At 37.5% G+C, this 115,343-nt stretch carries 99 protein-coding genes, 1 pseudogene and 1 other annotated feature; of the genes and pseudogenes, 29 read left to right on the top strand and 71 right to left on the bottom strand.

Annotated features, from left to right (window positions below; all coding sequences use genetic code 11):
- Positions 1 to 454 precede the first annotated feature (454 nt).
- The 6 genes from DCE79_RS03500 to DCE79_RS03475 form a co-directional block, all read right to left on the bottom strand.
- Positions 455 to 2,626 (bottom strand): RNA degradosome polyphosphate kinase, encoded by a 2,172-nt coding sequence (locus DCE79_RS03500; protein WP_108711730.1) that lies wholly within the window; start codon positions 2,624 to 2,626, stop codon positions 455 to 457.
- Between the two features lies 1 nt (position 2,627).
- Positions 2,628 to 4,169: a Ppx/GppA family phosphatase gene (locus DCE79_RS03495; RefSeq protein ID WP_108714416.1), complete on the bottom strand. Its 1,542-nt coding sequence runs from the start codon at positions 4,167 to 4,169 to the stop codon at positions 2,628 to 2,630.
- 145 nt (positions 4,170 to 4,314) lie between these two features.
- Positions 4,315 to 5,220, bottom strand: coding sequence for a chemotaxis protein (locus tag DCE79_RS03490; RefSeq protein WP_108711729.1), 906 nt, complete (start codon positions 5,218 to 5,220; stop codon positions 4,315 to 4,317).
- 101 nt (positions 5,221 to 5,321) lie between these two features.
- The gene (locus tag DCE79_RS03485) at positions 5,322 to 6,191 is read right to left on the bottom strand and encodes an NAD(P)-dependent oxidoreductase (protein ID WP_108711728.1); all 870 of its coding nucleotides are present in this window, start codon (positions 6,189 to 6,191) and stop codon (positions 5,322 to 5,324) included.
- 257 nt (positions 6,192 to 6,448) lie between these two features.
- The gene (locus DCE79_RS03480; RefSeq protein WP_108711727.1) at positions 6,449 to 6,628 is read right to left on the bottom strand and encodes an aspartyl-phosphate phosphatase Spo0E family protein; all 180 of its coding nucleotides are present in this window, start codon (positions 6,626 to 6,628) and stop codon (positions 6,449 to 6,451) included.
- A gap of 92 nt (positions 6,629 to 6,720) precedes the next feature.
- A complete protein-coding gene (locus DCE79_RS03475; RefSeq protein WP_108711726.1) occupies positions 6,721 to 6,909 on the bottom strand; it encodes a hypothetical protein in 189 nt (62 codons plus the stop codon).
- 175 nt (positions 6,910 to 7,084) lie between these two features.
- Here DCE79_RS03475 and DCE79_RS03470 point away from each other — a divergent pair, with 175 nt between their 5' ends.
- The 3 genes from DCE79_RS03470 to DCE79_RS03460 all read left to right on the top strand — a co-directional run bounded on the left by DCE79_RS03470 (position 7,085) and on the right by DCE79_RS03460 (position 8,712).
- Positions 7,085 to 7,270 (top strand): YkvS family protein, encoded by a 186-nt coding sequence (locus tag DCE79_RS03470; protein ID WP_108711725.1) that lies wholly within the window; start codon positions 7,085 to 7,087, stop codon positions 7,268 to 7,270.
- An 85-nt stretch (positions 7,271 to 7,355) separates the two neighbouring features.
- Positions 7,356 to 7,961 (top strand): CPBP family intramembrane glutamic endopeptidase, encoded by a 606-nt coding sequence (locus tag DCE79_RS03465; RefSeq protein WP_234417328.1) that lies wholly within the window; start codon positions 7,356 to 7,358, stop codon positions 7,959 to 7,961.
- 64 nt (positions 7,962 to 8,025) lie between these two features.
- Complete coding sequence (locus DCE79_RS03460; protein WP_108711724.1) at positions 8,026 to 8,712, top strand: chemotaxis protein; 687 nt, start codon at positions 8,026 to 8,028, stop codon at positions 8,710 to 8,712.
- Positions 8,713 to 8,834: 122 nt separating this feature from the next.
- Here the strand turns inward: DCE79_RS03460 and DCE79_RS03455 are convergent, their stop codons facing one another.
- Positions 8,835 to 9,281 carry a MarR family winged helix-turn-helix transcriptional regulator gene (locus DCE79_RS03455; protein WP_108711723.1) on the bottom strand — a complete coding sequence of 149 codons (447 nt, stop codon included), beginning with the start codon at positions 9,279 to 9,281 and terminating at the stop codon, positions 8,835 to 8,837.
- A 69-nt stretch (positions 9,282 to 9,350) separates the two neighbouring features.
- A complete protein-coding gene (locus DCE79_RS03450) occupies positions 9,351 to 10,826 on the bottom strand; it encodes an ATP-binding protein (RefSeq protein ID WP_159083048.1) in 1,476 nt (491 codons plus the stop codon).
- 148 nt (positions 10,827 to 10,974) lie between these two features.
- On the opposite strand from DCE79_RS03450, the gene DCE79_RS03445 reads away from it, so the two are divergent.
- Positions 10,975 to 12,708, top strand: a complete 1,734-nt coding sequence (locus tag DCE79_RS03445; RefSeq protein ID WP_108711721.1) for a B12-binding domain-containing radical SAM protein — start codon at positions 10,975 to 10,977, stop codon at positions 12,706 to 12,708.
- A 234-nt stretch (positions 12,709 to 12,942) separates the two neighbouring features.
- On the opposite strand, the gene DCE79_RS03440 is transcribed toward DCE79_RS03445, so the two are convergent.
- From DCE79_RS03440 to DCE79_RS03425, 4 genes are all read right to left on the bottom strand, one after another.
- The gene (locus DCE79_RS03440) at positions 12,943 to 14,292 is read right to left on the bottom strand and encodes a TrkH family potassium uptake protein (protein WP_108711720.1); all 1,350 of its coding nucleotides are present in this window, start codon (positions 14,290 to 14,292) and stop codon (positions 12,943 to 12,945) included.
- A 120-nt stretch (positions 14,293 to 14,412) separates the two neighbouring features.
- Entirely contained in the window at positions 14,413 to 15,180 is a 768-nt protein-coding gene (locus DCE79_RS03435; protein ID WP_108711719.1) for a TerC family protein, read from the bottom strand.
- Positions 15,181 to 15,537: 357 nt separating this feature from the next.
- Positions 15,538 to 16,611 carry an SDR family oxidoreductase gene (locus tag DCE79_RS03430; RefSeq protein WP_108711718.1) on the bottom strand — a complete coding sequence of 358 codons (1,074 nt, stop codon included), beginning with the start codon at positions 16,609 to 16,611 and terminating at the stop codon, positions 15,538 to 15,540.
- 372 nt (positions 16,612 to 16,983) lie between these two features.
- Entirely contained in the window at positions 16,984 to 17,679 is a 696-nt protein-coding gene (locus DCE79_RS03425; RefSeq protein WP_108711717.1) for a VC0807 family protein, read from the bottom strand.
- Positions 17,680 to 18,364: 685 nt separating this feature from the next.
- Between DCE79_RS03425 and DCE79_RS03410 the strand changes: the two genes are divergently transcribed.
- The 3 genes from DCE79_RS03410 (at position 18,365) to DCE79_RS03405 (ending at position 19,299) form a co-directional block, all read left to right on the top strand.
- Positions 18,365 to 18,634, top strand: a complete 270-nt coding sequence (locus DCE79_RS03410) for a creatininase family protein (protein WP_234417327.1) — start codon at positions 18,365 to 18,367, stop codon at positions 18,632 to 18,634.
- The gene (locus DCE79_RS18435; protein ID WP_159083047.1) at positions 18,627 to 18,788 is read left to right on the top strand and encodes a hypothetical protein; all 162 of its coding nucleotides are present in this window, start codon (positions 18,627 to 18,629) and stop codon (positions 18,786 to 18,788) included. Before DCE79_RS03410 ends, DCE79_RS18435 begins: the two co-directional genes overlap by 8 nt.
- Positions 18,789 to 18,864: 76 nt before the next feature.
- Complete coding sequence (locus tag DCE79_RS03405; protein WP_108711715.1) at positions 18,865 to 19,299, top strand: YhfM domain-containing protein; 435 nt, start codon at positions 18,865 to 18,867, stop codon at positions 19,297 to 19,299.
- Between the two features lie 58 nt (positions 19,300 to 19,357).
- On the opposite strand, the gene DCE79_RS03400 is transcribed toward DCE79_RS03405, so the two are convergent.
- The 4 genes from DCE79_RS03400 to DCE79_RS03385 all read right to left on the bottom strand — a co-directional run bounded on the left by DCE79_RS03400 (position 19,358) and on the right by DCE79_RS03385 (position 25,244).
- The gene (locus DCE79_RS03400) at positions 19,358 to 20,488 is read right to left on the bottom strand and encodes an IS4 family transposase (protein WP_108711714.1); all 1,131 of its coding nucleotides are present in this window, start codon (positions 20,486 to 20,488) and stop codon (positions 19,358 to 19,360) included.
- Between the two features lie 937 nt (positions 20,489 to 21,425).
- Positions 21,426 to 22,997: a peptide chain release factor 3 gene (locus tag DCE79_RS03395; protein ID WP_108711713.1), complete on the bottom strand. Its 1,572-nt coding sequence runs from the start codon at positions 22,995 to 22,997 to the stop codon at positions 21,426 to 21,428.
- A gap of 66 nt (positions 22,998 to 23,063) precedes the next feature.
- Positions 23,064 to 23,504 (bottom strand): VanZ family protein, encoded by a 441-nt coding sequence (locus DCE79_RS03390; protein ID WP_108714414.1) that lies wholly within the window; start codon positions 23,502 to 23,504, stop codon positions 23,064 to 23,066.
- A gap of 270 nt (positions 23,505 to 23,774) precedes the next feature.
- Entirely contained in the window at positions 23,775 to 25,244 is a 1,470-nt protein-coding gene (locus DCE79_RS03385; protein ID WP_108711712.1) for a UDP-N-acetylmuramoyl-L-alanyl-D-glutamate--2,6-diaminopimelate ligase, read from the bottom strand.
- Positions 25,245 to 26,031: 787 nt separating this feature from the next.
- Here DCE79_RS03385 and DCE79_RS03380 point away from each other — a divergent pair.
- Entirely contained in the window at positions 26,032 to 27,114 is a 1,083-nt protein-coding gene (locus DCE79_RS03380) for a two-component system sensor histidine kinase NtrB (RefSeq protein WP_234417326.1), read from the top strand.
- 39 nt (positions 27,115 to 27,153) lie between these two features.
- Here the strand turns inward: DCE79_RS03380 and DCE79_RS03375 are convergent, their stop codons facing one another.
- Positions 27,154 to 28,542: an aldehyde dehydrogenase gene (locus DCE79_RS03375; protein ID WP_108711710.1), complete on the bottom strand. Its 1,389-nt coding sequence runs from the start codon at positions 28,540 to 28,542 to the stop codon at positions 27,154 to 27,156.
- A 232-nt stretch (positions 28,543 to 28,774) separates the two neighbouring features.
- On the opposite strand from DCE79_RS03375, the gene DCE79_RS18590 reads away from it, so the two are divergent.
- The 4 genes from DCE79_RS18590 to istB all read left to right on the top strand — a co-directional run bounded on the left by DCE79_RS18590 (position 28,775) and on the right by istB (position 31,843).
- Entirely contained in the window at positions 28,775 to 28,927 is a 153-nt protein-coding gene (locus DCE79_RS18590) for a hypothetical protein (protein WP_168214720.1), read from the top strand.
- A gap of 110 nt (positions 28,928 to 29,037) precedes the next feature.
- Positions 29,038 to 29,544, top strand: coding sequence for a hypothetical protein (locus DCE79_RS03370; protein ID WP_108711709.1), 507 nt, complete (start codon positions 29,038 to 29,040; stop codon positions 29,542 to 29,544).
- 257 nt (positions 29,545 to 29,801) lie between these two features.
- The gene (istA, locus tag DCE79_RS03365) at positions 29,802 to 31,088 is read left to right on the top strand and encodes an IS21 family transposase (protein ID WP_108711590.1); all 1,287 of its coding nucleotides are present in this window, start codon (positions 29,802 to 29,804) and stop codon (positions 31,086 to 31,088) included.
- Positions 31,085 to 31,843: an IS21-like element helper ATPase IstB gene (gene istB / locus DCE79_RS03360; protein ID WP_108711591.1), complete on the top strand. Its 759-nt coding sequence runs from the start codon at positions 31,085 to 31,087 to the stop codon at positions 31,841 to 31,843. The genes istA and istB overlap by 4 nt, the downstream gene beginning before the upstream one ends.
- Positions 31,844 to 33,843: 2,000 nt before the next feature.
- Here istB and DCE79_RS03355 read toward each other — a convergent pair.
- The 9 genes from DCE79_RS03355 to DCE79_RS03315 all read right to left on the bottom strand — a co-directional run bounded on the left by DCE79_RS03355 (position 33,844) and on the right by DCE79_RS03315 (position 42,357).
- Positions 33,844 to 34,677 carry an EfeM/EfeO family lipoprotein gene (locus DCE79_RS03355; RefSeq protein WP_108711708.1) on the bottom strand — a complete coding sequence of 278 codons (834 nt, stop codon included), beginning with the start codon at positions 34,675 to 34,677 and terminating at the stop codon, positions 33,844 to 33,846.
- Positions 34,678 to 34,717: 40 nt separating this feature from the next.
- On the bottom strand, positions 34,718 to 35,407 hold the full coding sequence (srtB, locus tag DCE79_RS03350) for a class B sortase (RefSeq protein WP_108711707.1): 690 nt from the start codon (positions 35,405 to 35,407) through the stop codon (positions 34,718 to 34,720).
- 1 nt (position 35,408) lies between these two features.
- The gene (locus tag DCE79_RS03345) at positions 35,409 to 36,179 is read right to left on the bottom strand and encodes an ABC transporter ATP-binding protein (protein ID WP_108711706.1); all 771 of its coding nucleotides are present in this window, start codon (positions 36,177 to 36,179) and stop codon (positions 35,409 to 35,411) included.
- An 8-nt stretch (positions 36,180 to 36,187) separates the two neighbouring features.
- On the bottom strand, positions 36,188 to 37,141 hold the full coding sequence (locus DCE79_RS03340) for a FecCD family ABC transporter permease (protein WP_108714413.1): 954 nt from the start codon (positions 37,139 to 37,141) through the stop codon (positions 36,188 to 36,190).
- A gap of 72 nt (positions 37,142 to 37,213) precedes the next feature.
- Positions 37,214 to 38,116, bottom strand: a complete 903-nt coding sequence (gene isdE / locus DCE79_RS03335; RefSeq protein WP_108711705.1) for a heme ABC transporter substrate-binding protein IsdE — start codon at positions 38,114 to 38,116, stop codon at positions 37,214 to 37,216.
- Between the two features lie 156 nt (positions 38,117 to 38,272).
- Positions 38,273 to 40,051, bottom strand: coding sequence for an S-layer homology domain-containing protein (locus tag DCE79_RS03330; RefSeq protein ID WP_108711704.1), 1,779 nt, complete (start codon positions 40,049 to 40,051; stop codon positions 38,273 to 38,275).
- A gap of 17 nt (positions 40,052 to 40,068) precedes the next feature.
- Positions 40,069 to 40,875 (bottom strand): NEAT domain-containing protein, encoded by an 807-nt coding sequence (locus DCE79_RS03325; RefSeq protein WP_108711703.1) that lies wholly within the window; start codon positions 40,873 to 40,875, stop codon positions 40,069 to 40,071.
- 244 nt (positions 40,876 to 41,119) lie between these two features.
- Entirely contained in the window at positions 41,120 to 41,761 is a 642-nt protein-coding gene (locus tag DCE79_RS03320; protein ID WP_108711702.1) for a thermonuclease family protein, read from the bottom strand.
- Positions 41,762 to 41,775: 14 nt separating this feature from the next.
- A complete protein-coding gene (locus DCE79_RS03315; protein WP_108711701.1) occupies positions 41,776 to 42,357 on the bottom strand; it encodes a phosphatidylglycerophosphatase A family protein in 582 nt (193 codons plus the stop codon).
- Positions 42,358 to 42,475: 118 nt separating this feature from the next.
- Here DCE79_RS03315 and DCE79_RS03310 point away from each other — a divergent pair, with 118 nt between their 5' ends.
- The 3 genes from DCE79_RS03310 (at position 42,476) to DCE79_RS03300 (ending at position 44,227) form a co-directional block, all read left to right on the top strand.
- Positions 42,476 to 43,195 (top strand): alpha/beta hydrolase, encoded by a 720-nt coding sequence (locus DCE79_RS03310; protein WP_108711700.1) that lies wholly within the window; start codon positions 42,476 to 42,478, stop codon positions 43,193 to 43,195.
- A gap of 84 nt (positions 43,196 to 43,279) precedes the next feature.
- Positions 43,280 to 43,795: a YjcG family protein gene (locus DCE79_RS03305; protein WP_108711699.1), complete on the top strand. Its 516-nt coding sequence runs from the start codon at positions 43,280 to 43,282 to the stop codon at positions 43,793 to 43,795.
- 3 nt (positions 43,796 to 43,798) lie between these two features.
- Complete coding sequence (locus tag DCE79_RS03300; protein WP_108711698.1) at positions 43,799 to 44,227, top strand: GNAT family N-acetyltransferase; 429 nt, start codon at positions 43,799 to 43,801, stop codon at positions 44,225 to 44,227.
- 2,619 nt (positions 44,228 to 46,846) lie between these two features.
- Here DCE79_RS03300 and DCE79_RS03295 read toward each other — a convergent pair.
- The 6 genes from DCE79_RS03295 to DCE79_RS03270 all read right to left on the bottom strand — a co-directional run bounded on the left by DCE79_RS03295 (position 46,847) and on the right by DCE79_RS03270 (position 49,536).
- Positions 46,847 to 47,095 carry a stage VI sporulation protein F gene (locus DCE79_RS03295; RefSeq protein WP_108711697.1) on the bottom strand — a complete coding sequence of 83 codons (249 nt, stop codon included), beginning with the start codon at positions 47,093 to 47,095 and terminating at the stop codon, positions 46,847 to 46,849.
- A gap of 14 nt (positions 47,096 to 47,109) precedes the next feature.
- The gene (locus tag DCE79_RS18935) at positions 47,110 to 47,274 is read right to left on the bottom strand and encodes a YjcZ family sporulation protein (RefSeq protein WP_168214723.1); all 165 of its coding nucleotides are present in this window, start codon (positions 47,272 to 47,274) and stop codon (positions 47,110 to 47,112) included.
- Positions 47,275 to 47,338: 64 nt separating this feature from the next.
- Positions 47,339 to 47,704 carry a stage V sporulation protein AE gene (gene spoVAE, locus DCE79_RS03285; RefSeq protein ID WP_108711696.1) on the bottom strand — a complete coding sequence of 122 codons (366 nt, stop codon included), beginning with the start codon at positions 47,702 to 47,704 and terminating at the stop codon, positions 47,339 to 47,341.
- Positions 47,705 to 47,709: 5 nt separating this feature from the next.
- Complete coding sequence (locus tag DCE79_RS03280; protein ID WP_108711695.1) at positions 47,710 to 48,705, bottom strand: stage V sporulation protein AD; 996 nt, start codon at positions 48,703 to 48,705, stop codon at positions 47,710 to 47,712.
- Positions 48,699 to 49,154 (bottom strand): stage V sporulation protein AC, encoded by a 456-nt coding sequence (gene spoVAC, locus DCE79_RS03275; RefSeq protein WP_108711694.1) that lies wholly within the window; start codon positions 49,152 to 49,154, stop codon positions 48,699 to 48,701. The genes DCE79_RS03280 and spoVAC overlap by 7 nt, the downstream gene beginning before the upstream one ends.
- Before the next feature lies 1 nt (position 49,155).
- Positions 49,156 to 49,536: a YhcN/YlaJ family sporulation lipoprotein gene (locus DCE79_RS03270; RefSeq protein ID WP_234417325.1), complete on the bottom strand. Its 381-nt coding sequence runs from the start codon at positions 49,534 to 49,536 to the stop codon at positions 49,156 to 49,158.
- A 188-nt stretch (positions 49,537 to 49,724) separates the two neighbouring features.
- On the opposite strand from DCE79_RS03270, the gene DCE79_RS03265 reads away from it, so the two are divergent.
- Positions 49,725 to 50,243, top strand: coding sequence for a CotY/CotZ family spore coat protein (locus DCE79_RS03265; RefSeq protein WP_108711692.1), 519 nt, complete (start codon positions 49,725 to 49,727; stop codon positions 50,241 to 50,243).
- A gap of 101 nt (positions 50,244 to 50,344) precedes the next feature.
- Here the strand turns inward: DCE79_RS03265 and DCE79_RS03260 are convergent, their stop codons facing one another.
- From DCE79_RS03260 to DCE79_RS03235, 6 genes are all read right to left on the bottom strand, one after another.
- Positions 50,345 to 50,668: a 4-diphosphocytidyl-2C-methyl-D-erythritol kinase gene (locus DCE79_RS03260; protein ID WP_108711691.1), complete on the bottom strand. Its 324-nt coding sequence runs from the start codon at positions 50,666 to 50,668 to the stop codon at positions 50,345 to 50,347.
- Between the two features lie 49 nt (positions 50,669 to 50,717).
- The gene (mgtE, locus tag DCE79_RS03255; protein ID WP_108711690.1) at positions 50,718 to 52,094 is read right to left on the bottom strand and encodes a magnesium transporter; all 1,377 of its coding nucleotides are present in this window, start codon (positions 52,092 to 52,094) and stop codon (positions 50,718 to 50,720) included.
- Between the two features lie 307 nt (positions 52,095 to 52,401).
- Complete coding sequence (locus tag DCE79_RS03250; protein WP_108711689.1) at positions 52,402 to 53,289, bottom strand: RluA family pseudouridine synthase; 888 nt, start codon at positions 53,287 to 53,289, stop codon at positions 52,402 to 52,404.
- Positions 53,290 to 53,300: 11 nt separating this feature from the next.
- Positions 53,301 to 54,095: an NAD kinase gene (locus DCE79_RS03245; protein ID WP_108711688.1), complete on the bottom strand. Its 795-nt coding sequence runs from the start codon at positions 54,093 to 54,095 to the stop codon at positions 53,301 to 53,303.
- A complete protein-coding gene (locus tag DCE79_RS03240) occupies positions 54,095 to 54,772 on the bottom strand; it encodes a GTP pyrophosphokinase (RefSeq protein ID WP_108711687.1) in 678 nt (225 codons plus the stop codon). Before DCE79_RS03240 ends, DCE79_RS03245 begins: the two co-directional genes overlap by 1 nt.
- Positions 54,773 to 54,919: 147 nt before the next feature.
- Entirely contained in the window at positions 54,920 to 55,315 is a 396-nt protein-coding gene (locus DCE79_RS03235) for a UPF0738 family protein (protein ID WP_108711686.1), read from the bottom strand.
- Between the two features lie 113 nt (positions 55,316 to 55,428).
- Between DCE79_RS03235 and DCE79_RS03230 the strand changes: the two genes are divergently transcribed.
- The 4 genes from DCE79_RS03230 (at position 55,429) to DCE79_RS03215 (ending at position 58,202) form a co-directional block, all read left to right on the top strand.
- Positions 55,429 to 56,016, top strand: coding sequence for a CYTH domain-containing protein (locus DCE79_RS03230; RefSeq protein ID WP_108711685.1), 588 nt, complete (start codon positions 55,429 to 55,431; stop codon positions 56,014 to 56,016).
- 23 nt (positions 56,017 to 56,039) lie between these two features.
- Entirely contained in the window at positions 56,040 to 56,807 is a 768-nt protein-coding gene (locus DCE79_RS18895; protein ID WP_234417324.1) for a lytic transglycosylase domain-containing protein, read from the top strand.
- Between the two features lie 157 nt (positions 56,808 to 56,964).
- On the top strand, positions 56,965 to 57,363 hold the full coding sequence (locus DCE79_RS03220; protein WP_108711683.1) for a globin domain-containing protein: 399 nt from the start codon (positions 56,965 to 56,967) through the stop codon (positions 57,361 to 57,363).
- Positions 57,360 to 58,202, top strand: a complete 843-nt coding sequence (locus DCE79_RS03215) for a DsbA family protein (RefSeq protein ID WP_108711682.1) — start codon at positions 57,360 to 57,362, stop codon at positions 58,200 to 58,202. Before DCE79_RS03220 ends, DCE79_RS03215 begins: the two co-directional genes overlap by 4 nt.
- Before the next feature lie 254 nt (positions 58,203 to 58,456).
- Here DCE79_RS03215 and DCE79_RS03210 read toward each other — a convergent pair whose 3' ends face one another.
- Together DCE79_RS03210 and DCE79_RS18430 are read right to left on the bottom strand one after the other, a co-directional pair.
- Positions 58,457 to 58,753, bottom strand: coding sequence for a hypothetical protein (locus DCE79_RS03210; protein WP_159083046.1), 297 nt, complete (start codon positions 58,751 to 58,753; stop codon positions 58,457 to 58,459).
- Between the two features lie 113 nt (positions 58,754 to 58,866).
- A complete protein-coding gene (locus DCE79_RS18430) occupies positions 58,867 to 59,079 on the bottom strand; it encodes a hypothetical protein (protein WP_135841967.1) in 213 nt (70 codons plus the stop codon).
- Between DCE79_RS18430 and DCE79_RS03205 the strand changes: the two genes are divergently transcribed.
- From DCE79_RS03205 to DCE79_RS03190, 4 genes are all read left to right on the top strand, one after another.
- Positions 59,079 to 59,333 (top strand): hypothetical protein, encoded by a 255-nt coding sequence (locus DCE79_RS03205; protein ID WP_234417323.1) that lies wholly within the window; start codon positions 59,079 to 59,081, stop codon positions 59,331 to 59,333. The genes DCE79_RS18430 and DCE79_RS03205 overlap by 1 nt on opposite strands.
- Positions 59,334 to 59,588: 255 nt before the next feature.
- The gene (locus tag DCE79_RS03200; protein WP_135841968.1) at positions 59,589 to 60,458 is read left to right on the top strand and encodes a hypothetical protein; all 870 of its coding nucleotides are present in this window, start codon (positions 59,589 to 59,591) and stop codon (positions 60,456 to 60,458) included.
- Between the two features lie 304 nt (positions 60,459 to 60,762).
- Positions 60,763 to 61,461, top strand: coding sequence for a hypothetical protein (locus tag DCE79_RS03195; RefSeq protein ID WP_108711678.1), 699 nt, complete (start codon positions 60,763 to 60,765; stop codon positions 61,459 to 61,461).
- A 132-nt stretch (positions 61,462 to 61,593) separates the two neighbouring features.
- Positions 61,594 to 61,806 carry a DUF6366 family protein gene (locus DCE79_RS03190; RefSeq protein WP_108711677.1) on the top strand — a complete coding sequence of 71 codons (213 nt, stop codon included), beginning with the start codon at positions 61,594 to 61,596 and terminating at the stop codon, positions 61,804 to 61,806.
- A 212-nt stretch (positions 61,807 to 62,018) separates the two neighbouring features.
- Here the strand turns inward: DCE79_RS03190 and DCE79_RS03185 are convergent, their stop codons facing one another.
- The 5 genes from DCE79_RS03185 to spxA form a co-directional block, all read right to left on the bottom strand.
- A complete protein-coding gene (locus DCE79_RS03185) occupies positions 62,019 to 62,495 on the bottom strand; it encodes a hypothetical protein (protein ID WP_108711676.1) in 477 nt (158 codons plus the stop codon).
- 892 nt (positions 62,496 to 63,387) lie between these two features.
- Positions 63,388 to 65,196 (bottom strand): oligoendopeptidase F, encoded by a 1,809-nt coding sequence (pepF, locus tag DCE79_RS03180; protein WP_108711675.1) that lies wholly within the window; start codon positions 65,194 to 65,196, stop codon positions 63,388 to 63,390.
- A 59-nt stretch (positions 65,197 to 65,255) separates the two neighbouring features.
- The gene (locus DCE79_RS03175) at positions 65,256 to 66,383 is read right to left on the bottom strand and encodes a competence protein CoiA (protein ID WP_159083045.1); all 1,128 of its coding nucleotides are present in this window, start codon (positions 66,381 to 66,383) and stop codon (positions 65,256 to 65,258) included.
- Positions 66,384 to 66,535: 152 nt separating this feature from the next.
- Complete coding sequence (gene mecA / locus DCE79_RS03170) at positions 66,536 to 67,183, bottom strand: adaptor protein MecA (RefSeq protein ID WP_108711673.1); 648 nt, start codon at positions 67,181 to 67,183, stop codon at positions 66,536 to 66,538.
- Positions 67,184 to 70,383: 3,200 nt separating this feature from the next.
- Positions 70,384 to 70,782: a transcriptional regulator SpxA gene (gene spxA, locus DCE79_RS03165; RefSeq protein WP_108711672.1), complete on the bottom strand. Its 399-nt coding sequence runs from the start codon at positions 70,780 to 70,782 to the stop codon at positions 70,384 to 70,386.
- 520 nt (positions 70,783 to 71,302) lie between these two features.
- Positions 71,303 to 71,516, top strand: a binding site (T-box leader).
- A 92-nt stretch (positions 71,517 to 71,608) separates the two neighbouring features.
- On the opposite strand from spxA, the gene trpS reads away from it, so the two are divergent.
- Positions 71,609 to 72,598: a tryptophan--tRNA ligase gene (gene trpS / locus DCE79_RS03160; RefSeq protein ID WP_108711671.1), complete on the top strand. Its 990-nt coding sequence runs from the start codon at positions 71,609 to 71,611 to the stop codon at positions 72,596 to 72,598.
- Between the two features lie 252 nt (positions 72,599 to 72,850).
- On the opposite strand, the gene fabF is transcribed toward trpS, so the two are convergent.
- A complete protein-coding gene (fabF, locus tag DCE79_RS03150; RefSeq protein ID WP_108711669.1) occupies positions 72,851 to 74,092 on the bottom strand; it encodes a beta-ketoacyl-ACP synthase II in 1,242 nt (413 codons plus the stop codon).
- A 51-nt stretch (positions 74,093 to 74,143) separates the two neighbouring features.
- Complete coding sequence (locus tag DCE79_RS03145) at positions 74,144 to 75,079, bottom strand: beta-ketoacyl-ACP synthase III (protein ID WP_108711668.1); 936 nt, start codon at positions 75,077 to 75,079, stop codon at positions 74,144 to 74,146.
- A gap of 272 nt (positions 75,080 to 75,351) precedes the next feature.
- Between DCE79_RS03145 and DCE79_RS03140 the strand changes: the two genes are divergently transcribed.
- Positions 75,352 to 75,549 (top strand): YjzD family protein, encoded by a 198-nt coding sequence (locus tag DCE79_RS03140; protein WP_108711667.1) that lies wholly within the window; start codon positions 75,352 to 75,354, stop codon positions 75,547 to 75,549.
- Between the two features lie 49 nt (positions 75,550 to 75,598).
- Here DCE79_RS03140 and DCE79_RS03135 read toward each other — a convergent pair whose 3' ends face one another.
- Complete coding sequence (locus tag DCE79_RS03135; protein WP_108711666.1) at positions 75,599 to 77,725, bottom strand: ATP-dependent Clp protease ATP-binding subunit; 2,127 nt, start codon at positions 77,723 to 77,725, stop codon at positions 75,599 to 75,601.
- A gap of 252 nt (positions 77,726 to 77,977) precedes the next feature.
- Here DCE79_RS03135 and DCE79_RS03130 point away from each other — a divergent pair, with 252 nt between their 5' ends.
- Entirely contained in the window at positions 77,978 to 78,682 is a 705-nt protein-coding gene (locus DCE79_RS03130) for a Crp/Fnr family transcriptional regulator (RefSeq protein ID WP_234417322.1), read from the top strand.
- A 48-nt stretch (positions 78,683 to 78,730) separates the two neighbouring features.
- On the opposite strand, the gene DCE79_RS03125 is transcribed toward DCE79_RS03130, so the two are convergent.
- Positions 78,731 to 79,045: a metal-sulfur cluster assembly factor gene (locus tag DCE79_RS03125; RefSeq protein WP_108711665.1), complete on the bottom strand. Its 315-nt coding sequence runs from the start codon at positions 79,043 to 79,045 to the stop codon at positions 78,731 to 78,733.
- Between the two features lie 56 nt (positions 79,046 to 79,101).
- The gene (locus DCE79_RS03120; protein ID WP_108711664.1) at positions 79,102 to 79,860 is read right to left on the bottom strand and encodes a serine aminopeptidase domain-containing protein; all 759 of its coding nucleotides are present in this window, start codon (positions 79,858 to 79,860) and stop codon (positions 79,102 to 79,104) included.
- 113 nt (positions 79,861 to 79,973) lie between these two features.
- Between DCE79_RS03120 and DCE79_RS03115 the strand changes: the two genes are divergently transcribed.
- Positions 79,974 to 80,780, top strand: coding sequence for a Cof-type HAD-IIB family hydrolase (locus tag DCE79_RS03115; RefSeq protein WP_108711663.1), 807 nt, complete (start codon positions 79,974 to 79,976; stop codon positions 80,778 to 80,780).
- A gap of 53 nt (positions 80,781 to 80,833) precedes the next feature.
- On the opposite strand, the gene DCE79_RS03110 is transcribed toward DCE79_RS03115, so the two are convergent.
- The 20 genes and pseudogenes from DCE79_RS03110 to DCE79_RS03015 form a co-directional block, all read right to left on the bottom strand.
- Entirely contained in the window at positions 80,834 to 82,297 is a 1,464-nt protein-coding gene (locus DCE79_RS03110) for an alpha-amylase family glycosyl hydrolase (RefSeq protein ID WP_234417321.1), read from the bottom strand.
- Between the two features lie 174 nt (positions 82,298 to 82,471).
- On the bottom strand, positions 82,472 to 82,840 hold the full coding sequence (locus DCE79_RS03105; protein WP_108711661.1) for a YisL family protein: 369 nt from the start codon (positions 82,838 to 82,840) through the stop codon (positions 82,472 to 82,474).
- Between the two features lie 98 nt (positions 82,841 to 82,938).
- Positions 82,939 to 83,841, bottom strand: a complete 903-nt coding sequence (locus DCE79_RS03100; RefSeq protein ID WP_108711660.1) for a fumarylacetoacetate hydrolase family protein — start codon at positions 83,839 to 83,841, stop codon at positions 82,939 to 82,941.
- Positions 83,842 to 83,983: 142 nt separating this feature from the next.
- Positions 83,984 to 85,147: a DUF418 domain-containing protein gene (locus DCE79_RS03095; protein WP_108711659.1), complete on the bottom strand. Its 1,164-nt coding sequence runs from the start codon at positions 85,145 to 85,147 to the stop codon at positions 83,984 to 83,986.
- A gap of 11 nt (positions 85,148 to 85,158) precedes the next feature.
- Positions 85,159 to 87,501, bottom strand: a pseudogene (gene addA, locus DCE79_RS03090) (helicase-exonuclease AddAB subunit AddA); the annotation flags it as partial.
- Positions 87,502 to 87,625: 124 nt separating this feature from the next.
- A complete protein-coding gene (gene ltrA / locus DCE79_RS03085) occupies positions 87,626 to 89,443 on the bottom strand; it encodes a group II intron reverse transcriptase/maturase (RefSeq protein WP_108711658.1) in 1,818 nt (605 codons plus the stop codon).
- Positions 89,444 to 90,032: 589 nt separating this feature from the next.
- Positions 90,033 to 91,412, bottom strand: a complete 1,380-nt coding sequence (locus tag DCE79_RS03080; RefSeq protein WP_234417320.1) for a UvrD-helicase domain-containing protein — start codon at positions 91,410 to 91,412, stop codon at positions 90,033 to 90,035.
- A complete protein-coding gene (gene addB / locus DCE79_RS03075; RefSeq protein ID WP_108711657.1) occupies positions 91,387 to 95,019 on the bottom strand; it encodes a helicase-exonuclease AddAB subunit AddB in 3,633 nt (1,210 codons plus the stop codon). Before addB ends, DCE79_RS03080 begins: the two co-directional genes overlap by 26 nt.
- A 2,360-nt stretch (positions 95,020 to 97,379) precedes the next feature.
- Positions 97,380 to 98,012 (bottom strand): TVP38/TMEM64 family protein, encoded by a 633-nt coding sequence (locus tag DCE79_RS03070; protein ID WP_108711656.1) that lies wholly within the window; start codon positions 98,010 to 98,012, stop codon positions 97,380 to 97,382.
- A 191-nt stretch (positions 98,013 to 98,203) separates the two neighbouring features.
- On the bottom strand, positions 98,204 to 99,373 hold the full coding sequence (locus tag DCE79_RS03065; RefSeq protein ID WP_108711655.1) for a PDZ domain-containing protein: 1,170 nt from the start codon (positions 99,371 to 99,373) through the stop codon (positions 98,204 to 98,206).
- A 160-nt stretch (positions 99,374 to 99,533) separates the two neighbouring features.
- Positions 99,534 to 100,964: a S41 family peptidase gene (locus DCE79_RS03060; RefSeq protein ID WP_108711654.1), complete on the bottom strand. Its 1,431-nt coding sequence runs from the start codon at positions 100,962 to 100,964 to the stop codon at positions 99,534 to 99,536.
- A gap of 74 nt (positions 100,965 to 101,038) precedes the next feature.
- On the bottom strand, positions 101,039 to 101,611 hold the full coding sequence (locus DCE79_RS03055) for a peroxiredoxin family protein (protein WP_108711653.1): 573 nt from the start codon (positions 101,609 to 101,611) through the stop codon (positions 101,039 to 101,041).
- 116 nt (positions 101,612 to 101,727) lie between these two features.
- The gene (locus DCE79_RS03050) at positions 101,728 to 103,023 is read right to left on the bottom strand and encodes a murein hydrolase activator EnvC family protein (RefSeq protein WP_108714410.1); all 1,296 of its coding nucleotides are present in this window, start codon (positions 103,021 to 103,023) and stop codon (positions 101,728 to 101,730) included.
- Between the two features lie 58 nt (positions 103,024 to 103,081).
- Positions 103,082 to 103,978, bottom strand: a complete 897-nt coding sequence (gene ftsX / locus DCE79_RS03045) for a permease-like cell division protein FtsX (RefSeq protein WP_108711652.1) — start codon at positions 103,976 to 103,978, stop codon at positions 103,082 to 103,084.
- Positions 103,968 to 104,654: a cell division ATP-binding protein FtsE gene (gene ftsE / locus DCE79_RS03040; protein ID WP_108711651.1), complete on the bottom strand. Its 687-nt coding sequence runs from the start codon at positions 104,652 to 104,654 to the stop codon at positions 103,968 to 103,970. The genes ftsX and ftsE overlap by 11 nt, the downstream gene beginning before the upstream one ends.
- A gap of 294 nt (positions 104,655 to 104,948) precedes the next feature.
- Complete coding sequence (locus DCE79_RS03035) at positions 104,949 to 106,298, bottom strand: SH3 domain-containing protein (protein WP_159083044.1); 1,350 nt, start codon at positions 106,296 to 106,298, stop codon at positions 104,949 to 104,951.
- Between the two features lie 345 nt (positions 106,299 to 106,643).
- Entirely contained in the window at positions 106,644 to 107,861 is a 1,218-nt protein-coding gene (locus DCE79_RS03030; RefSeq protein WP_108711649.1) for a DUF4097 family beta strand repeat-containing protein, read from the bottom strand.
- A 93-nt stretch (positions 107,862 to 107,954) separates the two neighbouring features.
- Positions 107,955 to 110,822, bottom strand: coding sequence for an excinuclease ABC subunit UvrA (uvrA, locus tag DCE79_RS03025; RefSeq protein ID WP_108711648.1), 2,868 nt, complete (start codon positions 110,820 to 110,822; stop codon positions 107,955 to 107,957).
- A gap of 8 nt (positions 110,823 to 110,830) precedes the next feature.
- Entirely contained in the window at positions 110,831 to 112,813 is a 1,983-nt protein-coding gene (uvrB, locus tag DCE79_RS03020; RefSeq protein WP_108711647.1) for an excinuclease ABC subunit UvrB, read from the bottom strand.
- A 216-nt stretch (positions 112,814 to 113,029) separates the two neighbouring features.
- A complete protein-coding gene (locus tag DCE79_RS03015; RefSeq protein WP_108711646.1) occupies positions 113,030 to 113,272 on the bottom strand; it encodes an IDEAL domain-containing protein in 243 nt (80 codons plus the stop codon).
- Positions 113,273 to 113,474: 202 nt separating this feature from the next.
- Between DCE79_RS03015 and DCE79_RS03010 the strand changes: the two genes are divergently transcribed.
- Positions 113,475 to 113,972 carry a competence protein ComK gene (locus tag DCE79_RS03010; protein WP_108711645.1) on the top strand — a complete coding sequence of 166 codons (498 nt, stop codon included), beginning with the start codon at positions 113,475 to 113,477 and terminating at the stop codon, positions 113,970 to 113,972.
- A 4-nt stretch (positions 113,973 to 113,976) separates the two neighbouring features.
- Here DCE79_RS03010 and DCE79_RS03005 read toward each other — a convergent pair whose 3' ends face one another.
- Complete coding sequence (locus tag DCE79_RS03005) at positions 113,977 to 114,330, bottom strand: YhjD family protein (RefSeq protein ID WP_108711644.1); 354 nt, start codon at positions 114,328 to 114,330, stop codon at positions 113,977 to 113,979.
- Between the last annotated feature and the right edge of the window lie 1,013 nt (positions 114,331 to 115,343).

The following is a 115,343-nucleotide window of genomic DNA, read 5'->3' as shown; positions in this document are numbered from 1 at the left end:
GCAGGTCTTTCACGAAGCACAAAGGCGAGTCGTACAGACATGTGCAACATGACTGTGCGGCTTGCGTGCGAAGAACCTGCCAAATGACTATGCCTGAATAACCTTTTCATTAGAAGACCGAAAGAGGCTTTGTGAATGTGTGCTGCACCCGTCCAAACGAAACACCCGAATCACCCCTATAACAAAGGATGAATTCACTATGATAAACCCTACTGTATAAAAAGATTCGCCTAATAAAAAGACTGGCGCCTACCACTGTAAGCGCCAGCACGTGAATACAAGCAAAAGGAAAATGGATACACCAAGTATTGGCAGGTCTTTCACGAAGCACAAAGGCGAGTCGTACAGACATGTGCAACATGGCTGTGCGGCTTGCGTGCGAAGAACCTGCCAAAAAGCTACACCTGAATAACCTCTATATTAGAAAACCGACTCCTATCGGACAGCTCCCCTATTATTCTTCTACAATTGTTCCCAATGATTCGTTTAAGAACATTTCTTGACTGTTAATGCGCACATCACTATTATGATCCTCTTTGTAATGGTACTTACCATTCGAATCTTGAACACGTGCTTTTTGATTGTCTTCAAGCTGCGTTTCCATAATACGTTGAATCCGCTTTTTAATTTCTGTTGAGTAAATCGGGAATAAAATTTCAACACGCTTAATCATATTTCGCGTCATCATATCGGCAGAGGATAAGTATAAATTATTTTCACCGTTGTGGTAGAACCAGAAAATACGCGAATGCTCTAAGAAGCGTCCGACAATACTTGTTACCGTAATGTTTTCACTGATACCCGGAATTCCTGGGCGAATACAGCAAATCCCACGAATAATAAGTTCAATTTTCACACCTGCAATCGAGGCTTCATATAATTTCATCATTAAATCTTTATCCGTTAACGAATTCATTTTCGCACGAATGAAGCCATTTCCATATTCTTTATGCAACTCAATTTCACGGTTGATAAGACGAATAAATTCATCGCGAATATCAAATGGAGCCACAACAAGATGATGGAATTTCGGCTTTTCTGTATAACCGCTTAAATAGTTGAAAAAGTTGGTCGCATCAATTCCGAATTCTTTATTCGACGTAATAATCCCCATATCAGTATAAAACTTCGCTGTCGCATCGTTATAATTTCCTGTGCCGAGATGCACGAAACGTTCAATTTTCCCTTGGCGACGACGTATAACAAGTGTAATTTTCGAATGCGTTTTTAGATTATTCATACCGTAGATGACAAGGCAACCCGCTTGCTCTAATTGTTTTGCCCAGTGGACATTGTTTTCTTCATCAAAACGCGCTTTTAATTCTACTAACACTGTTACTTGCTTACCGTTTTCAGCCGCTTGCTTCAGCGCTTGAATAATGGGTGAATTTCCGCTTACACGGTATAACGTCTGTTTAATTGCTAGTACACTTGGATCTTTGGCTGCCTCCGCTATAAAATCAACAATGGGCACAAAGGATTCGAATGGATGGTGGAATAGTAAATCCTGTAGTAACGCTTTTTCAAAAATATTTTCGTCTGATTGTAAATCTTGGGGTGGCTGTGGAATAAAGCTTTCATATTCTAAATGCTCACGACCTGTTGAAATCGCTTTAACAAAGGCAAACATTGTCGTCAAATCTAATGGTCCATCGATTTTGAATACATCGGATTCCTCAATTTCAAATTCATCCAATAAATATTCTAAAACGTCATCATTCATCTCCCCGTCGCGAACTTCTAAGCGAGAACCAACGCCCCATTTACGTTTTTTTAATTCCTTTTCAATTTCTACAAGTAAATCTTGGGCACCTTCTTCATGGATCGTTAAATCGGCATTACGCGTTAAACGGAACGCTTGTGTTGATTTCACTTTGTAGCCAAGGAATAATCGGTCAATACGACTAGAAATGACATCTTCTAACAATACAAATACTGCCTCATCGCTTTTTGACGGCACTTTAATAAAGCGCTCTAATACAGAAGGTACTTGCACGATTGCCACTTTGTCCATGTTTTCATTATCTGATCCACTATTTTCAAGCATAACAAGTAAATTTAATGTACGACCTAATAATGTCGGGAAAGGACGGTATGCATCAACTGCTACTGGCGTTAATACTGGGAAAATTGTTTCTTCAAATAGCTCATTTATATAGTTTTTTTGCTCGGGTGTTAGCATTTTTAAATCGCGCATATAAACATGTTCTTTCGGCAATAAATCATGCACCAAATGACGATACACTTCTGTTTGACGGCGTACTAATGCCTGTGTACGCTCCGCAATTTTCGATAATTGCTCTTTCGGTGTAAAACCAGATTTATTTTCTGGTTTATGGAAACCCGCGCGAATTTGATCTTGTAACCCCGCGACACGAACCATGAAAAACTCATCTAAGTTAGAGCTAAATATTGCTAAAAACTTTAATCGCTCCAATAGTGGGTTATCGATATCTTCGGCCTCTTCTAATACGCGCTCATTGAACGCTAACCAGCTTAATTCACGGTTATTGTAATATTGTGGTTTTGCAATTTCTTCTAACAATTGTGCCTGTGATTTAGAAATTTGATTTTTGTTATCAACGTCCGGTTCAAACACAGCATCTACTTCAAAATTAGTTGTCATATTATTTCCACCCTTCTTCAATAAAAATCAATTCAACATTCTTTTTAAAGACACGTTCAATATGCTTTTTCTGTTTTTCAGCTTGTGCCATTTCTGCCATTGCTCGCTTTGAAGTCACAATTTCTATTAGTATGCCGTCCCCACTTTTTTCAACAACAATTTTTTTCACGACATTGCGCTTCGTCATATTTAGTGCATAGACGAATTTCAAAATCGCCCCAAAATCGCGTAATTTTTTTAATTCTTCTTTTGAAATCCACGTTTCATAAGGTTGAGCAAAACGTTGAAAATAATCGCGATTTTTATAGGAAGCTAATAAAGCAACCTTGACGCGATCCATATGCGACAGACCCTCAATTGATTGATTCGCAATTAAATAAAATGTGTGCTGACTTGATGAATCAAGCTCGATATACTCACCGATTGAATATACGTTTGCTGCTTTTTTTAATAGCTCTAAATCTTGCTTACTATAGTCAAAAAACTGTAAATGGCAACATTCCATATAGAGCTGTTCAGATAATTGGACGAGTGTCTCAACTTCCTCTTCTGTACGTCCGTATGCTTTCGTTAATCTACGTGCACTTTCATCAAAAACATTGTATTTATCATATGCTTTTGCATTTCCGCGCATAACACGACTAATAATTAACCCTTCGCGCAAACCCTTTTTGCTAATTTGAAAAGATTGTGAATCGACAACAGTCATAAGTGAGATAAATACTTCAAGTGCTGGCACGATAGTATCCGCACGATCTGAAGACAGGCCGTCTAATTGCTTTAGTTGATCGAATGTAAATTCTGTTAAATGATCGCATAAATCAACCAAATCGCTACGCTTCATTTCATATTGATGTATCCCGGACAATGGATAGTCCTGCTTTTGCTGATGAATTTGTGCAATATTACGCGCACTCCCTCCGATTGCAATGATCGGCAAGCCCAAGTTTAAGATCCAAGCTAATGAAGAAAATTGTTCTGTAACAAATGCTCGTAATTTTTCACGTTCGGTATCATTAATAATGGAATTACGTACAAATTTTTGTTTTAACGACACCGTACCAAAAGGGAAACTAAACGTTTTTTGTAATTTTTTATTTATAAATAGCGTAATTTCAGTCGAACCACCACCGATATCAATCGTAACTGCAGATGGTGTGTCCATCGAATGAGCGACCGCAATAAACCCATAATAGGCCTCTTCTTCTTCTGAAAGAATGTCGATTTTAATACCCGTTTCTTGTACCATACGAGTGATTATTGCTTCATTATTAACCGCTTGTCGCACAGCAGCAGTTGCAGCTGCCTTGATATCTGTTACTTGATAATCTGCTAAAATTTCTCGAAATGAATTTAATGTATCTGCTAATAATTGAATACCTTCTTCAGACATTTCACCATTCGGCAAAAGATACGTCCGTAAACGAGCTACTGTTTTAATATTCCCAAATTCATGGAGCCCATCATTTTCATTATAGGCATAGAGCACAAGTCGAATTGTATTGGAACCGATGTCAATAATCGCTGTCTTCCAGTTTTTCATAAGCATTTGTCACTTCTTTCTTTTCACTCGATTATCGCCGCATTTAAAGATAGTTTGTAAAAAAAGCCGGAATTACTTTTTCAAGTACCCGGCTTTCCATTTTTTATTTAATTTAATTGTAAGTTCAATTTCTGTAATTGATTCTTTATAAAATTAATTTATCAATACGTAAAATTAATTCTGCAATTTCTGGTTTTGAAATTTGATCTTCAGCACCAACTTGATCGCCTTTATGACGTAAGTCGTCCGTAATTAAGCTTGAGAAAATAATTACAGGGAGCTTCTGAAGTTCAGGATGTGTTTTAATTTTCTTCGTTAGATGGTGACCGTCCATCTGTGGCATTTCAATATCAGTAATCACAATTTGAACATGCTTTTCAATGTCTTTATCTGCCTTCGCTAATGCTTCTAAATATTCATATGCATCACGACCGTTTTCAAAGAACTCCGTATTGACATAGCCAGCTTCATTCATTGTGTCGAATAACAATTTACGTAATAATGGTGAATCTTCTGCGATAACAACGCGTTTCTCTGAACGATCACGTTTACCAAGCTTTTTCACAGATTCTACGCTAATACTAGATTCTGGGTTAATATCAACCATAATTTTTTCGAAATCTAATAATAAAATCATCTCTTCGTTACGCTTAATGACACCGATTACCTGAGAAGTTCCACCTTGATACATATCAGAAGGTTTTTCTATTTGATCCCATGAGATACGGTGTATTTGTGTTACATTATCTACGTGGAATACAACACGCTGTTTGTTAAACTCTGCGACGATATACTTTTGCTGTGGATTGCGATTTTCTGTTGAAATACCTAAAACTTTTAGCATATCAACCACTGGCAATACCTCTCCACGTAATTGAATAATACCTTCAACATGAGGATGAACATGTGGAATAAATGTTACTGGAATCGGTTGAATGATTTCTTTCACCTTAATTACATTAATACCAAATTTATTGTTTGCAACTTCAAATTCAACGATTTCAAGTTCGTTTGTACCACTTTCTAGTAAAATCCCTTTTTGATTTTCCAAAGTGTACCTCTCCTTCCAAATTCCCAAGTTTTCTATACATATATTGTATCATAGGGTGTTCAATTCTCCTATAAACGATTGTGAAAACTAAATGTGGAATACTACTTTTGATAGAATTTAATGAGTGCTTGCGTCCCATTATCCCCATAACCTTCTTCTTGCAACTTATCATACATTGATTTTGCTAAGCTTAAGCCTGGTAATTGTAAATTCATACGGTCCGCCTCATCAAGCGCAATTTTCATGTCTTTAATGATGTGCTTAATGTAAAAGCCTGGGTCTAAATCGTCTTTAAGCATACGTGGCGCTAAGTTTGACAATGACCAAGAACCCGCAGCACCTGCCGTAATCGATTTTAAAACGTCCTCTAAATTTAAGCCCGCATTTAAACCGTATGCAATCGATTCACAAACGCCAATCATTCCTGATGCAATGGCAATTTGATTACACATTTTTGTATGTTGCCCAGAGCCAGCAACGCCCTGATATACAATATTTTGACCGAATACTTCAAAAATCAGTTTCATTTCTTCAAACACATCTTTATCGCCGCCGACCATTAATGATAATGTGCCATTTTGCGCACCAATGTCGCCACCTGAAACGGGTGCATCTAAACTATGTATATTCTTCTCTTTTGCCTGTTCATATAATTTTTTAGCAAGTGTCGGTTCGGATGTTGTCATATCAACAATAATTGTTCCTGGATTAGCTGCTGAGAAAATCCCCTGAGCACCGTTATATACTTCCTCAACATCTTTTGGGTAGCCGACCATTGTAAAAATAATTTGTTGGTCTACACTCGCTTCAGCTGGTGAATTTGCCCATTTTGCTCCTAACGTAATAAGTGCATCTGCTTTACTCTTTGTGCGTGTGTATACTGTTACTTTATGTCCTGCATTTAGTAAGTGTTTTACAATGCTAGCTCCCATAACACCTGTTCCAATGAAGCCAATTTTTTTCGATACCATTAACAAGTCCCCTTTTTCTATTTTATTTCATTTTATCAAATTATTTTTAAACTACAATGCGATGAAAGGTTTACTATAAAATTTTACTTACTGTGATGAACGTGAGAAGAGAAAGTTAAATTTGGTCAAAAAAAGAGAGCAGTAGCATTACGCTTCTACTCTTAAAGGGGGAAATGAGAATGTTGCTGTGTTCAAAAATAATATTCCCCAATTTCTAAATAATAAACATGTTTAGTAAAAACAGTTTAAAATTTTATTTAATCTTCTCCATATAATGTTACTGAATCATAATAATGTCTTTCTTCAAAAGCATTCATTAAACGATCTACTTGTTCACTTAGTTGAAGCGTTTCGTGACTTTGCAATCCATTTTCAATTCCAGATTTAATCATCAACTGGCGCTTTAATTCAAGTTCGTTTAATAGTACGTTATCCAAAATTTTTCCTCCTCAACCGTAAACATTTACCATTATTATACTCAATTAACAGGATACGTCCAAAGAAATCCTATTGCATATTTCGACAAAAATTACGATCTTGGAACATCTAAAAACGTGTAAACAACGTCCCCGCCTTGCTTTGCTTCGCCACGAAAATTTTTAAACTGTTCGTCCTTTAATAAATGTTCACGAAATTGTAAGAATTCCTCCTTCTTAATAAAAATTGATTCTATTTCTTTATTTCTTAATTGGTCTAATAACGCTTTATAATCTGCCATTGTAAAATCCCCTCTCCACAAAACCATTTATTATCGTTCAATATACCAAAATCGTCTACGAAATGAAATGATTCACAAAATGAAGGAATATAATATAAATATTCAAAATAAACTTTATTTATAGTATAATCTCAAGAAACTGTTAAAAATTAGTCGATGAAGGGACGGACTGCGTATGAAAATTGCTGAAGTTGGAAATATTATCGAATTTAAAGAGGGACTTAAAGGTGTCGTTGAAAAAGTAAATGAAAATTCGGTAATTGTAGATATTACAATTATGGATAACTTTCAAGACCTTGAAATGGAAGAGCGAACAGTTGTTAATCATAAACGCTACAAAATTCTAACTAATCATGAGTAAGATTAATGCAAATTACCCTTTTTAGCATCCGCAAGATGATAAAAAGGTTTTTTTTTGATACGATACGATACAGGAGGTAAAACAAATGATGAAAAAACATAAGCAAACAATTATTCTCCTTCTGGCATTGGTTTTTATCTTTAGTATGATGTTTTATACATTTCATGAAAAAACGATTTTCTGGTATTTATACGCATTTACTTTACTAGTTGGAATCGCTGTTTCTTTGGTCGCTGCGAAGTTTGAGGATCGTATTCCTACGTGGCAATATTTATTGTATGGTATTGGCTATGGAACAGTAACATATGGCATTGTGAAATTAGGTTATCTATCCATGGGCTCCACATCGACACATGAAATTGCAAAGTTTTTAAAAATTTACGGACCACAAAATATTTTCCACTACCTCCTATTAATATTTATTGTAGCCATTGGTGAGGAAATGTTTTGGCGAGGTTATGTACAGCAACAATTAAAACGCTTTACTTCTCCATTATGGGCCGTATTTATTACAGCACTATTATTTTCACTTTCACTAGCAATTAGTGGGTTTATTCCTGGAGCGATCGCAGCGATTGTCGTTGGACTTATTTGGGGAGCACTTTATGAATGGAAAAAAAGTTTACCTCTTATCATTGTGTCCCATGTCGTGTTCACTTTATTACTATTTTTAGTATTACCACTCGTTTAATCCACTATAAGCAGAAACTTATCGAAAAAAATCGTCGTCTATACTTCTAAAGGGGGAATTCACCATGAAAAAATCTTTAACAATGATTAGCTCACTCCTATTATTATCAGCTATGCTGGCAGCTTGTAATACGGATACAGTGGAACCAGCAAATACTTCAGCAAGCGATACTACTACACAAACTGAAAATGTAGCATCTGAAGACACAACAGAAACTACAGCATCTAGTGAGCAAGAAGAACAAAAGAATCAACCAGCCTCAACAGATACTACTGCAACAGAAGAGGCAACATTAACGTATACTTCAAACGGTAAAGCTTTCACTGAAAAAGTAACTGAATCTACAAGCGAAGAATTAGATTATACTATTTCACATTTCGAAAACTTTACATTAGAAGCGGAAGAACCTGGTGTTGACCACCTTTTCTATAACGATGATGATACATTGTCAATGCAAATTAAAGTAACTAGCACAGGCGAAGCAAGCTTTAATAATTTAAAAGCATCATCTGAAGAATCCATTTCCGCTATTGCATCAGAAGGCAATTATAACGAAGTCGATTTTTCTAAAGTGGTAACAACTCATTCAGATATTCAAAATATTAGTGGTTTTGAAACTGTAATCGATTCAGAAAAAGTAACAATCGTAACATTGGAACAAGGTACAAAACTTGTTACATTAACAATTTACGACACAGCTGAAGCTGATTTAACAGACGCATTTTTACAAATGGGTTTAACAATTCAATAAAGTGAACTTTCAATCAGTGCTGATTTGATGAGCAAGACCCACTACTGTTAATTTCACCAATCCAAATTTTGCGAGAATCATAGAAAAAGCTTATCAGTCCTTATAAGGGCCGATAAGCTTTTTTAATAAGATAAGTCTTTAATGGATAAACCTAGTTTTTTTAATAGTTCGATTGCCGTTTGCTTTTCCTCAACAGAAAGTACATTTAATAGTTCATGTATTTGCTTTTCATGTTCGGGAAATAAGCTACTCATAAATTCAGAACCTGCGTCTGTAATTTCTGCATACGTAACGCGACGATCATTAGGACATGAAATACGCGCTAAAAAACCGCGCTTTTCTAATTTATCGACAACATACGTAATCGAACCACTTGCTAGTAAAATCTTATTTCCAATCTGTTGGAGCGGCTGACGCCCTTTATGATATAAAAGCTCTAACACAGCAAATTCAGTCGGATTGACACCACTTTTTTGAATAAATTGGTTTGTCGCCTCACTAATTGCTTTATGAGCTCTTGATAATACAATAAATAACTTTAACGATTGTTTCACTTCATCCAAAGCCATAACAAGAACCATCCTCTATTTTTGGTAATAGGTTTATTATGCGATGAAAAGAAAGCTTTGTCAAAATCACTACATGAAGTTCACTTTCGTCTGAACACTCGCTAACTTATTAACATTATTTAAACGGTCATAATTAGTATGATTTAATTTAAAGTCAATAATAAATGTTGTACCTTTCCCTACTTCACTTTCAACTTGAATGGTTCCATTATGTTCGTTTGCGATGGCCTGAACGAGTAAAAGGCCTAAGCCTGTCCCTGTTTCTTTTGTTGAATAAAATGGGTCGAATACCTTTTCAACTTGTGTTTGATCGATGCCACGTCCCTGATCTCCTACCGATAACTGTAAACAATCTTTTGATGTATAACGAAGTTGAATACAAATTGACGTATTCATTTCAATCGATTCAATCGCATTTTTCAATAAATTGATTAACAATTGTTTCAATCGTTTTTCATCTCCATATAAAAGATATACTTCATTTTCCTCGTAATTAAATAATATTTTTGCTTGAGATAATTGGATCTTAGGCTGCATAAATTCAATAACTTCCTCAATCAAATGCTGTAAATTCACATAAACCAAACTACTCTTTTTTGGTTTAGAGAAATTCAACATATCTAATAATAAATCATCCATTCGCTTTAATTCCGTTTCGACAATATGAAAATACGGATGTTCTTTTTCTTCACTATTATTTTTTATCATTTGAATAAACCCTTGTATCGATGTCATAGGATTGCGAATTTCATGAGCAATAACCGACACATTTTGCCCCATTAAAGATAATACTTGTTGATGTTCAACTTTTTGTAATAACTCCATTATTTCTGTATGATCCGTAATCGTTGTAATTAAAATACCTAATGTCTCATCAATTTTACTTGAAAAATTTAAGTAGCGTCGATTTCCTATTTTATCTGTTGTTTGCACAACAACACTCGCTAATTCACTTTTAGCGATTTTTTTATAATAATTGACAATGACTGCTGAATCATACGTACATTCTTCAAATAAGCAGTCATAACTTCTCTTTTCAATTTGCCAATAATCACGATTCATTAATTGAAGTGCTTCGGTATTGGCTGTAATAATCTTTCCATTCAAAGCAGTTAATACGACACCATGTGCCATACCATTGATTAATTGTTGAAATGAAATAGACCTATAAGGAATAGTTTTTGTCAAAGACTGCAGTGGGTTTAATTGAAGTCGGCAATATATGAGTTGCTCCCCTCCAATCAAATAACCGCTAATTTTTAGCGACAGTTCTTGATTTGCATCATTGATTACCGTAACAATACAGCTCGCTGTCATATTTTGATCAATTGTTCGAATAAATTCTTCCCATTCTTTTTCAGAATGTGCTGTTAAGTTTAAATAATTTGATTCAGATTTTGACAGTTGAAGTTCACTTGTGGCTTTTAAATTTATAAACACGATATTTCTTGAACGATTTAAAACAACAATATTTTCATGTGCTTGCTGAAATAATTCTTCTAACATGTTTCCAAAATGGATTTCCACTGCTTCAATTCCCTCCACCGTCTATCATATTATCGAATATTCTGAATCTTCATTCACAAGTAATATTATTCCATATTTTGAATTGTAATAAAATGGGCAATTCCTACCAATTGTGTGCTTCTTCGCACACTGGTACAATAGTATATATGAAGAGGAGAAATAAAATATGAAAATAGTTTTAAGTACATTAAACGCGAAATATATCCATACTAATTTAGCCATTCGCTATTTAAAAGCTGCTGCATTGCCAGAATTCGATTGTGAATTAGCTGAATATACCATTAAAGATCCTGCATTCAATATTGTGTCGGATTTATTCCAAAAGAAACCTGACGTTATTGGTTTCAGTTGCTATATTTGGAATATTAACGAAACCATTGCCGTTATCCGCATGTTAAAAACGGTTTTACCAAACGTTAAAATCGTCCTTGGTGGTCCAGAAGTTTCTTATGATGTGCACGATTGGATTCGTAAGCATGAGGAAATTGATTTCATCATTATGGGAGAGGGCGAAGTATCTTTCAAAGAAATGATGCGCTACTTTAATGGGGAAATTGCTTTAGAAAAAGTACCAGGTATTTGTTACCTAGAAGATGGAAAATTAAAAATTCATGCCCAGCCACCAAAAGTGGACTTGCGTGAAATTGCCACTCCGTTCCGCTTTGAAGAGGATTTACCACATATCGGGAAACGTATTCAATATATTGAAACAAGCCGCGGCTGTCCGTTTAGCTGTCAGTTTTGCTTGTCTAGTATCGAAGTTGGTGTACGTTACTTCAACCGCGAAAAAATAAAAGAAGATATTCGCTACCTTATGGACAATGGTGCACGTACAATTAAGTTCGTTGACCGTACCTTTAATATTAGCCGTAGTTATGCGATGGAAATGTTCCAATTTTTAATTGACGAGCATAAGCCAGGTGTTGTGTTCCAATTCGAAATTACAGCGGACATTATGCGTCCTGAAGTCATTCAATTTTTAAATGACAACGCACCAAAGGGATTATTCCGCTTTGAAATTGGCGTTCAATCTACTAATGATTTAACGAATGATTTAGTCAAACGCCGCCAAAACTTCGAAAAACTTACACGTACTGTAATGATGGTAAAAGAAGGCGGTAAAATCGATCAGCATTTAGATTTAATTGCTGGTTTACCAGAAGAAGATTACGCTTCATTCCGTAGAACGTTTAACGATGTATTCGCGATGCGTCCTGAGGAATTACAGCTTGGCTTCTTAAAGTTATTACGCGGGACAGGCTTACGACTTGAAGCTGAAAAATATGGATACACCTATGTCGATATTTCGCCATATGAAATTTTCTCAAATAACGTTTTAACATTTGATGACATCGTTCGCATTAAACATGCAGAAGACGTGTTAGAAAAGTATTGGAACGGACATCGTATGGATAACACGATTGAATATTTAGTAACAAAAGTATTCGACACACCATTTGATTTCTTCCAAAACTTTGGTACGTATTGGGAAACAAAAGGCTGGTCACGTATAGGTCATCAGCTTGAAGATTTATTCCGTCGTTTAATTGAGTTTTTAGAAACGGTTGAAAATGCTGATTTAGACGTCATCATTAGCTTGATGAAATACGATTATTTAAAAGGTCAACAATTCCAACCACGTAAATTATGGTGGGATGATCGTCTTTCTGAAGACCAAATGAAGCAAGTGTATGGACGTATTAAAGAAAATCCAGCTATTGTTGGTGAGGAATTTTCGAATATGAATATTAATGAGCGCGAGCTATTCAAACACTCACTAATCATCCCATTCCATATCGATTTACAAAGCTATGAAGTCGGTGCTCCTCAAAAACAACCAGGTTACTTATTTACGTACTTCCGTAATGGACAAACACCATACTTTTACACATTTAATTAAGAACAAAAGTGCTAAAGCGTCCGTTTAGCCCCGAACAGCTTTGGAGGACCCGACAAGAAAGTAAACGTTCCATCACGCATCAACAGAGGGGCCGAAAAGCTCGAGGGGTTGGCGCTTTAGCCTAGACGTGAGATATGCTTTATTTAAAAGTTATCCACAATACGATGGATTTATAATTTCCTAAAATTAAAAAGCGCTGCACTATCTATTGTTAAGATAGTGCAGCACTTTTTCTTATCCAATAATAACTCGTTCTTTCGGATAATGATATTTTTTCTTGGTCGGTCTACCTGTAATCGAATAAAGGAAGGAAATTAATCCAACTCGTCCAATAAACATCAATCCCATAATAATAAATTTCCCTATCGTCGATAAGTTTTCCGTTATTCCAAGTGACATCCCACACGTTCCGAACGCTGAGGTGATTTCAAAAATAATTTGAATCATCGTTGCGTGCGGCTCTGTAATTAGTAAGGCCATCGTGGCACCGAGTACCATAAATACTGCAAAAATTAGCACGGCAAACGAACGATATACATCAATGACATGAATTTCCCGATTAAAAATTTGAATGTCAGACTGTCCACGTGAAAAGGCGATTAAAAATAGCGTGACAATGGCAAAGGTCGTCGTACGAATTCCCCCACCTACTGAACTTGGAGAAGCTCCGATAAACATAAGTCCACTCATAAATAAGTCTGTAGCTTCACTAAAAGTAGTCACATCATACGTCGTCAATCCTGCAGATCTTGTCGATGCCGAATGAAACATCGCAGAAAAAACCGCTTCATGCCATCGCATTCCTTTAAATGAGTGAAATGATTCCAAAAGTAAAATGATTAACGTTCCGATAGCGAAAAGTCCTGCATACGTAACAGTCGTGATTTTCGTAAACAAACTAAAACGAAATGTAGAATCCTTTTTCATTAAATACGTTTTTACTTCTATGAGCACTGGAAACCCAATTGCCCCTAAAAAAATTAAAATCATGCACACAAACTGCACAAAATAATCATGATGGAATGGCTGTAAACTTAAGCCCGTAATATCAAATCCACCATTCGTTGTAGCGGAAACAGAGGCAAACACACCCTGAATCGCCGACTCTTCCCACGTATCAAAATAGCGTTTAAAATGCACTGTCAAAATAAGTGCACCAATACTTTCTATCAAAATCAATAACCTTGCAATTTGTTTAATTAACATAACAACGCCTGAAAGATTATATTGGTTGTGGTCAATCATGATTAATTGGCGCTCGCGCATCCCAATTTTCTTTCCGAATAACAGCCACAAAAACGTACCAATCGACATAATTCCAATGGCGCCAAATTGTAAAATCAATAAAATCATTGCAAGTCCAAAGCCACTGTATGTTTCTGAAACAATCACAGTCGTTAAACCAGTCACACTTACCGCACTTACTGCCGTAAATAAGCTGTCTAAATGTGATACTTCTACACCTTCAAGGTGGACACCTGGAATGCGAAGTAATAAGTAAGAAATTAAAATCGCAAAAAAATAAAAGGTTAGTAATATTTGGAAAGGCGTAATATTACGAGTCGCTAACTGTTTAAAAGGCATCTCTTCGCCTCCCTAATTCATAACATTTTTTCCTAGTATAATGAATTTTTAACTAAAAGAAAAGGAACTGCTCAAAGGTTCTCTTTGTAGCAATCCCCAATTTTCACGAATTACGCTTCATTAATTCGCATTTTCTTTTTTCTTTTTAACAACACTTACTACATAACCGCCCACTGCTAAGCCTAGTAAGACAACCCAGAAGATTGCTTTCCACACAGTCGAATGTGGGAAGTGTGGATCAATAATTGCTAAGTTTTCATGACTTAAAGCTAATACAGCTAACTTCACACCAACCCAACCTACGATTAAGAATGCAGCTGTTTCTAATGTTGGGTAATCGTTTAATAATTTTACGAACATTTGTGCAGCAAATCGCATAATGACAAGGCCGATAAATCCACCTAAGAACATAACTGCGAATGGACCTGCATTAATGCCGCCGATATGCATATCACTTAAATGTGGCAATGTCATAGCAATCGCAACTGCTGCAAGCATTGAGTCAATAGCAAATGCGATATCCGCTAACTCAACTTTAAATACCGTCATCCAGAAGCCAGAGCCCTTTTTCACTGTTTCCGCTTCCTCATGTTCATCTTCTTTTTTAAAGTGATTATCATATAAATGTTTTATTGAAATGAATAATAGATAAGCAGCCCCGATAGCTTGAATTTCCCAATATTTCGCTAAATACGTAATTAGGAATAGTGCGATGAAGCGGAATACAAACGCTCCAAATAATCCATAAAACAATGCCTTTTTTTGTAGTTCTTTCGGTAAGTGTTTTACCATTACCGCCATTACGACCGCATTATCTGCAGCTAAAAGTCCTTCAAGGAAAATTAAAACCAGTAAGACCCATGCGTATTCTAATAAAATTGCTTCCATGAAAGTTCTCCTCCTTATGATGTACTATTACCCAAATTTGCGGGTAAATTACCTTATACTTAGTTGAATAAACATCCGAATTTTTCCAAAAAGAAAAGACCTCTGCCTTTTTAAAAGGCAAAGGTCTTGCTAAGCAAATTAATGCTATCACACCCGATGGTTCCTAACCATGTAATGACGAATGTGAAGTAAGTTCATTAGTCTATCGGCAGATGCTTTATTTCGACATTCTACCACTAAATCACCTATAGCTACTCCCCTTTGACAAACTGTCAACGGATATTCATTTCAAATATATTGTTTAGTGTAACGATATTCATTCAAAAAATCAAATATATTTTATAATATTTATTCAATTTACCTATAAAAACTTTGTAAATGCTTATTTTCTTCATAAAAATAGATAATTTCAGGCAATGAATGCATTAAATCTGAAGCTGGTAGTTCAATTGAAGCTAGTAACGCTTCACAATCTTTCGTATCAAACTCAGCGGCATAATCTAAATAATCGATGAATTGTGGAGGTATACGTAATCGTTCATGTACCGTTGGTTGTTCCAACATCGCCTTTGCAATTCCTAACGGCAATCGACCAAATGTGGATTTACCCGTCATCAGTTTGACCATTTCCAAATAAATCGACAAAACATCATATTGCTTCCTATCCATTATATGAACAGTTTCCCCTTCCGCATCAGACAGCTCACTAAGCGCGATGCTCGCCTGCACGACATAATCGATTGACACAACATGAAGCGGCTCCTTACTGCCGATTTTCGGAATCACTCGACGTGAATTGAAAAAGGAAATACCTTTTAACATATAATATATGCCATCGAAGCGTTTTGTGCTTCCTGTAACGGAGTGGCCATAAATCATACTTGGACGAATGATTGTCGTGGGTACATCTAGCTTCAAATCATCTACAAGTAACTCCGATTCAAATTTTGTCTCCTCTAAATAATTATGAAACTCATCTGGTCGAATTAGTTCCATTTCCAAAACTTTCCCAGTTCTCTTACCTGCTATAAACGTAGAACTAAAATACATATAGCGTCTTAAATTAGGTAAATGGCAAACAAAATCGTTCACATTTACTGTCCCGTGAACATTTACTCTCCATGCGTGTTCACGTTTTACCGATAAATCTTGCAATACCGCTAAATGCCAAACAACTTCAACGTTAGATTGAATGATTGCTAACTCTCGATCGGCAATATCTAGATTGGGTAATGTAATATCCCCTTCAAACAACACAATTTGACACCCTTCAAATTGTCGTTCGATCAATTGAACAGCCGCTTTCGCACCAGCTAACTCCTCTAGTAATACGACTGCATAAACTTCTTTTGTTATGCCTTGTTTAAATAATTGTTGAATCATTTCTGTTGCAACAAATCCTGGAAAGCCGGTGAAAAAGTGACTACCCATGATTCCCCCCCTTTTTTTCAAATACTTATTTAAATAAAACGATTTCCCTTACAACTATTCGTGTAGGATTCCCCTTTCCCCTTTCCTAATAAACAAAAAACTATTTTATTATAGGATTGATGGAGATTATGACAAAACAGGTTTACCCGATCCACTCTTATTGGATTTTTATTTTAAAATTAATGAAGGGAAAATCGTAAAGCTCTTCATCAAATAAAAATGTAGCGACTCCAACATCTTCATATAAGAAAAGAATCTCATCAAATTCTTCACGACCAATTCCCGCATTAAAATAAACCTCATATTTTGATCACAATATGAGGTTTACTTGTTTGCATGTTTAATTAGATTAATTACGAGAAGAAATGTGGCTTAGTCAACAATTACGTTTGATTGTTGGATAGGTTCTTTATTGTTGTCTTGTAATTGACTTTGTTGCTTAGCAAAAAAATTTCGTACTGGGATATTTATATAAAAGAACATCCCCATAATTAAGACTGAGAAAATCCAGCCTGCGATTTGCTTATAGATCAACATTCCACCATAACCATCAATTCCATATTTTTTAAGTAGGAATACGGTTAATCCAGCCATAAAAAGACCTCTGATGATAAAAACAACCTGAATCCATTGAAACCATTTAAAAATTCCTTTTTGATAAAATAATGCTCTGCTGTGCTTTCTGTCATGACCTTGTAAATAGGCAAAATCAACAGCAAAATATAAAGAAAAGGGACGCTTAATGATTAGCGTAACAAAATAAAGAAATGTATAAAAAAGACTTAAATACACCCCATTCCAAATCATTTGCTCTGCTGAACCTGATAGCAGATTCACCGTAGTCCCTAGTACTAATGAGCCTAAAATAAATAAGCCTGTTATGTTAAATTGCTTATCCAAAATAAAGCGGTAAATCGTATAAATAAATCCCGGAATGGTTGAAATCAGCATGGCTACATAATCGCCAAAAGGCTCCCTCCCAAATTTCCATATGATATAAGGTAATGCTGCATAAAAAAGTAATTCTAATAAAATAAATTTTTTATTTGAACTCTGTTTTTTTACCATATTTTCCTCCATCTATCCCTATTCAACTTTTATACTTGAAGAAACAACATAATCTCGCCTAATTGTTTGTTATCCTTTTATTGCACTTGTAGATGAGCAAATAATATTTGCCACTTATGTTACTAATGATATTTTCCTATTACCATTCAGATTCCTATTTTCTAACTCTTCTTTTGTGCACAATACCATTTATTAATAATAAAATCATCAATATTATAGACATATTAAATGTCATTTCGGAAAGTTTTGTATTTATTAAAAGGGCTGTAAAGTTATTCAATAAGATAACAGCACATACAATAAATGATAGATTAGCAATAGAATTATTGTTCATGTGTTTAAATGTCCCCCTAATTCTTCCATAAAAATTCCTTTGTGTTTATAAGAATTCAACTCCTGTTTATCTAATAGTATATTTTATTGGTAATATTCTGTAAATATAGTATATAAATTACATTTCATTAGAGTACTTATACAAATCCGAACAATATAGATTTGCCGAAATGACCGGAATTAGTCTGGCTGCAATTTATCGCTATTTAAAACAAGAGCGGTACAACACCTAATCATGTTGCACATGTTCTTGGCAGTTTAGTTGAATAAGAAGATATTAAAAAGGTTTTATAAATGTTAGAATAATCTAAATATATAGAACGATATTTTTAAAATATACGCGGAGGTTACTATGCTAAGTTATAAGAGTTCTACAAGAGAGATTGATGAAAGCGGTACGGAGACAGCAGTATTATCTGTTGGGGCGACGGAACAATTTGGTCCTAACTTACCAATGCATTTAGATACTCTGATAGCAGAAATATATGCAAAATCATTTGGAGAAGCATTAAATGCATACGTATTACAAACTATACCTTTTAACACATCTGAAGAACACGCTAACTGTAAAGGTACTATTACTGTTAGTCCGAATGGATTTAGGGAGTGGATTTATGAGTAAACGAATAAAAGGTTATTTAGAAATACTTATTGTAGCAATTATTATTTTAACAATAATCGTTTATTTCAATTTGCCGAATGAAACTTTAATCATATTCGGAGTAATTGTTATTTTTAATCTCATCGTTTTTGAATTGTCTATTTGGCTGAAATAAAAGATTTACTTTTAAAAACTTTAAAATTTAGTACGGGAAGAATTATAATATTAATTATTAGTAGTGGAGGTATCTATTGAAGAAAACAGTATTATTCTTTTTAATTCTGAGTGTCTTGTTAGTTACATCGGGTTGTTTGGATGAAACGAATGGACAAAAAATAACTGTACAGAAAATAACTGTACAGAAACGAACTAGTGAAGAAAATATTTTTGAAGATTTCAGAGAAGTCACTGAAAACAAACAAGTGGAAAAAGCGATAAATATAATTAAAAACGCTAAATGGGAAAATAAGAAAGTAGAAATGGTACGCTATGCAGACTACCAATTTCAATTTCCATCTAAGAATAGCAACGGTAAAGAAGATAAAATAGCATCTTATTTACTTTGGATTAGCCCTAATGGTCAAAATCTAGAGATAATTACCGAAAGTGATGAATTTGTAAAACTAACAACGCAAGATTCTGCCGAATTATATGGAATATTAACAGGAGAAGAATTAATAAAATAATCTTTTTTTGCAATCCATTATAAAGATACAAAATAACACGCGTGTTGATTAACCAAAATTATACAGTATCTACTTGATTCATCGTTCTGTGAAACTCAAGTATTTCTTTCACGCGAATTCGCCATTCAATTGGCAAGTCATCACAAAGAAACAGGCGCGTAAAACCCGCGAAAGATAAGCGTTTGACGTTAGCTTTCTTCTGTCCTTGTACGTGAAGAAATTTTAATAAAACATAGGCAATTAATGCTGCGAAAAGTTGATTAAATACCGCATTTTTAGTCGTGCCAAATAACACTGGCACATTTAAATTTTGCTTGATCCAGCGGAAAAATGATTCGATGGCCCAACGAGATTTGTACATGCCTGCGATTTCTTCGGCCGTAATGTCCATCAAATTGGTTACGACACGGATTTCTTTTCCTTCGTGGTCGGTAAACTCGACAATACGATGGCGCTTTTCGGTTTGTTTTTGAGGTGTTCCAAGGATACAAGTGAAATCAGCTGTGATATTTGAATCATTGGTACGACGGCCTTTGAGTGATTTTTTTCGATTCAGTTGCACGTTTTCTTTGATACGGAGCACAAAATCTTGGTGCTCTTTTCGGTAACGATCCACTTTATCAATTGAAAAATAAGCACGGTCGCACACGAGAATAAAACGCTTGTCTTCGAGTTGTTCACCAATGGGTCCATCGTGCTTTAAGCCTGTTGTTTCAACGACCTTCAAGGGCATAGCGGTTTCATTTGTGAGGCTTACATGCAGTTTAATCCCTGAGCGTTCACCGTGGTAAAGTGCCCATGGTAAGCGCGATTTTCCTACTGTAATCGTTGTTGAATCAATGGAAAGTAGCTGTTTTTTAGGGAGTTTCATTCTGCGACGTGCAGCACGATTCAACTTGCTCACGATGATTTCAAAAATACGCTTGATAATGCCGTAGTTCAATGTTTTTAAGTGTTTAGAAAGCAAAGAATGATCGACCGAAACAAGTCCATTACTCGAACCAACATCGGCTGCGTGCCGTAAACTTTTCCACTCATTTGTCGCAGCACCAATTAAATACTTGAGGAGTGTGGAAACCGTACATTTACGTGCCGTTTCTACATAATTAAACTCTACTAAAATCGCTTTTAGCTCTGTTTCTGAAAGAAAGTTTTGAATCAGCGTGAAAATCGTGGTATGTTTGTTCAAGAGAGATTCCTCATTTCGTAATTGTTTGTGTCGTAACTAACATTTTACATGAGAATCTCTCTTTTTTATGCAATTTTATTGGAAGAAACTAGATAATCAACAGGCGTGACAAAATAAGTCTAATAAACAAATGCATTACCAACACTTGGCTTTTCTATGGAACATTATCCATGCACGTTATTGAATAAAAATTTTCTTGCCGCAAATCCTCTTTATTTAAACAAACGGCGCCTTTGCTTGCAACAGCGCCTTCCCTCTTTAAATATAATTTAATAGACTATGCCTTATTTGGCGGGCCTTGCATAAAGCGCACAGATGAGTCGTACAGATTTGTGCAACAAAGCTGTGCGATTCATGCGCTTAGCCCGCCAAACCACGTACACATACTTAACTCTATAATTAAAACATGACAGCTATAACAATTCCCTTGTCTACTTATTTAGCAAATCCGCTTTATTTAAAAGAACGGCGCCTTTGCTTGCAACAGCGCCTTACTTCTTTAAATATAATTTAATAGACTACACTTTATTTGGCGGGCTTTGCATAAAGCGCACAGATGAGTCGTACAGATTTGTGCAACAAAGCTGTGCGATTCATGCGCTTAGCCCGCCAAACCCCGTACACTTTCATAACACTTTATTAAAATAAGATTAGCTATGATACTCTCCTTTTCCATTGTATTCAGCAGATAAGCTCTATTCACAAATGGCGCCTTTGCTTGCAACAGCGCCTTACTTCTTTAAATACAATTTAATAGACTACACTTTATTTGGCGGCTTTGCATAAAGCGCACAGATGAGTCGTACAGATTTGTGCAACAAAGCTATGCGATTCATGCGCTTAGCCCGCCAAACCAAATACACTGCCCTAGCTATGACAAACCCCAAAAAACAAAAAAGACCGCTGAGCATTTGCCCAACGGTCGAAGTTTGAAAAATTATAATAAACTATATAATTTAATATGCTCGTTCTTATCAGCGAACCAGCGCATCGCAAATTCATTTTCAAACAAGAATACCTTTTTATCAAAACGGTCTTTTACTAACATCGAACGTTGAGAATGCATTGAATCCTTCACATCTTCTTCATTCTCAACCCAACGAGCTATTTTACTACCAATTGGTTGCATCGTTACTTCAACGTTATATTCGCCGATCATACGGTGTTGGAATACTTCAAACTGTAGTTGACCTACTGCACCAAGAATAATTTCTTCTGTATGCAATGTTTTGAAGTATTGAATTGCACCCTCTTGTACTAATTGCAGTACACCTTTTTGGAATTGTTTCCCTTTCATGACGTTCTTCGCAGATACGCGCATGAAAATTTCTGGTGTGAACTGTGGTAATTTTTCAAAGTTGAAGCCTTTTTTACCGCCAACAACTGTATCACCAATTTGGTACGTACCTGTATCATAAAGACCAATAATATCACCTGCAACGGCTTCATTGACAATTTCACGGTCATCCGCTAAAAATTGTGTTGATTGAGTTACTTTAAATGATTTACCTGTACGTGCTAGTGTCATATTCATACCGCGCTCAAATTTACCTGAAACAATACGAACGAACGCAATACGGTCACGGTGCGCTGGGTTCATATTCGCTTGAATTTTGAATATGAAACCAGAGAACTCATTATACTCTACAGGATCAATGTATTGCTCATCTTCAGTAATACGAGGCTGTGGTGTTGGTGCGAATTTTAAGTACGTATCAAGGAATGTTTGTACCCCGAAGTTTGTTAAAGCAGAACCGAAGAATACGGGTGTTAATTCCCCACGACGGATTTTTTCTTCTGAATACGCATTACCTGCTTCGTTTAATAATTCGATATCATCCATGGCTTGCGTGTAATAAGATGTTACTTTCATCGGATGTTCAACTGCTAAATGGCCTTTTTCATCTACTGGTAAGTAACGCTCATTTTCATCCGTACGGAATTGCTCGATACGATTGTTGTAACGGTCATAAATACCAAGGAACTCTTTCCCCATACCGATTGGCCAGTTCATTGGATAAGCTGAAATGCCAAGTACTTCTTCTAATTCTTCAATTAGCTCAAGCGGCTCTTTCCCTTGACGGTCTAATTTGTTGATGAATGTGAAGATTGGAATACCGCGCATTTTACATACTTTAAATAGCTTTAATGTTTGGGCTTCAATCCCTTTTGCTGCATCGACGATCATGACAGCACTATCTACCGCCATTAATGTACGGTACGTATCTTCGGAGAAATCTTGGTGTCCAGGTGTGTCCAGAATGTTCACACGGCAATCTGAATAATCGAACTGCATAACAGATGAAGTAACTGAGATCCCACGTTGTTTCTCAATTTCCATCCAGTCAGATGTTGCGAATTTCCCTGATTTCTTCCCTTTTACTGTACCTGCGTCACGGATGGCACCACCGAATAATAATAATTTTTCTGTAATCGTCGTTTTACCAGCATCCGGGTGACTGATGATGGCAAAGGTACGACGTGATAATATATCTTGTTCTAAAGTCATTTTAATTTCGTCTCCTTTTCATACTTTCTTATTTTAAAAGACATCGCTACCTTGTTACAACCTTTTTTACTTATCCTTTATCATTTTACGAACACGTTGCAACACTTTGTACAAAACAAAGCCTATTACAATCGCGATGGCATTTAGTAAAACATCATCCACATCAATACTACGCCCGATAAAATATTGCGTACATTCAATAAAGAGTGGAATTAAAAATGCGACAACATGCATGATGACCCATCCTCTAAATTTTGGCCATACTAATGGAATAAAGAAGCCAAATGGAATGAACAGTACAATATTACCAGCTAAATTATAAAAGGCAATATTTGCAAGGGGCCCATTTAATTGATTATAAAAAAGTAAAATCGTATTGAGCGGTGTAAAATTACTACGAGAATAGGCGGTTGAGGTATCCAATACAATTCGCCAATTTATAATAGTAAAGTTTGGAATAATCGTCTGTGAAAAAATGCTAACACAATAGAGGAAAAAAAGTAGCATGACTCCTTCACGAAGCCAATTCTTTTCTTTTTTTCTCATATGTAGAACGCGGAAAAAAATATATATTGGGAGACAGATTATACAATAAATTGCCATACTCCTAAAAAAATAAAGAATCACGTTGTTATATCCACCTCCAATTAGAAAGATACCTGTTGTGCCACATAGCGCAACCTGATGTCCTTAGAAAGTTATACTTTTTTATCGATAAAAAATCCACCGCTCGCGTTTTCACGTCAATACGGTGGACCCAAAATTAATGATTAGATACTATACAAATTTTAATTTCCCTGCTTCGATGGCAATCTTTGCATCACTATGTGGGTATTTTGTATTTTCAATAATTTGATAATCCTCATGACCTTTACCAGCAAAAATAATAATATCTCCTGGTTCTGCCATGCTGACCGCATGTCTCACTGCTTCTGCACGATCTCCGATACATGTATAATTATCATGTAGCATCCCTTTAGCTAAATCACCTGTAATACTATCAAATTCTTCATAGCGTGGATCATCTGTTGTTAAAATAACATAATCCGCTACCGATGCTTTTTCAGCCATTGTTGGACGTTTCGTTTTATCACGATTTCCACCTGTGCCGACTAAGAAAATTAATTTATTTTCAGGTTTTTTATAAGGTAATGCTGCGTTAATTGCTTTTTCAATTGCATCCGGTGTATGTGCATAATCGATAAAGATTTGAATTGGTAAATCGGTCATTACTTTTTCCATACGCCCTTTTACAGGTGAAAGCATTTCAATTTGTTCAATAATGGCCTCAATTGGGAAATTACGTGCATAGAACATGGCTGTTGCAGCAAGGATATTATAAACATTAAATTCCCCTAAAAGATGCATGGCTACTGGGAATGTACCTTCTGGAGTAATCATATCAAAGTAGGTCATACCATCTTCATAACGGCAGTTTTCTGCACGGAATAATGCATCATTTTTTAAACCATATGTCCAAATTGGGAATGGTGTCATCGCTGCATAACGTTCTGACCAAGGATCATCAGCATTTAATACGACATGCTTATTTTTTTCTAAGTCTTGTCCTAATTGAGAGAACAGCAAGCCTTTTGCATTGCCGTAGTTTTCCATCGTACCGTGGAAATCTAAATGGTCATGTGTTAAGTTCGTAAAAATAGCGACGTCATAATCGACACCAGCTAAACGCCCTAATACTAAACCATGGGAAGATACTTCCATCACCATCGCGCGGCAGCCTTCCATTTTTGCACGGAAAATCATTTGCTGTGTGTTTAATGCATCACTTGTCGTATTTGCTGACTCATAAAGTACACCATTTAAATTAAAGCCGATTGTGCCAGATAACGCTGACTTTTCACCAAGACCAATTAAAATGTTATGAATAATGCCTGATACACTTGTTTTACCATTCGTGCCCGTTACACCAATCATTGTCAGGTCTTTTGATGGGTAATCGAAGAATTTTGCGGCTAAAATTCCAAGGGTGCGATTCGTATTGTTAACAATAACTTGTGCAACATCGCCTTCTAGCTCTAATTGACGTTCTGTAACAATTACGGTTGCTCCAGCATCTACCGCTTTTTGTGCATAGTCATGCCCATCAACCGTATAACCTTTTATACAAATAAACAGACTGCTCGGCTGAACACTACGAGAGTCAATTGCAATATCTTTAATTAATTTTGGTAATTGTCCTACGATTTTTTTTTGCATAAGTGTACTAAAAAGTTCTTGTGCATACATAATTTGTTCCCCCAACTGCAATGTACTTGCGAATGCAAATTTTTTCATTTACTACATTACTTCATCTATTACTCTTCATCATACTGCGATGACTTCAAAAATGCCATGTTTTCACGATGACAAATTAAAAAAACGTCGTTTACTCGCAGATAATACTTTTTTCATGTACGAAGAATTCGTGTTAACTCAAAAATTTCATTCATTTATTGTCTGTCTCTATCATATCAAAATTCGTCATATATCGACATTAAGAATTACGGTATGATATAGGTAATATGATGTAATGAGGTGCTCCATGCAATACGAAATTTTACAAAAACGAAATATATTTACTTTAATCACGTATTTATTCTCAAATTTAGTCGTCACTTTAGCGATAATTTCACAGCAGTTTCAAAACAACTATACCTATTTATATTTTTGCGGGATTAGCACGCTCTTACTGCTCGCATTTTATTTTTTTAAAATACCTCCGAAGGCTTTTCAAATTAGTTTAGTTATTAGTTGGCATATTCTTATCTTTCTTTATAATTGCCAAAGTATAAATACGATTACCCTTTACGGTTTTATTTATTTATTTGGTGTTTTAACAATTTACCGTTCGTTACTCTTAAATTTTATTAATATTCTTTTTGTAACCATCGAAATTATCATTTTGGTTAAGTCGTCTATTATGTCACTTACTATTCTGAACACACAAGAAAATCATTTATTCCTAATTTTTTTATTAATCGTATGTATCATTAGTTTAGTTCAAAGTTTATCGATTAAAAGAATCTGGTCAAAGATGGAACAAAAAACGTTGGCTCGTGAATATGATTTGAATTCAAAGCAAGCCTACTTAAACTTATTTTTTGAACATGCTGAAGATGCGATTGCCGTATTTGATATGGAGGATCGTGTGATTGCCGTAAACCCCGCCTTTGAAAAACTATATGGTTGGACAAAAGAAGAAGCAATCGGCAATGCATTACCACTGATTCCTCCAATTCATTTAAAAGGAGCGAAAACTCGTTGTGCTCGCTTACGTGAAGGAAAGAGCTATACTTTTTTTGAAACACAAGATATGCGTAAAGATGGTACAGTTTTCGATGCTCAAATCTCTTTATCACCAATTTTGAATCCACACGGTGAAATTATTGCATCCTCTGTCATTTCACGTGATATATCTTATATAAAAGAAAATGAAAATTTAATCGTTCAATCGGAAAAAATGAAGTTAGTTGGGGAACTTGCCGCGGGAGTTGCACATGAAATTCGCAATCCTATGACTGTAATTTCTGGATTCGTTCAGATGATGAATGAAGATGCCTCTTCTCCTTATTATGAATATACAAAACTGATTCAAACCGAAACGGAACGAATCGATTTAATTTTAGCGGAGTTTTTAGTTTTATCGCGCCCGCAAGTAAAACAATTTACACCGATAAATTTAGCCGAAATATTAGCGGAAGTAACACAGCTATTCCAATTTGAATTCCAGCAAAAATCGATTACGTTAAAAATGATTAATCCATATAAAAACACCATCATTATGGGGAATGAAAATCAAATTAAACAAGTATTTATTAATTTAATTAAGAATGCTATTGAAGCGATTAGTGAAAAAGGAACGATTAAACTAGAAATGTGTAAAAGCAGTGATGAAAAATCGATTTACATTACGATTAAAGATACCGGATGTGGCATTCCACCGCATGTGTTAGAAAGAGTTTTCGAGCCTTTCTACACGACGAAGTCTAAAGGAACTGGGCTGGGTATGATGATTATTAATAAGGTGATTCAAGATCATCAAGGGACAATTAAAATCAAGAGTAAACAAAATATGGGTACCGAAATTTTACTAAGCTTTCCAGTTGAACAACATTAACGAAAAACTCCGTTGCATGAGATTCGCAACGGAGTTTTTTTATTTCATGATTGTACGTACAAGTTTAACTTTCTGTTTATACGGTGGGAACAATAAACCTATTTCTAACTTATTCGAGCGTTGCATAACTGATTTGGCATGCGTGAAGTTTTCAAAGCTTGCCTTTCCGTGATATGCCTTCACCCCTGAAGGTCCAACACCACCAAATGGTAAATATCCATTGGCCACATGAGTAATGACATCATTGATACAGCCTCCGCCAAATGGAAGTTCTTGTAAAAAGTAGTCAATGGCTTTATCATTTTCAGAGAATAAATACGCACTTAACGGCTTAGGTAACTGACGAATTTCATGAATTGCTTGTGGTAATTGTTGATACGTCATCACAGGTAAAATCGGTCCGAAGAGCTCGTCTTCCATTGATGGACTATCCCATGAAACATTTTCTAAGATTGTTGGTTCAATATATAAATCTTCGCGGTCTGTCACACCACCAAATGTTACAGTGGCACGTTCGCGGTCTAAAATACTTTGCAGACGGTCAAATTGGCGTGTATTAATAATACGCCCATAATCTGGACTTGCTTGCGCATCTCCACCGAAAAATTCTCGAAGTGTCTTTTTCATTATTTTATTAAACTTTTTCGCAACCGATTCATGCACGAGCACGTAATCTGGTGCTACACAAGTTTGCCCCGTATTATTAAATTTCCCCCAGGCAATACGCTTTGCCGCGATTTCTAGGTTAGCTGTTTGATCGACGATAACAGGACTTTTCCCTCCCAGTTCAAGCGCTAATGGTGTTAAGCGCTCTGCTGCAGCCTTGGCAACGATTTTTCCGACCGCTACACTACCTGTAAAGAAAATATAATCAAATGGCGCATGAATAAGTGCTGTTACTTCTTCTTTCTCGCCTTCCACGACACGTACATAGTTCGGTGGGAAGGTATCTTCAATTATTTTTTTTACAATAACCGCGGTATGGACTGCTGTTTCTGAAGGTTTCACAATGGCAGTATTACCACCGATAATCGCCCCAATTAATGGCTCCATCACTAATTGGAATGGATAATTAAATGGACCAATAATTAACGCAACCCCATATGGCTCACGTACAATATAGCTTTTGGCTGGTTGGAAGTGGAGTGGCGTTTTAATCGACTCTGGCTTCATCCAGCTATTTATATTTTTTAAAAAGTTGGAAATGCTATCGTAGACAATACCGATTTCATTTGAATACGCTTCAAATTCACTTTTTCTTAAATCTAACGCTAATGCTTCGATAACTTGGTTCTCATATTTTTTTATATTTTCTTTTAATAACACTAATTGTTGCTTACGGAATTCAACATCCTTTGTTGCACCAGTAAAGTAAAACGATCGTTGTAAGGAAATCATTTGCTCTACGTCTTGTGTAGAAAAATTCATTTTTCTCATCCTTTCTTAGAAAAACTATGCATAAATTATAACTGTTCACACATATTAACTATAGTAATAACTACTACATTTTTATAACGAATTCCTGCACGAAAGGAGGAATCAATTTTTAAAGCACTACTTTTAAGGCAAGGTTTAAAAATTTAAACATACGGGAATTTATTTATTAACAAGTAATCAGAGAAAAATTAACACATACTATTCGTACAAGGAGGCTATAATCATGATTATTACTGAAACTTGGTGGGGCGAAATTTTTTCTGGACCATTATCTATCGGAGTAAATGAACAAAAATTAGCACAATTAGAGGATGAATCATTTTTATACTTTGACGAATTAACAGCCACAACTCTTAATGACGAACAAAATACTTAACTCGTAAAAGGACTGTCACAATTGGCGGTCTTTTTTATTTATTTTTGTGGCATAATGACGAATAGTAGTAATTTATTGCGCGTAAAAATTCAAAAGGAGGCGTCCTTATTTTGAATAAATTACTTAAAATTATGCTTGTTGTATTCATACTTCTAATCGCTGTTTGTGCTAGTGTTTACTACGTCAAAACATCTGATTCTGCTGAGCCGAAAAAAATTGAGAAAGTACAGGCACAGCTATCACCTGAAGAGATGAAAGTTCAAACGATTACCGAGATTTCTGAAATTGTTGTCAATCAGCTCATCGAAAATGTCATTTTACATATTGAAATTACACCAGCGCAAGAAAGTCAAAATGTGGTTCTTTCATTGCAAGCGAGTGAATTTCAAACAGAAGATACCCTTTTAAAAGACAGCTACAACATAGTAAAAGAATTGTCCCGCGTTCAAAATCTTGAAAATTTCACATTAAAATGGTTCATGCCTGTTAAAAACAAAAATACCGAAATGCTTGCACTCTCCTTTGATCAGCAATCACTTTCAACGATGAAAAATTATACATCTGTCGACTTAAAACAACTGGCGACTACTTATAAAAAAGATGAACGATTTAAATGATGTTGTGTAAACCAAACAAATCGCATGATTATATAAAAATTAGGAGATTAAAAAATACTTCTATGCTCAAAATGCATAGAAGTATTTTAATTATATCAGTTTCTTGTATGCATTCCCGTCATTGGATATTTGCAAACGTATGCAGTTCAAGTGAATCCGCCTTTTACAAATGCTACGATGTTCATGTACAATCGCACTCACTTAAAGATGTACACTTTTGCCTCACTTTCTAGCATACTAATCATGAGGTGATTAGTATGTACATAACGCTAGATGTTCAAACGAATTTTGAAATTAATAGTCTTTCAGACTTACCAAAATTCAAACAGTTAATGGAGAATTTAAAAATGAAAATTAACAAAAGCCAGTTGGCTAGAGAAATGGGTGTGGATCGACGTACAGTTGATAAGTACCTAAATGGATTTACACCAAAAGAAACAAAAGAAAAGGCATCTATTTTAGATGATTATTATGAGGTAATCGCTGCACTACTGTCGGAGGATTCAAAGCAGGTGTTTTATTACCGCCGTATACTTTGGCAATATTTAAAAGACAATCACGGTTTAGAATGTGGTGCTTCTACATTCCGTCGCTATATCGCAAAGACACCCGAATTCGCAGCTTATTTTACAGATCAAATGCGTATTCCCTCACCGAAAGGTACGACAAGATTTGAAACACCACCAGGTCAACAGGCACAGTTTGATTGGAAGGAAAGCATTCCTTTTGAGACAAGTGATGGTGAAAAAGTAGAGGTAAACGTAGGTGCGCTGGTTCTAGGGTATTCAAGATTCCGTATATTTACTCTGACATTGAGTAAAACACAAGATGTTTTGTTCTCATTTTTAACCGAAGCATTCGAAAAAATTGGGGGTGTTCCAAAAGAGATCGTAACTGATAACCCAAAAACAATTATGGATGTGGCACGAACAGAACAGTGTTCAGGAAAAATAAATAGCAGGTTCGCCGCTTTTGCGAAGGATTTTGACTTTAAGGTACGACCATGTATAGCACGGCGTCCTCGTACAAAAGGTAAAGTAGAAACACAGATGAAATTTATTGATGAAATCCATGCATATCAAGGTCAATTGACCTTAGAAGAGCTCTATCATTTCATTGAAAAGTTAATGAATCGATTGAATCAATCTTTCCATCAAGGGTCAGGCAAAATACCCGTATTTGCTTTAGAAAAAGAAAAGAGCTCCCTACTTCCGCTACCCGCAGAAAAGATAAGGAACTCTTACCGTATCAAGCATCAGCTTGTACAAGTAAACACATCAAGTATGGTCTCCTACAAAGCCAACCAGTATTCAGTCCCCACTAAGTACATTGGCCAAAAAGTTGGGATACAAATACATGATGATCAATTATGGATTTATTATAACATGGAGTGTATTGCACAGCATCTTATATCGAATCGAAAATTAAATATTCGTCCTTCAGATTATAAAGAAACCTTGCAAATTTCTGCACCTCGTTATCCAGACATTGATACTTTAGCGAAAAACAATCTAAAAGCTATTGGAGAGGTGTATGACACATGATACAGCAAACAAATTATCAGCAACTTTTGAAGAACTTAGAGTATTTAAAATTAAAACAAATGGTTACACATTTAGATGAAGTCGTGGACTTCGGCATCCACAATCAAATGTCATTTATCGATACGTTGATTAAATTAACAAATTATGAAATTGATTTACGTGAACACAATATGATTCATGCGATGGTAAAAGTGGGTGCCTTCCCAAATCTAAAAGAGATAAAGGACTATGATTTCGACTTCCAACCGTCAATCAACCCGCAACAGATTCATGATTTTCTTACATTACGTTTTATTGAGAGTAATGAAAACATCGTATTTTTAGGCCCTAGTGGTGTGGGTAAGACCCATTTAGCCTCCGCTATCGGGATTGCGGCTGCAAAAAAACGTACAAGTACGTATTTTATAAAATGTCATGATTTGATTCAGAACTTAAAAAGGGCTCGCCTAGAGAATCGTCTAGAGAGCCGCTTGAAGCATTACACAAAATATAGGTTACTTATTATCGATGAAATTGGTTATTTACCCATTGATCCGGAGGATGCAAAACTCTTCTTCCAGTTAATCGATATGCGTTATGAAAAACGAAGCACAATCTTTACAACAAACGCTAACTTTAAATCTTGGGACGAAGTGTTTCAGGAGCCTAAGTTAGCCAATGCGATTTTAGATCGCATTTTACATCACGCAACGGTTGTAACAATCATCGGTAATTCTTATCGTTTGAAAAACCATTTAGCTCCAGAAAGTGAGTAATTTTATACACAGTTAAGTGAGCGTTTTTGTACATAGATTAATTGACATTTGTAGCCTTTTATTAAAACGGTTATTCAGGCATAGTCATTTGGCAGGTTCTTCGCACGCAAGCCGCACAGCCATGTTGCACATGTCTGTACGACTCGCCTTTGTGCTTCGTGAAAGACCTGCCAATACTTGGTGTATCCATTTTCCCTTTACTTGTATTCACGTGCTGGCGCTTACTGTGGTAGGCGCCAGTCTTCTAAATTTATCGAATCTTCCTTCTAAAGTAGAGAAGGATACAGTTCAAGTGAATCTGCCTTTTATTAAAGTGGTTATTCGGGCATAATCACTTGGCAGGTTATTCGCACGCAAGCCGCACAGTCAAGATAATGTCACAATCCGTTTGTTGTGACATTATCTTTGTGACGAAAGCGAAGCGACAGTCACAATTTAACAGACTATATAAAAGGTGTTGAAAGACCTGCCAATACTTGTTGTATCCAAGTTTCCTTTACTTGTATTCACGTGTTGGCGCTATGCGGGCAAGGCGCCAGTCGGTTTATTAGGCGAATCTTTTTATAAAATCAGGGAAATCACAGTGAATTCATCCTTTATTAAAGCGGTTATTCAGGCATAGTCATTTGGCAGGTTCTTCGCACGCAAGCCGCACAGCCATGTTGCACATGTCTGTACGACTCGCCTTTGTGCTTCGTGAAAGACCTGCCAATATAAGGTGTATCCATTTTCCTTTTACTTATATTCACGTTCTGGCGCTTACAGTGGTAGGCGCCAGTCTTCTAATAGGGTGAACCCTTTTTATAAAGTAGGGGAAATCACAATGTATTTATTTAAAACATCTAAATACTGTGAACTCATTTATCTAGCCATTATAGAATATGAAGGCATTGACAACTATTGAACCCTATTCATATATTCATCCCTTTACAAAAAGAGAATCTGTGACAGTCCCTTTCACACTTAACTCAACGGACTCGCTTTATAGAAAAACGGCGCCTTTGCTCGTCAACAGCGCCGCCCCTGAATACATGCAAAAGCATAATGGATTACACTTTGATTTGGCAGGCCTAGCATACCGCAACAGTATCAGTAGTAGGGACACGTACCACGTGACCCTGCTGCTGATATGCGGTAGCCTGCCAAAACCCAATACACTTTCATAACCTCTCTATTAGAAGATGACTAGCTCTGACAATCCCTTTAACCCACAAAATTCAACGGACTCGCTTTAAAAGTAAACGGCGCCTTTGCTTGTCAACAGCGCCGCACCTGAATATATGCAAAGGCATAATGGATTACACTTTGATTTGGCAGGCCTAGCCCAAGGCGCAAAGAAGAGTCGTACAGATATGTGCAACATATCTTTGCGACTCTGGGCGCCCAGCCTGCCAAAATACGATACACTTTCATAACATCTTCATTAGAAAATAACTAGCTTTGACAATCCCTTTTGATCTACCAAATTCAACGGACTCGCTTTAAAAGTAAACGGCGCCTTTGCTTGTCAACAGCGCCGCCCCTGAATATATGCAAAGGCATAATGGATTACACTTTGATTTGGCAGGCCTAGCCCAAGGCGCAAAGAAGAGTCGTACAGATATGTGCAACATATCTTTGCGACTCTGGGCGCCCAGCCTGCCAATACACGATACACTTTCATAACATCTCTATTAAAAGGTGACTAGCTCTGACAATCCCTTTAACCCACAAAATTCAACGGACTCGCTTTAAAAGTAAACGGCGCCTTTGCTTGTCAACAGCGCCGCACCTGAATATATGCAAAAGTAGAATGGGCTAGCCTTTGATTTGGCAGGCCAAGCCTGCCAATACACGATACACTTTCATAACCTCTCTATTAAAAGATGACTAGCTATGACAATCCCTTCAACTCACAAAATTCAACGGACTCGAATTAGAAGATCGAAAAACCGGTAATTTCATGAACAACAAAAAAGACAATGCACAAAGAAGAAATTCTTCATACATTGTCATTCATTTTATTTCAATGTGTCATTCATTTGTTGTAAAGCATCTTTTACGTTGTTGATAGCTGTTGTCAGCTCTTCTTTTTGCTTGCTTGTGAAGAAGCTGTAATTCACGTAATCTTCTTTTCCAACTTCGTAATACGCAATGGTTTCGTTTAAAACACCCATTTGTTCCGTTGCTTTCGCCGAGCTTTCAGGTGTTGTGCGGCTCATAAAGATTTTCACAACTTCTTCTGCTATCTCTGTTTGCGCTTTTGCTGCGTACACTTCATTGTTCGCATCACTCGCTTTTGTTAAACGCTCATTTGCGAATTGGTCCAACATCTTAACCGATGAAGCTAATACATTATTTTGCGTAACATCAATTGTCGATAATTGTGTTTTCAATTCTTTGATATCCGTTACTAACTGCTCTGCAACTTGTTCATAACCTGCAGTTTTCTTTTCGTTGAACAAGCCGTATGCTAAACGAGTAAAGCCTGTTCCTTCATTTTCTTTCCCTTGTTCAAGGGGTGCGTTGATTTTTTTATCAAGCTCTTCAAAATCAGTCGTAATTGGTTGCATACGCTCATAATACATCGTTACAAGTGGATAAAGTTTTTGTGCCTCTTCTAACTTGCCTTCTTTTACAAGTGATGCAAGTAGTTCTGTATCCTTCACAAAATCATCAATTTGACCGTCAACAAATGCTTTAAATTCATTTGCTTCAGCGGCTACTTCAACCTTTACTTCTTCTTGTTGTTCAACAGGTTCTATTGGCTCTACTGTTTCGTCTTCTTTCGTACCACAAGCAGTTAATACGCTTGCAGCAAGTAAAATGGTCATTAATTTTTTTGTATTTTTCATGATCTCACCTCTTCATTTTCTTGTTCTATAAAGTGATCCTTCACTCAGTGGGCTCTTGTGGGATAACTTTTGCATGAACAACAAAGCGCTCGATATCGTCTGCAGATGTCGTACAAGTTGAAAATGTAACAATTTGATCTTGCTCACTTACTTCTACTGGCATCTCAATGACCGATTGGCTTTGGATTGTTGTTAAAAATTGGCCGAAAGTATCATCGGTAAAATCAGTTTCTAAATAATAAAAATCCGTCGTCGTTTCATAAGCAGCAAATACTTCTAACGTATACGTTTTATCATTCGTTTCATAAATAAAAACTGGATGCTCCGTGGCATATTGTTGGTCTGAAAACTTTGCAAGCTCGCCAAACATCGAGCCGTTGCGTAAAACATGCCCATAAAAAATCGTATGGCGGTCATACAACGCATCGTTTCGATAATCTACAAATATACTACCGCCACGACTACTTTGGTTTAAATAATTATGCTTTAAATAAAATTCATTATTATCCGTTTGTAATACTGGATTATTTAATCGACTGTCTTCTAAAGATAACCAGCCGATAATCTTTTTATTTTGCTGTTGTAATGTTTCAAGCTTACTCGTTTCGACAATTTGCTGCGCTGATTCAAGCTCTTTTTCTACTTTTATATAGCTATAAAAATAATTGATGAGCACACCTGTGCATATGACCATGACAACGACGCTTGCGAATCGGATCCATTTTCGCATGTTAAATTCCTAGTGGCATCATGTAAAGGCCTAGCTCATCATCTTCATGGAATACTGAATTCACGCCGTACACTTCTTTAATCACGTCTTTTGTAATGACTGCTCGTGGTGCACCTTCAGCGATAATTTGGCCAGCTTTCATTAAAAGTATATGGTCGCTATAGCGGATTGCTTGGTTAATATCATGTAATACCATGACAATCGTTAAACCGTGATCTACATTCAACCGCTTCACAAGCTCTAGTAATTCTAATTGATAGTAAATGTCTAAATAGGTCGTTGGTTCGTCTAGGCAAAGTATATCCGTCTTTTGTGCAAGTGCCATCGCAATCCAAACACGCTGACGTTCCCCACCAGATAATGCTGACAAATCATTATGTCGTTTACCGAGTAGATTCGTGCACGTTAATGCCCAAGTCACAGCTTCCTTATCTTCAGGTGAGCTTTTTTTGAACATTGACGTATGTGGCATGCGTCCATACATAACTAATTTTTCTACGGTCAAATCAGTCGGAATATCATTTTGCTGATAGACGATTGCAAACTTCTTCGCAAATTCCTTCGGTTTGTAGTCCACTAAATCGCGATTTTCTAGCGTCGCCTGTCCTTCAAGTGGCTTGTTATTGCGTGACATAACACTTAATAATGTCGATTTCCCACAGCCATTTGGTCCAATGATTGTCGTAACTTTTCCATTTGGAATTTGCGTCGACACTCCATTTAAATGGAGCGTCTTGCCATCATGTGAAACAACTACTTGTTTAATTTCCATTATGCTTGTCACTCTTTTCTAAGTAAAAATATTAAGAATGGTCCACCGATAATTGCCATAATCGTAGACGCAGGAATTTCCATTGGGCTAAACATTGTACGACCTAATGTGTCTGCTAATAAAATAAGCAAGGCCCCTAATAGTGCTGTAAACGGAATTAACACCTTATGATCATAACCAACTAAGCGACGTGCGATATGTGGTACCAAAATACCAACGAATGAAATCACACCCGCTACGACAACAGAAGATGCCGCTAACATGACCGCTACAATGGCAATCAAAATTCGTGCCCACATTACATTAAAGCCGACACTTTTCGCTGTCTTATCTGATAACACTAACACATTACACCATGAATATAAAACGAAAGCGAGTACTAAACCAATCGTTCCGTATGTCGCAATAAGCGAAACATCATCCCATGTTTTTAATGTTAAATTTGACGTAATCGAACCTGACGAAGAAGCACCAAAATTAATCATGGCCTCTGTTAAACCAGAGAACATCGCATTAATCGCAATCCCGACCAAAATTAATTTAAGCGGATTTAAGCCTGATTTCCATGACAGTAAAAATACTAAGAAACAGGCAAAGGCCCCCCCGATAAACGCAGCAATCGGAGAAAAAAAGAACATTGTCGGAACGAACGATATGATAAATAATTTTGTAAATGCGGCCCCTGCTGAAATCCCGATAAATCCAGCATCTGCAAGTGGGTTACGCATAATTGCCTGTAACAATACGCCCGCTACCGATAGCGCAGCCCCTGCAAAAATGGCTACAATGATTCTCGGAAAGCGTAAATCCTTAATCGCTGCCATTTTATCATTATTCGCATCAAACAAACTTGTAATAAACTCAATAAATGACATTTTAATACTACCTGTCGTTGAAGCATATACAATTGTTACAAACAGTAAAATTGCGATTGCTACAAAGCTGATAATCTTTTTTGTCACAGCAAACACCCTTTATCTTTATGTAATGGAAAAAACAAAACCCTCCAGTGATTTTGTTTTTTCGTTTGTTTCTTATTTATAAAAAATTGCTTCTAACTGATTTAGTGCTTGTGGTACATTAAGTGCTGCTGTTGTACCAAATAGTTCTTCTTGTAAATCATAAACTTTGTCGTTTTTTACGGCATTAAAGTGTTTCCATACATCATTCGTCACAAATTCTTCATCGAACATTTTAATGACTTCATCAGGCATCCCATGTGCTAAACGCAGAATAATGTCTGGATTTGATTCATATAAATATTCCGTGTTCGAAGGTAAATATTCAGCGTCTTGACCCGCCATCACATTTTCCCCACCCGCTAAACGAACTAAGTCACCCGCATAAGAATTTTCTGTCGCTACTAAATAACTGCCAGGCACACCTAATAAAATTAAGACACGTGGTTTATCCTTCGTACTCGCTGTTGTTTCTACTGCATCAATCTCTGCTTGAAGTTCCGCATTCAAAGCTTTTGCTTCTTCAACACGGTTATAACGTTCACCAAGTGCTGTTATTTCTGACATCATTGGCTCAATCCCAGATAAATCAACAAAATCTACTGGAATTTTTAACTTTTCAAATTTATCCTTTAAATCATATTCTAATGTCGATACCGATAATACTTCTGTCGGATTTAATGATTTAATAATTTCTGCATCTGGATCCATTGCATTGCCGATGTCTGGTAACCCGTCAAACCGTGCAGGTAAATCCTTCGCTGTATCCGGAACGGCAACAGCATCTAAGTTCAATCGATCTAAAATTTGTGCAATAACAACTGTCCCCGCAATAATCCGGTGATCCTCTTCTACTGAAGTTGCTTGTCCTGTTTGTTCAACATTGACTTTTGCTTCCTTATTTTGATCAGCTTGATCGTCGCCACAGCCTGCTAATACTGCCATCGTAAGCGCAAGGCCAGCTAGCCATTTTTTCATGTTGTTTGTCCCCCTTAATCATTAAACTGAAGTAAAATTTCATACTTTCCCATGGAAGCTTACTTCAATTTAATCAAATCTAGTATGTCTACATTGGCTTGAAAAAAGGCAGCGACTCCCGCTGTTATCCGCGGAAGTCCTGCACTTTCAATTAGCTTATTTTAAGTCTGCTAATGCTGTTAATGCGTTATTAACGATTTTCGCCATTTGAGAGCGAGTTAATACACCATTAGGATCAACTTTACCGTTGTAGCCAGTCATGATACCTAATGCATTTAATTCAGAGATTGCTTTTGCTGTTTCAGCGTCTTTTGGTAAGTCTGTGAAGTTAGCAGTAGCGCCTGTTGCTTTAAAGCCATTTTTCTCTAATACACGGTAGATCATTAATGCTGCGTGTTGACGTTTAATACCATCTCCAGCACCAAATGTTGTTGCAGAAGTACCGTTGATGATACCGTAAGCATTTAATGCTTTAATTGCGCCTTGAGATTCTGCATCTAATTTAGAGATGTCAGTGAATTTTGTTGAAGTTGGTACTTCTAAGTTTAATGCACGATTTAACATTAAAGCGAATTGGTAACGTTTTAATGGGCCTTTTGGATTGAATTTATCATCCGCTTTGAAAATACCTTTTGCATATAAGTTTAAGATATAGTCTTTATGAATATCATTATCAATATCTGAGAATGGATTTTCAGTTACTTTTTTGCCAAATTCTAATTGAACTTCATGAATTTCTTCATATAAGATTTCACCGTTTAGCTTAACTGTTAAGTCAGCTGCAGCAGTGTAAAGTTTTGATAAATCGGCTACAGAAACTGTGTAGATTTTTACTGTGTTTGCACCCACAACCTCTTCAGATTTTAATGCAACTGTTGCGCCTTCTACAGTAAAGTCATTTAAATGTTGACCTTCTGGGAAAGTTACGTCTACATCATAGCCGCCTTCAGTAGCAGTTACTGTTACTGTATCAGCTAAGTATTTGCCTTGCATGATTGAAGTTTCTTTTGTACCGTCTTTATAAACAGATACAGGCATAGTTTTGCTAGTTGGTTCTGGTTTAGTTTCTTCTTTTACTCCAGCTTTTGGTAATTCTAGATCAGCCGTGTTGATTGCAATACCAAATGGATACCATTTATCCATATTTGCAGCTTTTACAACAACATGAACGCTTGCTTTATATAACTCACTAATTGAATCGAGTTCAATTTCAAATACTTGTACTTCACCTGTTGGAGAACCTGAAATGGCAGTTAATTCTTTATCATTAATTTTAAAACCTGCAATCATTGCGTTTGAAGCCGCTGATGGAGAAACTTGTAACTTATATTTACCCTCTTTTACTACTAATTTAGCATTTGTAGATAAATGTGGAGTAATTGCTGCATAACCGCCCACATTTTTTTCAGGATCATATGCATCAATTGTTACATCATACGTACCATCTGCAACAGATTCGAATTTTTTACCAGGTGTAAAAGGTTTACCTTCTACTGCTGGTTTAGCTTCCTCAGTTTTTTCTTCGCCACCTTTAATCGACGATTTGTCTGGAGTTACAGTCGCTGTAATATTACCAAGGGATGTTTCTAATTCAATTTTTACAGGAGCATAGTCTGCTGTTAATGGTACAGAAATTTGCTTTTTGTCGTTAATGATTGATGTACCATTTACTGTAACCGTTTTAACCAATGATAATACTGCATCTGGCAATGTTACTTGGATATATTGCTTACCTTGTAACTCTACCAAAGCCCCAGGACTTGTAATGTATTTTGATAGAATCCCCCCCATAGTATCTTCTAATTTGAAGTCGATCGTTTTTGCTGTTGCAGGTGTAGTCGCGTCTGCAGCAGATACTGCCATTGCTGGTACGATTGCTGATGTCGCTAATAATGAAGCGATTACAGCTTTTGTTGCTTTAGATTGCTTTGCCATTCAAAATTCCTCCCAATTCATTCATAAGTTTTTGTTTTTTTGGTGCGAATGAATACAATCGTTGCTACGATTAATAGTAGTAATGCCATGATTGGTAATTCATCGCTCGTCTCTGGATTTTCTACTGCTTCAGATTCTTCAGCTTGCTCTATATCAGTTGAAGTTGAAGTTGATTGCTCAATTTCTTCTGATTTTGTCGAATCATCATTTGTTGTTACAGGTGTTGATTGTGCATTAGATGATTCCGTTGTTACTTTTTCTGTGGGTGTTGCTGGTTTATTTGAAGAAGTATTACTTCCTGACGATTGTGTCGGTGTCTTTCCGCTTGTCGATGGTGTTGTAGCAGGCTTTGTTTGCGCTGGTGCTGGAGTTGTTTGTTGCTTTGGTTCTTCAGCTTTTGCCTCTGGTAAAGCGTCTGTATTAAATACAAAGTCAACACTATACGCATGATGATAATCGATGTCTTCAATATCAATTTTCATGGCAATCGTTGTTAAGTGTGCATTCGATATAGAAAACTGTACCATACGTTGATCTGCGGCTTCGTTTGCGCTAATCACTTTGGCACCACCTGGAGGATTAAATTGTGTAACCCATCCACTTTTTTTGATTGTAAGCTGCATAGTCATCTTACCATTATTTACAATTAATTTGGCAGGTTTTAAAAAATAATCATTCGCCATCGATGCAGAGTTACTTCCCGGCTTATTCACCTGATACTGAACACTATATGTTCCATCTGCAATAGCAGCCTTTGAATTCATTGGAAAACTAAATCCAACAAATAACAGTGCTGCAAACATTAATATGAGATACTTTCTCATTCCAATTTCCTCCCTTTCGTGCAGATTGTAAATTGTCTAATAGAGAACATTTCTCATTACCAATCTATAGCATGCCACAAAATTCTAAGTTGTACAAATATCAACATGTTTCTTTTTTTAATATAAATGTAATTTTACCTCAAAATCCATATTTTTGTCAGAAATAATACTTGGAAATTACATTTCATAATTAAATGGACATAACTGCACTTAATATCAGCTATGCCCATTTTTTTATATTTTTTTATTTACTTACTTCCTCTGGGTGGAATCCATCACGCTGTAAATAATTTTCATGTTCCCAAATGTTTAATTTCGCATTTTTAGCAACATCTTGAACTTCTAAAAGTTCATTTTCAAGCGTATTATTTGGTGCGTTCACATAGCGAACCGCCGCAAGCCCTTCATTCAATAAAATTTCAGGTAGACTCACTCCATCTACAAAGACGTAGGCAAGTAAACGCCCGTATTTATCTGTTTCTGGACCTTTATCAAATAATACTTGAACAGACTTTGCCGCTTCTAGCTTTTGAATCGTTAATGCTTTAGCTTGTTCTGCATAAGGCATTGGATCCCCTTTGTCGTAATTCATTTCAGGTGTATCAATCATTAGGAAACGGACTTTTTTCTTTTCACCTTTTAGCTCGACATTTATTGTATCCCCATCATTTGCTGATAAGTAGTTAACATCGATTAATTGTTTACCTGTTTTGTCCATCGCAAACTCTGGCGTAATGACATATTCTTTTGTTTCTTCAAGTGATACATTCGTATCTGTTGTTACGGGTGTTGCCTCTTCTTTTGGATCACTAAAAATCAGATAAAGGGCAACTGCTAAAATTATTGTTCCACTCGTAATGAGCGTTTTCACATCACTTAACTTCATTATTTAAATCCTTCCTAAATTTCTGTTTTGGGCTTTGGTAGAGGTCCTAAAACAACTGGTGGAATATCGGCAAATGTTTCGCCTTCTTCTTCTAAATCGCGCATACGGTGAGCTAAACGAGATGCCGCACAAGCAGCGATACTACCAACAAGATCATCTAAAAATGTATTTACGGATTCGCCAGCTTTTGTATCTAATTTTTTAATGATACCGATTTTTTGTTTGTCCAAATGACCGAATGTCGTTACAGCAATACTTCCGTAAGTAAATACGGAACCTAGCGCTAATGTTTCATCAACACCAAACAATCCTTCATCGGATTCGATAATTGCTTGTAATGGCGCTGATAATAATTTCTTTTCAGCTAATTCATCCAGTTCAATACCAACTAAAACTGCATGCTGCACTTCACGTTTATTAAGTACACGCTCTACCGATTGAATACAGTGCTCAATTGTTAATCCTTCATTATAAGGAGATTGCATTGTATAAACGATTTCAGCGATATCTTCAATTTGTACATTACGACGAACTAAAGCGTCGTGTGTTGCCTTTGTCACTTCATCAGAGTGCACTCGAATACTTTTATTATGCATAGATAAATCCTCACTTTAATTTGATTTCAACCTGCTTTTTGTTACCCTTTCTCTATATTACACCTTTAATTTTCTTTATGATACAATTTCGGTACAACGATAGATAGGAGTGACAACTTTGGAAAAGGGCTCAGTAAAAGACGTTACATTTTATAGTAATGCTCTTCAGGAGGAATTGGAGCTGCTTGTATACATTCCAGCAAATTATTCCCCACTATATGAATATAACATTTTAATCGCATCGGATGGTAGAGATTACTTCCAATTAGGGGGGATTCCTCGACTTGCAGACCAGCTGATTGATGACTACATTATTGAAAATGTTATTATTGTTGGTGTTCCTTATAAGGATTACGAGGATCGACGCCGTAAGTATATTCCGACTGGTGATCAATTTGAAGCATACATGCGTTTTTTAGCACATGAGCTTGTTCCTTATTTAGATGAGGAATTTTCAACTTCACAGATGGGTCAAGGTCGTGCCCTAATTGGTGATTCTATGGCTGCAACGATTTCACTTTTAACGACACTACATTATCCAAATATTTTTGGGAAGGCTGCCTTGCAATCTCCGTATATAGATGAGCATGTATTACAGGCCGTTCGTGAAGCCAAAAATACTGACTTACTTTCAACGTATCATATTATCGGTCAACAGGAAAAAGAAGTCGTTTTAAAAGACAATTCCATCAAAGATTTCTTAACACCGAACCGAGAACTGCATGCCTTATTTGTTGAAAAAGGGATTGAAACATTTTACGAGGAAATCGACGGGAATCATACTTGGATTTCCTGGAAGCCTGATTTAAAACGTGCATTAATTGGAATTTTAGGATAATTACTAAGGGCTTGAAATGTTTATTGACAAAATTTTCTGTTATACTTATATAAAATTTGATTAATTCTTTAGGGGGTAATGAATTTGAAATTTGGGATTGTTGCATTTCCATCAAAGAAAGTACAAGATTTAGCGAACACGTATCGTAAGCGTTATGACCCGCATTATGCATTAATTACGCCTCACCTTACATTAAAGGATGCATTTGATGCAGACGCGTCACAGATTGATGAAATTTCTAAAAAGCTATCAGAAATTTCAACGCAAACTGCACCGTTACAAATTCATGCTTCACGAATCAGTTCATTTTATCCAACGACAAACGCCATTTACTTCCGCGTTGAACCCACTGAGCAACTAGAGAATTTATACAACACACTACAACAAACATTAAATATTGGGGCACCGAAATACGTGTTTGTACCGCATATTACGATTGCACAAAAAATGTCAGCCTCTGAACATGATGATATTTTAGGTCAATTACGTATGGTTGGCGTTGATGAGCAAGATACGATTGACCGTATTCATATACTTTACCAACTAGAAGATGGCTCATGGACAACTTATGAAACCTACAAATTGACTGGAGCTGAGTAAGACGTGTTTGATGTTAAATTAGTAACAACCGACGAAGATCGCGAGCGTGCATTTTCGCTTCGTAAAGAGGTTTTCGTCAAAGAACAAGGTGTTCCTTTAAGTTTAGAATTAGATGAACATGACAAAACAGCGATTCATTTCATCGTTAATGATGGTACAGATACAATTGCAACGGCGCGCCTGCGTGAAATCGAGCCAAAGATCGGTAAGGTAGAACGTGTTTGCGTACTTAGTAGCTTCCGTGGCAAGCGTCTTGGTGTGCTCATTATGGAAACTGTTGAGCACTATGCAAAGGAAATTGAGTTTGAAAAATTAAAGCTTAATGCGCAGCTCTATGCCGTGCCGTTTTATGAGAAGTTAAATTATATGGTGACTTCCCCAGAATTCATGGATGCGGGTATTCCACATCGTGCAATGGAGAAGTACATCTAATCTATTTATGTAACCCGTTGAGTCCTTGGCTCAGCGGGTTTTTTGATGGTTATAGGGATTTCTAATAAAGCTACTGTCAGAGTGCTTCTTTTTCTAATAAAGAGAGTATTCAGGTGTATCAGTTGAGCGGGCTAAGCACAAAGCCACCTAGATCCGTTGCACGTATCTATGCGACTTTTCTTCGTGCTTTGTGTAAGGCCCGCCCATACAAGGTGTATCTCTATAAATATTTTTAAATACGTTAAGGCGCTATGCTAACGCAAGGCGCCGGTCTTTTTATATTGAGAATTCCTTATATAAGATTAGTAAAGCTACTGTCAGAGTACTTCTTTTTCTAATAAAGAGTGTATTCAGGTGTATCAGTTGGGCGGGCTAAGCACAAAGTCACCTAGATCCGTTGCACGTATCTATGCGACTTTTCTTCGTGCTTTGTGTAAGGCCCGCCCATACACGGTGTATCTCTATAAATATTTTTAAATACGTTAAGGCGCTATGCTAACGCAAGGCGCCGGTTTTTTTATATGGAGAATTCCTTATATAAGGTTAGTAAAGCTACTGTCAGAGTGCTTCTTTTTCTAATAAAGAGAGTATTCAGGTGTATCAGTTGGGCGGGCAAGCACAAAGTCACCTAGATCCGTTGCACGTATCTATGCGACTTTTCTTCGTGCTTTGTGTAAGGCCCGCCCATACAAGGTGTATCTCTATAAATATTTTTAAATACGTTAAGGCGCTATGCTAACTCAAGGCGCCGGTTTTTTTATATGGAGAATTCGTTTTTTATATAGATTTAATCATTCTATTATATTAAAAGCAAAACCGTGATAATCTCTTTTTCTCATCAAATGTAATGGATCCACTTTATTACAAGAATGGCGCCTTTCCTTGCAACAGCGCCTCACCTTTTTTAAAAGACATTTAATGGACTTTGCTGTGATTGGCGTGCCTAGCATAAAGCGCACAGATGAGTCGTATAGATTTGTGCAACAAAGCTGTGCGATTCATGCGCTTAGCACGCCATAACTGGATACACTTACATAGTCACTTTATTAAAAACGACTCGCTCTGATTATTCCCTTTGCTCCACCTAATCTAATGGATTCACTTTATTAAACAAATGGCGCCTTTGCTTGCAATAGCGCCTTACTTTTTTAAAAGACATTTATTGGACTATGCTGTGATTGGCGTGCCTAGCATAAAGCGCACAGATGAATCGTATAGATTTGTGCAACAAAGCTGTGCGATTCATGCGCTTAGCACGCCATAACTGGATACACTTACATAGCTCTTTATTAAAAGCGACTCGCTCTGATTATCCCCTTTGCTCTATCAAATGTAATGGATCCACTTTATTACAAGAACGGCGCCTTTGCTTGCAATAGCGCCTTACTTTTTTAAAAGACATTTAATGGACTTTGCTGTGATTGGCGTACCTTGCATAAAGCGCACAGATGAGTCGTATAGATTTGTGCAACAAAGCTGTGCGATTCATGCGCTTAGCACGCCATAATCGTTACACTTTCAAAGTCTCTTTATTAAAAATGCTCGCTCTGATTATCTCCTTTGCTCCATCAAATGTAATGGATTCACTTTATTCTAAGAATGGCGCCTTTGCTTGCAATAGCGCCTTACTTTTTTAAAAGACATTTAATGGACTTTGCTGTGATTGGCGTGCCTAGTATAAAGCGCACAGATGAGTCGTATAGATTTGTGCAACAAAGCTGTGCGATTCATGCGCTTAGCACGCCATAATCGTTACACTTTCAAAGTCTCTTTATTAAAAGCGACTCGCTCTGATTATCCCCTTTGCTCCATCAAATGTAATGGATCCACTTTATTACAAGAACGGCGCCTTTGCTTGCAATAGCGCCCTTACTTTTTTAAAAGACATTTATTGGACTATGCTGTGATTGGCGTGCCTTGCATAAAGCGCACAGATGAGTCGTATAGATTTGTGCAACAAAGCTGTGCGATTCATGCGCTTAGCACGCCATAACTGGATACACTTACATAGTCTCTTTATTAAAAACGGCTCGCTCTGATTATCCCCTTTGCTCCATCAAATGTAATGGATCCACTTTATTACAAGAACGGCGCCTTTGCTTGCAACAGCGCCTTACTTTTTTAAAAGACATTTAATGGACCATGCTGTGATTGGCGTGCCTAGCATAAAGCGCACAGATGAGTCGTATAGATTTGTGCAACAAAGCTGTGCGATTCATGCGCTTAGCACGCCATAACTGGATACACTTACATAGTCTCTTTATTAAAAACGGCTCGCTCTGATTATCCCCTTTGCTCCATCAAATGTAATGGATCCACTTTATTACAAGAACGGCGCCTTTGCTTGCAACAGCGCCTCACCTTTTTAAAAGACATTTAATGGACTATGCTGTGATTGGCGTGCCTAGTATAAAGCGCACAGATGAGTCGTATAGATTTGTGCAACAAAGCTGTGCGATTCATGCGCTTAGCACGCCATAACCCGATACACTTTCAACAGCCCCATAGTAGAAAACGACTCGCTCTGACAATCCCTTTATTTAACCAATTCGCTTCAATAAAAAAACGGTGCCCGCAATTGCAAGCACCGCCCTTACTCGATATAAACGACTCATATGACTACTTCAACATCTTCTCAATTTTACTAAAATCAAGCGATTGCCCGTCTTGTAAAATAGATTTCACGATGTTATCTTCCAGTTCTTTTGAAATCGGTTTGTTCGCAATGCGACTTACCTTTTTCACAATTTTTCGAACTTGTTTTTCATCCGAAAAATTTGCGTAAGATAATGCATTAGCAAGTGTCATGATTTCATCAAAATCTACACCTGTTTTCTTCTCAACTCTCTTAAAAAAAGACCCATCCACGTTAAAAGCCTCCTTTAAATAAATACACTACCAACAATGATTAATAAAATGAACAATACAACAATCAGTACGAATGTACTACCGTTATTGTTCCCGTAATTGCCCCCGGTATTGTTATTGCAATAGCTATAAGCTGGAGATTCATAGTTGTTTCCTTGCTGCCAGCCGTATCCAGACATAAAAAATCCCTCCTTTCTATTTTGTAGTGTATGCACACACCACAAACAAAAGGGGGGTATTGGTCTAATCCACTTTTCCTTTCGGTTTAAATAATAGCGCTGCAATAAAGCCAAATAGAATAGCCGCGCTAATCCCAGAACTAGTTACTTCAAACATTCCCGTTAATACGCCGATCCATCCGTGTTTCTCTGCTTCTGCCATTGCACCATGCGTTAAGGAGTTACCAAATGAAGTAATTGGAATGGTCGCACCAGCACCGGCAAAATCAATTAAAGGTTCATACAATCCAAAACCATCTAAAATAGCTCCGGCAACTACAAGAATGGATAAGGTATGGCCAGGTGTCAATTTACCAAAGTCCATAATTAATTGACCAATGACGCAAATGATTCCTCCAACTAAAAAGGCAATTAAAAAAGTAAATCCCATCGTGCTCACCTCATTCCTATTTCAATTGCATGAGCGGTACAAGGTATGGTTTGCCCTTGTTGAAAAGAAAGCGGTGAAAGTAGGGCACCCGTTGCAACAAGTAACGCCTTTTTATAACGACCCGTTTTAAATTGTTCAAGCATATAGCTACAATAGACCGAGGCCGAACAACCTGCCCCACTTGCCCCTGCTTGAAATGCTGAGTCTTCGCCAAAATATTCTGCTCCTGCATCGCGAAACCTTGCTAAATCTTCCTTAGATGTGCCATTTTGTGCAAACATGGCGATCAAAAGTTTCAAACCAATTTTCCCTAAATCTCCCGTCATAATCACATCATAATCTTGTAGTTTTTGCTGACGCTTCTCCAAATGCGCTTGAATAGTTGCAAATGCAGCTGGCGCCATCGCACCTCCCATATGAAAAGGGTCGGTTGCACCATAGTCAACCACTTTCCCAATCGTTGCTGCTTCGATAGTTGGTGCCTTGTCTTGATGCTTGCCCACTAGTGCAAAGCCTGCTGCAGTTACCGTCCATTGAGCAGTTGCTGGTTTTTGACCACCGTAATTGACGGGATAACGAAATTGACGTTCAACCGAATTATGCTGACTCGAAGCACCCGCAATGGCAAATTCACTTGCGCCTAGTTCTGTTAATAATGCCGCAATAATAATAGAAGAAATGGAAGTGGCACATGCTGAAAACATTCCAATAAAAGATATCGCTAATTCTTTTGCCGCAAAGTTCGTCGGCGTCATTTGATTAATTAAATCCCCACCTAAAAAATAATCGATATCTAGATTATTAAGATTGGTTTTCTTTAAAATCATTTGGCATGCTTCGGATATGAGCATTGCATTCCCTTGCTCATTTGTCGTTTGATGCAATCGTTCATCATCGAGCACTTTATCGAAATACGAATGAAAGACACTACGTTTTTCTAGTGGTCCTACAACCGTAGCTGCCGCTAATAACGAAGGCTTTGATTGAAATACAATTACCAAGAAGCGACACCTACCGATACTAAAATTAGTTTAATTAACGCGACGAAAAATGCTGAAACAACTCCAAATAAAATGACTGAGCCGGCAAGTTTAAACATATTACCGCCAACCCCTAGTACAAAGCCTTCTGATTTATATTCGATGGCAGCTGAGATAACGGCGTTTCCGAAGCCAGTAACTGGCACCGCGCTTCCTGCTCCCGCAAACTGTCCAAGTTTACGATAATAGCCAAACCCCGTCAAAAGCATCGCGATGAACACCATTGTCGCTACTGTCGGATTTCCTACAGTTTGCTCTGTAAAATCAAAAAAGATCATGAAAAAAAATGAAATGGCTTGTCCAACACAGCAAATAATTCCGCCTACAACAAATGCTTTTAATACATTCAATCCGTATGGTGTTGGCGGTGTCAATTGCTCTTTCAGCTTGTTATATTGCGCTTCTTTCATCTTATGTTTCCTCCTTGGCAAGCTTCTTTAGTTTCTGTATTTTTTCCAATACTTTTTCATGATTTTTCTCATCCATTAACTTTGTTGACTCCCAAAATAATTTAAAATCGGTTGACACATGGACCGTTTCATCTGGGAATTTTTTTTCTAGCTTTTTCTTCCAATCCTTTTCGTACTTTTGCTTTTTCCATTTGTCGAAAGGTTTTAACTGCATCGCCACAAATAACTCATTTTGCATAAACACGACATTTGCCTCTTCAATCTCTTTGGCCTCCTCTAACAATTTCTGAATTTCTTTAGACATTTGTTCATCATTGGTCTCTGGATACATGACGACTTTTTCCTGGTCATTACAACCGACTAATAAAAGTACAACACCCAATAGCCAGATGCTTTTTTTTATAAAAATGGAGACCCCTCCTTACTCAAGTTTTCTCAAAGTATAGCCCTTCGATTTCCAAAGTATTCACGAATAAAAAGAGAAGTTACCCTACCCGTTTCATTCGCCCGATTCATGCGGTAACGTAGGCATATTGTAGAGAGAGTTTAAGGAGATTGGAGGTGAATTTCATGGGATGTGGAAGAGGAGATAATGAAGTAGGCGGTCAAACTTCTAATCGTGGCTGTGTATGTGAAGTCGTACGTGCAATCTTAGAAATTCAAAATGCGGCTGTTCAGGATGAATGTTCGAATTGTACGACAAACTGTTTCTTAGAGCCACTTGGAGGAATTGTAAACCCTGCACGTTCTTCTGTGGATACACGCGTATTTACATTATTAACAAAGGATGGCTCTCCATTCTTCGCACAATTTAGTACAAGCGACGGTGACTGTGAACCTTGTGTATCAATCTATTTCCGGGTTGAGGATGTATTTGATGGCTGCTGTGCAACATTACGAGTACTCGTGCCATTAGATGAGAATGAGGATCCAGTAGATTTATTAAACGATGATGGTACAAAAATTTCGTTACGCGAAGTTTGTAAAGTAACACAATTCGCTACTTCAGAAAGCTGTGTAACAGTAGACTTAGATTGCTTCTGCGCTGTTCAATGTATTGACGACGTAGACCTTGGCATTTGTAACTAATTCACTAGAAAGATACATGTTGTACCAAATAGTGCAACATGTTTTTCTTACTTATCGACTAAAAAATGGGAAGCCTCGTCATGTAGGCTTCCCATTTCTAGTTAACTCGAATAAATTGCTTGAATATCATTTGCATGAATGATTCGTTTCGTGTCATAGCTATTTAATTTCACTTCACAACCGTCAATTTGATCAATTGAAGCCCAAACTTTTTCACCTGATGCTAACACAAACAGTAGCATTCTCGGTTCTTTCAATGGCTTTGAAAAATAGTGAAGCTGACGTGCGATTAACGTATTACGAATCGTTTCAGGAGGCTGTCTTTCATAAATTGATGTACTTTCCTCCAATTGACTTTGAGTTAGGCTTTTATCTGCTTCAAAATAGCTAGGTGAAACAATATACAGCAGCGGATGAATTTCCATTTTGCACATCCTTTTTCATACGATATGCACGAACACCCAAACAAGTTACTTACATAATTTTCGTAATGAATGTAGAAGCAAGTCCTAAGTAAATGATAATACTCGTTACGTCATTTAATGTTGTGATAAATGGACCCGATGCAACTGCAGGGTCAACACCGACTTTGTTCATTAAAATTGGAATAAATGAGCCCGCTAATGTTGCCACAATAATCGAACAACATATTGCCGCGCCTACAAGTAATCCAATAACTAATGTACCTTTCCAGACGAAAATTATTCCAACGACAATCGCGCCACTGACAAGTCCCATAATAAGTCCTGTACTCAACTCGCGAATGACCAGTTTTAATTTATCTTTTCCTCCGATGTCCCCTGTTGCAATACCGCGAATTGCCACGGCTAACGCCTGCGTACCACTATTACCAGATGTCCCTGAAATAAGTGGAATAAACGTTGCAAGTAACGCAACTTTGTCGAGGGTTGCTTCAAAAATACCCATTAATCCTGATGTAATCATTCCTAAAAACAGTAAAATAATTAGCCATGGTAAACGTTTGGCTGCCGCTTTAATCGGACCTGAATCATTGTCATCCATATCGATGATACCAGCTAATTTCGAGTAGTCGTCCTCTGCCTCTTCATCGATAACGTCGATAATATCATCGACGGTAATAATCCCTTGTAATTCGCGCTCTTCATTAATAACGGGAATCGCTAAAAAGTTATAGTCCTTCATAATATTCGCGACATTTTCTTGGTCATCCGTTACTTTTACGGAAACGACACGCTCACTCATCACATCACGAATGAGCATATCTCCTTCTGCAATAATTAAATCACGCAATGAAATCACGCCTTTTAGACGGTGTTTTTCATTGACTACGAAAATGTAGTAAATTGTTTCTGCAGTCGGTGCTTCCTTGCGAAGTGTACGCATTGCTTCACGTACATTCGAATTTTCAAAAACAGATACAAACTCCGTCGTCATAATGGCCCCGGCAGTATATTCTTCGTAGCCAAGTAACTCATTAATTTCTTCGACAGTTTCGTCATCCATCATATCTAAATAATTTTCACGTTGTTCATTATCTAATTCATTTAAAATATCAACGGCATCATCGGTATACATGAAGCTCAGCATTGCTGCACCGTAAGACGTATCCATCTCATTTAAATAGCTTTCGTATTCATCGTCCTCGAGCTCGATTACCTCGAAAATCATCGACATTTCTTGAGGAGACAAGTAATGATAGATGATTTTTCGTATATCAGGGCCCACCTCTTCATAAAACTGTGCCTGATCATAAGGATGCAGTACTAAAAAATGTTCACGGAATGATTCAATGTTTTCTTCATCGAGTAGCATTCGTAAAAAATCTTCATCATATTGCACTTCATTAGTTGAATCTTTTTCTTCTATCACGCTGGTCCCCTCCTTTCAACTTTTGCTAATAACGCATTATTTTAGTCTTGAAATTATCATAAAGTCAAGTAGACTATCCAAAACTTATCATAGGAAATTAACGTAAAAATAATGACTTAGTAGATTCATCATTATGTAATTTTATTTCCCTAATTTCAATAAAAAAGTCATGATTCGCATAATGTGAACCTTCAATTAGTGGAATCCACGCCTACTCTTTTCAATTTCCCTAAGCCTTGAGATGGAGTCTTACTGCCGGTTAATGAGGATAAAATCAGAAAGAGATGCCTATAATAACAGGCATCTCTTACTTAGTCAGTATTTTAATAAATTGTTCGGGTAACAGACTTTCAAAGTCCATCATTTTTCCCGTTAATGGATGCTTGAAGTGAATATATCGACAATGCAATGCTTGTCGATCTAATAACATTCTACTTCCCCCATACAATTCGTCCCCTACTAACGGATGTCCGATTGATGCCATATGAACACGAATTTGATGTGTTCTTCCTGTGTGTAATTTCAGGCGTATATGTGAAATCGTTTCACCTCGTGTCAAAACGAACACATCGGTATGTGCAAACTGACCATCCGCACGTACTTCTCGCTCAATAATACTCGTGTCTTTGCGACCAATTGGGGCAATAATCGATTGTTGATCTTCTACAAGCAACCCTTCTACAAGCGCTTCATATTCTCGATGTACCATGCCCTCTTTTTGTTGTTGGCTCATTAAATGGTGAATATGACGATGCTTTGCAATTAACATAAGACCTGACGTATCACGATCTAAGCGTGTCACAATATGCACAGTAGAAGCAAGTTGTTGTTGCTCGAAATAACCCCGTAAAAAATTGGCCACACTCCCTGATGGATGCTCACGTGATGGAATTGTACTCATATACGCTGGCTTATCAAGCACTAATACCGCCTCATCCTCATACACAATCGAAAGTGGCGCATTTTGTGCAATCAGTCCTTCACTCACTTCTTCTAAAGGAAATAAAATCGTCACAACATCGCCTATTTGAAGCTTATGACGAACATTTTGTTCCTTACCATTTACTAAAAGTGCACCACCATCGAATTTGATTGCGGTTAATGCTCGTTTTGATATTCCCCACGCTGCAATCGCTTCTCGCAGGAATTGTCCCTCTATTTCAACAGTAAATTGTAATTGATATCGTTTATCCATAATTCCTCATTCTATTCATTAGAAATAAATGAATCGTGTACACGCTCCCAAAATGGAAATGGTCTAAAACGTGCAAATCGTACCTTTTCATTTGCTACATTAAATGTCATTGACTTCACATCGGTTTCCGTCATGCTTAAATGGTCCACCGTCATGTTAAATTGCTGCTCATTTACTGGCTTTAATACACAGTTATGATGTGCTGGTAATACAAGTGACGAACCAACTGTACGGAATACACGGTTATTAATCGATGCCATTTCGGTAATTTGCAAGGCTTGTAATGTCGGATGAATAATCGCGCCGCCTAGCGCTTTATTGTAAGCCGTACTTCCCGATGGTGTGGAAATACATAAACCATCTCCACGGAATCGTTCAAAATGTTCTCCATTTAATTCAACATCCATAACGAGTGTCACATCTGGTGATTTAATCGTTGTCTCATTTAGCGCTAAATACGTGCTTGATTGCGACTGATGACGATGAACCTGGATTTCTAAAAGCGGGTACTCTACAACATTGAATTCCTTTTTGGCAATCGATAATACTAATTTTTCAAGTTCAGAAGGTTTCCAATCTGCATAAAATCCTAAATGCCCTGTATGAATCCCAACGAATGCTACTTTGTCTAAACGATGCGAATGGCGGTGAAACGCATGTAAAAGTGTACCATCACCACCGATTGATAAAACAATTTCAGGGTCTTCTTCATCGTATTGTAAACCAAAATCAATTAAATACGATTTTGCAAGGCCCATTAGCTCATTTGATTGGTCATCTCTGCGTGATTGAATTGAAAACTTCATTACCTTTCACGCTCCTTTTTGTCAGTTGACTTATGGATAGCCGGATTTGGTGCTTCTTTTATTTCACTGAAGTATGCTTGTGCATCTTGAATTTCACTACGAATTAATGACATTTCTTCATCTAATCGGAACGCTGCTTCTGCTGCACTTTGTAAGCGATTTTTAATTTCTTCAGGGAAAATCCCTTTATATTTATAATTAAGCGAGTGTTCAATCGATGCCCAGAAATTCATCGCTAATGTGCGAATTTGAATTTCTCCCACAATCACTATACGTCCTTGAATCGTTTCTACTGGATATTCAATAATCATATGGTGTGAACGATAGCCACTCGGTTTACTATGTGTAATATAATCTTTTTCTTCAATGACTTTCATATCATCTCGTTGACGAATTAGTTCAGAAACCGTCGCAATATCATCAACGAACTGACACATAATACGTACACCTGCAATATCTTGTAGTTCATTGCCTAAATGAGTAGTAGGTTCAAACGGAATTTCTTTAGCAAGCGATTTATCGTAAATGCTCGCCAACGGTTTTACCCGTCCTGTTACAAATTCAATTGGCGAGTTGGCACTCATTATTCCAAATTGTGAACGCATACCCTTTAATTTAATTTTTAATTCGTCCACTGCTTGTTTATATGGACTTAAAAAGATTTCCCATTGTCCCATCTACAAAACCTCCCAACATGAAATAGTAGGTGTTCCCCTGCTATTTCTTAGAAAGACATATCTTACTATTTAAAATAAAAGAACAATATCTTTCCAAAAACGATAAAATACTCGATTATTTTATCGACGTACATTTTATACTCTCATCTATTTTACTTCATTCACTGCAAAAAAATCAGCAAATGCCTCTTCTACACCCTGAACGAAGGAATCCCCGTAATTCCCATTTCCCTCGATGTTAAATAAAAGCGTTGTTAATTCTTCTGCAAAATTAGTTAATTCAAATTGACCATCTTCTAGTCGTAAAAATGGTTGTTGTTTTGATAAAATCATCTGTTGCAACTGTGACCAATTTTGTTTCGTGAAACTTACGTAACTATACGCATTATTCTCTTCTATGATATAAAGAAACCCTTCATTATCCGAGTCAACAATAACTTGACCTGTTGACTGTAATTGGCTAAGTTGTTTCTTTTCATTTAAAATAAAATGTACTGCATTATGTATGATCTCAAACTGATCAACTGTATAGACATTTCGCACTGAATAGAACTCCTTTTTTAAAAACATTCTCTTCACATTTTACCATATGAAAGCTTTGGATGCAGAATGGTTTTATGGAAATGATACAACAAAAAATAGTAAGGGTGATTAAGTTGAGTCAAGAAATTGAAATTGAATTTAAAAATTTATTAACAAAAGAGCAATATGAGCATTTACTACAAGTTTTTTCAATCGATGCTGCTCAAATTCATCGTCAAACGAACCATTATTTTGATACACCCCAAAATCATTTACAAAAACTAGCGAGCGCTTTACGCATTCGTGAGTTACGTGATTCGATCCAATGTACATTAAAAGAAAAAACGGCCGAGCACCAGCATTTAGAAACGACTGATTTGATTTCAAAAGAACAAGCAAAAGCCATGCTTAACGGCGGTGAAGTAATGTCGCCCTCTGTAAAAGCAAGACTAGAACATTATGCAGTCCCACTTGATGCGTTACATTGTTACGGAACATTGACAACAGACCGTGTAGAAATCCCTTTTCAAGGGGGGTTACTTGTTTTTGATCATTCTTTTTATTTGCAGTGTGACGATTATGAGGTAGAATATGAAACAAATGATGAAACATTTGGAAAAAATGTTTTCTTACAATTTTTAAACCAGCATAATATTGAGCCGAAAGCAGCACCAAAAAAAGTTGTGCGCTTCATAACGGCCTTAAAAAACCAGAAAGGCTAGGTGCTTTCATGGATATCACATCAATGAAAACGTTGTTAGAGTTACAAGCGATGCAAAATTTAGGAACTTCAAATGATTCAAATTCAAGCACGCTTTCTTCAAACTCAACACTTTTTTCTGAACTAATTAATGATTTAATGAATGAACAAACGACAGGCACATCAAGCACTTTAAACGGCTTAGGTGATGTCGGCACATTACAACAATTAATGGATTCAATCCAATCGAACGGTTCTGAAACAAATTCAAATTCTGCAAATAGTTACATCGCATCATTCTTGTTAAACAACTCTGGCAATTCTTTGTTAACATCAAATGTTACTACGACAAGCGAGGTTGAGGAAACACCCAACTTAGAACAATATGCGAAGGATTACACAGGTAAAACCGCGTACACAAACCTTTTAGCTGGGGCTGAACAATACAGCGCTGAAATCGCAAAAGCCGCGAAGACGTATAATATTCCTGAAAAGCTAATCGCTTCTGTTATGAAACAAGAATCGAACTTTAATACAGATGCCAAAAGTGGTGCTGGGGCATCAGGCTTAATGCAATTAATGCCTTCTACTGCACGCTATTTAGGGGTTAATGACAGTTTCAATCCAGAGCAAAATATTATGGGCGGGGCCAAATATTTACGTCAAATGTTAAATCAATTTGACAATAATATTGAAACCGCACTTGCAGCCTATAACGCAGGTCCAGGAAACGTCAAAAAATATGATGGCATTCCACCATTTAAAGAAACACAAAACTACGTTAAAAACATTTTAAATTACTATAACGCCTAAATAAAATGCCCTTCAAAAATTTTTTGCAGGGCACTTTATTTGTTAAAATTACGCTACGTTGCTAGAATAATTGTATCGCCTATAAAAATGTTTCATTACATACAGTGAAAAAACTAGTTAACTTATAGACGAAGTAAGACACAAAGGGGTAAAACAAATGAATCGAAAATATACGATTCCGTATGAGGAACTCGGCGCTGAAAAGCTTTCTGAATTAATTAACGCGTTCTACTCTCGAGTGGCGAAGCACCCTTTATTAATTCCTATTTTCCCTAAAGATTTAACGGAAACCATCCGTAAACAAATTCAATTCCAAACGCAGTATCTTGGCGGACCAGACCTTTTTACAGAAGAACATGGTCATCCGATGATGCGCGCTAGACATATGCATTTTAAAATTACACCCGACCGTGCCCAAGCATGGCTTGAATGTATGGCAGAAGCAATGGACGAAGTAGGCCTAGACGGCAAATTCCGTGAAGTGTACTACAAACGTCTTTTAATGACTGCTCACCATATGGTCAATGCCCCCAATGATGAGGAGGGATTTGAGTGAATAATGTCCAACTTTTACAGCAACCAATAACACCTTCTGCATGTAATAAACCGATTGAGTTATATATTTTTATTGACCCCCTTTGCCCAGAAGCCTATGCAATGCAAATGACATTACGTAAGCTTCAAATCGAATATGGTCATTATTTTACATGTCGATATGTACTGAGTACGGAACTTTCTGCACTAAACTGCATGACGAACCGTATGAAGGGCTGTGTTACAGGAGCAGAATTGGATATTACGCATCCAGCATTACCTTCTATCGCGATTAAGGCAGCTGAACTACAAGGGAAACGTGCAGGATTCCGCTATTTAAACAAAGTACAAGAAGTAGCGGCGCTCAAAACACGCAACATTAATTCACATGCAACATTGCTTGCCATTGCACAGCACGTTAACTTAGATATGAATGAATTTACAACAGATTTTGGCTCGAAAGAAGCAGCACGTGCGTTCCAAGGTGATTTATATTTAACTCGCGAAATGGAAGTCGAACAAATTCCAAGTATTGTCTTCTTTAATGAATGTATTGAAGATGAGGGGTTAAAAGTAGGTGGCTCTTACAATTACGAGGTGTATGAGCATATTTTAAGAGAACTTCTCGATGAAGAATTGATTCGCCAACCCCTTCCTGGACTGGATGAACTATTTGATCGTTTTTCGACAATGACAACAGCAGAAGTGGCCGAGATCTATTCAATCAATGAGCAAGCCGCAGAGCGCGAACTAAAAAAACGTATGCTGCAACAAAAGGTGGAACGTGTTATGACAGACGATTTGACACTATGGCGTGCAAAATCAACTGAAACCAACCGAGCAAGTAACATGAGTGTTTAATTCCTGCTTCATAAGCAACACAATCATACGCAGTTGTAATCATATAATCTATTACTTTGGTCCCTTCATGAATGAAGGGGCTTTTTTAATGGGGATTTTAGGATTGTCGTGGTGTCCCCCTTTTTCTAATAAAGTGAGATTAAAGTGGGATCTGTTTGGCAGGCAAAGCACAAAGTCATAGAGACATATTTCACGTATCTCTGGGGCTATTCTCTGTGCTCTGTAGAAGGCCCGTCAATACAAAGAAAGTCTATCTAGCTACGCTTACTCGTATGTAACCGATATTCCCAATTGAAGCCGCTACTAATCGAAGCTTGCCAAACAGCCGAGTAATCATAGACGGTAAAGTAAGCCGATAATGTCACTCCAAATAAAATTGCTATCACAATGAAGCTTGCTAGTAAACTCGCTAGACCTTTATTTAATAAAAGTTTTCGACCCTTTTTAGTTGGATATATGACTAATTGTGTGCTCTGTTCGAACTCATAATTTGTAATGAACGCTGTCAACAGAACAACAAGCAATACCCCTTCAACTGCCAGTGTTTTCATATTCGTACGAAAAAGCTCTGAATGCATTCTATAATTACTTAAGAAAATTCATTGCTTATATTCGTTCGTAGCGACAATTTCATCATAACGACTTTCCCACCCATCAAACTCTGTTACCATTTTTTCTCAAGCCAGCTTGGCAGTGAATAGAGCTGGAAAAAGGCATCTTTTTCTTCGCTTAAACTAGCAAACCTGTTAACGACAATAGCTACAAACACATAAAGCATGGGGCCGCCAGATTTATACGGATTTACAACGTTAAGCGAAAATAATGTTATCAACAATGCTTTTTGGACGTTCTTACTTAATATTAAATTTGGTATCATTGGAAAAAGAAAAAGAGGTGCTATTTATGAAAATATCAGAAGCATATGGAAAAGTAATTATAGATGGCTTCGAGTTTTACGGTCAACTTGAGGAAAATAAATTTTGTTCACAATGCAAATCTAACTTAGTTTATTATGAAAAATTTGATACATATTTCTGTCCTAAATGTAATAGTTGGACTGAATCAAAATGTAGTGACTCTCATTGTAAATATTGTCCTAACAGACCAGAATATCCTCTACCACTTAAATAGCAATTTAGGAGAATTTAAAAACTTAAGAGAAAAATGTCCCTAAACGCCGCTTTGAGTGCTTATTTACAGACATTACCTAATATAAGTGCGGATTGTAAAAAAGCTTATGTACCTGTCTTTCACTTTATAAATAAAATGACCTCCATTAAAGCCGTTTTACTCCAAAAATTCATATATAAAAATAAAAGGGTTTCAATATTTAGGAGGGAATATAACTATTATGGCACGATAATAATTAGCAAAAGAGGCTCATACGTGGAAAAAATAAATACAATTATTGATTTATTAAAAAATAATTCTTTAATCAGCACAGATTTAAAAGCAGAAAATCTAAATAGTGGTACTACAAATGGTGTTTTATATTTACTACTTGTCGATAACAAACCAACATATGTAGTAAAAATGGATATAGCAAATATAATAAAGCCGACGCAACAATTTCTTACTGCTTATAGTGATACGAGCCTACTACCTAATATTATTTACACAGATCCAGAAGAACAATTTATTGTGTATGACTACATTGCTGGAGAAACACATTTTAATCGAAGTTCTAAAATAGACTGGATGACAATTTTAATAAAGCAACTATTTGATAAATACACTAAGGTAGATGAAGCTACTCCTTGGGGAAGAATAAACGGTACTTCTAGAAGCAGTTGGTCTGATTTTAATCAAAGTAGTCTAGAATATGCGCAGCAAAATATAGGAAATGTTCTTTCAGTAGAAGATCATAAAAGGGTAGAACTTTTAGTAAATAAGTTAAAGGGATATAGCCAATTGGAAGAAAAATATTATTTACATGGAGATACTGGCGTACATAATTTTGTTTATTTAAATAAGCAATTAAAAGGTGTGATTGATCCCTCACCATTAATTGGACCAAAAATTTATGATTTTACATATGCATTTTGTTCATCACCAGACAATCTAGATTTGAATACGTTGCTTACATTATTTGCAATGTGGAACAGTGATGTTAGCTATACCGAGGAAAGACTTTTAGATGAGGTAATTTTTCAATTATATACACGTATAGGAATATGTATTAAAGTGCATCCACATGATTTGCCAGAATATATGGATGCATGGGAACGATATAAAAAATATTTACCAAATAATTGAGTGTAACAACTAAGTAATTTTTTCTTAGTAAAGGAGTATAAGCCTAAATAAAATTTATATTTGAGCGTAGTTTAAAACCGCCTTTAACTATGTTACGGAGAACCAAATCATAAGTGAAGTTGTACTGCGAAAAATAATTTTAAAGAGGACTGTTCGATTCACTTGTTCTGAGTGGCTGTAACGTATAAATAAATCTCATTCAAAAGTTACCAAACGTCGGTTTGGGAAGGTTATACTTCAACTAACGCAGCAGTTTAGTGGAATAAGAAATCATTTCAGGGAACACTAAAATGAGGTGTATTCAATGAAAAAATACGTGTTCTTATTGTTAGTGTTTATTTTCTTTGTAGTTCCAAAAAGTAATAGTGCAACAAATGAAGGATATGAACTGGTTACGAAGCTACCCAACGAGAATATAGAATTGTACGCTAAGAAAATGAACGGTTTATATCGGGAATTTAAACTTGATTTCAAAGGAGATACTTACTTCAGACCTTTTTGGATAAATGTTACGAATCCTACCTATGCCCCAAAACTTTTTTACGAAGATATAAACAAAGATGGAACCAAGGAATTAATCATAACTTTAACAAAAGGATATGGTACTGGTGTACTAGATGAAGAAGTGTATGTCTATAAAAATAAGAATGGATTATTTGATATCATTGTCGATAATCCTTTAGCAATTATCAATAAAAACGTAAAAACAAAATTAACTATTGAAAAAGCAGAAATCATTTTGGGAGACAAAGTAACCATTATTGAAACTAAGTCAATAGAACCGTCGCATTTATTTGAGGATATAAGTTTCGGCAATATTATTGATTATGAAGTAATTAACAAAAATCTTATGGTCAGAGTAAGTGGTCAAATTTCACCAGCGATGTTTGTTGGAGATATTATCATTACTTATGAATACCGTGATAAAATGTATCAAGCGAAAGCAATTGAGTTTATAACCGACAATAGTAAAAACCCTTTTTATGGTCCAGTGAAACATTAAGTGATATTCAACTAACGGGGGCTTTAGTGTAACAGCATTTCGAAATGTCCCCAAATCTCGCTTTGGGAACCATTAAAGGAATCTATTGACCTCTTCTAGAAATATTAATATAACAACTTAGGAGGTGTTTAAATGTCTAAAAGAAAAGAAACACCAGAACAGACAAGAGAGCGTTTATATCGAGAAGAACAAAAAAAGAATCCTGCTGGAAATTTTAATGACAATCTTAATCGCACACAAGCAGGTATGCCTAATACTACTGGAATGAGTATTAAAGAAATCGGTGTATTAATTCTAATCATTCTTGTTATTTTTATTGTATATAGTATTTATAAGTCATTCTAAAAACGTTCCCAAATGAAAGCTGAACTGCACCCCAATTGTTAGTAGTGTCTAACAATTGGGGTGCAGTTCAAGGGCGCTTTGGTAACTAGGGTATACTTCAACTATCGTTGCAGAATATTGGTAATTCTTCGAGATTTTCTAGAGGGTTTGGGATTGTAGTGACTATTGAATTTTCAATGGATTTTTTTGCACATTTAATTCATCCACTTTGCTTACTTAAATTTTTTATTATCTACTGTAACAGGATTTTCCCAATCATAAGTAACAATGAACTTGTTATCTTCTTCATTAAAAATGGTCATTTTACCTGTTTTTTCAACATTGCGCTTACCAATTGTCACAAACATTGTATATGCGATTTCGAAATTATTATCTTTTTCTTTGATAGTATCAATTTTGACATCGTTTAACTTCACATCAGTTTGGTTTTCAGTGGCAAAGTGATTTGGAAAATTAAAGATTCCGTTCTTTACATGTTTTTCATATACTTCTTCATTTACGTAAGGTTTTACGTCCTCTAAAAGCTTTGAATAGTCTGTCGGGTTCTGTGAATCTGCTGTATAAATTATAGTTTTATACTCTTTTAAAAAAGCTTTTATATCATCTTCACTTACACTTTTATCTTTTTGACAGGCACTCAATCCAATAACCGAAATGACCATCAACAATAATAAAGTTAATTTTTTCATCATGCATTCCCCCTTCATTGTATTTTACCTAATCATATATTTAAATGCACTTCTATACAAAATAACGTTCCCAAATAAAAGTTTGGGAATACCAATAAAAGCTCAAAATACTGTTAAATCAGTATTTTGAGCTTTTATTTTGATATAACGATTATGCATGATTTTATACATGACACATAAAGCATTGATATAGCACCATTTCCCGCATTTTTTGCCAAGCTTTAAATTATGGATCTTGCATAAATTCTTGGATATTTTTTCACCTTCTCCTAAAAAACTGATACTTGACTCCCCAAGATTAAATGAATGCAGTTATCCAAATTTACTTACCAATACTAAAACAAACTATTGATAATCCTTTTTTGCTATGTTTAATGGGTTACATATTGATTTGGCAAGCCTAGCCTGCCAAATCCACATTCACTTTTATTTTACGAACTCTATATTAGAAAAATAACTAGCTATGATAAATCCCTAGAAAAACAAAAGAGGCGCCCCTATCTTCATCAGATAGGACGCCTCTTTTTTCACAAAGGGGATGGGAGAAATGTTCACGTTCAAACAAAGGGGTGTATGTTTGTTATGTGATTTATTTCACGTTTATTACTCTATCACGGAATAATAATTGTTGCAACGAATCGAGCATTGTTTCACAAATTCGACATATAGTAAGCGTTTCCATAGAAATGAAAGCGTTTTAATAAGGTTTAACATTCTTATAAACGAAAAAAACCTTCAAAACCATTGATACACAACACTTCATAATACATCCAAATTTTTTCAAAAACTTTCATAAATCAAATATCCACTACCATAAATAGCCACCATTCTCCAGAAATTCATGGTTAACGAGAAAAAAACGCACCTAAGCTAGATGCGTTTTCATTATCAATTAATTATTTAATAATAATTTTTCAAGCTCATTTAATTTTTCTTCGAATACTTGGCATGCAAGTGCAATTGGCTCTGGAGATTCCATATCTACACCAGCTGCTTTTAGTACTTCGATTGGGAAGTTCGAGCAACCTGCTTTTAAGAAATTGTTAATGTAACGATCTACAGCTGGTTTGCCTTCTTCTAAAATTTGTTTGCTTAACGCTGTTGCAGCAGATTGACCTGTTGCATATTGGTACACGTAGTAGTTGTAATAGAAGTGTGGAATACGTGCCCATTCAAGCCCGATTTCTTCATCTACTGTTACTGCGTCGCCAAAGTATTGTTTGTTTAAGTCGTAGTAAATTGACGTTAATTTTTCTGCAGTTAATGCTTCGCCTTTTGCGTCCATTTCATGAATGATATGCTCAAATTCAGCGAACATTGTTTGACGGAATACTGTACCGCGGAAGCCGTCTAACCATTGATTTAATAAGTAGATTTTCTTCTTATCGTCATCTAATGTTTTCATTAAGTGATCGAATAATAACTCTTCGTTACATGTAGAAGCTACTTCTGCAACGAAAATTGAGTAATCTGCATATTGGTATGGTTGGTTGGCACGAGAGTAATAGCTGTGCATCGAGTGACCAAATTCATGTGCTAATGTGTATAGGTTGTTAATGTTATCATGCCAGTTCATTAATACATATGGGTTTGTACCAAATGTACCTGAAGAGTATGCCCCGCTACGTTTTCCTTTGTTCTCAAGCACGTCTACCCAACGGCTATCCAACCCTTTTTGTACGGTTTCTTGATATTCTTTACCAAGTGGTGCGAAACTTTCTACCATTGTTTTCTTCGCATCTTCATACGCTACTTCCATTTTCACTTCTTTAACAAGTGGTGTGAATAGATCGTACATATGCAATTCATCCACGCCTAACACTTTTTTACGTAGCTCTACGTAACGGTGTAAGGCTGGTAAATAATCATGAACTGTTGAAATCAATTGATCATACACTTTTTCAGGGATGAAGTTGTTGCTAAGTGCTGCATGACGCGCTGAATCGTAGTTACGAATTTTTGCTGATGCGTTATGTGCTTTTACATTACCAGCTAACGTAGAAGCAAATGTATTTTTAAATTGACCGTATGTTTTGTAAACCGCTTTAAACGCAGCTTCACGTACTTCACGGTTATCACTTTCTAATTGCATGATGTAGTTACCATGTGTTAATTGGATTTCTTCGCCGTCTTCCCCTTTAATTTTCGGGAATTCTAAGTCAGCATTGTTTAAAGCGCTGAATGTTGAACCAGATGCACCTGATACTTCAGCCATTTGTGCAAGTAGCTCTTCTTTGTCAGCAGATAATATATGCGGACGACCTAAGTTCACTTCTTTTAAGCTTTGTTTGTAAAGTGCTAGTGGTTCATAACTTGCTGCGTAGCTATTTAAAGTCGCTTCATCTAAAGCTAGAATTTCTGGAGTAATGAATGACCATGCTGCACCAACTTTTGCTGCTATTGAACGAACGCGGCCGTCTAAATCTTGGTATTTTCCATCCGCTGTATCTTGATCATGTTTTAAATGAGAGTATACGTATAATTTGTTTAAACGCTCATACATTGCATCACTATATTGTAATGTGTTATATAAGCTTTCCGCGCTATCCGCTACTTTGCCTTTGAAGTTTGCTGCCTGTTCAGATAGTTTTTCAACTTCTTTTAACTCTACTTCCCAAGCTTCATCTGATTCAAAAATCGGTGTTAAGTCCCATGTTAATTGCTCTGGAACTTCATTACGCGTTATTACTTTTTTCGCCATTTTATATGCCTCCTAATTATTCCGAAGTTCGGAATTATAAGTCTATTTAAACAATTCCATTAACCAAATGCAACCAATTGGTCGTAAAGTAAATGAATTAATTGCTCTTCCAGTATATCACTATGCACATTTTCAATAGCCAGTTTTTTTAGAAGTTCTAAATAGTTATCGACCGCTTGTACCATTTGTTTTCCTTCATCTAATTTCGCCCACTTTAAAAAATAAGGAATGGACTTTAGATGCATCGATTGCGGCGTTAACTCGTGACATTGTAGAAAATAAAATAATAATAGTTGCCACTCTACATTGGGTACTGGAAGTGGTGCAGAACACTCAACAGGAATGCCGATAAAATGAGGGAGTTTAAAAATGGTACACTGCATTTCATAAATGGCTCGTAAAAATGAATCATTTACACCCTTCTTACTTAAGAATAACCGAGAACGAAGCGTTGTATTACGAATCATCAGTACTTTTGTAAAAATCATTTGAAATGTTTGTTTTGACATTACTTTCGGAATAAAAAATGGGAAGTTTTGCTGCGTTAATGGTAACTCTTGAATGACGCCAAAATATTGCAGACCTTGAATCGGTATTAAATTACTGACATAGTAAAACATTTCACGTTGGACATCATAGGTTATTAAATAGTGCTGCTTTTTATACGTTTGAATAAATTGTGCGTTTGTATGATTGATGGAAATTTTCGTTATACCTACAGTTTTAAAGTGGGCATTTGGAGTATGGAGGAGCCAAACGGGGTTTATATTGACAACTTGATAGCCATTTGTACGATTTTGAAATAGCGGCCCAGCAATTTTACTGCATTGAAACTCGATAGCATATTGCTCGTCATCTTTTGTCACAAGCAAGTCAGGGCGTTGTTGAATTTGCGGTAAATAGGGCTCTACAACTGTTGGAAGTTGAAGCCTTGTAAAAAGCGAATACAGTTGCTGCTTTCCGAGTAGGTGGGCTGCGGATTCTCCTTCTGAAAAAAAGGAATCACAGGCATTATTCTTCAAATGGGCAAAATGAGGAATTTTAATCGTCCCTATTTTTAATAGTAGAGGTTCTTTACATTGCGGGCAAAAAAATGGATTCGTTTCTTTTAGTTGTCTTAAATCATCGTGTGACATTTCGCGCTGAAGCTGAAAAAGTTTTTGCTCTTTTGTTATAGCTACTAACAACGTCATCCCCCTTTTTACTTTATGGTAACGACAATGCCAATCGCTTTCAACTTACGTAAAATAACTACTGCGAAACTTTCTTTTTGACGACAGAATAACTTGAACTTTTTGCAGAAAAAAAGACTGCCCATTTCGGACAGCCTTTTCATCATTTAAAAATAATTAACAATAGTTTCAAAGCAATTTTCAGCAATAATGACTTGTGCATATTCTTCTAAACGATGAAGTGTCACTTTTGAAGCCGGTAAATATTCACTGCATAATGCGATCACATTTTTGGCTTCATTTAAGTCCATCTCTTTTAAATCAACGAATAAATAGTAGTCATCTTCCCATTTATAAAGTGTCGATTTTACATCTAATTGTACTGCACGTGTTGCTAATGGAACTAAATCATCAATATCTTTAAAGCGGAATCGCGCATTTTCAATTGGCTCATCTTCTTTTATTGCTTTGCCGAGCGAGTTAAAAATCGACTCTTCCATTTCGTTTAATTGGTCTGCTATATGGAAGTCGTCTTCGAAAGCGCCTACCATAGATGAAGTTTCGGAATCATTATTGACAGATGCACGTGTGACAACGACCTCTAAGCCAACTTCTGATGCATTGATATGAATCCAAATCGGACCATCTAAATCGAAATAATCGTCTGTATTCACATCACCAATGACATCCCAGAAAAGCTCTTCACCTTTAGCGCGATTGTACCAAATCTCTTCACGACTATAACCGCGGTCTTCGATATCACTATACGTTATAAAAAGTTTTAACGTATTTTCATTAATGCGTTCGATGTCCATTTGACCTCAACTCCCTTCACAGTCATTCATAGAGCTACGTGCTATTTTAAAAAAATAGTATTTCACTTAAAGTATGCTTCACTTCATGTTGCTCTATAACATCTGAACTAAGTACGTTTCGAAATTCTAGAAACGTATCTATAACTCTATTGTATGATGGATTGCATTAAAATGAAAAGGAAAAACATTGTAGAAATAAAATTATTTGAATACTTGAAATTGTATTGCGCCTTATTAACGAAATCAAGTGGCAATTGCCCTTTCATCATTTATGAAAAATGGTACTTTCACACATAAACAAAGAGAGCTGTAGGCATAGTGTTTAATTCTTCAAATAAAGTGGTCATTCGGGTGTACCAATTGGGCGGGCGCAGCACACATTCACAAAGCCTCTTTCGGTCTTCTAATGAAAAGGTTATTCAGGTGTAGTCATTTGGCGGGTTCTTCGCACGCAAGCCGCACAGTCAAGATAATGTCACAATCCGTTTGTTGTGACATTATCTTTGTGACGAAAGCGAAGCGACAGTCACAATTTAATAGACTATATAGAAGGAGTTTAAAAGACCCGCCAATACTTGGTGTATCCATTTTCCTTTTGCTTGTATTCACGTGCTGGCGCTTACTGTGGTAGGCGCCAGTCTTTTTATTGGGTGAATCTTTTTATACAGTAGGGTTTATCATAGTGAATTCATCCTTTGTTATAGGGGTGATTCGGGTGTTTCGTTTGGGCTGGCGCAGCACACATTCACAAAGCCTCTTTGCAAGAGTCTCTGCGAATGTTCTTTGTGCTGTGTGTAAGGCCCGCCCATTCAAGGTGTATCCATTTTCCCTTTACTTGTATTCACGTGCTGGCGCTTACAGTGGTAGGCGCCAGTCTTTTTATTAGGCGAATCTTTTATACAGTAGAGAAAGTTTAAGTGGATCTGCCTTTTATTAAAGTGGTTATTCAAGCATAGTCATTTGGCAGGTTCTTCGCACGCAAGCCGCACAGTCAAGATAATGTCACAATCCGTTTGTTGTGACATTATCTTTGTGACGAAAGCGAAGCGACAGTCACAATTTAATAGACTATATAGAAGGAGTTTAAAAGACCTGCCAATAGAGGGTGCATCCATTTTCCTTTTGCTTGCATTCTCGTGCTGGCGCTTACTGTGGTAGGCGCCAGTCTTTTTATTGGGTGAATCTTTTTATACAGTAGGGTTTATCATAGTGAATTCATCCTTTGTTATAGGGGTGATTCGGGTGTTTCGTTTGGGCTGGCGCAGCACACATTCACAAAGCCTCTTTGCAAGAGTCTCTGCGAATGTTCTTTGTGCTGTGTGTAAGGCCCGCCCATTCAAGGTGTATCCATTTTCCCTTTACTTGTATTCACGTGCTGGCGCTTACAGTGGTAGGCGCCAGTCTTTTTATTAGGCGAATCTTTTTATAAAATAGGTAAAATCACAATGTATTTATTTATCATCTAAATACTGTGAACTCATTTATGTAGAGTTTTAGTAGAAAAGGCAATCCTGCCATTATAGAATATAAGGCTTTGACAACTATTGAACCTTATCTATCCATATATTCATCCCTTTACAAAAAGAGAATCTGTGACAGTCCCTTTCACACTTAATTCAACGGACTCGCTATAAAAGTAAACGGCGCCTTTGCTCGTCAACAGCGCCGCCCCCGAATACATGCAAAAGTAGAATGGATTAGCCTATGATTTTGCTGGCCTAGCATACCGCAACAGTATCAGTAGTAGGGACACGTACCACGTGACCCTGCTGCTGATATGCGGTCGCCTGCCAAAAAACGATACACTTTCAAAGCATCTCTATTAGAAGATGACTAGCTCTGACAATCCCTTCAACTCACAAAATTCGACGGACTCACTTTAAAAGTAAACGGCGCCTTTGCTCGTCAACAGCGCCGCCCCTGAATACATGCAAAAGTAGAATGGATTAGCCTATGATTTGGCAGGCCTAGCATACCGCAACAGTATCAGTAGTAGGGACACGTACCACGTGACCCTGCTGCTGATATGCGGTTGCCTGCCAAAACCCAATACACTTTCATAACATCTCTATTAGAAGATGACTAGCTCTGACAATCCCTTCAACCTACCAAATTCAACGGACTCGCTTTAAAAGTAAACGGCGCCTTTGCTCGTCAACAGCGCCGCCCCTGAATACATGCAAAAGTAGAATGGATTAGCCTTCGATTTGGCAGGCCTAGCATACCGCAACAGTATCAGTAGTAGGGACACGTACCACGTGACCCTGCTGCTGATATGCGGTTGCCTGCCAAAACCCAATACACTTTCATAACATCTCTATTAGAAGATGACTAGCTCTGACAATCCCTTCAACCCACAAAATTCAACGGACTCGCTTTAAAAGTAAACGGCGCCTTTGCTCGTCAACAGCGCCGCTCCTGAATACATGCAAAGGCATAATGGATTACACTTTGATTTGGCAGGCCTAGCACAAGACGCAAAGAAGAGTCGTACAGATATGTGCAACATATCTTTGCGACTCTGGGCGCCCAGCCTGCCAAAACCCGATACACTTTAATTACATCTCTATTAGAAGATGACTAGCTCTGACAATCCCTTCAACCCATAAAATTCAACGGACTCGCTTTAAAAGTAAACGGCGCCTTTGCTCGTCAACAGCGCCGCCCCTGAACACATGCAAAAGTAGAATGGATTAGCCTATGATTTGGCAGGCCTAGCATACCGCAACAGTATCAGTAGTAGGGACACGTACCACGTGACCCTGCTGCTGATATGCGGTTGCCTGCCAAAACCCAATACACTTTCATAACATCTCTATTAGAAGATGACTAGCTTTGACAATCCCTTCAACTCACAAAATTCAACGGACTCGCTATAAAAGTAAACGGCGCCTTTGCTCGTCAACAGCGCCGCCGCCCCCGAATACTTGTAAAGGCATAATGGATTACACTTTGATTTGGCAGGCCTAGCGCAAGACGCAAAGAAGAGTCGTACAGATATGTGCAACATATCTTTGCGACTCTGGGCGCCCAGCCTGCCAATACACAATACACTTTCATAACATCTCTATTAAAAGATGACTAGCTCTGACAATCCCTTCAACCCAATATATCGAAAGGATTACAAATAATATAAAACCATAAAAAAAAGATGTTACAATCGCAAATCTGCATCCGTAACATCATACTTACTTATATATTTAGTTAACCATACGTTGTGCTTCTTGTAATTGATATGCGCGAACTTTACGAGGTAGGAATCGGCGAATCTCATCTTCGTTATAGCCTACTTGTAAACGTTTTTCATCCAAAATAATTGGGCGGCGTAATAAGCCTGGGTGCTCTTGGATAAGCTCGTACAAACGTTGTAAAGGTAATGTCTCAACATCGACATTTAATTTTTGGAAGATTTTTGAGCGAGTGGAGATAATCTCATCTGTTCCATCTTCTGTCATACGTAAAATTTCTTTAATCTCACTAATTGTAAGAGGTTCAGAAAAAATATTGCGCTCTGTATATGGAATATCATGTTCCTCTAACCATGCTTTTGCTTTTCGACATGAAGTACAACTTGGTGAAGTAAATAATGTTACTAACATTTGTGTCACTTCCTCTCTTATTCATTTCAACTACTATGTGTCTCCAGTTCTAGACTCACCTGGACACTATATCTTCATTCAATTAAGTAAAAATCATTCATTAAAATGAAGTGAATTTATACATCAAAATCCTTAATTTAGAATTAATTTAATTTAAGATTCTCTTCTTATTATACAAGAAAATTTCATATTTGAATACACATTGTCAACAAAAAGGTCATAGAAGAAGAGATTTTTTGGTCATAAATATTCTCGAATAAGCTTATTTATTCTAAAGTGAATCACACAGTAGATTTACCCAGAATTTTTTAGTTATAAACTTCCATAAAAACTAATTTTAGTTCTCAATTAATAGCACCAATTGAGAAAATAGTAATAAGAAAAATGCTAATTATTCGTGAATTTACAATTATTAAGCTTAGTCTTTCTATTTTCCCTTCACTTTATACAATTAAAAATATTTTTTGGTGAAACAATTGCTTTTATTTTACAAAGTGCGTTATAATCACTTTCAAGATTATGAAAAACGAAGACGAAGAGTAGTACATTTAAAAAGAATGTGTAGAGAGTCTGTGGTTGGTGTGAACAGATCATTCATTAAATGGAATGGACTTCCGAGTTAGCTTTGTGAAAATTTCCAGTAGTAAAGCTCGTTCCTTCACGTTACGAAGAAGAGTGGCCTGTCATGGGCAAGCTGGGTGGTACCGCGGATTCTAACATCATTCGTCCCTTCTATTAGTTATTAATAGAGGACGCATGATGTTTTTTTATGTTCATTTCGCTATCAAGGCGAGATAGATTTCTTAAATTCAAGGAGGAATACCCAATGAAAACCATCTTTTCTGGCGTACAGCCAACAGGAACAATTACTTTAGGAAACTACATCGGTGCGATTAAACAATTCCCTGCACTACAGGACGATAACAACGCGATTTACTGTATCGTTGACCAACATGCGATTACCGTACCACAAGATCGTTTAGAACTACGCAAAAACATTCGTTCATTAGCAGCAATGTATATTGCAGTTGGCATTGATCCAAAAAAATCTACATTATTTATCCAATCTGAAGTACCAGCACATGCACAGGCAGGATGGATGTTGCAATGTGTCGCTTCAATTGGCGAATTAGAGCGTATGACACAATTTAAAGATAAATCAAACGGCAAAGAAACGGTTTCTGCCGCACTATTAACATACCCACCACTTATGGCAGCTGATATCCTTTTATATAATACCGATATCGTGCCCGTTGGTGATGACCAAAAGCAACATATCGAATTAACTCGTGATTTAGCAGAGCGTTTCAATAAGCGCTACAATGATGTATTAACGATTCCAGACATTCAATTACCTAAAGAAGGCGCGCGTATTAAATCCTTACAAGAGCCACTGAAAAAAATGTCAAAATCTGATACAAACACAAAAGCAACAATTCGTTTACTAGATACACCAAAAGAGATTGAGAAAAAAGTTAAATCAGCAGTAACTGATTCTGAAGGCATCGTAAAATATGACATTGAAAACAAACCAGGTGTTTCAAACTTATTAACAATTGAATCTGCATTATCAGGGTTGTCAATTGCTGATTTAGAAGCGAAATATGCAGGTAAAGGTTACGGAGACTTTAAAGCGGGTGTTGCTGAAGCTATCATTACACACTTAACGCCAATTCAAGAGCGCTATTATGCATTAATCGATTCTCCTGAATTAGATGAAATTTTAGACGAAGGTGCTATTAAAGCAAACGCCATCGCCTCAAAAACGGTTAAGAAAATGGAGAACGCGATGGGCTTAGGGCGTAAACGACGATAAACATCCCGATTATCGCACCAAAAAACATATAAAGTTCCGCACTATTAAATATGTACAAAAGCACCGCATGCCAGGAATAACCGAGTGTACGGTAATTTAAGTACAAGATGATATTACTAATCGACATCACACAAATGCCATAACAAAATAAAAAAAGTACAAAGCGTGTCATCAAATGGCCCCCTTTGTACATCTATACGAAAAACCAACGTGCTACATGCGTAACGCGTTGGTTTTTTGTATTTCTATAAATTAATCAGTATATTTTTTAAATAATAAACATGCGTTATGCCCGCCAAAGCCTAGTGAATTACTTAGCGCATAGTCAATATCCGCTTTACGTGCTTCATTTGGTACATAATCTAAATCACATTCTGGGTCTGGATCATGTAAATTCATTGTTGGGGGTAAAATTCCTTCTTTTAATGCAAGCACCGTAAAGATGGCTTCAACACCACCAGCCGCTCCTAATAAATGCCCCGTCACACTTTTCGTTGAGCTCATCGCTAGTTTATAAGCATGGTCACCAAACACAGTTTTAACTGCTTGTGTTTCAAATAAATCATTGTATGGTGTACTTGTACCGTGCGCATTAATATAACCAACTTGCTCTGGTACGACACCTGCATCATTTAACGCCATTGACATGGCACGCGCTGCCCCTTCACCGTTTGGAGCCGGCGCAGTAATATGGTGAGCATCCCCTGTTGAACCATATCCAACAACTTCACCATAAATTTTTGCCCCGCGCGACTTTGCATGCTCTAAGTCTTCTAATATTAAAATACCAGCGCCTTCCCCAATAACAAAACCGTCGCGATTTTTATCAAACGGACGAGAAGCGGTATTCCTATCAGGATTTAATGATAGTGCCGTATTCGAACAAAATCCAGCAACAGCCATTGTCACAATCGGTGCTTCTGCTCCCCCTGTTATCATCACATCTGCATCGCCGCGCTCAATCACTTTAAACGCATCCCCAATCGAGTTCGTACCTGATGCACAAGCTGTAACCGAGCAAGAGTTCACGCCTTTTGCCCCTAAATAAATCGATACTTGCCCTGCTGCCATATCTGGAATCATCATCGGTACAAAGAATGGGCTAACACGACGAACCCCGCGCTCTTGGAATGTTAGAAATTGTTGTTCATGTGTTTCCATTCCGCCAATTCCCGAACCAATCCATACCCCTACGCGCGGTGCCATTTCTTCGGTAATCGTAAGGTCGGCATCCTTCGCGGCCATCATTGAAGCAGCCAGCGCATAATGGGTAAAGCGGTCCATTTTACGTGCTTCCTTTTTCTCAATATAATCTTCTATATTAAAATCGTTTATTTCAGCCGCTACCGATACTGGAAATTTACTTGTATCAACACGTGTTAACGGACCAATTCCTGATTTACCAGCAACAACATTTTTCCAAGACAGTTCTGCAGTATTCCCAATTGGTGAAACTGCGCCAATACCTGTTACTACTACTCTTCTTTTTTCCATGTTTCATTCTCCCTTTGCTTCAATCAATTTCTCCCGCAATAAATAGTGTTCCTATTTTCCCCATTTAATTGCTAATGCACCCCATGTTAAACCGCCACCAAATCCAACTAATACAATGATATCGTCATCTTTGATTTTTCCTGCCGCTAAATCATCGACAATCGAAATACCAATAGAAGCAGCTGAAGTGTTACCGTAATTTTGAATCGTTTTCGACATTTTTTCTTCGGGTAAGCCGAGGCGTTCACGCGCGGATTCCATAATTCGAATATTCGCTTGATGTGGTACTAAGTAATCGACATCATCCTTCGTTAATCCGGCTTTTTCAAGTACGTTAATAGCCGATTCTCCCATTTGACGCACAGCAAATTTAAATACTTCACGGCCATTCATATAAATTTTTCTTTCATCATTTAAATAGAGGTTTTTGCCACCTGTTCCATCTGCCCCAAGCTCAAACGATAAAATACCGCGCCCTTCAGACACTTTACTGATGATTGCAGCACAAGCGCCATCACCAAATAAAACGGCCGTATTTCGATCTTCCCAATCCGTAATTTTCGTTAACTTTTCTACACCTACTACTAATATATAGTCATAGCTATTTGTTTCAATAAACTGTTTTGCAATTGTAGTTCCGTAAATAAAACCCGAACAGGCTGCTGAAATGTCCATTGCGCCACATCCAGAAGCCCCTAGTCGCTCTTGAATTTGACAAGCTACACTTGGAAAACCTCGATCCGGCGTTACGGTAGCTACAATGATTAACCCAAGCTGATCCGCTGTAATCCCCGCATTTTCAAGTGCATTCTGCGCTGCCTTAAAGGCTAAATCAGATGTTTCTTCCCCTTCAGCATAGCGTCGTTGCTCGATTCCTGTACGCGAACGAATCCATTCATCTGATGTATCTAAAATTTTCTCGAAATCAAAATTTGTCATTACCTTTTCCGGAACATACTTCCCGATTCCGATAATCCCTGCATTCATATAAAAAACCCCCTTGTTTAAAAACATCCCCTGTAAATCAACACTAATTATTAGTAGTTGGTACTAATTATAGATAATAAGTTTTCTGAATACAAGTATTTTTTGATTTATCAACGTGTGTCAATAACCGAAATGATTGAAGTTTTATTTAATTTCGTGACAACTTGGCGAAAAATTTCATAGATTGTTTTTTTTTATGAAGGCTTATGTTATGATATTGTAGATGTAATTTCATACTACCGTTATAAATAAGTTCAATTGAGGTGAAATTGATGCAATATATTATTACTTTCTTCTGGTCATTCCTATTAGTAACTATGTTAAACTACGTAGTAAGCTCAGTTAATGGCGTAGACTTTAACTTCACGAATGGCGTTATCGTTTCATTAGTATTCAGTGTATTAGTAATCATCATCGCTGCAGTGATTCCAAACGAATCAACTCCAGACGCAGAAGCTGAACATCACTAATATTAAAAAACACAACTCATGCAATATGCATAGGTTGTGTTTTTTTGTTTTAGTTCATAATTTTTAATTCACCATTATCTAATGTAATCGACATGGTTTGTCCTGCGGTTACTTCCCCTTTTAATAATTCACGGGCTACCATCGTTTCTAAATGGCGTTGTACAAATCGTTTTAACGGACGTGCCCCAAACTGTGGATCAACACCGTTTTCAACAACCCAATTTACTACTTCATCTGAAACATGTAAAGTAATTTCTTGTTCTGCCACACGGTCTTGTAATTGATGGACATATTTCCAAGCGATAGCATGGAAGTGTTCATTTGATAAAGCATGGAACATTATAATATCGTCCATACGGTTTAGTAGCTCTGGCTTGAAGTGCTGACGTAGCGCAGCTTGCACTAACGCTTCTGACTCTTCGTTTTCTTCCAATAAGTAATGCGATCCGATGTTAGACGTTAAGATGATGACCGTATTCGTGAAGTTCACCATTCTACCTTGGCTATCGGTAATACGACCGTCATCCAAAACTTGCAATAAAATATTTGCGACATCTGGATGTGCTTTTTCGATTTCATCTAGTAGCACAACTGAATACGGGTTACGACGAACGGCTTCTGTTAATTGGCCACCTTCTTCATAGCCAATGTATCCTGGAGGCGCTCCGACAAGTCGTGATACAGAATGTTTCTCCATATATTCACTCATATCAATACGAACGAAATGATCCTCTGAATCGAATAGCTGTGCGGCTAATGCTTTGGCTAATTCTGTTTTACCGACACCTGTTGGCCCTAAGAATAAAAAGCTTCCAATCGGTTTGTTCGGATCTTTAATACCCGAACGAGCACGCCATACTGCTTCAGTTACATATGTGACTGCATCGTCTTGACCGACAACACGTTCTTGAAGTGTATCTTTTAAACGAAGTAATTTTTCACGTTCCCCTTCTACAAGCTTCGTCACTGGAATGCCTGTCCACCGAGAAATAATTTTTGCGATTTCTTCCTCCGTTACTTCTTCACGTAACATACGATTGCCTTCTGTTGCCTTAAGTTGTTGTTCAAGCTCTGTTACTTCTTTTTCAAGCTTTGGAATTTGACTATATTGAAGCTCACTTGCTCGAGCAAAGTTACTGCCTGTATTAATCAAATACTCTGCTTCTGCTTGATATTTTTTCAATTGGTCTTTTTTATCACGAACAACTTGAAGTCCACTTTTTTCAAGTTCCCATTGCTCTTTCATCGTTTTAATGGAAATTTCTAGCTTTTCAACTTCCTCACTAATTAGGTCAAGACGTTTTTTACTTGCATCATCTTTTTCTTTTTTTAGTGCCTGCTGTTCGATTTTTAATTGGGTTAAGCGGCGTGTTAATTGATCAAGCTCTTGAGGCATTGAATCAATTTCAATACGAATCATTGCACACGCTTCATCGATTAAATCGATGGCTTTATCTGGCAAGAAACGGTCGGTAATATAACGATCCGCTAATTGTGCAGCAGCGATAATCGCGCGGTCATGAATACGAACACCACGGTGATGTTCTTCAAAGCGATCTTTAATCCCGCGTAAAATCGATACGGTATCTTCAATCGAAGGTTCGCGCACAAGTACTTGTTGGAATCTGCGCTCTAATGCTGGGTCCTTTTCAATATTCATGCGATATTCGTCTAGTGTTGTTGCACCAATACAGTGGAGCTCACCACGTGCAAGCATTGGCTTTAACATATTACCAGCATCCATCGCGCCTTCTGTTTTACCAGCGCCAACGATCGTATGAATTTCATCGATAAATAAAATAATGTTTCCTTCCGATTCTTTCACCTGTTTTAAAACACCTTTTAAACGTTCCTCAAATTGCCCACGATACGATGCGCCTGCGATTAATGCACTCATATCTAATTCATACAGTTCCGCTTCTTTTAAGCCCTCTGGTACATCTTTGCGGACGATACGCTGTGCAAGTCCTTCGACAATCGCCGTTTTACCAACACCTGGTTCACCGATTAATACGGGATTATTTTTCGTTTTGCGCGATAATATGCGAATGACATTACGAATTTCTTCATCTCGGCCAATGACTGGATCCATTTTGCCGTTCTTTACTTGTTCGATTAAATTCCGTCCAAATTGTTCTAATGGTGGACGGTTATCTTGTGTTTGATTAAATTGCATAAAAAGCACCCCTTTTTTAAAAGTTTGACCTTTACTGACTAATTAGATTATAGGTCAAAATAAATCAAACTTCAATGAAATACGCTCAACATTTTTAATTATTTTCAGAAATTAATGTGGTATGATGTTTGTAGTATAATATACAAATTTTTACACTTTTTCTCGTGCTAGCCCGATTGGTTCAACTAACAATCTGGGGGATGAAGAACACCCAGATTGTTGAAGTTTCACTTTATTTCCTTATTGAAAGGTGTGATTTTTATCGAAACAGTTCAAACCATTCCACAAGATATTGCCATCCTTTGTCAAACAAAAGGGACCATTTTTAAACTTGAAAAAGGAGCGACCATTTTTCAAGAAGGCGAGCGAGCCGAACATATTTTTCTTATTAAAAGTGGATCTGTACAAGTAAGTAAAGAAACAGAAAGTGGTAGAGAATTAACAATTCGCATTTGTGGAAAAGACTGCTTAATTGGTGAAAGCTTAATGTTTTGCAAATTTACGTCCCATTCAACGACGGCAAAAGCATTAGAAGCTTCTGAAATTTATTCGATTCATAATGATTTGTTAGAGTCATTTATTCAAGATCACCCTACTTTAATGGTTGACTATTTAAAGTGGATCCAAACGGAAAATATAAAAAATCAAAGTCGTCTGCGTGATTTAGTTTTACACGGCAAAAAAGGTGCGCTATTTTCAACATTAATTCGATTAGCCAATACGTATGGGAAATTTAGTTCAGTCAATGAAGTTTTCATTTCGATTGCTTTGACAAATACGGAAATTGCCAATTTATGCGCAACAAGTCGTGAAATGATTAATCGTATGTTAAACGATTTACGAAAAGACAAAATCATTAAGATCGATAGGGGCTATATTACCATCCTCGATTTAAATTATTTAAAACAAGAAATTGATTGTGAAAACTGCCCTCTAGCGGTTTGTAGAATAGATTAAAAAATCCCGTTCGATTCTTAATTAAAGGAATCGAACGGGATTTACTTTTTAGCGGATACCTAGTGCCATTTTTGCGTAGCGTGACATATTGTCTTTAGACCACGTTGGCTGCCAAACGATATTTACATTTGTTTCTTTAACTTCTGGTAGTTCCAATAACGCTGTGTTTACTTGGTCTACAATAACTGGACCTAGTGGGCAACCCATTGAAGTTAGAGTCATTGTTACGAACGCTACCCCTTCATCTGTTAAATCTACATCATATACTAAACCTAAGTTCACAATATCAATGCCGAGCTCAGGGTCGATTACATTTTCTAGAGCACCTAACATGCTGTCTTTCATGTCTTGATCAATCGCCATTTGTAGTTTCCCCTTTCGGAATGGTGTTAATTGTTATCATAACATCATTGTGCGAGTTATGCCAAATGTTGTGCTAGGAAGTTTGTTACTTGAAGCATACCGCTTCGTGAAACGGCATGCCCCGCTTTTGGCGCACTAATAAATTCAATTTGAGTATCGCTATTATTCAACACATGCTGTTCATAAAAATCACGACTCATTTCATAAGGAACAACTGTATCACGTTCACCGTGCCAGAAAATAATTGGACGATGTTTCCACGCTTCTTCCTTGTCTTCTAAATTATAGCGGTCTAGTAACAGGATCAATTGTTGTTGCTCATTCTTCGTCATCGGCAACTTGATTCCCTTTTCAGCAAATTCCTTCACTTGATGTTCTGCAAATTTAGTATAGCTCGCTGTTCCCATACAAATACCTGCTGTTTTAATCCAAGGATAAACCGCTAAACTACCTGATGTCACAACGCCGCCCATTGACGTTCCTGATACACCAATTTTATCACTTGCTAGTAATTGCTTTTGCTTCAATTGTTCATAAATCGTATGTAATTCATTTACCGAAGTTAATACGATTTTCCAAAAGCTCGCATTCATTTCGATTTCAGATAAGTTACCAATACGTTCGCCATGCAATAGCGCATCGGGTAAAATAACACGAATACCTTTTTGAATCAGTTGATACGCATAATGCAAGTTATGTTCTTTCGCACTCATAAAGCCGTGGAAAAATACGACAACTGGCGTGTTTTCATTCATTGTCTCGTCATACACATGTAGTAATGGGATTGACTCCCAGAGTTCTCGTTTTACAATCACATTTTTCACCTCTACTTTTTACTATATCAAAACTTTCCATTTGTTTCAAAAACTTTGACGTATGTTTCTTTATCGCGATACAATAATACACATGCTAAAGGAGGCTTTTTCCTATGAACGAACATTTAATTGTACTAGATTTAGATGGTACGCTTCTCACAGATGAGAAAAAAATTTCGCCGATTACTAAACAAACTCTACTAAAAGCAAAAGAAGCTGGTCACCAAGTAATGATCGCTACAGGTCGTCCTTACCGTGCTAGCGAGCTCTATTATAATGAATTAAGCTTAACGACACCGATTGTCAATTTTAATGGTGCCCTCATTCACCACCCGAAAAACCCAATGTGGAAAAAAATTCATACGACCGTTGATTTACGTGTTGTTCACGATGTTATCGAATCGGTTCATAAATATGAATATGACAATTTAATCGCCGAAGTGTTGGATGATGTTTATATCCACCGCGAAGATGATGGCGCACTGCAAATTTTTCATATGGGCAGTCCTAACATTTTAACAGGTGATTTAACGAAAAACTTGTTTGAAAACCCCACAAGTTTATTAATCCAAGCGAATGATATGAACACACCGATTATTCGTCAGCACTTACAAGATGTTCACGCTGAGCTCATCGAACATCGTCGTTGGGGCGCACCGTTTCCAATTATTGAAGTCGTTCATAAAGGCTTAAGCAAAGCGGTCGGTATTGACCATATCGCGAAAGAAATGGGCATACCGCGTGATCGTATTATTGCTTTTGGTGATGAAGACAATGATTTAGAAATGATTGAATACGCTGGTGTAGGTGTTGCCATGGGGAATGGTATTCACGACTTAAAAAATATCGCCAATGAAATTACACTTTCAAACAACGAAGACGGCATCGCAAGAATATTACAAGATCGTTTGAAATTATAACAAAAGCCCGAAGTCATTTAAATTCCAAATGACTTCAGGCTTTTTTAATAGGCTTATTTAGCTTGTTGTGCCTGTTCAGCACGACGTTTTTTACCACGCTTCATAATAACAATCATGAAAATTGTATAGAGGACAATGACTAAACCTAACGCAACAACGTATGAGGTATTAATACCGCGCGCTTCGATTACTTGATAAACTTCTACCATTTCACGATCTAAAATGATTGTGTAGTTGCCATCTTTGTTTTCACGAATAATTTCGCTATCAAACATACCACGCACTTCTTTTCCTTCACCAAGTTCTGCTACTGGAATATTAATACGCTTCGTTTTACTACTATTATTAATGACAACGATCCATGTTTCTGTATCTGATTTACGCTCAAATACCATGTAACCATCTTCATTTTCTAACCATTTAAATTCACCATTACGTAGCGTATCTGAATCATTACGTAAAGATTGTAGTTGACCAACATAGTCACCAAGTTCTGAATCCGTTTTAAAATTGTAATATTGATGTGCTTCTGCACCAGCTGTACCATTCATCGCAATTTCAGAACCGTACGAAATGACTGGAACACCCGGTAATAACAACGTACTTGCAATTGAAATTTTACTACGTGTTGGCGGGTACATATTTTCAGAAGTTGACGCTAATGTAAAACGATCTGACCAAATTGTATCTGGCATCGTTAATACAGGCGTTCCTGAAACAGCCTCGTTAATATGATCTTCTAACACCGTTGTATTTAAATCAACGTTTTTAAAGGCGTTTGCATAAAGTGGCGCTGTATCTTCGTAAAATTTCGCATCAAAGTTCGCATCACTTTCCGCATTAGCAATCACATAAATGTCTGATTTTGCTGCTTTTAATGCGTCAATAACCTCGTTTAAAAATGTTGTGTCCGCACCTTCGATATTCGTTAAACGTACACCATTTACTTCATACGTATCGACAAATTTAACTGCTGCATCGATTAAAGCCGATTGTACAGCCTTATTTGAAAGATCCCACTGAATTTGACCATCATTTGTACTGGCAACAAAGCCTGTCTGATCAGCCCATTCATGATTTGGACTTACATTCGATAATGGGAAATCAACCATGATTTTCGTATCACGTTCGTTGAATTTTTCAACCACTTTTTTCAGTTCATCTTCCGTACCAAAGTGTTTATCCAATTCAGCGTAACTTGTTAACATAGAACCATCATATTTTTCTGTTGCGAACACAGAGCCAATTGATAACATCGTGTAGCCCATATTTGTTATGTAATCAATTTTTTTCACTAAGCCATTAAAGTCGCCACCTGCAAACATTGACGGATCTTTGGCATTGACGAATTCATCATCATTTGAACCAATTCCATTGAAGAAACGATCTACTAATAAATCATATATACTTTCATCTGCAATTGTATGTGTCTCTTCTGCGTTCACTGGCGCTAAAGCAAATGACGTTGAAAGAAGAACACCTGCAGTTACGACACCTAACCATTTTTTAAATCTCAATTTGATTCCCTCTCTTTCACAACAATCCATCGTCATTTTACCAAAAAAACTAGGTAACTAGCTATGATTACCCAAGTTATTTATAGCAAATAAGACAAATCCGTGACAAAAATGTGTAAAAATAGAAAAAACCACTTCGAAAGCAATTGCTTCGAAGTGGTTGGAGTTGGCATATTAGAAGTTTATGCCTATACCCATGCTTAAGCCTAGGTAAAGTGTTACTAATAACACAATGGCAAATAAAACCCAAAATACATTCACAGATTTACCTTTGTTTTTACGCGCTAAAATCATTTCCATGAAGCCAATTACTAAAATAGCAAATAAGACCTTCATATCATAATTCATACCGCCCTCTGCGATTTTGTCACGCCATTCTAAGAATAATGCGCCACCTGTAATAATCACTAAAATGTACATTACACGTAATGCCATTTGAACGCCTGTTAACTTCTTGCTAGCAAATGCTGCAATGAAGAATAGTACTAATGCGATTACCCATGTTGTAATGTGTAAGTGTGTACCACTAGTTAAGAAATCCATATATTTTCACCTCTTCTATTTTTTCTCTACAAACAATATCCTACCATGTGAGAAGACTAGAATACAATGAATAAGATTTCACTATTCTTACTTTACTATTAGGCAAATCGGTTCGCTAAAGTCCCAATTCCTTCAATTGCAATTTTCACTTCATCGCCTGCTTTTAAAAATTGCGGAGGATTCATGCCTTTACCAACTCCAGCTGGTGTTCCCGTTAAGATTACGTCACCAGGCTCTAGCGTCACATAGTTTGAAATAATCGAGATAATGTCAGACACCGAGAACATCATATCTTTCGTCGAACTATTTTGACGAACTTCACCATTTACTTTTGTAACGATTGACAACGCATGCGGATCTGGAATTTCATCTTTTGATACTAAGTATGGTCCCATTGGGCAACTACCATCTAAACTCTTACCTAAGAAGAATTGTTTATGCTTTTGCTGTAAGTCACGCGCTGTAATATCGTTAGCAATTGTATAGCCAAAAATGTAGTCAATCGCCATCCCTTTAGGAATATTTTTTCCGCGCTTTCCAATAACTACAGCTAATTCACCTTCATAATCCAGTGAATCTGTAAGTTCTGCATGTACAGGTAACGTTGTTTCATCGGCAGCAATAGCCGTTGGTGACTTTGTAAAAATCATAATATTTTCTGGCGCCTTGTCAGCACCCATTTCGACTGCATGATCATTATAGTTTTTTCCAACACATAAAATATTTTTCGGTGTGCGTGGAATTGGAGAAAGCCATTCAATATCTGTAAAAGCTAATTTAAATTGTGCATTATTCTCAGCCTTTTGTGCCGCATCTACTAATTTACGAACTTGTTCAACAAAATCAAAACCTAATGTAATACCTTCAATAATCGTTTCAGGAAAGGTAGGTAAAATATTAAGTTGCTTTTGAATTTCAACAACATCCCATACCGCTTCTTCTCTTTTTACTTTTGGTCCAAATTTAATTTGATCTTTTAGTTTAAATGATAACAGTTTCATAATGTAGAGCGCTCCTTCTGCTTTTTTTACATAATACATCATAATCGATAGAATTACCTTACTTTTCTGATAAAGATGAACTTTAATCCGTGGATGCTTTTTTTCCACGTATTATTAGTTCATACAATCGGGCTTTTACTAGCTAGTTCTTTCCATAAGTTAATCGCTTGATTGCTGCTTCAAGTGGTCCCTGTTTAAACTTCGACAACCATAGCTCCGCAAATAGCACTTGTACGATAAATAATCCGAGCGCAATGTAAATCCCCATTTGGACATCGACTTTTCCATACAAGCCAAAGCCCCAATTATAAAATAGTGCCGTGCAAACAATCGATTGCATTAAATACAGCGTCATCGACATACGTCCTGCCTTGGCAATCGGCGACAAAATTTTCACGATTACCGGTAACTGAGTTAATAACACAATCACCGCAATATAACCAATCGCTAAAATAGGTCCCCCTACATACACTTGTAAATAGTCATTACCAAATGTTTGAGCTCCTGCAATCGGTAAGCTTTTCACATAAATTCCAACGCCAAGACCAACAACTGCTAACACAATCCATAAAACTAACTTTTCTTTTGCTCGTTCGATTAAACGCCATTTCGCCATTGCAGCGCCAACCAACATATACGGTAAAATTGTAAATAGTGAAGAAATCCACATAATCGTGCTTAACTGAATCGCTAAGTCATCTAGACGTTGCGTGAAGGCATCCATCCAATTCCCTACACCATAGGCAGTAACAGCATTTTGAATGGCCGTAATATCAACAGACAATGTACTTGTCGGCTCGTTGAAAAAACCACCAAGCATGTACACACTTATAAAGAAGAAATGATACAACCCGTTTAATACAATAGCTACCGTTAATAACCCACCTGAACGTAAACGTAAAAAGGCCATTAAAAACACGCCACAAAATGCATATGTTGCTAAAATATCGCCCCACCAAATAAGAAAAGCGTGAAGCATCCCAATAACAAATAAAATAACTAAACGTTTCGGTGCAAATTTATAAAAGTTCGTGCCATTCGCTTTCGCTTTTAAAAACTGCATTGCTAAACCATACCCGAACAGCATAGAAAATAACGGATAAAAACTACTTTGCACATAAATATCTAAGTATTGTTGCAAAATAATGTCTTTGGCCTCTGTAAACCAACTACTTAAATCGGCAATATGCGGCATTGGTAAATAGAAGCCGAACATATTCACAAGTAAAATGCCAAGTAAGCTAAAGCCACGTAAAATATCTAACGTTGCGATGCGTTCATTCACACCAACTGGTCTAAAATTCACTGTTAGTCCTCCTAATCAATCTTCACTTCTTGTCCAATGCTATATAAATATAATAATCGTTCGCTCACTTGAATACGTTTGATCGATTCAATAGCATGCTGATAATAGTTTAATTGAATTTGGTAGGACTTTGTCATTTTTTGTTTAATTTTCTCAAAATCTTCTAAAATAGAACCTTCAATATAATCCGTTTTGTAATCCAGTAGCACCCATTCACCGAATTCATCTTCAAACAAGCAGTCAATAACCCCTTGAATAATTTGCGAATCCCCGTCTGTATCCTTCAAGCTGAGCGTAAATGGTACTTCGCGTAATATTTCTTTTGCATGTACAAAGCGTTGGCCCACATTTGTTGTAAAAAAGGCCAACACTTTTTCAGCTGATACCGCATCTGCTTCAATTTGCTGAAGCAATTGACGGTCGACTAATGACTGAATAAAATGCTGTGTTTCTTCTAGTGTCGTAAAGCCTTGTTGTGGAAGATGCTGCATCACTGCGTGGACCGCAGTACCCGTTTCAGTTGCTGATAATTTACGTTCTTTTTTCCCTTTTAACATAAAGCTTGGTACATTTGCCTTTACGTAACGTTTCGCTTCTAAGTTATACAATTGTTCTTCTTCCATACGTTGCAAGCTTTCTAAACGCTTCAGCTCACTTACTGACGTTTTCGATTTTTTCGTAACCGCCTGCTCGTATGGATAGCGTGTAGAAAAACGATTGGTTAATAGCTGAACAAGCTCTTCATTTACTACTTCTTCTAGCTTTTCTTCCTCTAGTGGGGGCGCTTCTAAAGCTACTAAAAATTCATTATTAGGAATGATGTTTACTGACCATTTTTCGGTAGTAACCGCTTGTTTTTCATAGCCGTAATTTGAAAAGAAAAAGTCGCTATGTCGTGCAACGGATGGACCGACCCAACTTAAATAGCTATTAGCCTTCGCGCGTACATAACTTGGTAGCACCTTTTCCTGCATATCTTGATAAAATGCCCATTCTTCTTTTTGCTTTTCCCAATCCTTAATCGAGCCTACTAAAATGAGTCGTTCCTTTGCACGCGTCATCGCCACGTATAAAACGCGCATTTCTTCAGCTTTCATTTTCGCAAGCTTTTTCTCTTTGACGTAAAGATGCGGAAGCGATGTGGAAATGATATTTAAATCAGGATTTACTGACTTAATCGCTAGCCCAAATTCTTGATCAAAAATGTATCGACTGCCTAAATCTTTTGTATTGAATGTTCTACTCATACCCGCCACAAATACGACCGGGTACTCCAGTCCTTTTGATTTATGAATCGTCAATAAGGTCACGACATCATCTGCTTCACCAATAGATTTGGCGATTCCTAAATCATCCCCGCGTGAATGCATACGGTCTATGAAGCGAAGGAAACGGAATAAGCCGCGGAACGATGTTTTTTCATAACTTAATGCGCGGTCATGTAATGCGCGTAAGTTCGCCTGGCGCTGCTTGCCATTTGCCATTGCCCCAACCATTTCGAAATAATTCGTATCTAAATACACTTGCCAAATTAAATCTGCGAGTGAGCCGTGACGTGAGAAATTACGCCATTTTTCATGCAACGCAAAAAACTTTTGTAGCTTCTGTTCGGTAGGAATCGGTAGTTCACCACTGGCTTGTTCGTAATACTGTTTCAACGCATCATAAAATGGCGCCTTCCCATTTACTAAGCGAATCGCGGCTAGTTCATTTTCGGTTAGACCGATAAACGGTGCGCGCAACACGGAAGCGAGTGGAATGTCCTGATACGGATTGTCGATGACTTTTAACGTATTCAGCATAATCATCACTTCAAGTGACTCGAAGTACCCGCCATCTGTTTCTGCATAAAGCGGTAATCCAGCGAGTTTAAATTCTTCGGCAAATGTCGTATACCACGAACGTGAGCGCATTAACACGACAATATCGCGGTAGCTAATCGAACGTGTTGACTTCGTTTTCGGATTATATACTTGTCCACCATTTTCTACGAGGTCACGGATTCGTTTAATAATATAACGTGCCTCTTGCTGTGCCGCGCTAATACTTTCTTCCTCTTCGGTGCCTTCTTCAGCGCCTGGAACGACTTGTGCCTTAGAATTACCTTCTAATAACACAAGTTCAATCGGTACATGCTGTTCATCGTAGCTTGCACCAAATTTCAGCTTGGCCTGCTCGTCATAAACGATTTCACCGACTTCCTCATCCATAATTTGCTCGAATACATAGTTTGTCCCTTCAAGCACTTCAGAACGACTACGGAAGTTCGCATTTAAATCAATTTTCATGCCAGTATTCGTTGGCTCTTCCTCAAAACGCTTATATTTCTCAAGGAATAAGCGTGGTTCAGCTAGTCGGAACGCATAGTAGAGTAGGAACCCAGCGCCTTGCTACATTGCTGTAGTAGGTTTCCGGAGAACCCCTCCCCGAACCGTACGTACTCCTCTCAGAGTATACGGCTCTCCACTTATAACAAATCTATCGTTGTTTATGAATTTCTTTATGACATTTTATACATACGACTAGTGTTTTTCGTTGCTTTGCGAGCATCGTCCGTTCCCAATATTCCTTACCTTTTAAGTTCTTAATTTTATTTACATGATGAATTTCGAACTTTGTATCTGGGTGGTTGTCTCCACATAATTCGCATTGTTTTGCACTAAGTCGTTTTTCTAAATCATTTCTGCCTTGATATACATATAAATTTGGTAGTTGGTCCATTTCTGATTGTAAAATATCTTTCTTTTTTTCAAAACCATCTTTATAGAAATAAGCTACTCTTTCACCTTGCTTTGTTTCATACTTTACTCCCCAGTACTTACCTTGCTTAAACTTAACCTTCATTTTTGATACTGTGGATTTGTATTTATTCGCAAGTGTTTTCAAACAGCTATATTCCATTACATAACGCAATTGCCACATTTTCTGACTTACATTTTCTGCTAATGCATAATAGTTGTAAAGTCCACGTAGCTCTGCGTTATATATTTCGATGACTTCTAAATCAGGTAGACCGACAAGTCTTGGCCGATGCAACATATCCCATTGTTTCGCATCAATATCTTTGACCATCTTATTTTTCAAGATGACCTTTTCAATTGTCCCTTGAGGTATTCGTAGTTGAACATATCCTCTATATTTACGTTTTTTTACACCGTTTTTATCTTTTGCCACACTTAAATCATGGCTAATTGAAATATCGTAGCTTAAAAATCGAGCGAACTTTGTACTATGTGTAATGAGTGTCTTTTCTTCCGATAGCTCTAATTGTAAACGGTCTTTCAAAAAGTCTTTCATTGCTTGTTTTAAGCGTTCACAATCCTCTTTACTCCCGTTTACACCGACAATAAAATCATCTGCATAACGCACATATTCCATTGCTTTATACGTATCGGTATTTGGTTCATAGTACGCTAAATTAAGCATTATTTTCTTATTCGCCTTATATTCTTCAATCAATTGTTGTCGTAATGTTTCATCTTCTGTCGCAATAATCTTTTTCGATAAACGCTGATTACGCATATCGTATTTACGATATTCCATATTTCGTTTACGTCCTTTTTTCGGTTCACCTAAATCAAATGAAGGTTTCAATTCATTTTCAACGTATTCATCAAATTCATTTAAATAAATATTTGCGAGTAGTGGGCTAATAATACCGCCCTGTGGAGTCCCACTATGCGTCTTCTGGAATCGCCAATCTTCAACGAATCCTGCTTTTAAGAATTTCCACATAAGACGAATAAACTTTTCATCTTTAATTCGTTTACGCAAAATATTTATTAGCACTTGATGATTAATATTATCGAAAAATCCTTTTATATCACCTTCGATAAACCAATTTACACCTGTGAAGGTTTTCTTAATTTCGATTAATGCTGTGTGACAACTTCTTTTCGTTCTAAAACCATGAGAATGATTTGAAAAATTCGGCTCATAAATTGATTCTAAAAGCATACGACATACTTCTTGTACTAAACGGTCTGTAAATGTAGGGATACCAAGCGGTCTTGTATCTCCGTTTTTCTTTGGGATATGAATGCGACGTACTGGCTTTGGCTGGTAACTTTCATCTTTCAGTAATTCAATAATCGCTTGAATTTTTTCTTCACCAAATCCATCTGCCGTTTCATCATCGATACCTTTTGTTGCACTACCTTTATTTATATATATCTTTGTATAGGCTTTTTTATAAAAATCTTCGTTGTATAAATGTCTGTACAGACGGTCAAACTCAAAGCCGTCTTTCATTGCTTGTTTCGATAGATTGTATAAGACAATTTCTGAACTTTGCATAGAGCATTTCGCTCCTTTCTTTATTGTTTTATACGTTATAAGCTGCTCCCCTTCGCCATGTAATAGGCTTTCCCTATCTCGGACTACTACGGGAGCTCCGTTACCGTATTGGATATTCAGTACCTTTGTACATAGCCTAGTGGCGTTCCAAATTAGGTAATCCCCATTTAGTATATTGTATACAGGCTCGATTCATTGTCGGAAGGAACGTTCATCCTTTTCTTCAATCTTGAAGTGTGTCTATTCTTTCATGAATTAGAAACTAGACTTACGCCTCCATTTATAGCGCTCGTCCATGTTCAGTCGTAAGCATTTAATACGCTGAACAGAATAGATTCTAGGTTTCAAACGGTTTCCTAGACGGTGCCAGCATGACCCCACTCGGACTATTCTTCAAGCAGTTTAGCCTTCTTCCTCATATGAATCTTTTCTATCTCGCCATTCAGTCGTAACCTTTCCGTTTAGGTTAACTTATGACTTTAACCGACATGCTACACTCCCTCTTTGGTTTCCCTCCAAGATAAGTCGGCTGATAGTTAAACCGTTTCTGTAGTTTATTCACCGCCAAATGGTGAAATATACAATACCCTTATGGGCGCACAATAGATTGCTTTACGTCCCCAACCATGAATAGATTGCCGTTTTCTTCTGTCCCACTTTTTACTAGCTGTAAAATTGTCTCTTGTAGGCGATTGACGTCTTGATACTCATCCACAAGCACTTCTTTAAAGCGAGCCTTAAAATTCAGTGCCACATCAGACGGGATGGGTGGATTTGTGTTGCTTTCTTTGTCTGTTAAAATTTCTAACGCGTAATGCTCTAAATCTGAAAAGTCGAGTAAACCGCGCTCACCCTTCGCCTTTTTAAACGCTTCACTATATTCAATTGTTAGCTTCACAAGTGTTTCAATGATTGGTTTTGTCGCGGCCATTTCTTGAACGTATAGCTTCGGATGACGTGCAAAAAAGGATTCTTTTAAGGAATTAATCATTTCCTTCGCTTGGTCACGATGATCTTTTACCACCGCATAAAACTTACGGTCATCATCAGTATCTTTTTTTGTCACGGCCTTAATGCGACCAAATTCAATTGCTGGTAGTAAATGATAGGCTTCTTCCCACGTGCTATTTTCCATCGCATCCAGCACTTGCTTCGTCGCAAAATATTCCCCTTCAAATAGCTCTTTATTTTTTTGAAGAGCTGGTACGACTGAGACAATTTGCAAACCCTTTTCAAGTCGATTAACCGCTTCTTTTAAACTCGCAATAATAAACGGGCGCACTTCTTTAGCAATCGCTAATTCGTCAATCGGGCGTTCTGGGTCTATATCGTATTTTTCTGGCAGCGTCTCTAGCCATTCATACGGTCTTGGCTGTACACGCGATACTTTATACATTTCCTGCAATAACAGCTCAATCGCCTGGTCACTACGATCCGAAGCAAAGCTATCAACTAACGTGTAAAGCTCTTCTTTCGTAAATAAATGTTCCATATCCCCGCGGTATGCTTTTTCTAACACATCAATTAACACATCATCTTGTAAAAGTGCGGCTTCCTCGGTACTCGCTAAACGAAAACCTGGATCTAAATCAATCGTGTACGCATATTCACGACAGATAGATAAGCAAAACGAGTGTAATGTGGAAATTTGTGCTTTATTTAATAAGCTTAATTGACGGCGTAAAAAGCTATTGTTCGGATCTTTTGAAATCGCCTTTTCTAATGCTTCTGCCATACGATTACGCATTTCGGAAGCCGACGCATTCGTGAAGGTTACAACTAACAATTCGTCGACATCAATGCGTGTTTCCTCTGGTGCTAAAATTTTCTGGATAAGGCGTTCAATAAGTACCGCCGTTTTTCCTGACCCCGCTGCTGCGGATACTAAAATGTCATGGCCAAACGCATAGATAGCTTTCCATTGTACGTCCGTCCACTGTACATCATTCGGTTTCGTTGGAATCTTCACGTAAGCACACCACCTTTTCTATATTTTCGAATACTTCTTGCTCAGATTGCTTTTTCAACTCATTGAAGCTATTGCCTGTTTCCGCTTGGTCAAATTGACAAACCGCCTTAAAACTACAAAACGTACAAGCTTTTTGATTCCCAAGACTATACGGTTTAATTTCCGTATTACCGCGATAAATTTCATTGCCGGCCGAACGGAATTTATGATGTACAAACTCTTGCAAGTTTTCCATTTGCTGCGGCTCAATTACCTTCGATGAACGACCATTAAATTCTGGATCCTCCGCGCTTTTAAATGCAGCTGGTACGATAATCGATGCTTTATTTGGCTCCAGTGACGTGTCCATCAGTTGCGCCACTTCCACGTCTTTTAACATATAGCCACTTAGCTTGAATTTTTCCTGGCGCAGGCTTTCGATCTTCTCTAGCTTTTCATAATCCTCCGTACTTACTAATGGATTATGCACATGTAAATAAAACATCCCAGCAGCTTGTACAATAATGTTTTCAAGCTCCGATAAATCTTGTACGAATTTACTTTCCTTCGCTAAAATCGGCACGTTTTGCATCGCCACGTCTAAATACGTTAACAGCTGCAATGAAATTCCGTTATACACTTCAGTGAAATCTAATTTACGACCACTCGATTTATAGTCAATGACACGTAAATATAAGTTCTCAGCATCTTTATACGCATCAATTCGGTCAATTTGCCCGCGTACAAACATTTTACGGTTGTCATCTAAATCAATTTTTAATGCTTCTAATGGATTACGATCATCCTTCTCGGCATTTTTATCATCGCGTTTTCCGAATGGTTTTTCATGTGCAATCGCTTTAAATTTCGATAAATCACTTTGATTGATCAGCGCGAATAATGTACGCGCCACGATTTTTACGAGCTTTGTTTTAATATATTCAAAGCGATGACTACTTTTTAAAATGCTGTATGAGAAATAATCCACTAATTTCGTAATCGTCTCATTGGCCTTTTTATAGCACGCAATATAGTTGTTCAGCGGAATCACTTGCTCTTTTTCTGATAAAATCGAGCGAATCGCCTCGTGAAATAAATCGCCCATTGCAAACGATTCTAACTTAAACTCGGTACGCTCCTGTAATTTCAGGCCATACGAAGCAAAATGCGAATACGGGCAGCTATAAAATTTTTCAATGCGTGATACACTCGCTAAAAAGTTTTCGCCGTAAAGTTCCGTTGCCATTTCCTCTGTTAATGGCTCTGCTTCATTGACATGATAAAGTGGTTTTGTTACGACATTTAATACATGCTGCCACTCGGGTTCACGCTCATAAAATGCTTTTAGTGCATTCCAAGCTTCTGGTAGCGGTCGTTTTTCAAATTGCGCTTGTTTTAACTGCGTCATTAAAAAGCCGATTGCTGGTTGCGGGTGACGTAAATAGTCGAGTAAGTACGCCTCATTTTTCTCATCAAGTGGATCCATCACGATTTGCTTATGTGTTACTGTTCGTTTAATCTCACCATCTTGTCCTTTAATTTCAAACATTTTATGCAAACGGTTCACATAAATAGATGGCAGCTTGCCTTTACTTTCTTCATCTGCACTCGAATAGGTCACATATAAATACTCTGTCGGTGATGAAATCGCACGGTAAAACAAAAAGCTTTCTTGTAGCAAGCGACTTTTCACACCCGGTGCTAGCTCCACATCTGACTTTTCGAATGTTTCACGTTCATCATCAGATAGTAAACCACCCGAATCCATGCGCATCGGGTACACCCCGTCATTGACGCCAATAATGAAAATCGCCTTTTTATTATCAAAGCGGGCAAACTCTAATGTCGACACGGTTACTTCATCTAATGTTGGCGGTACACTTGAAAATTGCAGTGACTCAAAGCCTTCATCTAAAATTTGCGCCGCATCCTCTAGCGCAATTTCCTTATCACCAAACATCAAATCAAACTGTTCTAAAATATGCACCCAGCCATTCCAAGCTTGCTCATGCTCAAATGATTGGTGAAGTGCATTTGTCTGTTCCTCTTGCTCCTGCATTTTCACAAGCTTTTTGTAGACGTCCAGCTGCTCCATAAATTCATACAGTGCGACAACAATTTGACGTCCTGTAATGTGAGAACCCTTTAAGCGCTTTTGTAATGCCCCAACAGGCTCTCGAATTAAATCACGAACCGACGCCAATAGCTTTTCATATTCCAGCTCATCTTCCGTTTGCACAGAATTAATCTTTTCTAACGATTTAAAACGGCGATAATGCCAAACATCATCATTAAACCAGCGATCATGTACAATCCCTTTAGCGATAACAAAATTCTCTAACACATCCGCGCGATCACGCATCACGGCTAAATTCGCATTGTAAGGGAAATAAAAGTCCGTTTTCACACTTCTAAATACCGGCTCAAACTTCCAATTTGATGTAATGATTTCTACTACCGAACGACTAAATTCAATGAATGGATGATACAACATCGAGCGTTTTTCATTTGAGAAAAAGGGAATCTCATATTGCTTAAATGTCGTCCCAATAATGGCATCATAGACATCTACTTGACGATACATTATCCCAATGTCTTTATAACGTAACTTTTCTTCTGTCACTAACCGTTTTATTTCCTGGGCAATCCCTTGCACCTCAGCACGTGGATTCATGCCTTCTAAAATTTGCAAATGTCCATCTGATTCGATTGGCTTCACAAATGGTGCTTCAAAACTCTGTTCTACATGCAGTAAATCACTGTGCATCGAACGATAATTTGTTTGCAAGTGAATGCGCGGCTCGACTTCAATCTCAATGCCACGTTCAAAGCGTAACTTTTGAATTTCATGCTGCAATTTTTCATAGCTCATGGCCGCGCGATAAAATACTGAGCCTTCCAGTTTATCAACGGTTGGATCATCCATTGGTAGCACTAATGTCACGCGCTTAGCATAAATGAGTAGTTCTTTTAAAATCGCAAATTCTTGTCCATTAAACGATACAAAACCGTCCAAATACACATCGGTATCACGCAAACTTTCCATTTGTGGCATGCGCTCGATTAGCATCGGGAAGTACCCATCGCCGTCGATAAACTCTGCGCCAATCCGTTCGTCAAGTTGCTGTAAAATGATTTGTAAATCATGCATTTTATGTAGCAACACTTCACTCGCACCGTTTTGCTGCAATGCATCGATCATGACTTCAATCGATTGTAAATTAATATTGTACTGACTAAACTCTTTTAAAATTTGCTCGACTTCCTTCGTAAAGCCTCGTTTGCCAGCTGCTTGTTTAAATAGTAAAAACTCGTCTTTATGTTCTTCCAAAATACGGCGTAAGAGCATGCGGTAACCTGTTCCATCAATTCGTTCTCGCGCAATACCACCCTCTTTTTGCAGGACAAACCATGCTAAACGTTTAAACGTCATGACTTGCGCGCGCATCATGCCTTCAATGCCGTAATTATTCGTCAATTCATATTCCGTTGAAAACGTCATTTGGTCAGGTACTAAAATAAAAATGGGATTTCCAAGCGCATTGGTCTTTAAATCGTCGACAATTTCTTGATGAATAAAAGTCGTTTTTCCCGTACCTGCGCGTCCTGAAATTACACGTAATGTCATTTCCACACCTCTCTTCACCTTAATAGTTTCATTATAATATAAGAATACACGTTCGTGCATCATCGATCACCATTCTATGAAATTTCTTTGTATTCATGTGAGGTGCTAGCAGAGGTGATTCGCAAGGCGCCAGTCTTTTTATGGGGTGAATCTTTTATAAAGTAGAAAAAGATAAGTTCAAGTGGATCCTCCTTTTATTAAAGTGGTGATTCGGGCATAGTCATTTGGCGGGTTCTTCGCACGCAAGCCGCACAGCCAAGATAATGTCACAATCCGTTTGTTGTGACATTATCTTTGTGACGAAAGCAAAGCGACAGTCACAATTTAACAGACTATATAGAGTTTAAAGACCTGCCAATACTTGGTGTATCCATTTTCCTTTTGCTTGTATTCACGTGCTGGCGCTTACAGTGGTAGGCGCCAGTCTTCTAAATTTATCGAATCTTCCTTCTAAAGTAGAGAAGGATACAGTTCAAGTGAATCTGCCCTTTTTAAAGTGGTTATTCGGGCGTAGTCATTTGGCGGGTTCTTCGCACGCAAGCCGCACAGTCAAGATAATGTCACAATCCGTTTGTTGTGACATTATCTTTGTGACGAAAGCGAAGCGACAGTCACAATTTAACAGACTATATAAAAGGAGTTGAAAGACCTGCCAATACTTGGTGTATCCCTTTTCCTTTTGCTTGTATTCACGTGCTGGCGCTTACAGTGGTAGGCGCCAGTCTTCTAAATTTATCGAATCTTCCTTATAAAGTTGAGAAAGATACAGTTCAAGTGAATCTGCCTTTTATTAAAGTGGTGATTCGGGCATAGTCATTTGGCAGGTTCTTCGCACGCAAGCCGCACAGTCATGTTGCACATGTCTGTACGACTCGCCTTTGTGCTTCGTGAAAGACCCGCCAATACTTGGTGTATCCATTTTCCTTTTGCTTGTATTCACGTGCTGGCGCTTACAGTGGTAGGCGCCAGTCTTCTAATAGGGTGAATCCTTTTTTATAAAGTAGTGAAATCACAATGTATTTATTTAACAGCTAAATACTGTGAACTCATTTATCTAGATTTTTAGTAGAAAAGGCAATCCTGCCATTATAGAATATGAAGGCATTGACAACTATTGAACCCTATCCATATATTCATCCCTTTACAAAAAGAGAATCTGTGGCAGGCCTAGCATACCGCAACAGTATCAGTAGTAGGGATACGTACCACGTGACCCTGCTGCTGATATACGGTAGCCTGACAAAATACGAAACACCTTAATAGAATATTTATTTGAATTTGACTAGCTCTGACAATCCCTTTAACCCACAAAATTCAACGGACTCGCTTTAAAAGTAAACGGCGCCTTTGCTCGCCAACAGCGCCGCCCCTGAATTCACGCAAAGGCATAATGGATAATACTTTGATTTGGCAGGCCTAGCCCAAGGCGCAAAGAAGAGTCGTACAGATATGTGCAACATATCTTTGCGACTCTGGGCGCCCAGCCTGCCAATACTCGATACACTTTCATAACATCTTTATTAGAAGATGACTAGCTCTGACAGTCCCTTCAACCCACTAAATTCAACGGACTCGCTTTAAAAGTAAACGGCGCCTTTGCTCGTCAATAGCGCCGCACCCGAATACATGCAAAGGCATAATGGATTACACTTTGATTTGGCAGGCCTAGCACAAGGCGCAAAGAAGAGTCGTACAGATATGTGCAACATATCTTTGCGACTCTGGGCGCCCAGCCTGCCATAACACGATACACTTTCATAACATTTTTATTAGAAAATAACTAGCTCTGACAATCCCTTCTACTCACAAAATTCAAAGGACTCACTTTAAAGAATAACGGCGCCTTTGCTCGTCAACAGCGCCGCCCCCGAATTCATGCAAAGGCATAATGGATTACACTTTGATTTGGCTGGCCTAGCACAAGGTGCAAAGAAGAGTCGTACAGATATGTGCAACATATCTTTGCGACTCTGGGCGCCCAGCCTGCCAATACACGATACACTTTCATAACATCTCTATTAGAAGATAACTAGCTCTGACAATCCCTTCAACTCACAAAATTTAACGGACTCGCTTCAAAGAAAAACGGCGCCTTTGCTCGTCAACAGCGCCGCCCCTGAATACATGTAAAAGTAGAATGGATTATGCTATGATTTGGCGGGCCTTACATGTAGCACAAAGATGAGTTGTACAGATTTGTGCAACAAAGCTGTGCTGCTCATGTGCTGCGCCCGCCAAAACCCGACACACTTTAATAGAATCCCTAATAGCCCAATATATTCAATAGATTCCCTTTATGAGAGTCAAGATGAGTTGTGAATCTCCTTAAAAACAAAAAAAATGCGAGAAATTTCTCGCATTTAATGGATATCCTTCATTTTTCTCTGTGCTTGCACATTCCGTAAATCACGTTCAACGCGTTTATTTAAATTACGTTCAATTAATTTTCCGACGCCCCAAATAACGACAATAATAAGAGTTACAGTAATTATTTTCATCGGCGACGTTAAAATCGCACGTAGATCACTGCCTAAATAGCTAATTAAAAAAATCATCACGGGCTTTGAAATGAGTAATGTTAAAAAATAATATTTCTTTTTAATATGCGATAGCCCCGCAACCGTATTCACGACAACGACTGGGGTAAATGGTAAACAAAGAAGGACGAATAACGGTGTGAATCCCCGAATATCGACCCACTGAATTAGCCGTTTTACTTGCTTTAAATTTTTAAATTTCTTAAACAATTTGTACTGCCCAAATTTGCGAATCATTATGAAAAATGCATAGGAACCTGCAGCTGTTGCCAACCAAGATAAAATGAATCCCCAAAATAATCCGTATGCTCCTGCATTGGCAATGACGATAACAAACAATGGCAATACCGGAACAAATGATTCAATAAATGTTAAAAAGACGCTAAAAAACGGCCCTAGTAGTTTATATTTTTCAATAATTACTTCTACATTATCAAACGTCATCCAATCTAACATTGCACTCACTCCTAACGACAAAACCATTCATCTAATTAATCATATAACTTCAATAAGCAGTACAAGACTCTATGATTGAAGTTTTACTTTATAGTACCATACTACCCATATAGACGATTGGTTAAATCGTGACGTTCCATCAACATTCCCCAAAAAAAGAACCCCGCTTTCACGAGATTCTTATCAATACTCTATTTAACTATGAGTAACCCAATTTTATAATTGTCATCACGATGGACAACATGCTGTGTTAAACGCAGTTCCCCATTATGATCAAGCACTTCAATACGACAATGTGCTGCATTAACTTGCAAGGCTTCATACATTTCGTCCTCTGTGAAAATGGTTTGCCCATTAATTTTTTGAATGACTTCGCCTGGGATTAAGCCCATTTTTTCTGCGGGTGAACCTGGTAAGACACCTGCAATCATGATCCCTTTTTCACTGCGCATCACAACATAATGGTCTCGGTCCTCAGTACGCTTATAATAGATACCAATAATTGTTCGAGAAATCGCGCCCAATGCAAGTGCTGCTGCCCCTAATACAGGCATAAAGTACGCTGCTAAACCGACAAATAGCACAAGCTCCCCAACAAAAATAATGTTACGTCCTAGCTTCGGATACACATCTATCGGCAATTTACGACGCACCATTTGTTGGAACCCAATGACAAATGGGAATACGATTAACGAAAATTGTTCCGAACCTAATGTAAACTGTGGCCAATAAGGTAAATAGGCACTAATGCCATCCCCAGGAATAATCATAAATACGGGTAAAATCCAAAGTTGTTTACTGTAATAAGCAATACCGTTTAAGCCACGCTTCGTTGTTTCTACAACGGGCGAAGCAAATTTCGCACCGTAGCGGCGAATTAAAATTCCTTCTGCCATTAATAATAGCCCCGCTAAAACAGGCGCTGTTCTCACCAAACCATCCGAAACATTGGAACCGACAAATTCAAAGCCCCAAATTTCATACGACCAATCTTTCCAGTCCATCCACACAACGACCGCAAATGCAATTGCCATTATAATGACAGGAGACAGGAGATGATACGTATATAGCAGTAAACCAATTAGTGACACGATCAAAATAACGGTTAGTAATTCAACGGTTACCGTTAATCCGACAACTAGGCTAAATAATGAAATAATCAATGATAGCACGAATCCCATAATGAGCATATTTTTCGTTTCAGACCAGCCATTTAAAATACGATGATTAAAGAAGTGACGTTCTCGCTTCACACGTCGATACCCTAAAAAGACAGCTGAAAGTATTGCAACATATACTAACGGATTCATAAATAATCGACCAATACTTTTTAAAATTTCAATAATAATTGTTCCATCCATGCTCTCACCTACCGTTCATTCCTCACGTCAACTTGCCTTTTCAGTAGTGAAAGTCCTCTTTAACCTTCACAAATTGAAGTTTCACTTTATTGTATCAAATCCTCTAGTTGATGCGTAGTGCAATTTGTACTTGTATGCGAAATATAGCTTATTTTTGCAATTATTGTAACTGATGCATCACATAGCTGATCGCCATTTGCAACTGCATATCATTTAGTGGAGAGGCCTTAAATTTTTGCACCTGTGACGAGAGTTCCGTGAAAAATAGCTCGTCGATATGCCGCCCTTCCTCCAAATCATTTTGCTTACGGAACTTCGACACTTCCTCCGCTGTGTCCATATCAAAAAAACCGTCCGTTCTCGTAATTCCATAGCCAAGCTCACTTAACACTAATTGACTATAGGCGACCTCCTCGCTATATTCACCCGCTTCAAATCGTCCTTTCAGCAATTTGGTCTCAATTCCGTATAGGGGATGCTGTACTACTTCTACATCTGGTTCAATCCCCACATGATGAATCCACTGTTTTGATGGGGTTAACCATTTATTCGTCGATAATTTTAATTCTCCTCCATTTTGTAGCGCCCAACTTTGTTGCACTGTTCCTTTTCCGAAACTTGTCACACCAATTACAACCGCGCGTTTCCACTCCTGCAGTGCACCAGCAAATACTTCACTTGCAGAAGCACTTCCTTCATTTTGAAGAATAGTAATCGGGATATTCTTTAGTTTTTCAGCGTATGGTTTCATTTCTTCAACTTTCTTTGTTTTTAGGCTTTCTGTTGCGCCGTCATGATTTTGCATATGAGCGAATACTTTTTCCGTCTGTTCAAAAAAACTAAGCATTTGGGCGACACTGTGTAAATAGCCTCCAGGATTGTTACGCAAATCTATAATCAGCGCCTCTCCTTCCTGTTCAATCACTTTGTCTAATGCCTTTTGCCATTCCAAAGCGGTCTCTTCACCAAATAGCGACACCGTAATATGACCAATTTTCGTGCCTTCCACTTCGATTACTTCTGATTGTACCGTCTCATTTTTCAAGCGTTCTCTTTTCACAACGACTTTTACATGTCGTTCCAAGTTTGGTCGGTACAGCACAAGTGATATTTTTTCGCCTTCATTTCCCTGCATCATCTTCATGACATCCCCCATTGATTTACCATCTAAACGCGTATCATTGATTTGGATGAGCTCATCTAATGGTCGTATGCCTGCCTTATCTGCTGGCGACGCTTTTACAGGTGCCACAACGATAAACTTCCCATTTGATACTGATAGCTCAAGGCCAATGCCAATTCGCTCACTTGCCAATGTTTGCTTATGTAACGCTGCTTCTTGCTCCGTATAATAGGTACTGTACGGATCATTAATCGCATCGGCCATCCCTTTTAAGGCCCCTTCAACTAACTTATCTGAAGAAACATCATACACCGATTCTTTTGCAATTAGATCGTGCAGTTCATTAATCACCTGAAATTCTTCTTCTTGCTCATCACTAGAATTTGGTTGCTTCACAAATAACAAACATGTCCCTAAAAAAACGACACATACTACTATGACGAATAAAAAAATTCGACTTTTCCGCACAAACTTCCCTCCCGTTCAATGTAATTTATGAACGCTCGCAGAATTTCATACTTCCAAGCCGAATCTAATTTCTATTAGTTTAATTGTTTCACATTATTTCGCAACGCATCTAAATCAAGTGGACCCAAAATTTTCTTTTGAATCCTTCCTTCTGTATCAATCATAAATGTGGAAGGAATCGTTAAAATTTCATACTGACTTGCCACGGATTCATCCATCTCTAATAAAACAGGGAATTTAATATTATAGTTTTGTACAAATTGTTCCACACGCTCTAATTTTTCTTTTGAATAGGTTAAATTGACACCAATAATTTCGACATTATCTTCTTCACTGTATTTATCATAATATTTTTGCATATGTGGCATTTCCGCTTCACATGGCGGACACCAGGTTGCCCAGAAATTAAGCACAACGCGTTTCCCCTGTAAATCCGATAAGGTCACTTCTTCACCTTGTAAATTAAAGAGCGTAAAATCTGGTGCGAGCTGATCCTTTTCTAGACCTACTTGTTCACCTAGCGCTACTTCATAGCCCTTTGCATGTTCGTTAATCGCATTGCTACGATCAATTTCTTTTTTGATATATGTGCCTAACATCGTAACGACGAGTGCTAAAACGATGATGATTCCAATATTTTTTTTCATATTTTCACACCTCACGTATTTCTCTAGTAGTACCATATCACACCTTTTAGGGAAATATTCACATTAAAAAAGGCAAAACTCGAAAAATATCCGAGTTTCGCCTTTCTTATCCTATCTTAAAGTGAAATGTAGCGTAATGGGTTTACGGCATTCGTACGTTTCCCGTTCCATTCACCTACATGAATTTCAAAGTGTACGTGAGGACCAGTTGAGTTCCCTGTGTTCCCCATTCGTGCAATTTGCTGACCTTTTGTAACATGCGTACCAACACTTGTATTAAAGCCACTTAAGTGACCATATACGGTAGTGAATGCTTGTCCTTCAATCGAGTGTGTCACCATCACGACATTCCCGTAACCATTCATCGAACCTACATAAGATACAACGCCATCTGCTGATGCAACGACTGGTGTACCAATGGAATTGGCAATATCCACACCTAAGTGATATTTACTTCCGATTGGTCCAATATCACGACCACCGAAGCCTGATGAAAAGCGTCCTGCTGCTGGTCTTGTCCAAGTACCTGCTGCGACTGTTGGTAATTTACCTGAGCCTGCAGAACTGCTTGCTTTTGCCCTTTTCTTTTTCGCAGCCGCCTCTTCTAGCGCCTTTTTACGTGCCACTTCTAAAAGTCGACGTTGTTCAGCAAGGAATTTTTTCTCTAGCTCTTCACTTAGCTCCACTTTATCATGATAATGCTCTTCAATTTGTGATTTTTGAGCATGTAATTTAGCTTCTTCTGCCTCTAACTCATCCACCAATTTGTTTTTTTCTTGCTTTTGTTGGTTTAGTGAAGCTTTCAATTTTTCAAGCTCTGCCTTATTCTCTTCAAGCTTTTCTTTTTTAGCAATCAGCTCGATTTTTTGAGCTTCTAATTTTTCTTTATCTTCTTTTTGCTCACGCATAATTGTACGATCCGCTTCCATTAACGTATTCACCGCTGAGAAACGGTCGATAAAGTCAACAAAGCTATTTGCGCCTAATAATACGTCAACATAGCTAACGGTACCGCCTGTTTGAATCGCACGGGCACGTTCTTGTAGCAGCGCATCACGCTCTTCAATTTTCTTTTTAAGTGCAGCAATATCGTTTTCTAATTGCGTAATTTCTTCATTCGCAATTTCAATATCGATTGACACAATTTCAATTTCTTGATTCTTTGCATTAATTTTTACGCCAAGTTGTTCTAATTGCTCAATGATTTGTTCTTGGCGACTTTGATTGGATTTAATCTCTGTCTTTTTTTGTTGTAGCGATTCATTTAATGCTTTTTTTTCTGCATCAAGTTGACTGCGTTCTTTTTTCAAATCATCTAAAGTTGATGCATAGGCAGCTGGCATTTGCACAACTAAAGTTAGCGCAAGTATTGCCGCAATGATTTTATAGACATGCGTATTTAGCTTCTTCAAAACTTCTTTTCCCCCTAAACGCATTCTTCTTTGTCTCTAGTATAATATCTAGTAATTATTAAACTTTTAAAAACTTACGAACTGACATGAAACTTCCCCAAACGCCAATGACAATCCCTATTAACATGATCAATCCGTTTACTTGGTACATAAGCGGCGTCACATGTAACAATTGGAAAAGCTCACCTTTTAAGCGTGGTGCTAATAGTTCATAAATATTGTAATAAGCAATTGTTACGGCAGCGATTGGAATAATAGAACCCACGATACCAAGCCACATTCCTTCTAATAAGAATGGAATACGAACGAATGAATTTGTTGCCCCAACAAGCTTCATAATTTCAATCTCATCTCTACGGGCGATAATTGTAATACGAATGGTGTTCGAAATTAGGAACATCGCTGTAAATAATAAGCCTAAAATTAATACGAGCCCGACATTTCGAGCGATTTCTAAGAAGTTAAATAGTTTTTCAACTTTTCCTTCACCATAGACAACTTCTTTTGTATGATCGAAGCTATCAATTTTTTTTGCAACTTCCGCTGTTTGTAGCGGATCTTTTGCTTTTACATAAAGTACATTATAAAGTGGATTATTTTGTTCAAATAAACTTAACTCATCACCAAAGTCTTTAATTAACTTATTTAATTCAGTTTCTTTTGACGAATATGTAACTTCTGCAACATCTGGTAAGCCTTTAATTGAATTGATTAAATGGTTCTCTGCTGTTTTCATTTCAGCTTCATCGGTAATTAAATCAATCATGACGCGAATTTCTACGTCATTTTCTAAGTCGTTGGCTACTTTATTTAAGTTCATCATAATGACTGAAAATACACCAACTAATAATAATGTTACGGTTACAGCACTGACTGAAGCAATTGTCATCCAGCTGTTACGACCTAATGATTTAAAGCTTTCTCTGAAATGACGTGCAATTGTTCTACCCTTCATAGCCGTAGTCACCTCCGTATTCATCACGGACAATCATACCGCCTTCAATTGCGATAACGCGTTTGCGAATCGTATTAACGATTTCACGGTTATGTGTTGCCATTACAATCGTCGTACCTTGACGATTAATTTCTTCAAAAATGTTCATAATTTCCCACGATGTCTCAGGGTCTAAGTTCCCTGTAGGCTCGTCCGCAATCATCACTTTGGGACGGTTTACAATCGAGCGGGCAATTGCCACACGTTGCTGTTCCCCACCAGATAATTCGCTCGGAAACATACGTACTTTATGCTTTAAGCCAACTAAATCGAGTACTTCCATAACACGTTTACGAATGACTTTCGGTTGTTCCTCAATTACTTCCATCGCAAATGCGACATTTTCATATACCGTTAAGCGCGGTAATAATTTAAAGTCTTGGAACACAACACCTAGCTGACGACGTAAATAAGGAACACGGCTATTTTTAAGTGTTCTTAAATTGATATTATTAATTAAAACATCGCCTGTAGTCGGTTTTTCTTCACGGTACATTAATTTGATAAATGTCGATTTACCTGCCCCACTAGGACCTACTACGTAGACGAATTCACCCTTTTTTATTTCGATAGTAATCCCGTTCGCTGCGACGACGCCATTAGGATACTTCTTGACTACATTATTCATTTGAATCATTAACGAAACCACCTAAGTTCTATCTTTAAATTTTATATTCAGTCCTATTTATTATAGCACTTTGAGTCTTTAGTTTTATTACAATTTCGTTTCATTGTTAGCAAAATTGCAGTTTAAAGAAGATTTTTGCTTACATTCTTTCAATTCAATAATATCACGGTCTTTAAAATCCTTCGCCATTCAAACTCAGTCCATTACTTACTAAATCACTGTAATGTAAATTTAACAATATAGTCGTTTATTAATAGAACGAAATATTGCTAAATTTCACTATTATTAAACAATTTTCTTGTTTTAATATTGGTAATAAGTAATATCCGACTCGCTATACTTGACCCAACTGCCTTCACCAATTCGATACCACGTATCATAGTCCGTATTGTATTCCTCATATACATCAATGACGTCATCATCATTTAACATGTACTTCGTTTCATACGCCTCATCTGGCTCACTATAAACACGAATACTGCTCGAATACGTTTCAATATAGCCAATAACACCAGTTGACTCTTCTTCACTATAATCATCATCATCTTGAATGGTACTATAATCTGTAAATTCAACATACTTCGCATCATTTGAAATGTATGCACCTGGTGCGACTAAGTACCAGCCTGTTTGTGGGTCCATTTCGTACACTTCAACTACGTCATTGCTTTGTAAAATCCCGAGCAAACTTGTTTCTTTACTTGTCCCTTGGCGAACATTTAATGTACCTGCTAATATGCGCGCTTCACCGATTGGATTGTCCATATTGTTGAAGTCTCTATATGCCCAGTCAATTGAAAAATACTTATCTGCTTCAATCCATGCGTCTTGCCCAACTTTTACCCAGTCTGCATTTACTGTTTCATAAATGTACATGTCTTGGACTTCTTCTAAAAGACCAATTACGGTTTTTTTGCGATCAGGTCCTTCAAATACCGGCACCATTGTTGTTGTCGTAGACTCAGTACGTATAGGCGTTCCCTCTTGTTGTATGCGATTATTCATCTCAAATTGGTCAATTTCCATCCAATCTTCAAACAGTAACCACGCATTTTCACCGAGCTTCAGCCACCCTTTTTCAGTGACAGCATAAATATCATAAGATGTGTCTATCTCTAGTGAACGGGTTTCGGATTCCTTTGATGGTGATTGATGCACATAATAATTGCCTCTACCTGTATAAACAGTCGCTAATACTTGCATCGTTGTTTGGCCTTGAACAAAGTTGCTTGATGTATATTCATACATATCCGAATTCGGTAAATACAGCCAATGGTTATGTTGAATTCTGTACCAGTCCCCTACAATTTCTTGTACTGCCCAATTTGTATCTGCCGCTGCGACATACTCTAAAAGCGCACCGTCATATTCCGAATAAACGGGTACTTCTTCATATATATACAATTCACCCATTGCAAAACTAATTTTCTGCGGGTCCGTATCGTGTGTTAAATAATGATCTTCATTTGAAGGTTCCAAACTTACATCTTCATGTGTCTCGCTTTCATAATCATTTTCATCGTTATCATAGGTACTAATATAATTTTTAGCTTCTGTAATACCACTTGTTACTAATGTAATCACGCTGCAGATGATTGCCACTTCGATAATTGTTTTGTATCGAGAATTTGCAATGGAGTTTTTTATTTTCAATAAGTTGTGTTACACAGTCGGCAATAATCCTGAATTATGCCGAGCTGTCCCCTTCGCTCTATTTTTTATTGTTGTTTCATTTGTTTTCCAATACTTAATTATACTGTTTAACATAAATATATCTACATTAATGGAATAATTATGTTATTTACAGTTACTAAATACAAGAAAATTGAGTAAATTGTCTAGTTCCTTTCGCATAAAACGGCTACTAAATTTAGTTATTCCAAAATAAAAACACGATTTTGCAGTTTTGCAAAATCGTGTTTTCCGTGTTGTAAAGTCATGCTGGTTCTATTTTCTAGTTATGTGAGGTGAGCCTGTAGTTTCAGGCATCCAGGCATCTTATTGAACTGTATAACGTACGAGTACTGTGCCTGTACGTGATTCGCCGACTAGTTTAAGTAGTTTAGCACCCTCTACTTCTTTATTGAAACGAACAGATTTCAATAAAAATTGTTCTTCTTCCTCATATACATGGACATCACTTAAACCCACATCTGCTTTGCCAAAGTTCGAGAAAATTTGTCCTTCTAATGCGACAGTTTTTGGCACATAAAGTTCTACTGAACCTGCTACCGAACGCGCTTTAACTTTGCGCGCTTCTGCACTTGTCGTTGTGACAACTACTGGTCCATTTACTGATTCGGCTTCCACTTCTTTAAGATCGCCATCGATATAAATGCGGCCATTCGCTGTTTCAACTTCTAAGTCATCACCTTTAACCGCGCGCGCTTCCACGGCACCATTACTCGTTTGAAGCTCTGCATGATCAAATATGGCATTCTCTAAACGAATAATCCCGTTATACGTTTTTGCTTTAATTAATTTCGCATCGATATTTTCAATCGATATTCCACCATTTAATAAGCGAGCGATAAACACATCATAATGCTTTTCTGGAATAGCCAGTTGCACTTTTACTTGTGTAAATTTATTCGTTGATTGCACAAATAATTTACTATCTGTCAGCGATACTAACCCATCCGTCACTTGTTCAGCTGTGGCTGTTTCTGTACCTTTCGCTTGTGTTTTCACCTTAATATCAACGGTCACTAAGTTGTCCGTTGCTTTTACTACTTCTACTTTACCGTTCGCAATATCGAGCTCGATGCCTTTAACATCTTCTGCTGGATAAGCGAGTGATTTCGAAAATTCAACCTTCTCACCAAATGGCGTATCCATATCAAAATCTTTTAGCTTCGATAACGTTGAGCTCACAAGGCCTGCCATACGCGTGCTGAATTGCGAAAGATCTGATTTCAAGTCATTCATAAACTCGTCCACTTTTTTGTTTATATCTTTATCATTAAATGCTTTGCCGAAAATATCTTCAAAACCTGTTGATTGTTTCTTGTCTTGTTCTTCATTTATTGGTTCTGCTTTATGTGCTTCTTGTGCTTGAGTGGGTTCTTCTTGCTTTGTTTCACTCATAGTTGGCATAACGGGCGATGAAGTGGATTCCTTTTGTGTCGATAGCTTTTCTAATAAACCAATCGCTTCTTCTGCTGAAATAACACCGTTTTCGACTAATTGTAAAATTCGTTTGCGTTCATTTTGCATGTAAAAATTCCTCCCTCTTCGTATACCTTTATTATACGAGGAAGGAGGAATAAAAGTTTCATTTAAACTCTCAAATTTTATAAATCAATTAGGTTATTTTGATTTTGCCGCATCAATTTTTGCCGTCATTCGTTCACGGTCACGTTCTAAAATTGGTTTTAAATAGCGTCCTGTATAGCTTTCCTTTTCTTCTGCAATTTGTTCTGGGGTACCTGTTGCTAAAATTGTCCCACCACCATCGCCGCCTTCAGGACCTAAATCAATAATATGATCGACGGTTTTAATGACATCTAAATTATGCTCAATCACCAGTACCGTTTCTCCGTTTTCAACTAAGCGTTGTAATACAAGCAGTAAGCGGGCAATATCATCGGTATGAAGACCCGTTGTCGGTTCATCTAAAATGTAGAATGACTTGCCGTTTGAACGACGATGTAATTCCGAAGCGAGTTTCACACGCTGCGCTTCACCACCGGAAAGCGTTGTAGCCGGTTGTCCAAGCTTCACATAACCAAGCCCCACGTCCACAATCGTTTGAAGCTTACGCTGAATTTTTGGTAAGTTGCCGAAAAATTCTAACGCATCTTCCACGGTCATCTCTAAAATATCCGCAATGTTTTTGTCTTTATATTTTACTTCTAATGTTTCACGGTTATAGCGCTTCCCGTGACATATTTCACACGGCACATACACATCTGGAAGGAAGTGCATTTCAATTTTAATAATGCCATCCCCACGACAAGCTTCACAGCGACCGCCCTTCACATTGAATGAAAAACGACCTTTTTTATAGCCGCGCACCTTCGCTTCATTTGTCATCGCAAAAACATCACGAACATCATCAAACACGCCAATATAAGTCGCTGGATTTGAACGTGGTGTACGCCCAATTGGAGATTGGTCGACTTCGATTACTTTTTCGAGCTGTTCGATACCCTCAATTGATTTATGTGCACCTGGTTTCACCTTCGCACGATTTAATTTCGATGCGAGTGCTTTATATAAAATTTCATTAACTAAAGTTGACTTACCTGAACCCGACACCCCTGTTACGGCAATAAATTGACCTAATGGAATATCCACATTCACGTTTTTTAAATTGTTTTCTGAAGCACCTTTAATCTTCAATTTACGTCCATCCGATTTACGACGTTCAAGTGGCAGTGGAATAAATTTCTTACCACTTAAATATTGCCCCGTAATGGACTCTTTATTTTTCATTACTTGCTTCGGCGTTCCTTGTGCAATGACCTCGCCACCGTGTGCCCCAGCACCTGGGCCAATATCGATTAAATGGTCCGCCGCTAACATCGTATCTTCATCATGCTCCACTATAATGAGCGTATTGCCTAAATCACGCATATTTTGAAGTGTATGAATGAGTCGGTCATTATCACGTTGATGTAGTCCGATGGAAGGCTCGTCTAAAATATATAAAACCCCCGATAAACGCGAACCAATTTGTGTGGCAAGTCGAATACGCTGCGCTTCCCCACCAGACAATGTACCTGCAGCACGTGCTAATGTTAAATAATTCAACCCCACATCTAATAAAAATTTCAAACGCTCAATAACTTCACGAATAATTAATTTCGCAATTTGCTTCTCTTTTTCTGTTAGCTCCACAGAACTAAAGAAATCATACATTTCTTGAATCGAATGGCGCGTCGCTTCAGAAATGTTTTGCCCTTGAATTTTCACTGCTAATGTTTCTGGTTTTAAACGATGTCCCTTACAAGACCCACAAGGTTGATCTGTCATATATTTTTGCATCATCTCACGCGTATAGTCTGAACTCGACTCTTTAAAACGGCGTTCAATATTCGGGATTACCCCTTCAAACTCGATATCTTTTTTATGCAAGCTACCATAATCATTTTTGAATTCGAAATGGATTTTCTCTTTGCCTGAACCGTGTAAAATTTTATCCATCATCTCTTTTGGAATTTCTTTTACAGGTACATCCATTGGAATATTGTAATGCTTACAAACGGCTGCGAGCATTTGCGGGTAATAATTCGATGAGACCGACTCCCACGGCGCAATAGCGTTTTCAAGTAATGTTTTATCCCAATCTGGAATGACTAACTCTAAATCCGCTTTTGCTCTACTCCCTAAACCATCACATGTTGTACAAGCCCCAAAAGGACTGTTGAATGAAAACATGCGCGGTTCTAACTCCCCAATTGAAAACCCACATTGTGGACAAGCATGATGCTCACTAAATAGCAGTTCTTCTTGTTCCATTACATCGACTAAAACGCGACCTTCCGCGATTTTCAAGGCCGCTTCTAATGAATCACTTAAACGTGACTCCACGCCTTCTTTTATAACAACACGGTCAATGACGACTTCAATCGTATGCTTTTTATTTTTATCAAGTTCGATATTGTCATCTAAATCACGCAGTTCTCCATTTAAACGAATACGTACATAGCCTTGTTTCTTCAAGTCTTCTAATAGCTTTACATGCGTCCCTTTTTTGCCTTCAATCACGGGTGCAAGTAGCTGCATTTTCGTACGCTCTGGATACTCCATTAAACGGTCGACCATTTGCTCTATGGTTTGTGATGTGATTTCAACGCCATGCTTCGGACAATACGGCTTACCAATACGTGCAAATAGTAGACGCAAGTAATCGTAAATTTCAGTTACCGTACCGACTGTTGAGCGCGGATTACGACTTGTTGTCTTTTGGTCAATTGAAATTGCTGGAGATAGTCCTTCGATTGTATCGACATCTGGCTTATCCATTTGCCCTAAAAATTGACGAGCATATGCAGATAATGACTCGACATAACGACGTTGCCCCTCCGCATAAATCGTATCAAATGCTAATGAAGATTTTCCTGACCCCGAAAGGCCTGTCACAACAACAATTTTATCGCGCGGAATTGTGACATTGATATTTTTTAAGTTATGTGCACGTGCACCTTGTACAACGATTTCTGTATTTTTCACGATGTTGTTCACCCTTCTACTTTCAATTCGAATATCATGTCACGAAGCTCTGCCGCACGTTCGAAGTCGAGTGCCTTTGCCGCTTCCTTCATCTCAACTTGCAATGTCTCTACAAACTTCTCTAGCTCTTTTTTTGTCAGCTTTTTGCCGCCTGTTATTTTCGTAATATACGTTTCTTCCTGTTCGGCAGCCTGTGTCGCACGAATAATCTCAGGAATTTTCTTAATGATTGTTTTCGGTGTAATGCCGTGTTTTTCGTTGTATGCCATTTGAATCTCTCGACGACGTTTCGTTTCAGAAATCGCCTTCGTCATCGAATCGGTCATATTATCGGCATACATAATGACGTGACCATTGGCGTTACGCGCCGCACGCCCCATCGTTTGAATGAGTGAACGTTCTGAACGAAGGAACCCTTCTTTATCCGCATCTAAAATCGTCACGAGTGACACTTCCGGAATATCGAGCCCTTCTCGCAGTAAGTTAATCCCTACAAGCACATCATACGTCCCTTTACGCAGCTCTCGAATAATTTCAATCCGCTCAAGCGTCTTAATTTCAGAGTGTAAATATTCAACTTTTAAGCCCATTTCCTTCAAATACTTCGATAAATCCTCGGACATTTTTTTCGTTAATGTCGTCACGAGTACACGTTCGTTTTGACGAATACGTTCGTGTATTTCATCGATTAAATCATCAATTTGCCCTTCACTTGGACGTACATCAATCGTTGGATCAAGTAAACCAGTCGGACGAATAATTTGTTGAACCATTTCGGGTGTATGCTCTAATTCGTACGGTCCTGGTGTTGCCGAAACATATATGGCTTGGCTAACCTTTGACTGGAATTCGTCAAACATTAAAGGGCGGTTGTCTAGCGCTGAAGGTAAGCGGAAACCGTGTTCGACAAGGACGCCTTTACGCGCTTGGTCCCCGTTATACATCCCGCGCACTTGCGGTAAGGTAACGTGACTTTCATCGACAACGAGTAAAAAATCCTTAGGGAAATAATCAATTAATGTATACGGGGTTGCCCCTTTTTCACGTAATGTTAAATGACGCGAATAGTTTTCAATCCCAGAGCAGAAGCCCATTTCCTTCATCATTTCTAAGTCATAATTCGTGCGCTGCTCTAAACGCTGGGCTTCTAATAGACGATCCTCTGAACGAAGTAGCTTGAGTCGTTCTGCTAGTTCTTTTTCAATATTTTCAATGGCAATTTTCATCTTCTCGTCACGGGTAACGAAGTGGGATGCTGGGAAAATCGCAATGTGCTGACGTTCACCTAAAATTTCGCCTGTTAATGCATCCACTTCACGAATACGATCGACTTCATCACCGAAAAACTCTACACGAATGCAATGTTCATCTTTAGATGCTGGGAAAATCTCAACAACGTCCCCACGTACGCGGAATGTACCACGTGTAAAGTTAATATCATTACGTTCATATTGAATGTCAACAAGCTTCCGTAACAACTCATTTCGTTCAAGCTCCATGCCCGTACGAATCGATACAACCATTTCCCAATATTCTTCTGGATTCCCTAAGCCATAAATACATGAGACCGACGCAATAACAATGACATCATTTCGTTCGAATAATGCCGATGTCGCCGAATGTCGTAGCTTATCAATTTCATCATTAATGCTTGAATCCTTTTCGATATACGTATCAGTTTGTGGTACATACGCTTCTGGTTGGAAATAATCATAGTAACTAACGAAATATTCAACGGCATTATTTGGGAAAAATTCTTTAAACTCACTATATAATTGCCCCGCAAGCGTCTTGTTGTGTGCCATGACGAGGGTTGGTTTATTCACTTCTTTAATCACATTGGAAATCGTAAACGTCTTACCGGTACCTGTTGCACCAAGCAATGTTTGATGATGTTTTCCATCTTTTAAGCCTTGTACAAGCTGTTTAATCGCTTCTGGTTGATCGCCAGCGGGTTGATATTCGGACTGGATTGTAAATATTTCTGTCATACCGACTCGTCCTTTCTGTCTCATTTGCTACGTCTATTTTAGCATACCCTTTTTTTAATTACGATAATTTAGCGAACGTATATTCGTTTTATTTTTCTATCTACTTAGATTTGCTTTCTCTTAAAACGTTCTCTCTAAACATTAGAAAACCAGATTCCCTTGGAAATTTTTACTTTCTTGTCCACTAAAAAAGCCACCCTTCAAGGTGACTTTTGCTTAAAATATCGAAGCTTCATGTAATTCATTTAATTCTTTTGTGTAACGAATAAAAGATTGCTCGTCCTTTTGATCCAAAGATGTGTCAATTAGTAATTTTAACTGTTCAATTCGATGTACTCGTTGTATACGACTTATAAACAAATCTAAATAAATCTCATTCAATAACTTCTCTGCTTGATATTCAGTTGACTGTTGTCCTACCGCTTTCAAAAAGTCTGTGTACGAATAATATTTATCCATCGAAATCACCCCGATCGCTTTTCATTATTATAAATTAAAAGCACTTGAATTTGCAATATTTTCTGAAAAATTATCAGACGACAGAATTTTCCGACAAATTATGTTGCGTTTTGTCACTTTTTGTATTAATTTATAAGGGAAGCAAAAATTGCAGTTGGCTTTTATTTTTTGCATCAAAAAACAACGATAAAGGAGAAGTGAAATGATTACAAATTTGCATCAAATCTCAAGTTACATTGTTACTAATTCCACGTTCTATTTGAAATCCTATGAGCATCGCAATAAAATTTATACCCTCATTTCAGACAAACACGGTGAAACGACCTACGCCAATAAGCCATTAAAAATTATCCGCAGCACCTGTCGTCTCCACGGAAGTTCTTTTGAAGCAAGCAAATATCAAGCAAAGCAATTTTTCGGTAAAAGTAAGCACAAGCTACCCATTATGGTTGCCTATGATTTTGGCGATCCGTGTATATTATTCCCTCTTTTTTCACCACATTCACCCCAAAACATTTGGATTTCCTTACATGCCATTGCAAACATTACCGGAAGTGAAAGTGGAAGCGAAACCATACTCACATTTATCGATGGATCCGAAAAATCTTTCCCACTCCACATCAAATCATTCAATCATCAATATGTTCGCGCCTCCATGTACTATAAATATCTTATTTTAAAAAGAAGTAAGACGCTCTAAACACTTAATGTTTCTCAAAATATTCCGTAAGAAGTGCCTCACTGTGATTACGCAGACGAATATTTGAATACCGTCTACTCTCCATAAGTCCCTCAAAATAAAATTGGTATTCCGTAAATAAATCATCTGATTTTCCTCTTACTAACCGCATTTTATGTTGTTGAAAATAGGCTTTCGTTTCTTTTAAATCCTGTTTAATTTTCCTTCTTATGCTATCAATTAAATGTAAATAGGGATTTTTAAATTTAAAATGGCCTTGCTCAATAATACTTTGATCTTTTTCGAGAATAATCAGTAGTAACGGTAAATAAATGCCCGCTTCATAGTAGGGGACCGTTTCAGAAGGAATTTGTGTCATATGCACACCTCCAAATAAGAACGTCTGTTCGTATTTATTTTCGCATATTTGTTTTGGTTTGACAAGTGGGAGATTGTGGATTTTTTTAACAAAGGGGGATTTGGGCCTTCTAATAAAAAAGTAGTCAGGGATAGGCAGGCAGAGTGGTTATTCGGGGATAGTCATTTGGCGGGTTCTTCGCACGCAAGCCGCACAGCCAAGATAATGTCACAATCCGTTTGTTGTGACATTATCTTTGTGACGAAAGCGAAGCGACAGTCACAATTTATTAGACTATATAAAAGGAGTTGAAAGACCTGCCAATATAAGGGTGTATCCATTTTCCCTTTACTTGTATTCACGTGCTGGCGCTTACAGTGGTAGGCGCCAGTCTTCTATATTTATCGAATTTTCCTTATAAAGTAGAGAAGGATACAGTTCAAGTGAATCTGCCTTTTATTAAAGTGGTTATTCGGGCATAATCACTTGGCAGGTTCTTCGCACGCAAGCCGCACAGTCAAGATAATGTCACAATCCGTTTATTGTGACATTATCTTTGTGATTATTAAAGTGGTTATTCGGGGATAGTCATTTGGCGGGTTCTTCGCACGCAAGCCGCACAGCCATGTTGCACATGCCTGTACGACTCGCCTTTGTGCTTCGTGAAAGACCCGCCAATACTTAGTTGTATCCATTTTCCTTTTACTTGTATTCACGTGCTGGCGCTTACAGTGGTAGGCGCCAGTCTCTTTATTAGGCGAATCTTTTTATAAAATAGGTAAAATCACAATGTATGTATTTATCATCTAAATACTGTGAACTCATTTATCTAGAGTTTTAGTAGAAAAGGCAATCCTGCCATTATAGAAAATGAAGGCATTGACAACTATTGAACCCTATCCGTATATTCATACCTTTATAAAAAGAGAATCTGTGGCAGTCCCTTTCTCACTTAATTCAACGGACTCCTTTAAAAGTAAACGGCGCCTTTGCTCGCCAACAGCGCCGCCCCTGAATACATGTAAAAGTAGAAT

This window comes from Lysinibacillus sp. 2017, assembly GCF_003073375.1.
In the GTDB taxonomy this organism is placed as follows: domain Bacteria; phylum Bacillota; class Bacilli; order Bacillales_A; family Planococcaceae; genus Solibacillus.
The sequence above is the reverse complement of the archived record's forward strand: the minus strand, read 5'-3'. Positions and strand labels throughout refer to the sequence as shown.

Coding starts and splice junctions, on each gene's coding strand:
- DCE79_RS03425 (WP_108711717.1), bottom strand. CDS start 17,679: ATGGTAAAAAAACAGAGTTCAAATAAAAAATTTATTTTATTAGAATTA.
- DCE79_RS03435 (WP_108711719.1), bottom strand. CDS start 15,180: ATGGAAGCAATTTTATTAGAATACGCATGGGTCTTACTGGTTTTAATT.
- DCE79_RS03240 (WP_108711687.1), bottom strand. CDS start 54,772: ATGGGACAATGGGAAATCTTTTTAAGTCCATATAAACAAGCAGTGGAC.
- DCE79_RS03140 (WP_108711667.1), top strand. CDS start 75,352: ATGCAATATATTATTACTTTCTTCTGGTCATTCCTATTAGTAACTATG.
- DCE79_RS03030 (WP_108711649.1), bottom strand. CDS start 107,861: ATGCAAAATGAACGCAAACGAATTTTACAATTAGTCGAAAACGGTGTT.
- DCE79_RS03395 (WP_108711713.1), bottom strand. CDS start 22,997: ATGACTTTAGAACAAGATATATTATCACGTCGTACCTTTGCCATCATC.
- istB (WP_108711591.1), top strand. CDS start 31,085: ATGATACAGCAAACAAATTATCAGCAACTTTTGAAGAACTTAGAGTAT.
- DCE79_RS03125 (WP_108711665.1), bottom strand. CDS start 79,045: ATGGCGATTGATCAAGACATGAAAGACAGCATGTTAGGTGCTCTAGAA.
- DCE79_RS03220 (WP_108711683.1), top strand. CDS start 56,965: ATGAATCGAAAATATACGATTCCGTATGAGGAACTCGGCGCTGAAAAG.
- DCE79_RS18935 (WP_168214723.1), bottom strand. CDS start 47,274: ATGTCTGGATACGGCTGGCAGCAAGGAAACAACTATGAATCTCCAGCT.
- DCE79_RS18430 (WP_135841967.1), bottom strand. CDS start 59,079: ATGATACCAAATTTAATATTAAGTAAGAACGTCCAAAAAGCATTGTTG.
- DCE79_RS03055 (WP_108711653.1), bottom strand. CDS start 101,611: ATGAAAAAAAATATTGGAATCATCATCGTTTTAGCACTCGTCGTTACG.
- srtB (WP_108711707.1), bottom strand. CDS start 35,407: ATGCGAAAATGGATCCGATTCGCAAGCGTCGTTGTCATGGTCATATGC.
- DCE79_RS03380 (WP_234417326.1), top strand. CDS start 26,032: ATGGAACAAAAAACGTTGGCTCGTGAATATGATTTGAATTCAAAGCAA.
- ftsE (WP_108711651.1), bottom strand. CDS start 104,654: ATGATTCAAATGAATAATGTAGTCAAGAAGTATCCTAATGGCGTCGTC.
- mecA (WP_108711673.1), bottom strand. CDS start 67,183: ATGGACATCGAACGCATTAATGAAAATACGTTAAAACTTTTTATAACG.
- DCE79_RS03430 (WP_108711718.1), bottom strand. CDS start 16,611: ATGGGTAGTCACTTTTTCACCGGCTTTCCAGGATTTGTTGCAACAGAA.
- trpS (WP_108711671.1), top strand. CDS start 71,609: ATGAAAACCATCTTTTCTGGCGTACAGCCAACAGGAACAATTACTTTA.
- DCE79_RS03185 (WP_108711676.1), bottom strand. CDS start 62,495: ATGAAAAAATTAACTTTATTATTGTTGATGGTCATTTCGGTTATTGGA.
- DCE79_RS03440 (WP_108711720.1), bottom strand. CDS start 14,292: ATGCCTTTTAAACAGTTAGCGACTCGTAATATTACGCCTTTCCAAATA.
- DCE79_RS03250 (WP_108711689.1), bottom strand. CDS start 53,289: ATGGATAAACGATATCAATTACAATTTACTGTTGAAATAGAGGGACAA.
- DCE79_RS03015 (WP_108711646.1), bottom strand. CDS start 113,272: ATGGATAAATATTATTCGTACACAGACTTTTTGAAAGCGGTAGGACAA.
- DCE79_RS18590 (WP_168214720.1), top strand. CDS start 28,775: ATGATTATTACTGAAACTTGGTGGGGCGAAATTTTTTCTGGACCATTA.
- DCE79_RS03485 (WP_108711728.1), bottom strand. CDS start 6,191: ATGGTATCGAAAAAAATTGGCTTCATTGGAACAGGTGTTATGGGAGCT.
- DCE79_RS03355 (WP_108711708.1), bottom strand. CDS start 34,677: ATGAAAAATACAAAAAAATTAATGACCATTTTACTTGCTGCAAGCGTA.
- pepF (WP_108711675.1), bottom strand. CDS start 65,196: ATGGCGAAAAAAGTAATAACGCGTAATGAAGTTCCAGAGCAATTAACA.
- DCE79_RS03455 (WP_108711723.1), bottom strand. CDS start 9,281: ATGGCTTTGGATGAAGTGAAACAATCGTTAAAGTTATTTATTGTATTA.
- ftsX (WP_108711652.1), bottom strand. CDS start 103,978: ATGAAGGGTAGAACAATTGCACGTCATTTCAGAGAAAGCTTTAAATCA.
- DCE79_RS03105 (WP_108711661.1), bottom strand. CDS start 82,840: ATGGATTTCTTAACTAGTGGTACACACTTACACATTACAACATGGGTA.
- spoVAC (WP_108711694.1), bottom strand. CDS start 49,154: ATGAAAGAAGCGCAATATAACAAGCTGAAAGAGCAATTGACACCGCCA.
- istA (WP_108711590.1), top strand. CDS start 29,802: ATGTACATAACGCTAGATGTTCAAACGAATTTTGAAATTAATAGTCTT.
- DCE79_RS03330 (WP_108711704.1), bottom strand. CDS start 40,051: ATGGCAAAGCAATCTAAAGCAACAAAAGCTGTAATCGCTTCATTATTA.
- DCE79_RS03005 (WP_108711644.1), bottom strand. CDS start 114,330: ATGACACAAATTCCTTCTGAAACGGTCCCCTACTATGAAGCGGGCATT.
- DCE79_RS03070 (WP_108711656.1), bottom strand. CDS start 98,012: ATGTTAGATTGGATGACGTTTGATAATGTAGAAGTAATTATTGAAAAA.
- DCE79_RS03320 (WP_108711702.1), bottom strand. CDS start 41,761: ATGAAGTTAAGTGATGTGAAAACGCTCATTACGAGTGGAACAATAATT.
- DCE79_RS18435 (WP_159083047.1), top strand. CDS start 18,627: ATGAGTAAACGAATAAAAGGTTATTTAGAAATACTTATTGTAGCAATT.
- fabF (WP_108711669.1), bottom strand. CDS start 74,092: ATGGAAAAAAGAAGAGTAGTAGTAACAGGTATTGGCGCAGTTTCACCA.
- DCE79_RS03385 (WP_108711712.1), bottom strand. CDS start 25,244: ATGTATGCACAAGAACTTTTTAGTACACTTATGCAAAAAAAAATCGTA.
- DCE79_RS03265 (WP_108711692.1), top strand. CDS start 49,725: ATGGGATGTGGAAGAGGAGATAATGAAGTAGGCGGTCAAACTTCTAAT.
- DCE79_RS03460 (WP_108711724.1), top strand. CDS start 8,026: ATGAAAAAATCTTTAACAATGATTAGCTCACTCCTATTATTATCAGCT.
- DCE79_RS03145 (WP_108711668.1), bottom strand. CDS start 75,079: ATGAATGCAGGGATTATCGGAATCGGGAAGTATGTTCCGGAAAAGGTA.
- DCE79_RS03375 (WP_108711710.1), bottom strand. CDS start 28,542: ATGAATTTTTCTACACAAGACGTAGAGCAAATGATTTCCTTACAACGA.
- DCE79_RS03210 (WP_159083046.1), bottom strand. CDS start 58,753: ATGAAAACACTGGCAGTTGAAGGGGTATTGCTTGTTGTTCTGTTGACA.
- spoVAE (WP_108711696.1), bottom strand. CDS start 47,704: ATGGGATTTACTTTTTTAATTGCCTTTTTAGTTGGAGGAATCATTTGC.
- DCE79_RS03315 (WP_108711701.1), bottom strand. CDS start 42,357: ATGCATAATAAAAGTATTCGAGTGCACTCTGATGAAGTGACAAAGGCA.
- DCE79_RS03245 (WP_108711688.1), bottom strand. CDS start 54,095: ATGAAGTTTTCAATTCAATCACGCAGAGATGACCAATCAAATGAGCTA.
- DCE79_RS03495 (WP_108714416.1), bottom strand. CDS start 4,169: ATGAAAAACTGGAAGACAGCGATTATTGACATCGGTTCCAATACAATT.
- DCE79_RS03135 (WP_108711666.1), bottom strand. CDS start 77,725: ATGCAATTTAATCAAACACAAGATAACCGTCCACCATTAGAACAATTT.
- DCE79_RS03500 (WP_108711730.1), bottom strand. CDS start 2,626: ATGACAACTAATTTTGAAGTAGATGCTGTGTTTGAACCGGACGTTGAT.
- ltrA (WP_108711658.1), bottom strand. CDS start 89,443: ATGCAAAGTTCAGAAATTGTCTTATACAATCTATCGAAACAAGCAATG.
- DCE79_RS03475 (WP_108711726.1), bottom strand. CDS start 6,909: ATGGCAGATTATAAAGCGTTATTAGACCAATTAAGAAATAAAGAAATA.
- DCE79_RS03465 (WP_234417328.1), top strand. CDS start 7,356: ATGATGAAAAAACATAAGCAAACAATTATTCTCCTTCTGGCATTGGTT.
- DCE79_RS03195 (WP_108711678.1), top strand. CDS start 60,763: ATGAAAAAATACGTGTTCTTATTGTTAGTGTTTATTTTCTTTGTAGTT.
- addB (WP_108711657.1), bottom strand. CDS start 95,019: ATGACATTACGTGTAATTTCAGGACGCGCAGGTACGGGAAAAACGACT.
- DCE79_RS03390 (WP_108714414.1), bottom strand. CDS start 23,504: ATGCTACTTTTTTTCCTCTATTGTGTTAGCATTTTTTCACAGACGATT.
- DCE79_RS03410 (WP_234417327.1), top strand. CDS start 18,365: ATGCTAAGTTATAAGAGTTCTACAAGAGAGATTGATGAAAGCGGTACG.
- DCE79_RS18895 (WP_234417324.1), top strand. CDS start 56,040: ATGAAAACGTTGTTAGAGTTACAAGCGATGCAAAATTTAGGAACTTCA.
- DCE79_RS03190 (WP_108711677.1), top strand. CDS start 61,594: ATGTCTAAAAGAAAAGAAACACCAGAACAGACAAGAGAGCGTTTATAT.
- DCE79_RS03260 (WP_108711691.1), bottom strand. CDS start 50,668: ATGGAAATTCATCCGCTGCTGTATATTGTTTCACCTAGCTATTTTGAA.
- DCE79_RS03470 (WP_108711725.1), top strand. CDS start 7,085: ATGAAAATTGCTGAAGTTGGAAATATTATCGAATTTAAAGAGGGACTT.
- uvrB (WP_108711647.1), bottom strand. CDS start 112,813: ATGACAGAAATATTTACAATCCAGTCCGAATATCAACCCGCTGGCGAT.
- spxA (WP_108711672.1), bottom strand. CDS start 70,782: ATGTTAGTAACATTATTTACTTCACCAAGTTGTACTTCATGTCGAAAA.
- DCE79_RS03010 (WP_108711645.1), top strand. CDS start 113,475: ATGATTACAAATTTGCATCAAATCTCAAGTTACATTGTTACTAATTCC.
- DCE79_RS03065 (WP_108711655.1), bottom strand. CDS start 99,373: ATGGATGGAACAATTATTATTGAAATTTTAAAAAGTATTGGTCGATTA.
- DCE79_RS03345 (WP_108711706.1), bottom strand. CDS start 36,179: ATGGAAATTAAACAAGTAGTTGTTTCACATGATGGCAAGACGCTCCAT.
- DCE79_RS03115 (WP_108711663.1), top strand. CDS start 79,974: ATGAACGAACATTTAATTGTACTAGATTTAGATGGTACGCTTCTCACA.
- DCE79_RS03445 (WP_108711721.1), top strand. CDS start 10,975: ATGAAAATAGTTTTAAGTACATTAAACGCGAAATATATCCATACTAAT.
- DCE79_RS03100 (WP_108711660.1), bottom strand. CDS start 83,841: ATGAAACTGTTATCATTTAAACTAAAAGATCAAATTAAATTTGGACCA.
- DCE79_RS03325 (WP_108711703.1), bottom strand. CDS start 40,875: ATGAGAAAGTATCTCATATTAATGTTTGCAGCACTGTTATTTGTTGGA.
- isdE (WP_108711705.1), bottom strand. CDS start 38,116: ATGAAAAAATGGCTAGCTGGCCTTGCGCTTACGATGGCAGTATTAGCA.